This window comes from Pseudomonas sp. B16120, assembly GCF_044218845.1.
In the GTDB taxonomy this organism is placed as follows: Bacteria; Pseudomonadota; Gammaproteobacteria; order Pseudomonadales; family Pseudomonadaceae; genus Aquipseudomonas; species Aquipseudomonas paracarnis.
Window position 1 is genome coordinate 56,395 of the sequence record NZ_CP162588.1, and the last position, 108,651, is coordinate 165,045.

General features: G+C 59.0%; 118 protein-coding genes and 10 pseudogenes (2 of these 128 cut by a window edge). 85 read left to right on the forward strand and 43 right to left on the reverse strand.

Annotation, left to right across the window (positions count from 1 at the left end; translation table 11 throughout):
- The 3 genes in view from AB4P90_RS00620 to AB4P90_RS00630 are tightly spaced (at most 49 nt apart) and all read left to right on the forward strand, a layout consistent with a single transcriptional unit that may run on beyond the window.
- On the forward strand, positions 1 to 316 hold the 3' portion of the coding sequence (locus tag AB4P90_RS00620) for a cytochrome c family protein (protein WP_078481993.1). 68 nt of this gene lie to the left of the window's left edge; 316 of the gene's 384 nt are visible here — the last part of the coding sequence; its start codon lies beyond the left edge, outside the window; the stop codon is at positions 314 to 316.
- A 49-nt stretch (positions 317 to 365) separates the two neighbouring features.
- Positions 366 to 1,163 (forward strand): DUF4198 domain-containing protein, encoded by a 798-nt coding sequence (locus tag AB4P90_RS00625; RefSeq protein ID WP_078481992.1) that lies wholly within the window; start codon positions 366 to 368, stop codon positions 1,161 to 1,163.
- Positions 1,160 to 1,753 (forward strand): HupE/UreJ family protein, encoded by a 594-nt coding sequence (locus AB4P90_RS00630; RefSeq protein WP_078481991.1) that lies wholly within the window; start codon positions 1,160 to 1,162, stop codon positions 1,751 to 1,753. The genes AB4P90_RS00625 and AB4P90_RS00630 overlap by 4 nt, the downstream gene beginning before the upstream one ends.
- Positions 1,754 to 1,914: 161 nt before the next feature.
- Here AB4P90_RS00630 and AB4P90_RS00635 read toward each other — a convergent pair whose 3' ends face one another.
- Positions 1,915 to 2,418, reverse strand: a complete 504-nt coding sequence (locus tag AB4P90_RS00635; protein ID WP_233100576.1) for an FAD-dependent oxidoreductase — start codon at positions 2,416 to 2,418, stop codon at positions 1,915 to 1,917.
- 39 nt (positions 2,419 to 2,457) lie between these two features.
- On the opposite strand from AB4P90_RS00635, the gene AB4P90_RS00640 reads away from it, so the two are divergent.
- The 5 genes and pseudogenes from AB4P90_RS00640 (at position 2,458) to AB4P90_RS00660 (ending at position 5,766) form a co-directional block, all read left to right on the forward strand.
- Positions 2,458 to 3,036 (forward strand): TetR/AcrR family transcriptional regulator, encoded by a 579-nt coding sequence (locus tag AB4P90_RS00640; RefSeq protein ID WP_078481984.1) that lies wholly within the window; start codon positions 2,458 to 2,460, stop codon positions 3,034 to 3,036.
- Positions 3,037 to 3,164: 128 nt separating this feature from the next.
- Positions 3,165 to 3,363: pseudogene (locus tag AB4P90_RS00645) on the forward strand (hypothetical protein).
- Positions 3,364 to 3,588: 225 nt separating this feature from the next.
- A complete protein-coding gene (locus AB4P90_RS00650) occupies positions 3,589 to 4,092 on the forward strand; it encodes a YkgB family protein (RefSeq protein WP_078481986.1) in 504 nt (167 codons plus the stop codon).
- Between the two features lie 380 nt (positions 4,093 to 4,472).
- Positions 4,473 to 4,832, forward strand: coding sequence for a DDE-type integrase/transposase/recombinase (locus AB4P90_RS00655; RefSeq protein WP_395605575.1), 360 nt, complete (start codon positions 4,473 to 4,475; stop codon positions 4,830 to 4,832).
- Positions 4,777 to 5,766: an LLM class flavin-dependent oxidoreductase gene (locus AB4P90_RS00660; RefSeq protein WP_078481988.1), complete on the forward strand. Its 990-nt coding sequence runs from the start codon at positions 4,777 to 4,779 to the stop codon at positions 5,764 to 5,766. The genes AB4P90_RS00655 and AB4P90_RS00660 overlap by 56 nt, the downstream gene beginning before the upstream one ends.
- Before the next feature lie 375 nt (positions 5,767 to 6,141).
- On the opposite strand, the gene AB4P90_RS00665 is transcribed toward AB4P90_RS00660, so the two are convergent.
- The 3 genes from AB4P90_RS00665 to AB4P90_RS00675 form a co-directional block, all read right to left on the reverse strand.
- Positions 6,142 to 7,050, reverse strand: coding sequence for a YeeE/YedE thiosulfate transporter family protein (locus tag AB4P90_RS00665; protein ID WP_078481990.1), 909 nt, complete (start codon positions 7,048 to 7,050; stop codon positions 6,142 to 6,144).
- Between the two features lie 79 nt (positions 7,051 to 7,129).
- Entirely contained in the window at positions 7,130 to 7,279 is a 150-nt protein-coding gene (locus AB4P90_RS00670; RefSeq protein ID WP_161493052.1) for a hypothetical protein, read from the reverse strand.
- A 165-nt stretch (positions 7,280 to 7,444) separates the two neighbouring features.
- Positions 7,445 to 8,410 (reverse strand): LysR family transcriptional regulator, encoded by a 966-nt coding sequence (locus AB4P90_RS00675; protein ID WP_078481971.1) that lies wholly within the window; start codon positions 8,408 to 8,410, stop codon positions 7,445 to 7,447.
- Positions 8,411 to 8,520: 110 nt separating this feature from the next.
- On the opposite strand from AB4P90_RS00675, the gene gtdA reads away from it, so the two are divergent.
- The 11 genes and pseudogenes from gtdA to AB4P90_RS00730 all read left to right on the forward strand — a co-directional run.
- A complete protein-coding gene (gtdA, locus tag AB4P90_RS00680; RefSeq protein WP_198834213.1) occupies positions 8,521 to 9,570 on the forward strand; it encodes a gentisate 1,2-dioxygenase in 1,050 nt (349 codons plus the stop codon).
- A gap of 15 nt (positions 9,571 to 9,585) precedes the next feature.
- Positions 9,586 to 10,284 carry a fumarylacetoacetate hydrolase family protein gene (locus AB4P90_RS00685; RefSeq protein WP_078481973.1) on the forward strand — a complete coding sequence of 233 codons (699 nt, stop codon included), beginning with the start codon at positions 9,586 to 9,588 and terminating at the stop codon, positions 10,282 to 10,284.
- Positions 10,285 to 10,334: 50 nt separating this feature from the next.
- Positions 10,335 to 11,687 (forward strand): aromatic acid/H+ symport family MFS transporter, encoded by a 1,353-nt coding sequence (locus tag AB4P90_RS00690; protein WP_078481974.1) that lies wholly within the window; start codon positions 10,335 to 10,337, stop codon positions 11,685 to 11,687.
- Entirely contained in the window at positions 11,674 to 12,315 is a 642-nt protein-coding gene (maiA, locus tag AB4P90_RS00695; RefSeq protein WP_078481975.1) for a maleylacetoacetate isomerase, read from the forward strand. Before AB4P90_RS00690 ends, maiA begins: the two co-directional genes overlap by 14 nt.
- A gap of 426 nt (positions 12,316 to 12,741) precedes the next feature.
- Entirely contained in the window at positions 12,742 to 13,716 is a 975-nt protein-coding gene (locus tag AB4P90_RS00700; RefSeq protein WP_234452826.1) for an AarF/UbiB family protein, read from the forward strand.
- 91 nt (positions 13,717 to 13,807) lie between these two features.
- Positions 13,808 to 14,770 (forward strand): IS30-like element ISPpu17 family transposase, encoded by a 963-nt coding sequence (locus tag AB4P90_RS00705; protein WP_004577240.1) that lies wholly within the window; start codon positions 13,808 to 13,810, stop codon positions 14,768 to 14,770.
- 12 nt (positions 14,771 to 14,782) lie between these two features.
- A complete protein-coding gene (locus tag AB4P90_RS00710; protein WP_234452846.1) occupies positions 14,783 to 15,268 on the forward strand; it encodes a hypothetical protein in 486 nt (161 codons plus the stop codon).
- A gap of 60 nt (positions 15,269 to 15,328) precedes the next feature.
- Positions 15,329 to 15,538 (forward strand): DUF417 family protein, encoded by a 210-nt coding sequence (locus tag AB4P90_RS00715; protein WP_198834214.1) that lies wholly within the window; start codon positions 15,329 to 15,331, stop codon positions 15,536 to 15,538.
- 231 nt (positions 15,539 to 15,769) lie between these two features.
- The gene (locus tag AB4P90_RS00720) at positions 15,770 to 16,117 is read left to right on the forward strand and encodes a ketoacyl-synthetase C-terminal extension domain-containing protein (RefSeq protein WP_177346358.1); all 348 of its coding nucleotides are present in this window, start codon (positions 15,770 to 15,772) and stop codon (positions 16,115 to 16,117) included.
- Positions 16,107 to 16,580 (forward strand): annotated as a pseudogene (gene istB / locus AB4P90_RS00725) (IS21-like element ISPre4 family helper ATPase IstB); the annotation flags it as partial. The gene AB4P90_RS00720 and the pseudogene istB (AB4P90_RS00725), both read left to right, overlap by 11 nt.
- 361 nt (positions 16,581 to 16,941) lie before the next feature.
- Positions 16,942 to 17,406 (forward strand): annotated as a pseudogene (locus AB4P90_RS00730) (recombinase family protein); the annotation flags it as partial.
- 52 nt (positions 17,407 to 17,458) lie between these two features.
- Here AB4P90_RS00730 and merE read toward each other — a convergent pair.
- The 6 genes from merE to merT are packed head-to-tail and all read right to left on the reverse strand — an operon-like array spanning position 17,459 to position 20,606.
- Positions 17,459 to 17,695 carry a broad-spectrum mercury transporter MerE gene (gene merE / locus AB4P90_RS00735; protein ID WP_001087809.1) on the reverse strand — a complete coding sequence of 79 codons (237 nt, stop codon included), beginning with the start codon at positions 17,693 to 17,695 and terminating at the stop codon, positions 17,459 to 17,461.
- Positions 17,692 to 18,057: a mercury resistance co-regulator MerD gene (gene merD, locus AB4P90_RS00740; protein WP_003465059.1), complete on the reverse strand. Its 366-nt coding sequence runs from the start codon at positions 18,055 to 18,057 to the stop codon at positions 17,692 to 17,694. Before merD ends, merE begins: the two co-directional genes overlap by 4 nt.
- Positions 18,058 to 18,073: 16 nt before the next feature.
- Positions 18,074 to 19,720 (reverse strand): mercury(II) reductase, encoded by a 1,647-nt coding sequence (gene merA / locus AB4P90_RS00745; RefSeq protein ID WP_000136268.1) that lies wholly within the window; start codon positions 19,718 to 19,720, stop codon positions 18,074 to 18,076.
- Complete coding sequence (gene merF, locus AB4P90_RS00750; RefSeq protein WP_000654684.1) at positions 19,717 to 19,962, reverse strand: mercury resistance system transport protein MerF; 246 nt, start codon at positions 19,960 to 19,962, stop codon at positions 19,717 to 19,719. Before merF ends, merA begins: the two co-directional genes overlap by 4 nt.
- 2 nt (positions 19,963 to 19,964) lie before the next feature.
- Complete coding sequence (merP, locus tag AB4P90_RS00755; protein WP_000735441.1) at positions 19,965 to 20,240, reverse strand: mercury resistance system periplasmic binding protein MerP; 276 nt, start codon at positions 20,238 to 20,240, stop codon at positions 19,965 to 19,967.
- Positions 20,241 to 20,255: 15 nt separating this feature from the next.
- Positions 20,256 to 20,606 carry a mercuric ion transporter MerT gene (gene merT / locus AB4P90_RS00760; protein WP_001294667.1) on the reverse strand — a complete coding sequence of 117 codons (351 nt, stop codon included), beginning with the start codon at positions 20,604 to 20,606 and terminating at the stop codon, positions 20,256 to 20,258.
- Positions 20,607 to 20,677: 71 nt separating this feature from the next.
- On the opposite strand from merT, the gene merR reads away from it, so the two are divergent.
- The 9 genes and pseudogenes from merR to AB4P90_RS00805 all read left to right on the forward strand — a co-directional run.
- Entirely contained in the window at positions 20,678 to 21,112 is a 435-nt protein-coding gene (merR, locus tag AB4P90_RS00765) for an Hg(II)-responsive transcriptional regulator (RefSeq protein ID WP_000429838.1), read from the forward strand.
- A 220-nt stretch (positions 21,113 to 21,332) separates the two neighbouring features.
- Positions 21,333 to 21,623, forward strand: a complete 291-nt coding sequence (locus AB4P90_RS00770) for a nucleotidyltransferase family protein (RefSeq protein WP_001247892.1) — start codon at positions 21,333 to 21,335, stop codon at positions 21,621 to 21,623.
- Positions 21,620 to 22,006, forward strand: a complete 387-nt coding sequence (locus AB4P90_RS00775; RefSeq protein ID WP_003100872.1) for a DUF86 domain-containing protein — start codon at positions 21,620 to 21,622, stop codon at positions 22,004 to 22,006. The genes AB4P90_RS00770 and AB4P90_RS00775 overlap by 4 nt, the downstream gene beginning before the upstream one ends.
- Positions 22,007 to 22,242: 236 nt before the next feature.
- Positions 22,243 to 22,599, forward strand: a complete 357-nt coding sequence (locus AB4P90_RS00780) for a cupin domain-containing protein (RefSeq protein ID WP_003465043.1) — start codon at positions 22,243 to 22,245, stop codon at positions 22,597 to 22,599.
- Positions 22,600 to 22,853: 254 nt separating this feature from the next.
- Positions 22,854 to 23,180 (forward strand): hypothetical protein, encoded by a 327-nt coding sequence (locus tag AB4P90_RS00785; protein ID WP_003100858.1) that lies wholly within the window; start codon positions 22,854 to 22,856, stop codon positions 23,178 to 23,180.
- Positions 23,177 to 23,677, forward strand: coding sequence for a hypothetical protein (locus tag AB4P90_RS00790; RefSeq protein ID WP_003100856.1), 501 nt, complete (start codon positions 23,177 to 23,179; stop codon positions 23,675 to 23,677). Before AB4P90_RS00785 ends, AB4P90_RS00790 begins: the two co-directional genes overlap by 4 nt.
- On the forward strand, positions 23,674 to 24,045 hold the full coding sequence (locus AB4P90_RS00795; protein ID WP_003100853.1) for a hypothetical protein: 372 nt from the start codon (positions 23,674 to 23,676) through the stop codon (positions 24,043 to 24,045). Before AB4P90_RS00790 ends, AB4P90_RS00795 begins: the two co-directional genes overlap by 4 nt.
- On the forward strand, positions 24,039 to 24,596 hold the full coding sequence (locus AB4P90_RS00800) for a recombinase family protein (RefSeq protein WP_003100847.1): 558 nt from the start codon (positions 24,039 to 24,041) through the stop codon (positions 24,594 to 24,596). Before AB4P90_RS00795 ends, AB4P90_RS00800 begins: the two co-directional genes overlap by 7 nt.
- Positions 24,563 to 25,060, forward strand: a pseudogene (locus tag AB4P90_RS00805) (ABC transporter ATP-binding protein); the annotation flags it as partial. The gene AB4P90_RS00800 and the pseudogene AB4P90_RS00805, both read left to right, overlap by 34 nt.
- A 4-nt stretch (positions 25,061 to 25,064) precedes the next feature.
- Here the strand turns inward: AB4P90_RS00805 and AB4P90_RS00810 are convergent.
- Genes AB4P90_RS00810 through AB4P90_RS00820 form a run of 3 tightly spaced genes read right to left on the reverse strand, consistent with a single transcriptional unit; the run spans position 25,065 to position 28,536 of the window.
- Positions 25,065 to 26,387, reverse strand: coding sequence for an aspartate aminotransferase family protein (locus tag AB4P90_RS00810; protein ID WP_016487050.1), 1,323 nt, complete (start codon positions 26,385 to 26,387; stop codon positions 25,065 to 25,067).
- On the reverse strand, positions 26,384 to 27,451 hold the full coding sequence (locus AB4P90_RS00815) for a phosphotransferase (protein WP_016487049.1): 1,068 nt from the start codon (positions 27,449 to 27,451) through the stop codon (positions 26,384 to 26,386). Before AB4P90_RS00815 ends, AB4P90_RS00810 begins: the two co-directional genes overlap by 4 nt.
- Positions 27,452 to 27,504: 53 nt before the next feature.
- Entirely contained in the window at positions 27,505 to 28,536 is a 1,032-nt protein-coding gene (locus tag AB4P90_RS00820) for an ABC transporter substrate-binding protein (RefSeq protein ID WP_060501537.1), read from the reverse strand.
- 228 nt (positions 28,537 to 28,764) lie between these two features.
- Here AB4P90_RS00820 and AB4P90_RS00825 point away from each other — a divergent pair, with 228 nt between their 5' ends.
- The 8 genes from AB4P90_RS00825 (at position 28,765) to AB4P90_RS00860 (ending at position 35,372) form a co-directional block, all read left to right on the forward strand.
- Entirely contained in the window at positions 28,765 to 29,499 is a 735-nt protein-coding gene (locus tag AB4P90_RS00825) for an SDR family NAD(P)-dependent oxidoreductase (protein WP_016487047.1), read from the forward strand.
- Between the two features lie 69 nt (positions 29,500 to 29,568).
- A complete protein-coding gene (locus tag AB4P90_RS00830; protein WP_016487046.1) occupies positions 29,569 to 30,246 on the forward strand; it encodes a GntR family transcriptional regulator in 678 nt (225 codons plus the stop codon).
- 81 nt (positions 30,247 to 30,327) lie between these two features.
- Positions 30,328 to 30,918, forward strand: coding sequence for a TetR/AcrR family transcriptional regulator (locus AB4P90_RS00835; RefSeq protein WP_003465041.1), 591 nt, complete (start codon positions 30,328 to 30,330; stop codon positions 30,916 to 30,918).
- 90 nt (positions 30,919 to 31,008) lie between these two features.
- Complete coding sequence (locus AB4P90_RS00840) at positions 31,009 to 31,710, forward strand: cysteine hydrolase family protein (protein WP_003465039.1); 702 nt, start codon at positions 31,009 to 31,011, stop codon at positions 31,708 to 31,710.
- 54 nt (positions 31,711 to 31,764) lie between these two features.
- A complete protein-coding gene (locus AB4P90_RS00845; RefSeq protein WP_003465037.1) occupies positions 31,765 to 31,989 on the forward strand; it encodes a DUF2798 domain-containing protein in 225 nt (74 codons plus the stop codon).
- A 280-nt stretch (positions 31,990 to 32,269) separates the two neighbouring features.
- Complete coding sequence (locus AB4P90_RS00850) at positions 32,270 to 33,322, forward strand: ABC transporter substrate-binding protein (RefSeq protein WP_003465034.1); 1,053 nt, start codon at positions 32,270 to 32,272, stop codon at positions 33,320 to 33,322.
- Positions 33,323 to 33,647: 325 nt separating this feature from the next.
- Positions 33,648 to 34,577, forward strand: coding sequence for an ABC transporter permease (locus AB4P90_RS00855; protein WP_003465031.1), 930 nt, complete (start codon positions 33,648 to 33,650; stop codon positions 34,575 to 34,577).
- Entirely contained in the window at positions 34,578 to 35,372 is a 795-nt protein-coding gene (locus tag AB4P90_RS00860) for an ABC transporter permease (protein WP_003465028.1), read from the forward strand.
- Between the two features lie 349 nt (positions 35,373 to 35,721).
- Here AB4P90_RS00860 and AB4P90_RS00865 read toward each other — a convergent pair.
- The 8 genes and pseudogenes from AB4P90_RS00865 to argC all read right to left on the reverse strand — a co-directional run.
- Positions 35,722 to 36,321 (reverse strand): annotated as a pseudogene (locus AB4P90_RS00865) (methyl-accepting chemotaxis protein); the annotation flags it as partial.
- A 347-nt stretch (positions 36,322 to 36,668) separates the two neighbouring features.
- Entirely contained in the window at positions 36,669 to 37,145 is a 477-nt protein-coding gene (locus AB4P90_RS00870) for a DM13 domain-containing protein (protein ID WP_011711661.1), read from the reverse strand.
- A 73-nt stretch (positions 37,146 to 37,218) separates the two neighbouring features.
- Positions 37,219 to 38,247 carry an IS30-like element ISShes10 family transposase gene (locus AB4P90_RS00875; RefSeq protein ID WP_011711660.1) on the reverse strand — a complete coding sequence of 343 codons (1,029 nt, stop codon included), beginning with the start codon at positions 38,245 to 38,247 and terminating at the stop codon, positions 37,219 to 37,221.
- 37 nt (positions 38,248 to 38,284) lie between these two features.
- Positions 38,285 to 38,734, reverse strand: a complete 450-nt coding sequence (locus tag AB4P90_RS00880; RefSeq protein WP_234452828.1) for a methyl-accepting chemotaxis protein — start codon at positions 38,732 to 38,734, stop codon at positions 38,285 to 38,287.
- A gap of 36 nt (positions 38,735 to 38,770) precedes the next feature.
- Complete coding sequence (locus tag AB4P90_RS00885) at positions 38,771 to 39,799, reverse strand: IS30 family transposase (RefSeq protein ID WP_003465026.1); 1,029 nt, start codon at positions 39,797 to 39,799, stop codon at positions 38,771 to 38,773.
- A gap of 24 nt (positions 39,800 to 39,823) precedes the next feature.
- Positions 39,824 to 40,450, reverse strand: coding sequence for a DNA methyltransferase (locus tag AB4P90_RS00890; protein WP_003465024.1), 627 nt, complete (start codon positions 40,448 to 40,450; stop codon positions 39,824 to 39,826).
- 414 nt (positions 40,451 to 40,864) lie between these two features.
- A pseudogene (locus tag AB4P90_RS00895) lies at positions 40,865 to 41,020 on the reverse strand (OmpA family protein); the annotation flags it as partial.
- Between the two features lie 413 nt (positions 41,021 to 41,433).
- Complete coding sequence (argC, locus tag AB4P90_RS00900; RefSeq protein ID WP_003465021.1) at positions 41,434 to 42,363, reverse strand: N-acetyl-gamma-glutamyl-phosphate reductase; 930 nt, start codon at positions 42,361 to 42,363, stop codon at positions 41,434 to 41,436.
- Between the two features lie 114 nt (positions 42,364 to 42,477).
- Here argC and AB4P90_RS00905 point away from each other — a divergent pair, with 114 nt between their 5' ends.
- The gene (locus AB4P90_RS00905) at positions 42,478 to 43,362 is read left to right on the forward strand and encodes a LysR family transcriptional regulator (RefSeq protein ID WP_003465017.1); all 885 of its coding nucleotides are present in this window, start codon (positions 42,478 to 42,480) and stop codon (positions 43,360 to 43,362) included.
- A 183-nt stretch (positions 43,363 to 43,545) separates the two neighbouring features.
- Here AB4P90_RS00905 and AB4P90_RS00910 read toward each other — a convergent pair whose 3' ends face one another.
- Genes AB4P90_RS00910 through AB4P90_RS00925 form a run of 4 tightly spaced genes read right to left on the reverse strand, consistent with a single transcriptional unit; the run spans position 43,546 to position 45,329 of the window.
- Positions 43,546 to 43,758, reverse strand: a complete 213-nt coding sequence (locus tag AB4P90_RS00910) for a hypothetical protein (RefSeq protein ID WP_223866296.1) — start codon at positions 43,756 to 43,758, stop codon at positions 43,546 to 43,548.
- A complete protein-coding gene (locus AB4P90_RS00915) occupies positions 43,661 to 44,191 on the reverse strand; it encodes a uracil-DNA glycosylase family protein (RefSeq protein ID WP_077203601.1) in 531 nt (176 codons plus the stop codon). Before AB4P90_RS00915 ends, AB4P90_RS00910 begins: the two co-directional genes overlap by 98 nt.
- 28 nt (positions 44,192 to 44,219) lie before the next feature.
- Complete coding sequence (locus tag AB4P90_RS00920) at positions 44,220 to 44,768, reverse strand: cytochrome P460 family protein (protein ID WP_003465000.1); 549 nt, start codon at positions 44,766 to 44,768, stop codon at positions 44,220 to 44,222.
- A gap of 27 nt (positions 44,769 to 44,795) precedes the next feature.
- Complete coding sequence (locus tag AB4P90_RS00925; RefSeq protein WP_020309197.1) at positions 44,796 to 45,329, reverse strand: carboxymuconolactone decarboxylase family protein; 534 nt, start codon at positions 45,327 to 45,329, stop codon at positions 44,796 to 44,798.
- A gap of 117 nt (positions 45,330 to 45,446) precedes the next feature.
- Here AB4P90_RS00925 and AB4P90_RS00930 point away from each other — a divergent pair, with 117 nt between their 5' ends.
- The 3 genes from AB4P90_RS00930 to AB4P90_RS00940 all read left to right on the forward strand — a co-directional run bounded on the left by AB4P90_RS00930 (position 45,447) and on the right by AB4P90_RS00940 (position 50,737).
- A complete protein-coding gene (locus tag AB4P90_RS00930; RefSeq protein ID WP_003464996.1) occupies positions 45,447 to 46,289 on the forward strand; it encodes an AraC family transcriptional regulator in 843 nt (280 codons plus the stop codon).
- Between the two features lie 920 nt (positions 46,290 to 47,209).
- Positions 47,210 to 47,770 (forward strand): recombinase family protein, encoded by a 561-nt coding sequence (locus tag AB4P90_RS00935; protein WP_033958617.1) that lies wholly within the window; start codon positions 47,210 to 47,212, stop codon positions 47,768 to 47,770.
- A gap of 3 nt (positions 47,771 to 47,773) precedes the next feature.
- Positions 47,774 to 50,737, forward strand: a complete 2,964-nt coding sequence (locus tag AB4P90_RS00940; RefSeq protein WP_395605576.1) for a Tn3-like element TnAs1 family transposase — start codon at positions 47,774 to 47,776, stop codon at positions 50,735 to 50,737.
- A 32-nt stretch (positions 50,738 to 50,769) separates the two neighbouring features.
- Here AB4P90_RS00940 and AB4P90_RS00945 read toward each other — a convergent pair.
- The 3 genes and pseudogenes from AB4P90_RS00945 to AB4P90_RS00955 all read right to left on the reverse strand — a co-directional run.
- Positions 50,770 to 51,309, reverse strand: a pseudogene (locus AB4P90_RS00945) (endonuclease); the annotation flags it as partial.
- Between the two features lie 104 nt (positions 51,310 to 51,413).
- Positions 51,414 to 52,088, reverse strand: coding sequence for a protein KlaA (locus tag AB4P90_RS00950; protein WP_198844937.1), 675 nt, complete (start codon positions 52,086 to 52,088; stop codon positions 51,414 to 51,416).
- A 204-nt stretch (positions 52,089 to 52,292) separates the two neighbouring features.
- Positions 52,293 to 52,652 (reverse strand): hypothetical protein, encoded by a 360-nt coding sequence (locus AB4P90_RS00955; RefSeq protein ID WP_200601211.1) that lies wholly within the window; start codon positions 52,650 to 52,652, stop codon positions 52,293 to 52,295.
- A gap of 645 nt (positions 52,653 to 53,297) precedes the next feature.
- On the opposite strand from AB4P90_RS00955, the gene istA (AB4P90_RS00960) reads away from it, so the two are divergent.
- From istA (AB4P90_RS00960) to AB4P90_RS00990, 7 genes are all read left to right on the forward strand, one after another.
- Positions 53,298 to 54,797 carry an IS21-like element ISPst3 family transposase gene (gene istA, locus AB4P90_RS00960; RefSeq protein ID WP_024012635.1) on the forward strand — a complete coding sequence of 500 codons (1,500 nt, stop codon included), beginning with the start codon at positions 53,298 to 53,300 and terminating at the stop codon, positions 54,795 to 54,797.
- Positions 54,790 to 55,593, forward strand: a complete 804-nt coding sequence (gene istB / locus AB4P90_RS00965; protein WP_010454871.1) for an IS21-like element ISPst3 family helper ATPase IstB — start codon at positions 54,790 to 54,792, stop codon at positions 55,591 to 55,593. The genes istA (AB4P90_RS00960) and istB (AB4P90_RS00965) overlap by 8 nt, the downstream gene beginning before the upstream one ends.
- Before the next feature lie 354 nt (positions 55,594 to 55,947).
- A complete protein-coding gene (locus AB4P90_RS00970; protein WP_010455375.1) occupies positions 55,948 to 57,069 on the forward strand; it encodes an ISAs1-like element ISPa60 family transposase in 1,122 nt (373 codons plus the stop codon).
- 282 nt (positions 57,070 to 57,351) lie between these two features.
- Positions 57,352 to 57,795, forward strand: coding sequence for a peptide-methionine (R)-S-oxide reductase MsrB (gene msrB / locus AB4P90_RS00975; RefSeq protein WP_003464965.1), 444 nt, complete (start codon positions 57,352 to 57,354; stop codon positions 57,793 to 57,795).
- 1 nt (position 57,796) lies between these two features.
- The gene (gene msrA, locus AB4P90_RS00980) at positions 57,797 to 58,336 is read left to right on the forward strand and encodes a peptide-methionine (S)-S-oxide reductase MsrA (protein WP_003464967.1); all 540 of its coding nucleotides are present in this window, start codon (positions 57,797 to 57,799) and stop codon (positions 58,334 to 58,336) included.
- Positions 58,337 to 58,476: 140 nt separating this feature from the next.
- Positions 58,477 to 59,181: a glutathione S-transferase N-terminal domain-containing protein gene (locus AB4P90_RS00985; protein WP_003464969.1), complete on the forward strand. Its 705-nt coding sequence runs from the start codon at positions 58,477 to 58,479 to the stop codon at positions 59,179 to 59,181.
- The gene (locus tag AB4P90_RS00990) at positions 59,178 to 60,146 is read left to right on the forward strand and encodes a magnesium and cobalt transport protein CorA (RefSeq protein WP_003464971.1); all 969 of its coding nucleotides are present in this window, start codon (positions 59,178 to 59,180) and stop codon (positions 60,144 to 60,146) included. The genes AB4P90_RS00985 and AB4P90_RS00990 overlap by 4 nt, the downstream gene beginning before the upstream one ends.
- Before the next feature lie 204 nt (positions 60,147 to 60,350).
- Here AB4P90_RS00990 and AB4P90_RS00995 read toward each other — a convergent pair whose 3' ends face one another.
- Complete coding sequence (locus AB4P90_RS00995; protein WP_016487060.1) at positions 60,351 to 60,518, reverse strand: hypothetical protein; 168 nt, start codon at positions 60,516 to 60,518, stop codon at positions 60,351 to 60,353.
- A 75-nt stretch (positions 60,519 to 60,593) separates the two neighbouring features.
- Between AB4P90_RS00995 and AB4P90_RS01000 the strand changes: the two genes are divergently transcribed.
- The 3 genes from AB4P90_RS01000 to AB4P90_RS01010 all read left to right on the forward strand — a co-directional run bounded on the left by AB4P90_RS01000 (position 60,594) and on the right by AB4P90_RS01010 (position 62,463).
- Positions 60,594 to 61,607: a zinc-binding alcohol dehydrogenase family protein gene (locus AB4P90_RS01000; protein ID WP_002118279.1), complete on the forward strand. Its 1,014-nt coding sequence runs from the start codon at positions 60,594 to 60,596 to the stop codon at positions 61,605 to 61,607.
- A gap of 72 nt (positions 61,608 to 61,679) precedes the next feature.
- The gene (locus tag AB4P90_RS01005; RefSeq protein ID WP_005006001.1) at positions 61,680 to 62,111 is read left to right on the forward strand and encodes a heme-binding protein; all 432 of its coding nucleotides are present in this window, start codon (positions 61,680 to 61,682) and stop codon (positions 62,109 to 62,111) included.
- 58 nt (positions 62,112 to 62,169) lie between these two features.
- Positions 62,170 to 62,463: a DUF1330 domain-containing protein gene (locus tag AB4P90_RS01010; RefSeq protein ID WP_010591688.1), complete on the forward strand. Its 294-nt coding sequence runs from the start codon at positions 62,170 to 62,172 to the stop codon at positions 62,461 to 62,463.
- Between the two features lie 325 nt (positions 62,464 to 62,788).
- Here the strand turns inward: AB4P90_RS01010 and AB4P90_RS01015 are convergent, their stop codons facing one another.
- On the reverse strand, positions 62,789 to 63,259 hold the full coding sequence (locus tag AB4P90_RS01015; protein ID WP_003464979.1) for a hypothetical protein: 471 nt from the start codon (positions 63,257 to 63,259) through the stop codon (positions 62,789 to 62,791).
- A 467-nt stretch (positions 63,260 to 63,726) separates the two neighbouring features.
- Here AB4P90_RS01015 and AB4P90_RS01020 point away from each other — a divergent pair, with 467 nt between their 5' ends.
- The 5 genes from AB4P90_RS01020 (at position 63,727) to AB4P90_RS01040 (ending at position 66,579) form a co-directional block, all read left to right on the forward strand.
- Positions 63,727 to 64,329, forward strand: coding sequence for a sulfite oxidase-like oxidoreductase (locus tag AB4P90_RS01020; RefSeq protein WP_003464980.1), 603 nt, complete (start codon positions 63,727 to 63,729; stop codon positions 64,327 to 64,329).
- On the forward strand, positions 64,322 to 65,068 hold the full coding sequence (locus AB4P90_RS01025) for a ferredoxin reductase (protein ID WP_002118292.1): 747 nt from the start codon (positions 64,322 to 64,324) through the stop codon (positions 65,066 to 65,068). The genes AB4P90_RS01020 and AB4P90_RS01025 overlap by 8 nt, the downstream gene beginning before the upstream one ends.
- Positions 65,069 to 65,521: 453 nt before the next feature.
- Entirely contained in the window at positions 65,522 to 65,794 is a 273-nt protein-coding gene (grxC, locus tag AB4P90_RS01030) for a glutaredoxin 3 (protein ID WP_005005995.1), read from the forward strand.
- A gap of 67 nt (positions 65,795 to 65,861) precedes the next feature.
- Positions 65,862 to 66,143 (forward strand): DUF427 domain-containing protein, encoded by a 282-nt coding sequence (locus AB4P90_RS01035; RefSeq protein ID WP_003464986.1) that lies wholly within the window; start codon positions 65,862 to 65,864, stop codon positions 66,141 to 66,143.
- A 169-nt stretch (positions 66,144 to 66,312) separates the two neighbouring features.
- Positions 66,313 to 66,579: a hypothetical protein gene (locus AB4P90_RS01040; protein ID WP_003464988.1), complete on the forward strand. Its 267-nt coding sequence runs from the start codon at positions 66,313 to 66,315 to the stop codon at positions 66,577 to 66,579.
- Positions 66,580 to 67,439: 860 nt separating this feature from the next.
- Here the strand turns inward: AB4P90_RS01040 and sdhC are convergent.
- The gene (gene sdhC / locus AB4P90_RS01045; protein ID WP_005005993.1) at positions 67,440 to 67,814 is read right to left on the reverse strand and encodes a succinate dehydrogenase, cytochrome b556 subunit; all 375 of its coding nucleotides are present in this window, start codon (positions 67,812 to 67,814) and stop codon (positions 67,440 to 67,442) included.
- Positions 67,815 to 68,088: 274 nt separating this feature from the next.
- On the opposite strand from sdhC, the gene istA (AB4P90_RS01050) reads away from it, so the two are divergent.
- The 3 genes from istA (AB4P90_RS01050) to AB4P90_RS01060 all read left to right on the forward strand — a co-directional run bounded on the left by istA (AB4P90_RS01050) (position 68,089) and on the right by AB4P90_RS01060 (position 71,690).
- Positions 68,089 to 69,603, forward strand: coding sequence for an IS21-like element ISPpu23 family transposase (istA, locus tag AB4P90_RS01050; RefSeq protein WP_058167704.1), 1,515 nt, complete (start codon positions 68,089 to 68,091; stop codon positions 69,601 to 69,603).
- Between the two features lie 17 nt (positions 69,604 to 69,620).
- Positions 69,621 to 70,376, forward strand: a complete 756-nt coding sequence (istB, locus tag AB4P90_RS01055; RefSeq protein ID WP_046622600.1) for an IS21-like element ISPpu23 family helper ATPase IstB — start codon at positions 69,621 to 69,623, stop codon at positions 70,374 to 70,376.
- 795 nt (positions 70,377 to 71,171) lie between these two features.
- Complete coding sequence (locus AB4P90_RS01060) at positions 71,172 to 71,690, forward strand: YkgB family protein (RefSeq protein WP_003464991.1); 519 nt, start codon at positions 71,172 to 71,174, stop codon at positions 71,688 to 71,690.
- Positions 71,691 to 71,719: 29 nt separating this feature from the next.
- On the opposite strand, the gene AB4P90_RS01065 is transcribed toward AB4P90_RS01060, so the two are convergent.
- The 3 genes from AB4P90_RS01065 to AB4P90_RS01075 all read right to left on the reverse strand — a co-directional run bounded on the left by AB4P90_RS01065 (position 71,720) and on the right by AB4P90_RS01075 (position 76,417).
- Positions 71,720 to 72,565 (reverse strand): AraC family transcriptional regulator, encoded by an 846-nt coding sequence (locus tag AB4P90_RS01065; protein WP_003464995.1) that lies wholly within the window; start codon positions 72,563 to 72,565, stop codon positions 71,720 to 71,722.
- A gap of 236 nt (positions 72,566 to 72,801) precedes the next feature.
- On the reverse strand, positions 72,802 to 75,831 hold the full coding sequence (locus AB4P90_RS01070) for a Tn3 family transposase (protein ID WP_024015041.1): 3,030 nt from the start codon (positions 75,829 to 75,831) through the stop codon (positions 72,802 to 72,804).
- Positions 75,815 to 76,417 carry a recombinase family protein gene (locus tag AB4P90_RS01075; protein WP_010465829.1) on the reverse strand — a complete coding sequence of 201 codons (603 nt, stop codon included), beginning with the start codon at positions 76,415 to 76,417 and terminating at the stop codon, positions 75,815 to 75,817. Before AB4P90_RS01075 ends, AB4P90_RS01070 begins: the two co-directional genes overlap by 17 nt.
- A 191-nt stretch (positions 76,418 to 76,608) precedes the next feature.
- Here AB4P90_RS01075 and AB4P90_RS01080 point away from each other — a divergent pair, with 191 nt between their 5' ends.
- The 6 genes from AB4P90_RS01080 (at position 76,609) to AB4P90_RS01105 (ending at position 79,753) form a co-directional block, all read left to right on the forward strand.
- A complete protein-coding gene (locus AB4P90_RS01080) occupies positions 76,609 to 76,986 on the forward strand; it encodes a type II toxin-antitoxin system RelE/ParE family toxin (protein WP_033955292.1) in 378 nt (125 codons plus the stop codon).
- On the forward strand, positions 76,967 to 77,302 hold the full coding sequence (locus tag AB4P90_RS01085) for a helix-turn-helix domain-containing protein (protein WP_001172026.1): 336 nt from the start codon (positions 76,967 to 76,969) through the stop codon (positions 77,300 to 77,302). The genes AB4P90_RS01080 and AB4P90_RS01085 overlap by 20 nt, the downstream gene beginning before the upstream one ends.
- 14 nt (positions 77,303 to 77,316) lie before the next feature.
- Positions 77,317 to 77,652, forward strand: coding sequence for a hypothetical protein (locus tag AB4P90_RS01090; protein WP_000741275.1), 336 nt, complete (start codon positions 77,317 to 77,319; stop codon positions 77,650 to 77,652).
- 23 nt (positions 77,653 to 77,675) lie between these two features.
- Positions 77,676 to 78,002: a hypothetical protein gene (locus tag AB4P90_RS01095; RefSeq protein ID WP_000091614.1), complete on the forward strand. Its 327-nt coding sequence runs from the start codon at positions 77,676 to 77,678 to the stop codon at positions 78,000 to 78,002.
- On the forward strand, positions 77,999 to 78,379 hold the full coding sequence (locus AB4P90_RS01100) for a hypothetical protein (RefSeq protein ID WP_001054412.1): 381 nt from the start codon (positions 77,999 to 78,001) through the stop codon (positions 78,377 to 78,379). The genes AB4P90_RS01095 and AB4P90_RS01100 overlap by 4 nt, the downstream gene beginning before the upstream one ends.
- Before the next feature lie 117 nt (positions 78,380 to 78,496).
- Positions 78,497 to 79,753 carry an HD-GYP domain-containing protein gene (locus AB4P90_RS01105; RefSeq protein WP_395605577.1) on the forward strand — a complete coding sequence of 419 codons (1,257 nt, stop codon included), beginning with the start codon at positions 78,497 to 78,499 and terminating at the stop codon, positions 79,751 to 79,753.
- Between the two features lie 166 nt (positions 79,754 to 79,919).
- Here AB4P90_RS01105 and AB4P90_RS01110 read toward each other — a convergent pair.
- A pseudogene (locus AB4P90_RS01110) lies at positions 79,920 to 80,807 on the reverse strand (LLM class flavin-dependent oxidoreductase); the annotation flags it as partial.
- A 218-nt stretch (positions 80,808 to 81,025) separates the two neighbouring features.
- Here AB4P90_RS01110 and AB4P90_RS01115 point away from each other — a divergent pair.
- Complete coding sequence (locus AB4P90_RS01115) at positions 81,026 to 81,457, forward strand: OsmC family protein (protein ID WP_003187311.1); 432 nt, start codon at positions 81,026 to 81,028, stop codon at positions 81,455 to 81,457.
- Between the two features lie 212 nt (positions 81,458 to 81,669).
- The gene (locus AB4P90_RS01120) at positions 81,670 to 81,909 is read left to right on the forward strand and encodes a DUF1161 domain-containing protein (protein WP_003187312.1); all 240 of its coding nucleotides are present in this window, start codon (positions 81,670 to 81,672) and stop codon (positions 81,907 to 81,909) included.
- Position 81,910: 1 nt separating this feature from the next.
- On the opposite strand, the gene AB4P90_RS01125 is transcribed toward AB4P90_RS01120, so the two are convergent.
- The gene (locus AB4P90_RS01125) at positions 81,911 to 82,333 is read right to left on the reverse strand and encodes a hypothetical protein (protein ID WP_014716310.1); all 423 of its coding nucleotides are present in this window, start codon (positions 82,331 to 82,333) and stop codon (positions 81,911 to 81,913) included.
- Positions 82,334 to 82,443: 110 nt separating this feature from the next.
- Between AB4P90_RS01125 and AB4P90_RS01130 the strand changes: the two genes are divergently transcribed.
- On the forward strand, positions 82,444 to 83,487 hold the full coding sequence (locus tag AB4P90_RS01130; RefSeq protein WP_072435312.1) for an aminopeptidase: 1,044 nt from the start codon (positions 82,444 to 82,446) through the stop codon (positions 83,485 to 83,487).
- A gap of 95 nt (positions 83,488 to 83,582) precedes the next feature.
- Here AB4P90_RS01130 and AB4P90_RS01135 read toward each other — a convergent pair whose 3' ends face one another.
- Positions 83,583 to 84,242: an HAD family hydrolase gene (locus AB4P90_RS01135; protein WP_014716312.1), complete on the reverse strand. Its 660-nt coding sequence runs from the start codon at positions 84,240 to 84,242 to the stop codon at positions 83,583 to 83,585.
- The gene (locus tag AB4P90_RS01140; protein ID WP_003187318.1) at positions 84,239 to 84,781 is read right to left on the reverse strand and encodes a gamma carbonic anhydrase family protein; all 543 of its coding nucleotides are present in this window, start codon (positions 84,779 to 84,781) and stop codon (positions 84,239 to 84,241) included. Before AB4P90_RS01140 ends, AB4P90_RS01135 begins: the two co-directional genes overlap by 4 nt.
- 101 nt (positions 84,782 to 84,882) lie before the next feature.
- Between AB4P90_RS01140 and prlC the strand changes: the two genes are divergently transcribed.
- Positions 84,883 to 86,934: an oligopeptidase A gene (gene prlC / locus AB4P90_RS01145; protein ID WP_014716314.1), complete on the forward strand. Its 2,052-nt coding sequence runs from the start codon at positions 84,883 to 84,885 to the stop codon at positions 86,932 to 86,934.
- The gene (locus AB4P90_RS01150; protein ID WP_020301415.1) at positions 86,931 to 87,206 is read left to right on the forward strand and encodes a YheV family putative zinc ribbon protein; all 276 of its coding nucleotides are present in this window, start codon (positions 86,931 to 86,933) and stop codon (positions 87,204 to 87,206) included. The genes prlC and AB4P90_RS01150 overlap by 4 nt, the downstream gene beginning before the upstream one ends.
- Positions 87,207 to 87,405: 199 nt before the next feature.
- Here the strand turns inward: AB4P90_RS01150 and AB4P90_RS01155 are convergent.
- Both AB4P90_RS01155 and AB4P90_RS01160 read right to left on the reverse strand, forming a co-directional pair.
- Positions 87,406 to 87,874, reverse strand: a pseudogene (locus AB4P90_RS01155) (hypothetical protein); the annotation flags it as partial.
- 114 nt (positions 87,875 to 87,988) lie between these two features.
- Positions 87,989 to 88,951, reverse strand: coding sequence for an IS30-like element ISPpu17 family transposase (locus AB4P90_RS01160; protein WP_004577240.1), 963 nt, complete (start codon positions 88,949 to 88,951; stop codon positions 87,989 to 87,991).
- Between the two features lie 373 nt (positions 88,952 to 89,324).
- On the opposite strand from AB4P90_RS01160, the gene AB4P90_RS01165 reads away from it, so the two are divergent.
- From AB4P90_RS01165 to AB4P90_RS01175, 3 genes are all read left to right on the forward strand, one after another.
- A complete protein-coding gene (locus AB4P90_RS01165) occupies positions 89,325 to 91,037 on the forward strand; it encodes a hypothetical protein (RefSeq protein ID WP_395605578.1) in 1,713 nt (570 codons plus the stop codon).
- A gap of 91 nt (positions 91,038 to 91,128) precedes the next feature.
- Complete coding sequence (locus AB4P90_RS01170) at positions 91,129 to 92,091, forward strand: IS30-like element ISPpu17 family transposase (protein WP_004577240.1); 963 nt, start codon at positions 91,129 to 91,131, stop codon at positions 92,089 to 92,091.
- Positions 92,092 to 92,244: 153 nt separating this feature from the next.
- A complete protein-coding gene (locus AB4P90_RS01175; protein WP_395605579.1) occupies positions 92,245 to 92,574 on the forward strand; it encodes a hypothetical protein in 330 nt (109 codons plus the stop codon).
- A 260-nt stretch (positions 92,575 to 92,834) separates the two neighbouring features.
- Here the strand turns inward: AB4P90_RS01175 and AB4P90_RS01180 are convergent.
- Positions 92,835 to 93,038: pseudogene (locus tag AB4P90_RS01180) on the reverse strand (protein tyrosine phosphatase); the annotation flags it as partial.
- 274 nt (positions 93,039 to 93,312) lie between these two features.
- Here AB4P90_RS01180 and AB4P90_RS01185 point away from each other — a divergent pair.
- From AB4P90_RS01185 to AB4P90_RS01210, 6 genes are all read left to right on the forward strand, one after another.
- Positions 93,313 to 94,065 carry a gluconate 2-dehydrogenase subunit 3 family protein gene (locus tag AB4P90_RS01185; RefSeq protein WP_395605580.1) on the forward strand — a complete coding sequence of 251 codons (753 nt, stop codon included), beginning with the start codon at positions 93,313 to 93,315 and terminating at the stop codon, positions 94,063 to 94,065.
- Positions 94,066 to 94,067: 2 nt separating this feature from the next.
- Positions 94,068 to 95,852, forward strand: coding sequence for a GMC family oxidoreductase (locus AB4P90_RS01190; protein WP_395605581.1), 1,785 nt, complete (start codon positions 94,068 to 94,070; stop codon positions 95,850 to 95,852).
- 12 nt (positions 95,853 to 95,864) lie between these two features.
- Positions 95,865 to 97,163 (forward strand): cytochrome c, encoded by a 1,299-nt coding sequence (locus tag AB4P90_RS01195; protein WP_102665865.1) that lies wholly within the window; start codon positions 95,865 to 95,867, stop codon positions 97,161 to 97,163.
- Positions 97,164 to 97,245: 82 nt separating this feature from the next.
- Positions 97,246 to 98,304, forward strand: coding sequence for a PA0069 family radical SAM protein (locus AB4P90_RS01200; RefSeq protein ID WP_014716320.1), 1,059 nt, complete (start codon positions 97,246 to 97,248; stop codon positions 98,302 to 98,304).
- A gap of 228 nt (positions 98,305 to 98,532) precedes the next feature.
- On the forward strand, positions 98,533 to 99,264 hold the full coding sequence (locus AB4P90_RS01205) for a carbonic anhydrase (protein WP_003187331.1): 732 nt from the start codon (positions 98,533 to 98,535) through the stop codon (positions 99,262 to 99,264).
- Positions 99,265 to 99,349: 85 nt separating this feature from the next.
- Positions 99,350 to 100,891, forward strand: coding sequence for a SulP family inorganic anion transporter (locus AB4P90_RS01210; protein ID WP_014716321.1), 1,542 nt, complete (start codon positions 99,350 to 99,352; stop codon positions 100,889 to 100,891).
- Positions 100,892 to 100,958: 67 nt separating this feature from the next.
- Here the strand turns inward: AB4P90_RS01210 and AB4P90_RS01215 are convergent, their stop codons facing one another.
- The gene (locus AB4P90_RS01215; RefSeq protein ID WP_395605582.1) at positions 100,959 to 101,606 is read right to left on the reverse strand and encodes a hypothetical protein; all 648 of its coding nucleotides are present in this window, start codon (positions 101,604 to 101,606) and stop codon (positions 100,959 to 100,961) included.
- Positions 101,607 to 101,975: 369 nt separating this feature from the next.
- Here AB4P90_RS01215 and coxB point away from each other — a divergent pair, with 369 nt between their 5' ends.
- From coxB to AB4P90_RS01235, 4 genes are all read left to right on the forward strand, one after another.
- Positions 101,976 to 103,103, forward strand: coding sequence for a cytochrome c oxidase subunit II (gene coxB / locus AB4P90_RS01220; protein WP_395605583.1), 1,128 nt, complete (start codon positions 101,976 to 101,978; stop codon positions 103,101 to 103,103).
- A 58-nt stretch (positions 103,104 to 103,161) separates the two neighbouring features.
- Positions 103,162 to 104,745, forward strand: coding sequence for a cytochrome c oxidase subunit I (gene ctaD / locus AB4P90_RS01225; RefSeq protein ID WP_003187339.1), 1,584 nt, complete (start codon positions 103,162 to 103,164; stop codon positions 104,743 to 104,745).
- Between the two features lie 135 nt (positions 104,746 to 104,880).
- Entirely contained in the window at positions 104,881 to 105,432 is a 552-nt protein-coding gene (locus AB4P90_RS01230; RefSeq protein WP_003187340.1) for a cytochrome c oxidase assembly protein, read from the forward strand.
- A 35-nt stretch (positions 105,433 to 105,467) separates the two neighbouring features.
- Positions 105,468 to 106,355, forward strand: coding sequence for a cytochrome c oxidase subunit 3 (locus AB4P90_RS01235; RefSeq protein WP_003187344.1), 888 nt, complete (start codon positions 105,468 to 105,470; stop codon positions 106,353 to 106,355).
- Between the two features lie 6 nt (positions 106,356 to 106,361).
- On the opposite strand, the gene AB4P90_RS01240 is transcribed toward AB4P90_RS01235, so the two are convergent.
- The gene (locus tag AB4P90_RS01240) at positions 106,362 to 106,565 is read right to left on the reverse strand and encodes a twin transmembrane helix small protein (protein WP_003187345.1); all 204 of its coding nucleotides are present in this window, start codon (positions 106,563 to 106,565) and stop codon (positions 106,362 to 106,364) included.
- Positions 106,566 to 106,596: 31 nt separating this feature from the next.
- Between AB4P90_RS01240 and AB4P90_RS01245 the strand changes: the two genes are divergently transcribed.
- The 3 genes in view from AB4P90_RS01245 to AB4P90_RS01255 are tightly spaced (at most 10 nt apart) and all read left to right on the forward strand, a layout consistent with a single transcriptional unit that may run on beyond the window.
- The gene (locus AB4P90_RS01245; RefSeq protein WP_014716326.1) at positions 106,597 to 107,361 is read left to right on the forward strand and encodes an SURF1 family protein; all 765 of its coding nucleotides are present in this window, start codon (positions 106,597 to 106,599) and stop codon (positions 107,359 to 107,361) included.
- The gene (locus tag AB4P90_RS01250; RefSeq protein ID WP_073452789.1) at positions 107,327 to 107,911 is read left to right on the forward strand and encodes a hypothetical protein; all 585 of its coding nucleotides are present in this window, start codon (positions 107,327 to 107,329) and stop codon (positions 107,909 to 107,911) included. The genes AB4P90_RS01245 and AB4P90_RS01250 overlap by 35 nt, the downstream gene beginning before the upstream one ends.
- Positions 107,912 to 107,921: 10 nt before the next feature.
- Positions 107,922 to 108,651, forward strand: partial view of a heme A synthase gene (locus tag AB4P90_RS01255; RefSeq protein ID WP_014716328.1) — the 5' portion only. 350 nt of this gene lie beyond the right edge of the window; 730 of the gene's 1,080 nt are visible here — the first part of the coding sequence; its start codon is at positions 107,922 to 107,924; the stop codon falls past the right edge of the window.

Below are 108,651 nucleotides of genomic sequence, written 5' to 3' on the forward strand. Positions count from 1 at the left end.
TCAGGCTGATACGGGTGACGTTGTGCGTGGCCAGAAGGCTTGGTTGCTCAATTGCAGCCGGTGTCATCAACTGGATGTGAATTCGGTCGGGCCGATGCACCGTGGCGTTGTGGGCAGGCATGCTGGTAGTGCAGACGGTTTTGCGTATTCAGAGGCACTAAGGGCGTCCGACGTTACCTGGACGCCCGCCAACCTGAACCGATGGTTGACAGAGCCGGAACAGTTTATCCCGGGGCAGGCAATGGGGTTCAGTGTTGAAAACGCACAGGTGCGGGAGGACATCATTGCCTATTTGTCGACACAAAAAGCGCCTTGATCGGTTGCAGTTAGGGGTGTGAAAGCTGCTGGGGCGAAGTGAGGAAAGCATGATGATTTGGCGGCCTATTTGGATTGGGGTATTGCTGGCGACACTAAGCGGCAACTGTTTTGCCCATGCCTTCTGGCTGGTTCCTCACAAAGGGCTGGTCAGCAAAGATGATCTGGTGGCCATAGATCTGCGGGTGGGTGTCAGTTGGCCAGGTGAGCGGGTAGGGCGTTTGCCCGGCATGATCGAGACGTTTGATCTTTACGACGCGCAAGGTAAACACGCCGTGAAGGGGCGTGACGGCGCGGCCCCGGTGGGACATTTTCGCGCCGGGACGCCCGGTACCGTTGTTGTGGCGATGCTTACCCATGCTCAGGCCATCACGTTGCCCGGTGTTGAGTTCGACAAATATTTGGTCGAAGAAGGGCTGGATCAGGTGCGCAGCGAACGGCAAACACTGGGTATCGCCGATGCGCCGGGACGTGAGCAGTTTTTGCGTTGCGCCAAGACTTTGGTTCGGGTCAATAGCGATAGTGCTGGCTTTGACCGGGTGGTGGATTTGCCGCTGGAACTTGTTGCTGTCACTGACCCGTTCCAGCTCAAGCCGGGCGGGCGGTTCAAAGCCCGCTTGCTGCGCGAGGGCAAACCTGTGGCTGGGGTGCTGGTTAGGGCCTGGGCCAAGGATGATCCAAAGCATGAACAACAGGTCAGAACGGACCAGGACGGTGTAGTGGAACTTACTTTGGAAAAGACTGGATTGTGGTTTCTGAGTGCAGTCCAGATGCATTCGGTGATCGAGTACCAGGCCGACTGGGAAAGCATCTGGGCCTCCTTAAGTTTTGAGATACCTACGCCATGAGTACTCGCCAACACCAACTTGAGGGCGTCTGTGTCGCCATCGTCTTGGCACTAACCACGTTTAGCGCACAAGCCCACAGCGGCATAGATGCCGGCTGGTTGCACCCATTGACTGGGCTGGATCACTTTTTGGCGATGGTGGCGGTTGGGGCCTGGAGTGCCCAAATCGGCGGTCGCGCCATCTGGCTCGTCCCCGGCGCTTTTGTGCTGTGCATGTTCTGCGGCGGCCTTCTCGGCATGTCGATGATAGATCTGCAAGGCCTGGAAGTTGGCATTGCGCTGTCGGTCATTGCCTTGGGCGCGGCCATTGCACTGCATCAACGTATGCCTACCGTGGTTGCCGCGCTAGGGGTCGGCCTGTTCGGCATGCTGCATGGTTATGCGCATGGTTATGAAATGCCTGTCATTGACGACAAGGTTGGCTACACGCTCGGCTTTCTGGCCACCACCGCCACCCTGCATTTAGTCGGCGCATTTGGAGCACTTGGCCTTATGCGCGTCCAGGGCGGCGGCAAGATTTTGCGAGGGCTAGGTTTGATTTGCTCTATGTGTGGGGGCTGGATTTTGTTCAGTGCCGTCGCAAATCTTTGATGGTTTCTGGTGTTAAGTCATTACACAACGTGAAACTGACATTTTAGGGGGTGGTTGTTTATGGGGTAGAGCGTATTTGTGATCTCGCCCTTGTTTTACGGACGCTCTTTAAACGATTAAATGTTGCAACCGCCAATAACGACTTTCCCAGTTGCAGGAGATCAGACTATGGCTTCGTCCAAGCACAGAGGCTTACCGGCCTGGTCATAGCGCGTCACGTCGTGGCAGGTCAGCAAAGTGCCGGCCTGGAACACGGTGGTTTCGATGCCCATTTCTTGCGCCAGGCTGGCAACCGGGTTCTGATCGACACCGTGAATCCAGGATGCGCCGAGATCTATTGGCACCTCGCCCCACGTTCGTTCCGTCCAAATGCGGCCACCGACTCTGTCCCTGGCCTCGAGCACGATCACCGTATGGCCCGCGTCGGACAGCATTCGGGCAGCGGCGAGGCCTGAGATCCCGGCTCCGATAATCAGCACCGAATCCTTCCTGAGGCGGTTGGCGTCTGTGCTCGAGTCTTTTGCCGTGCTGGCGTTTGCACCTGTAAGAGGGGTGGTCATCGCGCTGGGCGCGATCGACCCCTGGGGTCGAGTAAGGGTTATCATTGTTGCCTCGTGATTGACGCGATCGACGCTAAAATTACATAAATAGAACAAGTGGTACATTCGCGTATCATAAAAAGTAATTAAGGAAATATTTGATTCATGTCCCGCGATCAGAAGAGAGACGCTGTCCTGGACGCTGCTGCAGCGGTGTATGCCCGTGACCGCAGCGCATCAATGCAGCAAATCGCTGCCTCGGCGGGCATTAGTCGTACGACGCTCGTCCGCCATTTCCCCACCCGTGAGGACTTGGTTGTAGCGCTCATTGATCGTGTGCTGAATGATGCCACTGCGGTGCTGGATCAAGCGAAGCTGGAAGATGGCGACCTTGTACGGGGTCTTTCCTGCCTGACCGAGAATTTCAGGATGCTGGGGCAGGTGTGGGGGGGCGGCTACGGTCTGGGCTATGGCTGGTCGCATATTGAAACGTTGCTGTCCGACCTGGCAGTGCGGGTCGAAACCATTAATGCGCGGCTCGTTGGATTTTTTGAGCGTGGTCAACAGGCCGGGCTGTTTCGCCAGGACCTTCCGGCGGCCTGGATGACGGGGGCGTTTCAAGGACTGTGCGAAACCACTTCGGACCTTATCGACGCTGAGTCGATGGGAAAACGCCAGGGGCCTGAGTTTCTCATCTCGATCTTCTTGAACGGCGCCAGCGGTGCGGTTCAGTTAAACCGCTAATGCCGCTGGCCCATTGCGCTATTTAGTCTTCAGAACGCAGGCCGTAGACCTATTTGCCCGCAAAGAATGACTTTGACTGGGCTCGCATCACCCAGCTGCTGCTCTGTTCACTCCAAGGAGGAACATCGATGCCGAACTCTGACCTGCTGCTTTCCCTACTTTCCAAAATGAATGGAAACCTGCTCGCCATTGAGCAGGCTTCAATCATGGAACTCACCAATCGGGTTGAGCAGTAGGGCGACGCCAAAGTAACCGAGAACGGATACCCTCGACCGGAACGAAGAGTTCATCAAGCTGACCCTGGCTGTCCTCATGACGCCTGACTGATCGCCAGATACTGCCACTACTTAGATGCAACCGACCAAAGCTGATCGAGCCTGGTCGTGTAGCTCTGACTCGTCATTTCTCAGAGCATTATAGCCAGCGCTCGTAGAGACGCTAGGCGAGCGCAGCGTCCCCTTCCTGCTGAGTTTAAAAAAATTACGAAAACTGTAACGCATCACTTTAAGCAAACTCTACGTCTATAAATCTCACTGCCTTCAAGGAAGTCCCATGCCTTCATCAATTTATTCTCGTTTTCTTCGCCGGCCGTATGAAGTTGAGTTCATGCGCTGGGCCCTGGTCTTGATTTTCTTTATGTTTGGCTACGCTAAATGGTTTGATTATGAAGCTCAGGGATTGATCCCGCTGATTGGTAATAGTCCTCTCCTGTCGTGGATGTACGGCGTGTTCGGTATTCAGGGCGCAAGTTATGCCTTGGGCGTTGCGGAATGGACTATCGGTCTCGGTCTGGCTATTGGTGCCTGGTCGCCAAGTATCGCTTTACTTGCCGCCGCCGGCTCCTGCCTGACCTACCTGACAACCTCTACTCTAGTCTTAAGTACTCCAGGTGGCTGGGAGGCTTCGGCTGGTGGTTTTCCGGCCATGACCGATATCAGCGCATTTTTAATCAAAGACCTAATATTGCTGGCCGGTTCGCTTGTGCTGGTAAAGGACGCGGCGCAGCAACTGACGGCCCGCACCAAGCAGACTGATGCGGAAGGTGCTGCGATCTAGGCCGAAAAGCACGCTTGTCAGCTACAACAGCGACGCAACCTAGGCCAACGCCGCCGCTATCAATGCCCTTGGTGTTGCCTGGCAGGGCTGAGGATTGGGTTTCTTGTTTCGGTCCTCACAAGTGAGGGTCGGTGCTTGCATCCGTTTGGAGAGGGAATGCATGAAACCCGCAGGAATTAGGCTAGTCAAAATCATGGTGCTCATAAGCGGGTGCGCCAGCGTGGCCTATGTGGCGCATGTGGTTACTAGGGAGGCAGCCTACCTACATACGAAAATCAACAGATCGAAAAGCATTGATACTGCTCAGCAGGAGCTTCGATGGCCGGATAACCTCGCTTTACCGGAACTGCGGGTTTCAGCGTACGAACAGGTTGAAGATCATGCTGGCTGTCGTTCTGGATCTCTACGCACGCCGAATTTTGCGTTGGGCGCTTTCAAACAAGCCGGATGCGAATCGAGTCATTGAGGCGTTGGACATGGCTTACGAGCAGCGTGGCAGGCCTCAAGGGCTGCCGTTTTACTCGGATCAGGGCTCGCAAGGCGCATTCAACCGGTTGTCGCAACACCTATATCGAGGTGTTTATGGGACGACCCGCAGGGTAGATGCAAAAATTGACGGGCCGGGGGAGCGATGCGCTCTCCAGGCGCGCCGTCGCTTCGTAATGATTTCAAGAGGCTTGCTCCATGATCCCCTACTCAGTTCTCGACGCTGCACCGGTTACCGAAGGCAGCACACCTAGCGAATCCTTCGAGCGCTCGCTCAAGCTCGCCCGACATGCCGAAGCGCTTGGCTATAAGCGCTATTGGCTCGCAGAGCACCACAACATGCCAGGTATCGCCAGTGCTGCGACTGCGGTGCTGATCGGGCATATTGCTGGCGGGACATCGACCATTAGGGTCGGGGCAGGCGGAGTGATGCTACCCAACCACGCGCCGCTTCAGGTTGCGGAACAATTCGGCACGCTGGCCTCGCTGTATCCTGGTCGCATAGACTTGGGGCTCGGGCGAGCGCCAGGCACCGACGGGGCTACGGCCCATGCGCTACGCCGCTACTTCGATGGTGCCGATACCTTCCCAAGCGATGTGGAAGAACTGCTGCACTACTTCCATCCGGTGAAACCGGGACAAACGGTTCAGGCAGTGCCGGGGGCTGGTCTGGATGTACCGGTCTGGCTATTGGGCTCAAGCCTTTTCAGTGCACAGCTTGCGGGGGCACTGGGCTTGCCGTTTGCATTCGCGTCGCATTTCGCGCCAACAATGACTGAAGAGGCCTTGATCCGTTATCGACAAGATTTCCGACCGTCGAAATATCTGGCTGAGCCTTATGTGATTTTAGCGCTCAATGTCGTGGCCGCCGACAGCCGAGCCGAGGCACGACGCCTGTTTACGACCCTGCAGCAAGTCTTCGTAAGCGTGATACGTGGTAATCCCGGCCTGATCCCGCCGCCAGTCGACGACATCGAGGCGTTCTGGACACCACAGGAAAAGGCGATGGTCGAGCAGTCGCTGTCGTATGCGATAGTCGGCGATGCGGCCGATGTTCATGAGGGCATCATGGCATTCGCCGCCAAGCACCGTCCCGACGAGCTGATGCTCTCCGGCACTATCTTCGATCATGCCGCACACCGTCACTCATTCACACTTGCTGCACGAGCGTTTACCGATAACGCCTGATCGATTCGGTGCTATTAGGTGTAGCGGCTCGTGTTTGAAAACACACGGGCTTGCATTAAGCGGCATGTTCTTTATGACTGTAGCTAAGTGCTGTTACGGACTGATCGTTTAGGGATGCTCCGATCGACTTGCCGCGCGTCGGCTGCAAGTCGAAATTCTCCCAACACTCATCGCTTGGGCAAATACCCCAGTACAGCAAATAATCGCTGATACCAATACTCGAGGGTAGTTCGCTACCCACGCGCTCCTGACTCAATTCGCAGATCCGCGTACCAGCACTGAGTAAGTTATCGCCGGTGAAGCCCTGCGCCTGTCACATTGACTCATGCGCTAAACGCGGACCACGGGACTATGTGGAAACTGCTGCGCTCAGCATCAACTCATACCGCGTTTTTTGCACCACAATGACACCATAATACCTGTGACGATGGACACCAATGGAATGCTTGATTCAACAACTAGTGTTGGAAATACCAACAGTATTTGCGAGTCGTTACCACCGAGCATCATCGAGGCCCCAGCCCCCATCAAAGTACCCGCCAACAAATGAACGCCCGCCTTTTGAGGGGTAAAGGCCTCGAAGCGGAACGTTTTTCTATACAAGGTAAAACTCAGCATGCCTGCCAGCAACGTAACAAACACCGCAATACGCCGAGCGCTAACCGATGTATCGTCCCAGAACATCTGCGAAACATTGTAAAAGAACACACTGGGTGTCCATAACGGCTCGAACGTGTAGAGCGCACTTGTCAGCGCACCCAGTAGCATACTGGACAGCACAAGGTGTTTATTACCGTGTATGCGGACCAGGAACATCAGCACCAGCGCTACTACCCCGATCAAAAGCCAGTAATGCTGGCTGGTAATTTCCGGCACCAGAATGACCTTCTGTTCGTGGGTCTTGTGCATGTAGTACCAAAGCACGATCCCCAGGACCCAGCCGATCATCGTGAACGCTTTATTGACATCGCCACAGGCAAACTTAGTCAGCGTGCCTACGCTGCAACCGTTGTTCAGCACCGATGCCACTCCGAACAACAAACCTCCCAAAACCAGCAAAGGATAGGAAATGCCGGGCGAGTACAGCGGCAGGTTGGCCTCGGAGAAACGATAGAGGGGTGCCAGCATCAATCCAAACAATCCACACGATGTCAGTGCCAGAAACAACGTAGGGCGCCCAGCCAGCAATTGTCCGCTCGCTTTGACAAGGCACATGCCCATGCGCTGCGAAATCCAGCCAATCAGGAATGCTAATACCAACGCCATCAGTAAAGAGAAAACCATGTTCGTGCGCCACTGCTGATTTGGATGATGGGAGCCCGCGTAGACGACATGGCCAGCAACTTTCCATGTCGGGCATCCGTTAAAATTTTTCCACCATCAGCACCGTCTCAAGCCCGTCAAAAACGCGTGTGCTTGCAAGGAAGTCGCCAACAGCTTCGAAGCCCGCGTTCTTGTATGCCTTGATGGTCTTAAGGTTCGACTTGCCAGGATCAATGATGTTACCAGGCATAACGGGACGTCATCCTGATGCCTCTATTACGTCACTTAAGGATGCTTCGATCAACTCGCCGCTGTCTCGCGGGAAGTCGATAACGCTCCAGAGCGCATCGCCATTATCGGGGAAACGTCATGCACACATCTAACCTTTTAAGCTGTCAGGCGTATTCAGCGGGTTTCAATTACGCCCCTTTCTGGTTTCGGTGGTAAGAAACGAATTCAAGCGTCCGGGTTGACAGCCGGCGGCATGGCGTAGGCTAGCCATAAGGTCGGGTAGGGCCACGTCAGTGAACGGTTCGTCACGCCAGCACATACCCAGGGAGCCTGTGGCATCCAGCTCAAAGTCCAGGCTTACCAACAAGCCGCGCAGGGCGAAGTGTTCAGCTACTCGTTCGGAAGCTACTGACAGTAAGTCGCTGTATTGCAAAAGCCACAGGTTGCCCACCAGTGAAGAGGATTCTATGCGACATGGCAGTGGCGGACGCCCTGCGTGGGCCAGGGCCATATCCAGTTTGCTGCGGATGGGGCTGGTGGTCGGCCATAGAATCCAATTGACGTTGTACAAGTCGTCCCAGGTCAGCCCTGTTCGCTGAGTCAAGGGGTGGTCTGCGCGGCAGACGATACGCATTTTTTCATCGTATAGCCGCGCGCTACGCAGCGTGTGGGATGGGACGTAACTGTCGAGACGGCCGACCACCAGGTCCAACTGGCCGAGCTCCAGTCGTTCGAGCAAGGCCGTCATGGTGTTTTCTTCCAGGTCTACCTGGGCCATGGGATGGCGCCGCAAAAACTCCATGATGGCGGCCGGTACCAAGTTGGGCGCCGAGGCGGCGGATGTGCCAATAGCCACCCGCAAGGTGCTGGTGCCTTGTAGCGTGTCAAGGTTGTGACGGGCACGCTCCATTTCACTGAGTACCCGCCGCGCATGGGCTAGTAGAGTCAAACCGTGTGCAGTGGGGTTCAAGCCTCGAGCATGGCGTTCGAACAAAGGCGCGCCGATGCTTTCTTCGAGATCCTTAAGCCATTTGGATAACGCAGGCTGGGTACTGAAACACGCTCGGGCAGCTTCGCTGATGCTCCCGGTTTCGGCGAGGCTGACCAACCATTTAAGGTGTTGCAGACGCAGGCGACGAGTCCAGCTCATGAGCGTATCCATATGTAGATTGGTATGGGTTTATCTTAAAATAGCATTATTCACATATAGGTAGTCACAGGATACTCCTAAGGACTCGGTTTCAACCTGTAGGTGTATCCATGAACAACAACATCACTGCCGTACGGGAAGATTTTTACCAGCGTATTGATCGCCTGGGTCTGTTTCCGCTTTGGGAACGCTTGCACAATCTGGTTCCTGCGGAGCCAGCCGCGGCCTGCGTTCCGGCCCTGTGGCGCTATCGCGAGCTGCGCCCTTTCCTGACTGAAGCTGGGCAACTGATCAGCGCCGAGGAGGCTGTGCGCCGAGTGTTGGTGCTGGAAAACCCGGCTCTGCGTGGGCAGGCTTCGATCACTTCCAGCTTGTACGCTGGACTGCAACTGATTTTGCCCGGAGAGACCGCTCCGAGTCATCGTCACAGCCAATCAGCGCTGAGGTTTGTGGTCGACGGGCAAGGCGCATTTACCTCGGTAGACGGTGAGCGAACCACGATGTCACCCGGAGATTTCATCATCACACCCTCCTGGACATGGCATGACCACGGCAACCCAGCCGCCGACGAAGGTGGTGAACCCGTGGTGTGGCTCGATGGCCTAGACATACCCATGGTGCGTTTCTTCGATGCCGGCTTCGCCGAAAACCATCAAGTTCCGGTCCCGCCCCTGACTCGGCCTGAGGGCAATAGTGGGGCCCGCTATGGCATGAATTTATTACCCATGCGCTATGAGTCCAGCTCACGCACCTCGCCGATTTTCAATTATCCCTACGCCCGTACCCGGGAAACTCTCGACACCCTGTTGCGCCAGGAACCGCTGGATTGCTGGGAGGGTATCAAGTTGCGCTACGTCAACCCGCTCACGGGGGGCTGGCCGATCCCAACCATCGCCGCGTTCATGCAGCTATTACCCAAAGGCTTTCGCGGCCAGCCGTATCGCAGCACCGACGCCTCGGTATTTTCTGTGGTGGAAGGCAGTGGCAGTGTGTGCATCGCCGGGCAACGCCTGAACTTTGAGCCCAAGGACATATTCGTGGTCCCCAGTTGGGCCCAAGTCAGCTTGGCGGCGGATCAGGAGTGCGTGCTCTTCAGCTTTTCCGACCGCCCCGTGCAGCAGGCGCTGGGGTTGCTGCGTGAATCGCGCGAGTCTTTTTAAAACCTGGAGATGACCATGACTTACATTTTTCAACCGCAGCAGCCGACGTCGCTTTTTATCCAAGGCCGTGACGAGCTGTTTGCCGTGCGCCGTGTCTATTGTGTGGGGCGCAATTACGCCGCTCATGCACGGGAAATGGGGTTTGACCCTGACCGCGAACCCCCGTTTTTCTTTTGCAAGCCGAGCGATGCAGTTGTACCCGTGGCGGAGGATGAGGTCCTGACGCTGAAATATCCGACGCAAACCAGTAACTACCACTACGAAGCCGAACTGGTTGTCGCCATCGGCAAGGGTGGCAGCAACATTCCCCAGGAACAGGCCAATGAGCACGTCTGGGGCTATGCCGTTGGTCTCGATATGACCCGTCGCGACCTGCAACTGGAGATGCGCAAGGCAGGGCGTCCATGGGAAATCGGTAAGGCTTTTGATCACTCGGCGCCGATTGCACCCTTGTGGCCAGCTACGTTGGTTGCCCACCCGAAGCAGGCCGGATTGTGGCTCACGGTCAACGGTGAAGACAAACAGCGCAGCGACATTGCACAACTGATTTGGTCCGTGCCGGAAATCATCGCTTACCTATCCCGTTACTTCGAATTGCAGCCCGGAGACCTAATCATGACCGGTACGCCCGAAGGCGTGGGCCCGGTGGTAGCCGGCGACCTGATAGCCGCCGGAATTGACGGTCTCGGTCAGCTGCGTGTGCAGGTGATTTGAGCCTGTTTATCAATGGGTAACCCCCGTCCACTCGTTGCAGGAGCGATGTAATGTCATCCACTCATAATAAGAAGAGCGTGGACGTGCAGGCGTTTATCGATCGCCATCCGATGTCAGGCTTTCAGTGGCGCATCCTCATACTGTGCTTTCTGGTTGCGACGCTGGACGGTTTGGACACGGCTATCGGCGGCTTTATCGCACCTGTACTGCGCGAGGAATGGGCGCTGACGACCGCGCAGCTTAATCCGTTGCTGGGCGCGGTATTACTGGGATTGATGCTGGGGGCCTTTGCTGCCGGGCCCTTAGCTGACCGCTTCGGGCGCAAGATGGTGCTGTTAGTCTCGGTGCTGTTTTTTTCCGGTTGGAGTCTGGCCTCGGCGACAGCGGGTGATGTGCAAACACTGACGGTATTGCGGTTTCTCACGGGTCTGGGGCTGGGCGGAGCGATGCCCAATGCGATTACCCTGGTCAGCGAATATTGCCCAGTGCGCCGCCGCTCGTTAATGGTCACCCTGATGTTCTGCGGATTCACCCTTGGCTCAGCCTTGAGCGGGGTACTGGTTGCCCATTTGCTGCCACTTGTAGGCTGGCGCGCAGTGTTGATGCTGGGCGGGTTGTTACCGTTGTTGTTTTTACCCATGCTAATGGCGTGGCTGCCCGAATCGGTACGGTTTTTGATCGCCAGGCGCATGGTGCCCGACAGGGTGACGGACATCTTGCGGCGCATTGCTCCACTGCCAGCCAATGTGCAACTTGAGGTGCCTCCACAGGCTAAAGATTCACCCGTGCGAGAGATCCTTCAAGGGCATTTGAAATACGGAACCTTGCTGCTATGGGGGACGTTTTTTACGGGGTTCATGATCATCTACCTGCTCACCAACTGGCTGCCGACCCTGATCCGCGAGACGGGTCAGGCGATGTCGGACGCGGCGCTGGCTGGTGCAATGTTCCAGGTCGGTGGAACGCTGGGGGCGATTATCCTTGGCGCAACCATGGATCGCATTGATGCCTGGAAAGTGCTGACTACGGCGTACATCGGCGGCACGTTGACGTTGTTGGCCATCAGCCAGTTCTATCAGCATTTCTCAGTGCTATTGGCATGCGTGGCCGCCATGGGCTTTTGTATCAGCGGCAGCCAGGTTGGAGCCAACGCCCTGGCGGCGAACTTCTACCCGACTACCAGCCGTGCCACTGGTGTTGCTTGGTGCCATGGGGTCGGACGCATCGGCTCGATTGCAGGCACTTTGGCTGGCGGCACCTTATTGAGTGCCGGGATTGGTTTGAACGGTATTTTTCTTTGGCTGATGGTGCCAGCGCTACTCGCAGCGACTGCTGTTTTTTTAATGGGTCGGCGTTATCGCGCCCTACCCAAGATAAAAGGAGAATACGGTGCAATTGTATAATTTTTTCAACAGCTCCACCTCATGGCGCGTGCGCATAGCGCTGGCACTCAAGGGTTTTGACTACCAGCACCAGGGTATTAATATCCGCGTCGGCGAGCAGGCAACGGCCTCGTTTTTGAAACTAAACCCGTCACACAGCGTACCTTTGCTGATCACGGATGATGGTCAGCCGATCAGCCAATCCCTGGCAATCATTGATTATCTGGACAACCTCAGTCCACACGCGCGACTGATCCCGCTAGAGCCTCTGGCCCGCGCCCGCGTATTGGAAGTGGCGAATCTAATAGGTTGTGACATTCATCCCCTGAACAACCTACGTGTGTTGGGTTACCTGAATAAACAACTGGCAATCAGCGATCAACAGAAAGAGGCGTGGTACAAGCACTGGATCGAAGAGGGAATCAAGGCGTTGGAAACTATGTTGAGCCGCCATGGCAGCGGCAGCTACTGTTTTGGCGACAGCCCGAGCCTGGCCGATTGTTGTCTGGTACCTCAGGTGGCCAATGCATTGCGCATGGGCTGCGAACTTCAGCGGTTTGAGCAGGTTTTGACGGTTTACCAATTGTGTTTGGAGCATCCAGCTTTTATAAAGGCGCAGCCTCACAATCAGCCTGATTACATAGGCTGAAAGCCAATTACAGTGATTTCACGTCTGAATCCCTCCAGATTAGTAGAAACTTTGTGCCTTAAAATGAGGCCGATCAGGGGGAGCTAATAGCCCCCCGTATTACCCGAAAGAATTCAAAGCCCAAGCGGTCAATCAACTGATCGAAAATGAGCTGCCAGTGTCCAAAGGTGCATCCAGGCATCGAGTTCTGGAATTTCGCTGTGTGCACGACACGATAGAAAAACCTGGGGGCTACTCGCTATGCTCGAATCAACTTGGACCGCACTCAAGCACCATCAACGGGGGCGTGAAATTGTTACTATCCTCGCCAGTTTCGGGGCTCAGGATGTGCTATTCCGTCTGGGCCTGGGACGGCTGGTGGGGGGGGCTGAGCCCGTCGGCAGCCAACCAACTGACGAGGGCACCCCACAGCGCGTGAGGCGAGCGTTGGAGGCGTTGGGGCCAACGTTTGTCAAGCTTGGGCAGATCCTTGCAAGTCGCGGCGACATCTTGCCGGCATTGTGGATCGAAGAACTCGAAAACCTGCACAGCGGCGCGGCAACGTTGACTTGGGAGCAGTTGCAAGGCCAGGTTCTTGAAGACCTTGGTGCTGAGCTTGATCAGGTGTTCGCCGAGTTCAATACCACTCCTCTTGCGGCAGCATCGATTGCCCAGGTCTATCGGGCGCGCCTGCTCAGTGGTGAGGACGTGGTGGTCAAAATTCAGCGCCCTGGGTTGCGACGTAAAATGACTGCCGACCTGCAACTGCTGGAAAGCGTCGCCCTACTGATTGAAGACAACGGCGCTTTGGCGCAGTACCAACCGCGCAAGATGGTCCGACAACTGGCTCGAGCGATGTTGGAAGAGCTGGATTTTACTCAGGAAGGCCTTAACTGTGACGCCGTAGCGGCTAATTTCTCGCAGCAGCCGCACATTGTCATCCCGCGTATTTATTGGGCCCATAGTAGCGAGCGGCTGCTTGTACAGGAATATCTTCCCAGCTATACCCCGCTGGAGCGCCAAGCTCTGATCGAGCAAGGCTTGGACCCGAGCCTGCTGGCCAGCCGTGGCGCACGTGCATTTATAAAAATGCTCTTGGAGGACGGTGTGTTCCATGGTGATCCGCACCCAGGCAACCTCAAGGCCATGAGTGGTAATCGTGTCGGTTTTATTGACTTTGGCATGGTTGGTCGTCTCGACGAGCGCCGACGCCTTGAGGTGATGAGCTTCATGCGCGCATTGACCGAGAACAATAGTGATGCGCTGGTGACTGTGCTAATCGACTGGAGCGGCAATGGTGTGCAGAACATACCCGCCATTGAACAGGCCGCCCGCGAATACATAGCGCGCCATGGTGGCAAGGCACTGAACATGAGTGCGCTCATTGAAGACTTTCTTGATTTGATGCGCGAGCACCCCTGAATTCATAGAATAAGCGCAACGCTTGAAACGAGAGGCAGAGAGCCAGCCACCGGTAGAATCCAGGCTCTCACACCGAAGGATTCAAGCGCAGATGACTACGCATTACCGGCAGCTGACTCAGGGACAACGTTACCAGATTGAGGCTGGCTTGAGCGCCGCAGAGAGCCAGGCGAGCATTGCAAAGCGGGTCGGCGTGCATCCCTCGACGATCAGTCGCGAGGTTCGCCGCAACAGCACCCAGAATATCTACAAGGCTGTTTCTGCGGCCCATGAAAGTGATGCTCGTCGAGCGGGTGCGCGCAAGTTTTGCAAGCCGGCGACATGGCTCAGCCATCATCTCCCGGTGTGGCTCAAGCATGGCATGAGTCCGGAGCAGATCGCCCAGCGGTTGAAGCAGGAGCAGCCAAGCCGGGCGGTCAGCCATGAGTGGATTTATCGGTTCATTGCCGCCGAACAGCGCGCCGGTGGTGAGCTTTATACCTATCTGCGACATCGCCGAAAGCGCTACCGGAAACGCTATGGAAGCCACGATCGGCGCGGGCAGCTGCGTAATCGCGTGTCAATCAGTGAACGCCCAGCCGAGGTCGAAAGCCGCGAGCGCCTGGGGGACTGGGAGGGCGATACGGTACATGGACTGGGCGGTAACCTGGTGACCCTGGTTGATCGCAAAAGCGGCTATCTGAGCGCCTATCCGGTCAAGCGCAGAACGCGCCGGCAGGTAACGCGGGCGATCAATCTGATGCTTCAGGGCCATGCCGCTCACACGCTGACGCTGGATAACGGAAGGGAGTTTGCCGGGCATGAACGCATCGCGCTACGGAGCCAGTGCCAGGTCTTTTTTGCAGACCCCTATTCATCCTGGCAACGTGGCACCAATGAAAACACCAACGGTCTGCTCCGCCAGTATTTCCCCAAGGGCAGCGACTTCAGCAAGCTGACCGTCGAAGCCGTCAATCGGACAGTAGCGAGGATCAATCTACGCCCGCGCAAGCGCTTGGGCTGGAAGACGCCGTACGAAGTGCATACAGGGGTGAGCGTTGCACTTATGTGTTGAATTCAGGACCAATTGCTCTTACCGCCTGATTTGTTGGTGCTGTTCAAGGCCCTGGTGACTGCCGATGGTGTGCTGACGCGTCTGGACCCGGAATTAGACCTTATCGCCACAGCCAAGCCGGCCATCGTCAAAATGCTCCGGGAGCAATTGAGTTGGAGGATGACAAAGCGCCTGGGCCTCGATGGCCTTGAGTTGGGACGCGGCCTGCTGGGTGACTTGCCGCAACTGGCGCGACTGCTAGTCAACCGGCTCAAGCACGGAGTGCTGGAAGTGCGCATGGATCTGCCTGGGCTAGAGCGTCTGGAGCGCTCATTGCGCCTGGCCTCCACAAGGCTTTCCTTAGCGTTGCTGATCAGTGCCTTGGTGATTACCTTCGGTCCGCAGATCGCTGCAGTGGGGCCCGTGTGGGCGGGCTTGCCGATACTCAGTTGGCTGGCGGCGATTGCCACGGCGGGTGGTCTGGTGGCGTTTTTATGGAGTTTGTTTAAAAGTTCTTAATTGGACTACAACGCTCAGGGACTGATCTCGTTGATCAGTAACAGTCCTCTCCTTTCTTAGATGCACGGAGTATTCGGTACTCAGGGCACAAGTTATGCACTGGGCGGAGCTGAATGGACTACTGGTCTGGGTCTAGCTATTGGTGCCTGGTCACCGAGGATCGCACCGATAGCCGCCGTCGGCTACTGTCTGTTTTACCTGACAACCTCCACTCTACTCTTGACTGTTCCAGGTGGCTGGAGGCTTCGGCAGGTGGTTTTCCAACCATGACCGGCATCCGCGCGTTTTTGATCAAAGCACCTAGTGCTGCTGGCCGGTTCGCTGGTACTGGTCAAGAATGCGGCGCAACAACTAACGACCCCCTTCAAAAGCGCTGTCAGCGGTCGGCAAGTCTTGGTTGACTGATATTGCTGACTTGGTGCGGCTTGATGGGTGGATCAACGGGCGCGCCGTCCTATCAATGGCGGCTGTACCACCAAGTAAGCCGCCTTAGGTGTCAGCGTGATCTATGTGGCGCACGTGGTTACTGGTGAGGAGTTGGCGTCCGGCATGGCGGCGTTGTTCAAGGTGATTGATGCGGTAAAACAGCAGCAACTGCCGGGCATACCTGGGTATCAACAACTCAGCCCGGCGATCACGCTCGATCCGCAGCAACTGTCGCTCGCGTCCGGGAACCTGCCATGGCCGGCGGTGCAGGATGCCGACGGCAACGAGCTGCCACGTCGGGCGAGCATCAACAGTTATGGTTTTGGCGGCGTCAATGCCCATCTGGTGGTGGAGGAATTTGTTGATCATCTGCGTGTAACTGCAGCTGATATCGGGCCGCAACTGATCCTGTTGGCTGCGTGACGGCCTGAACCTGATCATCGGCGGCCCGACAGGCGTAGGCAAAACGTGGCTCGCCTGCGCGCTGGCCCATAAGGCTTGCCGGGACGGTTACAGCGTGCGTTATCTTCGTCTGCCTCGCTTGATGGAAGAACTGGGCCTGGCCCACGGCGACGGTCGCTTCGCCAAACTCATGGCGGGTTATGCCAAGACCGATCTGCTGATCCTGGACGACTGGGGCCTTGCACCGTTTACCGCCGCGCAGCGGCGCGACATGCTGGAACTGCTGGACGACCGTTACGGAAACCGCTCGACGCTGGTGACCAGCCAGATGCCGGTGAATAAGTGGCATGCGCTGATCGGTGATCCGACCTTGGGCGATGCGATCCTAGACCGGCTGGTGCACAACGCTTACCGCATCGAACTGAAGGGCAAATCGATGCGCAGGCGCGCAACGAAATTGACTGCAACCGGGACTTCAGACTAACAATGCGAACCTGCGTCGCTGCGCTCCGACTGCCTCTCCAAGTGAGCGTGGAATGAGTGTCCAAATGATCGTGGGCTGAGTGTCCAAGTGTTGTGGAATCCGCACTCTAAAACCACAACTGATGCAGTTGCGGTCGTTTCCGTCAGAAAAATAACATCATGACTGAGTGGGGGCTTTTCCGCCCCATCTGACTCCTCGGCTTCTGATCCTCCGCTGTGACAATCTTTATTCTTCGAAAAACCCCATCATTTTTTGTAAATTCAAGATTTGTGACAGAGTTTATTAATTTTTTGCCACGCAGGTTTTGGCTGGAGGCCTCGAAATAAAAGGGGGCTTGTGACAACCTTTATTCCTAGGACACAGCTGCCTGAAGGCGTTGCGAACTGGCGACACACTGGTCGTGTGGAAACTGGATCGGCTCGGACGCGACCTGCGACATCTCATCAACACCGTGCACGACCTGACTGGGCGCGGCATCGGCTTGAAGGTATTAACCGGGCACGGCGCGGCCATCGACACCACGACCGCCGCCGGCAAGCTGGTCTTTGGCATCTTCGCCGCCCTGGCCGAGTTCGAGCGCGAGTTGATCGCGGAGCGCACGATTGCCGGCCTAGCCTCGGCCCGCGCGCGCGGGCGGAAAGGCGGCCGGCCGTTCAAGATGACCGCCGCCAAGCTGCGGCTGGCGATGGCGGCAATGGGTCAGCCAGAGACCAAGGTCGGCGACCTGTGCCAGGAACTTGGCGTCACGCGGCAGACCCTGTATCGGCATGTTTCACCCAAGGGTGAGCTACGTCCAGATGGCGAGAAGCTACTCAGCCGAATTTGATGCCGGCATGAGGCAACGTAGCGACAGCGTGGTTTGTCTCAATGGGAAGCGCTCATGATCGATCTTTGAAGGCCCGCAGCAGTCGTGTCACAGACAGGACGAACAAACCGGTCAGCGTGAGGGCTGCGATACCCCAGTACTCTCCGATGAACGCGCCGGCCGTCGTGCCGGCCAGCACAATGGCGAGAATCGGCAAATGGCAGGGACAGGTGAGCACGGCCAGCGCGCCCCACAGGTAGCCGGTGATCGGTTTGTGCGTCTCGGACGGCAAGCGCTCGGGGCTGTTCATGGCAGACTCTCCGCGTGCTGTGCCGGCTCGGTCGGCATGGTGGCCAACTGCACCTCCAGATCGGCCAACGCTTCGCGCCGACGCTCGACGAACTGGCGCAGAACGGCAAGCTGCGCGGCCGCTTCATCGCCGTCCGCAGCATCCAGCGCCCGGCACAGCCGCGCCAGCGCGTCCAGGCCGATGCCCGCCTCGAAGGCCGCCCGCACGAAGCACAGCCGTTGCAAGGCGGCATCATCGAACAGGCCATAGCCGCCCGGGGTGCACGCCACCGGACGCAGCAATCCGCGCAGCAGGTAGTCGCGCACGATATGCACGCTCACCCCGGCATCAAGGGCCAGCCGGGACACGGTGTAGGCGCTCATTGAAAACCTCCTTTTTTTATCCAGCGCAGCAGGAAAGCTGCTTCACGTCCTTGTTGAAGGTCTGCGCCGCAAGCTTCAACCCCTCGACCATTGTCAGGTAGGGGAACAACTGGTCGGCCAGTTCCTGCACCGTCATGCGGTTGCGGATGGCGAGCACCGCCGTCTGGATCAGTTCGCCCGCTTCCGGGGCCACCGCCTGCACGCCGATGAGCCGTCCGCTACCTTCCTCGATGACCAGCTTGATGAAGCCGCGTGTGTCGAAGTTGGCAAGCGCTCGCGGAACGTTGTCGAGTGTCAGCGTGCGACTGTCGGTCTCGATGCCATCGTGGTGCGCTTCCGCCTCGCTGTAGCCCACGGTGGCGACTTGCGGGTCGGTGAACACCACTGCCGGCATCGCGGTCAGATTGAGGGCTGCGTCGCCGCCGGTCATGTTGATCGCGGCACGGGTGCCGGCGGCCGCTGCCACGTAGACGAACTGCGGCTGGTCGGTGCAGTCGCCGGCCGCGTAGATGTTCGGGTTGCTCGTGCGCATGCCTTGGTCGATAACGATGGCCCCTTGCGCATTGACAGTGACCCCCGCCGCGTCCAGCGCGAGGCTGCGCGTATTCGGTGCCCGACCGGTGGCAACCAGCAACTTGTCAGCGCGCAATTCACCGTGTCCGGTGGTCAGCACGAATTCGCCGTTCACATGGGCGACCTGGCTGGCTTGCGTGTGCTCCAGCACCTCGATGCCCTCGGCGCGGAAAGCGGCTGTCACGGCCTCGCCGATGGCCGGGTCTTCCCGGAAGAACAAGGTGCTGCGTGCCAGGATCGTGACCTGGCTGCCGAGCCGGGCAAAGGCTTGCGCCAGTTCCAACGCCACCACCGACGAACCGATCACGGCCAGGCGTGCGGGAATGGTGTCGCTGACAAGCGCTTCGGTGGAAGTCCAGTAGGGTGACTCTTTCAGGCCCGGAATCGGCGGCACGGCCGGACTGGCACCGGTGGCGACCAGGCAGCGGTCGAACGTTACCTCGCGCTCGCCACCCTCGTTCAAACGGACGACCAGGCTCTGGTCGTCCTTGAAACGCGCTTCACCGTGCAAAACGGTGATGGCTGGATTGCCGTCCAGGATGCCTTCGTATTTGGCGTGCCGCAGTTCATCGACACGGGCCTGCTGCTGGGCCAGCAGTTTGCTGCGGTCAATCGCAGGCACAGTTGCCGCAATACCGCCGTCGAACGGACTTTCCCGGCGCAGATGGGCAATATGGGCAGCGCGGATCATGATCTTGGACGGCACACAGCCGATATTGACGCAGGTGCCGCCGATGGTGCCGCGTTCGATCAGCGTGACCGTCGCGCCTTGCTCGACGGCCTTCAGCGCCGCCGCCATCGCGGCCCCGCCGCTGCCAATGATGGCGATATGCAAACCGGCGCCCTCAAGTGCATCACGGATTTTTGGTTCATCTTTGAAATCACCAACCCGGATCGAGCCTTGATAACCCAATGCGGCGATGGCGGCCAGCAGTTGGTTGTGGCTCACGGCGGTGTCTGCCATGACTTGCGCGCGGCTTTCTGGATAGGACACCACAGCGGCATTCACGCCGGGAATCTTTTCCAAAGCATCTTTGACATGGGTGGCGCAGGATGTGCAGGTCATGCCATTCACGGTGATTTCGGTCATTTTTTTACTCCATTGAATTTCGGGGTGCAGCAGGCATCGGCTTGGCGTTTTCGTTGGATGGCGTAGATGGTCAAGCCGATGAAAATCGCCAGCGCAGGCAGCAGCACATAGTCCAGATAGCCGGTCAGCGCGGACAAGCCGACCACACCGAGCAAAATGACCAGAACAGGGGTGAAGCAACACAGCGCCACGAGGGTTGTGCCAATGATGCTGACCCGCAGCAGTGTCTTCGGGTCTTTCATGATCAGTTCTTGACTGATGATGGGTAGCCCGCATCCTCGGTAGCCTTGGTCAGTTTCTGCACGCTGGTCTTGGCATCATCGAAGGTGACCACCGCTTCGCGCGTCTCGAAGGTCACGTCAACTTTACTGACGCCATCGACCTTGGAAATCGCCTTCTTGACAGTGATCGGACAGGCCGAGCAGGTCATGCCCGGTACGGACAGCGTAACGGTCTGGGTGGCGGCCCACACGGGGGCAACAACGGCAGCGAGGGCAAGGGCGGAAAGCAGCTTTTTCATGGTGAACTCCTGTGATCAATAGAAAAATGGCACGACGTAGGGAAATCCGAGCGCGACCAAAACCAGCACGGCCACGCCCCAGAAAATGAGCTTGTAAGTAGCTCGCACTTGGGGAATCGCGCAAACCTCACCCGGTTTGCAGGCGGCTGACGGCCGGTAGATGCGCCGCCAGGCGAAGAACAACGCCACCAGCGCCACGCCGATAAAGATGGGGCGATAGGGTTCCAACACCGTCAAGTTGCCGATCCAAGCGCCGCTGAACCCCAAGGCGATCAGAACCAGCGGCCCGAGGCAGCAAGCCGAGGCGAGGATGGCGGCCAGCCCGCCAGTGAAGAGCGCGCCGCGCCCGTTTTGAGGTTCAGACATACGTTTGTCCTTTCGAATCTGAATTGGATAGCTTAAGCTTACTTCCGTAGTTATGTACGGAGTCAAGCGATATGGAAAACAATTTGGAGAACCTGACCATTGGCGTTTTCGCCAGGACGGCCGGGGTCAATGTGGAGACCATCCGGTTCTATCAGCGCAAGGGCTTGCTCCCGGAACCGGACAAGCCTTACGGCAGCATTCGCCGCTATGGCGAGACGGATGTAACGCGGGTGCGCTTCGTGAAATCAGCCCAGCGGTTGGGCTTCAGCCTGGATGAGATCGCCGAGCTGCTGCGGCTGGAGGATGGCACCCATTGCGAGGAAGCCAGCAGCCTGGCCGAGCACAAGCTCAAGGACGTGCGCGAGAGGATGGCTGACCTGGCGCGCATGGAGGCCGTGCTGTCTGATTTGGTGTGCGCCTGCCATGCGCGGAAGGGGAACGTTTCCTGCCCGCTGATTGCGTCACTGCAAGGGAAGAAAGAACCGCGCAGTGCGGACGCGGTGTAGCCCGAGGGAACTACGCCTTAGCGTGCTTTATTTTCCGTTTTCTGAGGCGACTCCAACGTCAGAAAAGACCGTGCGGTCGACTTTTGATATTTCGTGCTGTCGCCTTCTGAAAGTGACACGCGGCACGGGAATCAAGGCATTGCGATTCTCGAAAATAGTTCTTGAAATTCTATTCTTGATTGCATATCATCTCAACGAGTTTCGATAAGAAAGGATGCCCATGCGACCGTCTGTTGTGCTTGACATGAAGCGAAGCGCAGTGCGTGAAGCGGTAGGCCGCTTTCGCGCCGCGAACCCGCGCGTCTTCGGCTCGGTGCTGCATGGCACCGACCGGGATGGCAGCGACCTCGACCTGTTGGTCGATGCGCTGCCCGGTGCCACGTTGTTGGACTTGGGCGATTTGGAAGAAGAACTGAAATCGCTGCTCGGCGTTGACGTCGATCTGCTGACTCCCGGCGACCTGCCGCCGAAGTTCCGGGCCAAGGTGCTCGCGGAGGCGCAACCGATATGAGCGAGAACCGCCTGCCCGATTACCTCGACCACATTCAGCAGGCCGCAACCGATGCGCGCAGCTTCGTGGAAGGGATGGCCAAGGACGACTTCTTGGCCGACAAGCGCACCCAGCAGGCCGTCATCATGAGCCTGATCGTCATCGGCGAGGCGGCCACAAAGGTGATGGATGGCTACGTCGAGTTCACCCAGGCGCATGCCGACGTGCCGTGGCGCAGCATGCGCAATATGCGTAATCGCATGGCTCACGGCTATTTCGACATCAACCTCGATGTGGTGTGGGAGACGGTACAGGAATGGCTGCCGGCGTTGCTCCAGCAATTGCCCGCCGTGCGTCAGGATGCCGACGATGAAGACCGTAACGACAAAGGCATGGAGCCATGACCAATCAAGCCGCCGATGTTCGGCCCCTCTGGCGTGTTCGATCCCGCGACCTATGAGCCGCGCTCGGGCAAGACCTTCTGGATGGCCGCAACGGACGTGAGTTCGCTGGTGGGCAAGGAGGCAGCAGCCGACACGCTCATCGGCAACTGCACGACCGCACGACCAGCCTCCCGTTCAAATTCGAGTTAGAACTCATATCCAGCCTGTCTGGGGGCACTGTGAAAGAGGGATCTCCGATGACTGTTGAATCGAGAATATTTTCTGTAGCCGAGTATGTTCAGCCGTCCGAAGGCGAGCCTATTCGTTCCGTTGTGCTTGAAACCCGAGACTCAATTATCGTGGTTTGGCATGTCCATCCCGGGCAGGAAATTGCGGCTCACATTCATCCTCACGGCCAAGACACGTGGACTGTTTTGTCGGGAATGGCTGATTACTTTCAGGGCAATGGGATTGTTCGTGCCCTCAGGGAAGGTGAGATAGCCGTGGCAAGACCGGGCCAAGTGCACGGGGCGCGAAATACAGGTACCGAGCCATTTGTGTTCGTCTCGGTTGTGGCATCAGCCAATGCCGGTTTCGTATTGGCTGAGCGATAGAGCCCAATCTCTGGAGTTGGTCCAATGAGCGGTCGGGGAGATAGGTAACAGACATGCAGCGGACACGGCTGCTAAACCAGGTCGCAAACCTCCTTGCGTCGCAGCGTGCCGCAAGCGACGCGATCAATCGAATGGGGTCGGCATGAGACTGAACACCATCCAGTTCCCGACCGCGTAGCCGCCTGTCCTGCCGATCAGGTCTTGACCATCGACGCCTGGGATCAGTCCTGAATGTTCTTGGAGACCACTACGTTATGAGCCGCAGCCGCCGCAAAACACCCATCGTCGGGCACACGACCTGCGGCAGCGAGCGCGAGGACAAGAAGCTCTGGCATCAGCGCTGGCGCACCCGTGAGCGCACGGCGCTGACCAGCGCGTCGCCCGAAGCCCTGAGCGCCCATCTGCCCCTGCTGGAAAACCAGGCCAGCAGCGTCTGGTCGATGGGCAAGGATGGCCGCTCCTACTGGCCCGTCAAGCGCCAGGCCGCCACGGCGGATCGCATCGCCAATCACAAGGGACGCAACCCGCAAGAACGCGCCTCCCTGAAAAAGCGCCTGCTGCGCAAGTGGATGAGCAAATGAAGCTCTCCTTCCATCAGCACATTGCGCTGTTCTGGATGATCGGTGCTCCGGGCGTCTTCGCGCCCGTGATCGAGAACGCCAAGCGGCCCGATGCCGGCGCCGTCATGGCGTGGGGTGTCGCGATCGTGGCGGTGATGATCCTCTTCACCCCTTTGCTGCTGCGCTGTCCACCATTCCGGCGCTGGTATGGCCGGACGGATGCGCTGTCGGAGCGGCAGCGCCAGGCGCTTGCCGAGCGCGGCCTGCGCCGCTACTACCAGACCGCTTTCGATGACGGCTACGTGCCCCGCGTGATGCCCTACGTGTGGCGCATCATCTGGACGGTCGGCGGGTTGATGGCTGTGACCGCCGTACTGCCTACCAACACCGGACGGCCAGCCTTCGATGCCTTGGTGGTCTTCTCGACCTGGTATCCGATAGGCGTGATGCTGCTGGTTTTCGCGTCGAGGCCCCTTGGCCGGTTGATTCGCCAAAGAGCACAGGAGCGGCGGAAATGAGCACGTCAACCATCGAGGCGCTGGCCAGCGCCTGGGCAAGGATTGCCGAGGAAGCGGAATTCCCCGCTGACTACGAGGGGACTGCCACACCACAAGCGCATCGGGCTAGCGAAGCTATTCAGGAGCAGATTCGGGAGCGCATCGTCGCCACCAACGACATGCGGCTGTTCAGCCTGCTGCACCTGCTGGGTCAGGCGTCGCTGCGCATGGAGCAAGCGCTGTGGCCGGAGGATTACGAGCGGATGACGCGCGAGGTTGAGGAAGCCCTGCGGCAAGCCACCGACGCCAACGCCAGATCGTACACCCACGAAGAAGTGATGCAGGCGATGCAGGAACGCATCGACCGGGCGCGAGACAAGCCATGTTGATTGGCTATGCGCGCGTCTCGACGCAGGATCAGAACCTGGAGCTGCAACGCGAAGCCTTGAGCAAGGCCGGATGTAAAAAGGTCTTCGAGGACAAGGTGAGTGGCACGCGGGCAGACCGGCCTGGCTTGGCCAAGACGCTCGAAATGCTGCGCGAAGGCGATACTTTGGTCGTCTGGAAGCTCGACCGGCTGGGCCGGTCGGTCAAGCAACTGGTCGATCTGGTCGGCGATCTGCACAAGCACGGTGTCCAGTTCAGGAGCCTCACCGACTCCATCGACACCGGCACACCATCCGGGCGGTTCTTCTTCCACGTCATGGCGAGCCTTGCCGAAATGGAGCGCGAGCTGACCGTCGAGCGCACCCGCGCCGGGCTGGAAGTCGCCAAGCAGCTCGGCCGCAAAGGCGGCCGCAAGCCGAAGATGACCGACAGCAAGATCGAGTCGGCCAAGAAGCTGCTGGCCAGCGGGGTGCCGCCCAAGGACGTGGCCAAGAACCTCGGCGTGTCCATTCCGACGCTGTACCGCTGGGTGCCAGCCTCCACGCACGCTTAGCGTGCTTTATTTTCCGTTTTCTGAGACGACCCCTGAAACTGGTCGATGAGATCCTCGACGCCCTGGGCATTACGCCGCTGTCATTCCGCAACCTGGGTGAACTCAGCGGCGGCCAGCAACAACTGGTCTCAATCGCCCAGACGCTGGTGCGCGAACCGCAGATCCTGCTGATGGACGAGCCCACCAGCGCCCTCGACATGCACCGCCAGGTCCAGGTGCTGAACTTCATGCGCGACCTGGCGCGAAAGCGCGAAGTCATCGTGTTCATCGCCATCCATGACCTGAACCAGGCCTTGCGCTTCGCCGATCAGGTGCTGGTCATCGCCGATGGCACCGCTCAGGGCAGCGGCCCGAGCCATGAAGTGATCAACGAGCAGATGCTGCGCGCGGTGTACAAGGTCGAGGCGCGCATCGAACGCTGCAGCCGTGGGCAGCACCATATCCTGATCGACGATATCGTCTGAACCGCTACGGCTGCAGCCCTTCCAGCGCCGTGCCGACCGCTTCCAGTAGCAAGTGCGCATGCTCCTGTTCGAAGGCCAGCAGCGGGCGAATCTTCAGCACGTTTTCCAGCGGCCCGGCAGCACTGATCAATACGCCCTGCTCGCGCATCGCGTTGACCACCTGACGGGTCTGCGTGGCGGCAGGCGCTTTTGTGGCGCGATCGGTCACCAGCTCGACCCCCAGGAACATCCCGGCACCGCGCACATCGCCGATGATCGGGTAACGCTCGGCCAGCTCCCGCAACCCCGTCAACAGACATTCACCCAGGGTGTGCGAGCGCTGCTGCAACTGTTCGTCACGGATGACGTCCAGCACGGCCTGCCCCGCTGCGCAGGACACCGGGTTGCCGCCAAAGGTGTTGAAGTAGCGCATGTTCTGGCCAAAGTGATCGACCACTTGCGCTCGACCGACCAGGCCGGCGATGGGGTGGCCGTTGCCCATCGGCTTGCCCAGGGTCAGGAGGTCGGGGCGCACGTCGTGCCGCTGGAAACCCCACATGTTCAGGCCAGTGCGGGCGAAGCCGGACTGGACTTCATCGGCGATGTACAACAGGCCTTCGGCCTGGGCCAATGCGATCCCTTCGGCGATGCAGCCGGTTGGGCCCGCAAAGACGCCATCGCTGGCGAAAATGCCGTCGAGCAGGATCGCCGCCGGACGAATGCCGTGTTTGCGCAGGTCATCGATGGCCGCACGGACGTCAGCCACGAAGGTCGAGGCCACTTGATCCGCACCCAGCCGATAAGCATCGGGGGCGCGAACGGTGCGCACGTGGGGTGGCAGAACCATGCTCGGGCCGAGCGACGGAGAAAGCTCGGCGATATCACCCGTGACGCCATGATACGCGAAGCGGGTGATGATCACGCCGGTGCCGCCGGTAAACTGTTTGGCGATGCGCAACGCCAGATCGTTGGCCTCGCTGCCGGTGCACGTAAACATGACCCGCTCGAGGTACTCGGGAAAGGTGCCCAGCAGTTGCTCGGCGTAATCGAGCATGCCCTCCTGCAAGTAGCGAGTGTGGGTGTTGAGTTGCCCGGCCTGCCGGCTGATCGCCTCGACCACCCGGGGATGACAATGCCCCACCGACGCCACGTTATTGTAGGCATCCAGATACCGCCGGCCTTGTTCGTCGTACAGCCACACGCCCTCGCCGCGCACCGTGTGCAAGGGGTGTTCGTAGAACAGTCGATAGGCCGGGCCGAGCAACCGTGCCCGGCGTTCGACAAGGCGTTTTTCCTTGTCTGACAGGCGATCGGCATCTTCAGAAGTGAAACCGTTGATCATGCTCATGCGCCAACCTCCTGGGTGCAAGCGGCAAGGATTCTGTCGTGGATCTCGGCGGGTGCCATTGCGGACAATCCCGCCAGGGCATCCTGGGCGCGGTATGAGTTGCGCAGGATGTACTCGCGATTGTCCGGGTGCAGGTCGGCCCGCCAATAATTGATGCACAACGACAACGCCAGGCGTGTGGAGATCAGCACCGGCAGCAGTTGCAATTCTTCGCCGGTGAGGGGATTGACCTGGTGATAGGCGCGGATCATGTCCAGCGCCGGGGCCAGGACGTCGCCCGCCACCCCCAATTGGTACGATGCCGCGACCGCGACCTCGTTGACCAACGGCGCGTGGACCATGTCGCCAAAATCCAGGATGTTGCGCAACACATCGGGCTGATCCGGATCGACGATGATGTTGTGCGGGTTCATGTCGTTATGGATCACCTGGTGGCGCAGCGTGGCGCACTTGCCCAGTACCTGGGATTCGAAGCGGTCCAGGCTGTGTTCGATCCGGTCGCGACGAACGCCCGGCTCGATGTGTTTCAGCCGGGGCCTGAGGCGCTGGGCGTGTTGCATGTCCCACAGCAGGACGTGCCCGGCAGCGGGATGGCTGAAGCCGTCCAGGGCCAGGTCGAACCGGGCGAGCGCTTGGCCCAGGTTCTGCCTGAAATTCACCGATGTGTGGGCGACGCGGTGCAGCGGCAAGCCGTCAACGAAGGACAGGAGACGGACCAACATGCGCTGGCCTTCGATTTCGACCGGCTCCACGAATCGCCCGCCGAGTGATGCAAAGACACGCTGCACCGGCAACGCCGGATCGTTACGCTCGATCTGGAGCATGGCCTGGTTATGGAAGTCCACGACCTGCGGGTTTTCCAATGGATGCGACAACTTGAACAGACGCGACGTACCGTCCGCGAGCATGACCCGGAAATTGAGGTCGCGCTCGCCGCCCAGTTGCTCGAGTTTTCCGCTGATCGCGTAGTGCTGCGCAAGGACCCCAAGGACCTGCCCGTCACTGACACGGGCAGGGGCCGCCTCCAGCAGACAGGGTTGCGCCGATACTTTCTCAAGCGGCATTGTTCATGACTCCTCGCTTCGGTGATGTGGCCTGCTCGCGCAGGCCCCTTGCATTACTTGTTGGCCCAAGCGATGAAACGCTCTTCCAGGTCTTCGCCGTGGTCGATCCAGAACTCGGCATCCGTGGCCCGGGCGTTCTTCAGGTTATCCGGTGAAGTCGGCAGTTTGCTGCCCACCGCCTCATCGACCAGTGCCACGGTTTTGGTGTTGCTTGGCCCATAAGGAATGGCCTCGACAAAGTGCTTCTGCTGAACCGGTGCACTGGCAAACGCGATGAAGTTTTCCGCCAGGGCCTTCTTCGGCGAGCCTTTGACGATGGCCCAGTGATCCAGGTCGTACAGGCTGCCATTCCACTGCATTTCAAACGATTGTCCCTCCGCCTGCGCCGAGGTGACACGCCCGTTATAGGCCGAAGTCATCACCACGTCGCCTGCCGCCAGCCATTGCAACGGCTGCGCGCCGGATTCCCACCACTGGATGTCGGGCTTGATCTGATCCAGTTTGCGGAAGGCCCGCTGCACGCCCTCCTCGGTGCCGAGCAAGGTGTAGACATCTTCCTTGGCCACGCCATCGGCCAACAGGGCGAACTCCAGGGTGAACTTGGCGCCACGGCGCAGGCCGCGCTTGCCGGGGTATTTCTTCACGTCCCAGAAATCCGCCCAGCCCTGTGGCGCGCTGGCGAGTTTTTTCGGGTCGTATGTCAGAACGGTAGACCAGATGAAGATACCCACCCCGCAATCGCTGACGGCGGCCGGGATGAAATCTTCTTTCTTGCCGATGCGCGACCAGTCCAATGGCTCGAACAGGCCTTCGCTACAACCGCGCAACAGCTCGGGGGATTCGACCTCGACCACGTCCCAGCTGGTTTTCCCGGTGTCGGCCATGACCCGGATCTTGGCCATTTCGCCGTTGTAGTCATCGGCCGTGATCGCCACTTTCTTTTCCGAGGTGAAGGGTTTGTAGAAGGCTTTTTCCTGGGCCTGGCGGTTGTTGCCGCCGAAGGACACCACGGTCAGTTTTTCAGCGGCGCTCAAAGGGCCGGCAATCATTCCAAGCATCAGTACAGTTGCGATTTTGCTGTTCATGCGTCTCTCCGAATTCGCTACGTGCGTGAGCGGCAGCTAAGGGATGGCAGGTGGTTTTTTTGTTTTTGGCAGCAATATTTCGGTCAGCGCCGGGTGTCTTGCACCTGGTGGCCGGCGCACGGCGATGATTCCGAGGCGCAGCTCATTAGTAACATATTTAGAATATGATGCATCATAATTTTTACTGGTATAGTCTCACCACTCCACCCCTTCCTCAGGAGCGCCTGCATGACCGAGCAACGAACCCTCCTCCTCACCGGTGCGAGCCGTGGCATCGGCCATGCCACGGTGAAGCACTTCAACGCTGCGGGCTGGCGCGTGTTTACGGCCTCGCGACAGAACTGGACCGAAGGCTGCCCCTGGGCTGAAGGCGAGTTGAACCACATCCACCTGGACCTGGAAGACATCGACGAAGTGCGCCGCAGCCTGCCATTGATCCGGGAGAAACTCGGCGGACGCCTCGATGCCCTGGTGAACAACGCCGGCATTTCACCCAAAGGCGAAGCCGGCGCACGATTGGGCGTGCTGGAATCCGATTACGCCACCTGGCTCAGCGTGTTCAACGTCAACCTGTTTTCCACGGCGTTACTGGCCCAAGGGCTGTTCGATGAGCTCAAGGCGGCGCAAGGCTCGGTGATCAACGTCACCTCGATTGCAGGTTCCAGGGTGCACCCGTTTGCCGGGGTCGCCTACGCCTGCTCGAAAGCTGCACTGGCCGCACTGACGCGGGAAATGGCCCATGATTTCGGGCCACACGGTGTGCGGGTCAATGCGATTGCACCGGGTGAGATCGAGACGTCGATCCTGTCTGCCGGGACCGAACTGATCGTCGATCAGCAGATCCCCATGCACCGCTTGGGCAAGCCGGAAGAAGTCGCATCCCTGGTGCATTTCCTCTGCACCCGAGGCGCGTCGTACATCAACGGTTCGGAGATTCATGTCAACGGTGGTCAGCACGTCTGAAATAATCTGGAAATCCCGGCCGGAAACTTCCATCATTCGGGCCGGGCATCCGCCGCAGATGAGCGATCAATGAGCAACCCCTACCCTATTCAAACCCTCAATCACTCTTACCTGGGCAGTGGCATCTACGAGTTGCTGCGCGAGGCACTGATCACCGGGCGTTTCCAGCCCGATGACCGCCTGCGCATCCGCGACCTGGCCGAACAACTGGGCACCAGCGTCACACCGGTGCGCGACGCGATCCTGCAACTGGCCAAGGAACAGGCGCTGATCCTCAAGACCCCGCGTGACATCCGCGTACCCATCCTCACCGCCGCGCAATACGGCGAGATCCGCAGCATCCGCCTGGCGCTTGAAGGCCTGGCTGCGGAGACGGCCGCCGCGCTGGTGACCGACAGCGAACTCGCAGACCTGCAAGCCTGCATCGAAAACAACATCGCCGCGATCAACGCCCAGGACTTGCAAGCCGCTCTCAAGTGCAATCAGCAATTTCACTACGCGCTGACCACCATCGCGCGCATGCCGGTGCTGGCGGGTTTGCTCGATAGCCTGTGGATGCGCACCGGCCCACTGATCGCCCGTGCCTATGGCAACTTCAACGAGCGCATGGCCATCGACCATCACTGGGAAGTGCTCGACGCACTCAAGCGCCGCGATGGCGCGGCGGCACGGGCGGCCATCTGCCGTGACATTCTCGATGGCAACGAGAAGATGCTCGAGTACATCGAGATGGCGCAGGCGGACTGATTGGCAGTCAATTCGACTGTTGACGAAACATAGATGACCAGTTAGTTTATTAAAACTTTCTCATCACTGGATGTCTCTGTCATGGCTCGCCCGGTCAACCTCGAAGTCAGATCCCGTTTGCTGTCGATTGGCCGCCAGGTGGTTCACAACCGTGGCTTCAACGGCTGCGGCGTCCAGGACATCACCGCCGCTGCCGAGATTCCCAAGGGCTCTTTCTACAACTACTTCGCCAGCAAGGAAGACTTCGCGGCAGAGATCCTCGAGGAATACTGGACCTCGATCGAAACCCGCCACGGGCCGATCTTCTACGACGCCCGGGTCAAGCCGCTGGAGCGCATCGGCCAGTTCTTCCAGGCCCTGGTGCTCGAGCACGGCGAGCATGAATACAGCCTGGGTTGCCTGATTGGCAACCTGTCCCTGGAAATGTCCAATGGCAGCGAACAAACCCGCAAGCGTCTGGCCGATGTGCTGGCGCGCTGGGAAGGTTTGCTCGCGAGCTGCCTGCGTGAAGCGCAGCAGCGCCGCGAACTCTCTGAAACTCACGACGCCGAAGCGCTGGCCAGTGTCATCGTCGAAGGCTGGGAAGGTGCGGTCATGCGCGGCAAGGTCCTGCGCGACGGTGCACCTCTGCAGCGTTTCGTATCGATGGTCTTGCCTCGGCTATTGGAGTGAGTTTTTTTTCCTCATTAATAAGACGACTGGTCATTTATATAAAGCAACATTCACGTCTCATCCACGCAAGCACCCAAGAGGTAAATCGTCATGAGCCATCTGTACGCCGACCCCGCCGAACCCGCACTGCCTGCCACTGGTTTCAAGCTCGACCTGAGCAAAGCCGCCCTGGTGGTCATCGACCCACAGAACGACTTCCTCAGCCCTGCCGGCGCCAGTTGGGCGGTGTTCGGTGAGAGCATCGTCGAGAACAACACCGTCGAAAACCTGGAAAAACTGTTCAAGGCCTTCAAGGCTCACGACCTGCCCGTGGCCGTGTCGCCACACTATTACTACCCGCACGACCACGACTGGCATTTTGGCGGTCCGCTGGAAAAGGTCATGCACAGCATCTGCATGTTCGATCGCAAGGGACCGAACACCCTGGAAAACTTCGAAGGCTCCGGCGCCGATTTCCTCGAGATCTACAAGCCGTACATTCTCGACGGCGAGACCATCATCGCCTCGCCGCACAAGGTCTACGGCCCGGAAACCAACGACCTGGCGCTGCAATTGCGCAAGAAAGGCGTGTCGCAGATCATCCTCGCCGGCATGGCGGCCAACCTTTGCGTGGAATCACACCTGCGCGAACTGCTCGAACAGGGCTTTGAAATAGTCGTGGTACGCGACGCCACCGCCGGCCCGCGCCTGCCGGATGGCGACGGCTACCTGGCGGCCATCATCAATTACCGCTTCCTCGCCCACGGGCTGTGGACCACCGAAGAGACTATCGCGCAACTGCAACCGGCTTGATCGTGCCCGAGCGGCCGGGCATCGCGCCCCCCCGCTCTTTCTCGAGAACCCCCGATGAAAATCCCCGCCCGTTATGAGCATTTCGTTTTCGGCGTCGTTCAATCCGGCCTGACCTGCGCGGTCGCGGCCGCCATCGCCACCACACCCCATGCGCTCGACCTGGCCTTTGCCGGCCGCTGGTTGAACGCGTGGGCGCTGTCGTGGGTATCGATGTTGCCGGTGGTGGTGCTGGCGGCGCCGATGATTCGGCGCGTGGTGAGGCGGATGACGGTGGGCTGAATGACTTGGCTATGACTCACCCAACACACCGCCATCGCGAGCATGCTCGCTCCTACCGGGGGCTTCGGGGCTGCTCGCGACAGGCGCGCAAGCCCGCACCCGACGCACGAAATACTGTGCCCGTTCGCATTTTCGCAATAAACCACTTTTCATCCGCGCATTTGTAGCCGCTTCGTTCACGGACAAGCCGGTACATTAGACCTCCATGGTCCCGCAGAGCGACCGACAACAAAACCTACAGCTCGCCCAAGAAAATCTGCCAACCATTCGGAGTCTTTCCATGAGCACATTGCGCACTACAGCTTTCCAACTCGCGAGTCTGGCCCTGTTCATCGGTAGCGCCACCCAGGCCATGGCCGAGGACATCACGTTCGTATCCCAGGGCGGTGCTTATCAGGAAGCCCAGAGCAAGGCGATCCTGGAGCCTGCGGCGAAAAAGCTCGGTCTGACGCTCAAACAGGACAGCTCGCCCAAGGCCTACCCGATCATCAAGACCCAGGTCGAGAGCGGCAAGGTCACCTGGGACGTGGTGGACCTGCCCACTGGCGACTGCATCCGTGGCGAAGCCGAAGGGCTGTTCGAGAAGCTCGACCTTGCGCTGATTCCCAATGCCGCGCAAATACCCGACAGCCTCAAGGACGAATACAGCGTCGGCTACATCAGCTACTCCACGGTGCTGGCGTATCGCACGGACGCGTTCAAAGGCGCGGACGTACCCAAGACCTGGGCCGACTTCTGGGACACCAAAAAATACCCGGGCCAGCGCTCCCTACGTAACCTGCCACGTCCAACCCTGGAAATCGCGCTGCTGGCCGATGGCGTGCCGATGGACAAGCTCTATCCGCTGGACGTCGATCGCGCCTTCCGCAAGCTTGAGCAGATCAAGCCCGACATCGCCACCTGGTGGACGTCCGGCGGGCAGTCGGCGCAGCTGATCAGCGACGGCGAAGTGGACATGATCCAGGCCTGGAACGGCCGTATCACCGCCGTACAGGCCGCCGGCGCACCCGTGGCATTCGACTACAACCAGGGTGTGCTGGAAACCAACTCGTTGTGCGTCCTCAAAGGCTCGCCGCACAAGGTGGCCGCCATGAAATTCGTCAACGAGGCCATCGATGCCAAACTGCAAGCGGCGTTGCCGATGATCATCGACTACGGCCCGCTCAACCCCGAAGCCTTCAAGACCGGGGTAATCCCGGCCGAGCGCGAGGCCAAGCTGCCTTCCGCACCCGGCAACATCTCGCGCCAGGCCCTGCTCTCGGCGCAATGGTGGGCCTCCGAAGCCGGGGTCAAGGCCGAAGAACGCTGGTTGTCCTTCGTCCAGAAAAAATAGCCATCGGCCGTTGCTGCGCCGCAGGCCAGAGGCCTCGGCGCAGGACATGCCGTCTGCCCCCGCGATTTCGACATAAAGCGCTTGCGCACCGGTCAATTGCGTCCACTTCATTCGTTGGCATCCCGGTACATTAGGCCTGAGGGTCCCGCAGAGTGACCTGTGCAGACAACTCGCGCTCGCCTCAAGTACCTGCCCACCATTGGGAGTTCTTCACATGACATTACCCGAGCACCGCACCCTGCTGTCCGCCAGGACGACTGCCACCGCCAGCGCTACCCGTCAGTGCTGGATACCCTCCAGCACTGCGCAGTGACGAGAGGTCATCATGTCCAACGCCTATCTCGCCAAATCCATGCCCGACTCCAGCGACCAGCAGCACCAGCCGCCCATGACCAGCGAAGACGCCCTGGCCCGTGAAGAACGCAAGGAGCACACCTCCATGCTGTTGCTGCTCACCCCGGCGCTGGTCATGGTCGTGGTGCTGTTGATCATGCCGCTGTGCTGGCTGGCCTTTCAGTCGGTCCAGACCGAGGAAGGGTTTTCCCTGGCCAACTACATCCGGATTTTCCAGGAAAGCATTTACTGGGACACCTTCGCCCTGACCTTCAAGATCAGTTTCCTGGTGACGATCCTGTCGATCGTCATGGGCTTCCCCATTGCCTACGCCGCTTCGCGCCTGCAGGGTTTCTGGGCCAACCTGATTCTGATCTGCGTGATCCTGCCGTTCTGGACCAGCGTGCTGGTGCGGGCCTATGCCTGGCTGGTGCTCCTGCAACGCCGCGGACTGGTCAATCAGACGCTGATGGACCTTGGCATCATCGACCAACCCCTGACGCTGATGCACAACACCACTGGCACGGTAATCGGCACCCTGCACGTCATGCTGCCCTTTATGGTCCTGCCGCTGTATTCGGTGATGAAAAAAATCCCCCAGGACCTCATGCAAGCGTCCGAGAGCCTTGGCGCCAAACCCTTCTACACCTTCCGCCGGGTCTTCCTGCCGATGGCAGCGCCGGGGGTCATGGCCGGTTCCATCCTGGTGTTCGTCATCTGCCTAGGCTTCTTCATCACCCCGGAACTGCTCGGCGGTGGCCGCACGATCCTGGTGTCGATGCTGGTGCAACGCAACGTCGAGCTCTATCACGCCTGGGGCGCAGCCAGCGCAGTCGGCCTGGTGCTGCTGTTTGTGGTGTTCCTGATCTTCTGGGGCATCAATCGCTTCATCCCCATCGAACGCATCCTGGGAGCGCGCTAAATGAACCTGCTTGCCAACCTGCGTCACCTTCGCCTGTCCCACGTGCTGTTCACGGTGCTGGTCGCGGCGATCCTGCTGTACCTGATCATCCCGGTGCTGATCGTGGTACCCATGTCGTTCTCCGAGGCGCGCTTCCTGCAATTCCCTCCCAAGCAATGGTCCTTCCACTGGTACGAGGCGTTCTTCAACAGCGTGGAGTGGATGTCGGCGGCGCGGGTCAGTCTGATCACGGCATTTTTCACCATGGCCATCAGCCTGCCGATTGGTATGGCGGCCGCCTACGCCATCAACAACTCCAGCCTGAAGGTGGTGCGTACGCTGCAGATCATCCTGCTGCTGCCGATGATGGTGCCCATCATCCTGATCGCCGCCGGCGTGTTCTTCGTTTACGCCCGGGTCGGCCTGATCAGCACGCTGACCGGCCTGGTGCTGGCGCACATCATGCTCGCCTTGCCCTACGTGATCATCGCGCTGCTGGCCGGTCTGCGTAACTTCGACATGTCCCAGGAAATGGTGGCGCGCAGCCTGGGCATGAACCGCTTTCGCGCCTTCATGGCCGTGACCCTGCCGCAGATCAAGCCCAGTGTGGTCTCGGCGACACTGTTCGCCTTCATCACCTCGCTGGATGAAACTGTGGTGGCGCTGTTCATCTCCGGCGGCGACAACCAGACTCTGACCAAGCGCATGTTCACGGCGCTGCGCGACGAGATCGATCCGACCATTGCCGCTATCAGTTCGATCCTGATCCTGGCGTCGCTGATCCTGGTGGTGATTGCCGGTCGCAACAAACAATAACCAACAACGCACTCCCCCTCTGCAAACACACTTGCCCGCCATTGCGGGCAAGTGTGTTTTTGCGTCCTGACCACGCACGCCCATGCCGACGTGCAGCCCAGCACAGCCTGCCGTCACACGGCTTAATTCAGCATCTATCACCCGTGTCCAGGCCCATCTCGGGGGAACCGCAGAATTCGGAAAAAATCGTACGCTAAGCTAACGGTGTTCTCGTGACAGCTCTTTGACTAGGCTTTCTAAGGCCATTCTGATAGCCCTGACTTCCTGAAAAGCCATGGCTAAAATTTGTGCGGCTAAAAGGGATAACCGATGGTAAAGTAAGTTATCCCTGTCGAGATACTGAAAAGCGTTATCCTCGTTTTTCCCAAAACTGTTTTGCCAGTTCGCTCAGAGCGCTAGTTAACTGAGCGACAGATTTCGCACTTTGCAAATTATTCTGCCCGGTCTGTACATTGGTATCAGCAGCATCGCGTATATTGATAATACTGCGGTTTATGTCTTCACTTACTGCTCCCTGCTGCTCGACCGCAGTCGCTATTTGCGCGTTCATGTCGGTAATTTCGTTAACGCGTTGGCCAATTCCATCAAGAGCTGTAGCTGCTTCCTCTGCGTGAGCTACACTCGTGTGCGCTTGCCGACTACTTTGCTCCATGACTGTAACAGCGGATTGCGCTCGCTCTTGTAGAGCGCTGATCATGCTTTGAATATCCGTTGTCGATTGCTGTGTGCGAGCAGCAAGACTGCGAACCTCATCGGCGACAACAGCAAAACCACGCCCCTGCTCACCAGCACGCGCGGCCTCAATTGCTGCGTTGAGTGCCAACAAATTCGTTTGCTCGGCGATCCCTCGTATAACGTCAAGAACTTTTGATATCTCGTTACTTTGACCTTCAAGCTCATGAATAACCTGAGCGGCTTGCCTAATTTCACCTTCAAGGGCAGTGATTGACTGGTCTTAGTCTGCGAATCTTCATGGGAGACGGGACTAATCAGAGCCCTCGCTCTTGGATAACATTAGACGCTCGCGCGCAAAATTCCACCCATTCCGATAAGGCGGCGTATAGAGCCTTAGCGGCATCTGAGGTTGGCGCGTACTTATCTCTGTCGCAAGCCCATCTGGTGAACCGCTTCAGGGTATGCAGGCATCGTAGTCAGTGTCTGAGGGTCGGTTGAGGTCAATTTTGACTTCAAGAATCTAGACGTGGAGGGGAGGCCTCATGCCCGGCAAGACTTTAATTTCCATTGGCATGAGGCGCATGTTATTCGTGAACAGGCAAGATCCAAGTTTAAGCTTGTTTACTGATATTTTGCGGAGCCGATGAACTTAGAGAAATGCTCGCACCATATTTGGACCGTTGTAAACTCGTTGACGTTGACGCTTGCAGGAATGGTTTTCTTGAAATTCCCGAAGTTTTTCAATTCGCCAATCAGAATTGCTTCTTTCTTTATGTCCAAAAACGATTCTTTGTCGGTGGCTTGTTTCTTTGTCAGGTAAATTTTGTAGTCTGGACCAGGTGCTACATCACCTTTAAATACAATTTCGTTATCCGTAACAAAAAGTTGTCCATTCGCCCAGTGAAGGGCGTCGCTGCCTTTCTGATCTTTCTTGAACTCTCCGCTATACTTTGCCACCTTTTGCACTTCTTCAATTTCGGCGATGGTGGCGTTTTCTTGTGCTGTCAAAATCGGAAGTATATAGATCCCTAGCCCAACTCCCGCGCCAAACAGAGCCAGGTGGGACGCGAGCAGAATTATTTTTAATTGCTTTTTCATGGGTTGCCTCATGCAGTGAGTTATTTGGTGTGTCCATCACAATAGCTGGTTGCAGGATCTGAGTGCAACACGGTTATTGAATTGAAGCGGGAGCATCATGCCGCATCACCACGGCTTCTTGCATCACTTCGCCCATCACCTCGATCGGGCATTTGAAGTCGAAGCGTTTGCGCGGTCGCATATTCAGTTGCAAAGCGATGGCGTCCAGGGCTTCCTGACTATGCACCGACAAGTCCGTGCCCTTGGGCAGGTACTGGCGGATCAGTCCATTGATGTTCTCATTGCTGCCGCGTTGCCAGGGGCTGTGCGGGTCGCAGAAGTAGATCGCCACCCCGGTCCGCTGGGTGATCTCGGCGTGCCGCGCCATCTCCCGGCCCTGGTCGTAGGTCATGCTCTTGCGCACCGCCAGCGGCATGCCATTGAGCGCCGCACTGAAGCCCTCCAGCGCCGAGGTCGCCGTCGCGTCGGCCATCTTGATCAGCATCAGGTAGCCGCTGGTACGCTCCACCAAGGTGCCCACCGCCGAGGCATTGGCCTTGCCCTTGATCAGGTCGCCCTCCCAATGGCCTGGCATCAGCCGGTCTTCGACCTCCGGCGGGCGCACGTGGATGCTGAGCATTTCAGGGATCTGGCCGCGCCGATCGACGCCGCCAGAGCGCGGCCTGCGACTCGTCTTGCCCTGGCGCAGGCAGATGATCAGCTCCTTGCGCAGGCCACCGACCGGCAGGGCGTAGATCGCGTTATAGATCGTCTCGCGGCAGACGTAGGCCTCTCTGAGGCTGGGTATGTTCATGCTGCGCAGCTTGCCGGCAATCTGCTCGGGAGACAAACCCTCACGCAGCATATGGACGACCAGCTCGAAGCGCTCACTGCCCGGCAGCAGCTTGCACTGAGGCCTGCAGACCTGGCGGCGGACCTGCATCTGCTGCTGGGCAGCACAGGCCTGGTAGCGGGTGCCAGGGGCCCGGTTGCGGCGCAGCTCCCGGCTGATGGTCGAGGGGGAGCGGCCGAGCATCCGGGCAATTCGCCGCTGGCTGAAACCTTGGGCAAGGCCGAGTTGAAGGGTCGCACGTTCGGGGATACTGAGTTCGTGATAGGACATAGTGGCAGCACCGTACCGGAAAGGTCAGGTGTTGCACTCAGTTTTTGCGGCCGCCCTGGCTTGTGTGGGCTACCAGACGCTGGCCAGATGCCGTCTCAGTGTCTGCTCTTCCGGCCGCATCTGCAGCATGCTGTGCATTGCTCGCAACCTCTTGAATGCTTGCCGCCATTTGGTTTACTGCCGTTGCTATTTGATCTGTCTCTGCCTGCTGCTCAACTGTAAGTACATTGCTTGACTCAATATCCTTTAGTAGGCCTCGGGTGTGTTCGCTAAGCCGATTTGATGCATCACCTATGCGACCTACTATGGCGCCTGTTTCAGCTTGCATCATTCGTAAAGCAAACTCTATTTGGCCAAACTCATCGGTGCGCCCAGTGTAGAGGGATTGACTTAATGGGTTATTGGAAATATTCCTGGCTCTTTCAACCAGTCTTCCAAGAGGAGAGAGAATAGCCAAAACACTAACAGAGCTTAAGCTTCCTGACATTAAAGTGGGCGGTTACAGGAGCTGAGTGCAACACGGTTATTGAATTGAAGCTGGAGCATCATGCCGCATAGCCATAGCTTCCTGCATCACCTCGTCCATAACCTCGATCGGACACTTGAAGTCGAAGCGCTTACGGGGGCGCATGTTCAGTTGCAGTGCGATGGCATCCAGTTCCTCCTGGCTATGCACCGACAAGTCCGTGCCTTTGGGCAGGTACTGGCGGATCAGGCCATTGATGTTTTCGTTACTGCCGCGCTGCCAAGGGCTGTGCGGGTCGCAGAAGTAAATCGCCACCCCGGTCTGCTGGGTGATTTCAGCATGCCGCGCCATTTCTCGGCCCTGGTCGTAGGTCATGCTCTTGCGCATCGCCAGCGGCATGCCATTGAGCGCTGCACTGAAGCCTTCCATCGCCGAGGTCGCCGTCGCGTCGTTCATCTTCACCAGCATCAGGTAGCCACTGGTGCGCTCCACCAGCGTACCTACAGACGAGGCGTTGGCCTTGCCCTTGATCAGGTCGCCTTCCCAATGCCCTGGCATCAGTCGGTCTTCGATCTCCGGCGGACGTACATGAATACTGACCCTCTCAGGGATCTGACCGCGCCGATCCACGCCGCCAGAGCGCGGCCTGCGCATCGTCTTGCTTTGGCGCAGGCAGATGATCAGCTCTTTACGCAGCTCGCCGACTGGCAAGGCATAGATCGCGTTATAGATCGTCTCGCGACAGACGTAGGCATCTCTGAGGCTGGGAATATTCATGCTGCGCAGCTTGCCGGCAATCTGCTCGGGAGACAAACGCTCACGCAGCATATGCGCCACCAATTCGAAGCGCTCGCTACCCGGCAACAGCTTTTGCTTCGGTCGACACACCTGACGGCGGGCCTGCATCTGCTGCTGGGCCACGCGGGCCGAGTAGCCGCCACAGGCATCTCGATTGCGGCGCAGCTCCCGGCTGATGGTCGAAGGGGATCGGTTGATCAAGCAGGCAATCCCGCGCAGGCTGAAACCTTGGGCATGACCGATTTGAATGGTGGCGCGCTCTTCAACGCTGAGTTCGGAATAAGACATAGGGACAGCACCGTACCGGAAAGGTCAGGTGTTGCACTCAGTTTTCGCCGCCGCCCCCTTATTATCACTGCGAGGTGAATAGCTTTTCTGCCAATTGATTATGCCAATGCGATTCTCTTCGCCGAAGATTTCGTCCATGAGCATGCCAAGTCTAAATAGTTCCCTATGATCAATACAGATAGCCATAACCCCGCCTGGGGTTAGCATCTCACGCATCATCCAGATTCTGGGTGTCATGAAGCGCAACCATTTGCTGTGCTTGGACCCATCATCTTTAGGAACTACATCGCCGAGATCTGGATCGTTTGGATCCTTGTCCCACTTGTCGTTATAGCGGAAGTCCTCGCCGGTGTTGTACGGCGGGTCTGTTACTACAAGATCAACTTGACCACGATATTTATAGAGCGTGACCATCGCAGAAAGGTTTTCACCGTCCCAGATCTCATTCTCTGACTGGGCGGTTTCCTCTCCAAAGGATACTTTCTTGATAATACGATGCAGCTTCGGCTTGACCTGGCGGATGATCTGCCAGGGAGCAGCCCGCCCGGTGTAACTCATAACGATGCCATTCTTGCCAGCATCGGCAAGCGCCGCATCATGCTCCTGCAGCATACGGACCAAGGCGGCCCTCGGCAGTTGTTCGTAATCCATGCTTGCCCCTTGAATTCGTGCGGCGGCACCGAAAAGCTGAAAATTCTAGTACCGCTCGTGGATGCTTCACCATCCCTAGGGTGGCGAGTGTACTTGTGAACGTATTGATTTGGCTGTTAAACCGTTGAAAAAGACGGATCAACTGAGTTCCAAACGGGCTGCGTACTGGCTGGCAGATGCGAATCCGGCGCACGCCGCTCCCTTCTGGGCTCAAGCCCGCGAAGCGGGCATAAAGAACCCGGCCGAGGCCGGGATCCTTATGGGCTTATGGGCCGGCGTATTGGTCTGCCCAGTCCAAAGCCGGTGCCACGGGAGCTTGCACCTCCTGAGGCCAGGTTTTGGAGCCCACTGCAAATCGCCCGTAACCCATTAAAAGATAGCTGGGCATCCGACGAAAAGAGCACCAAGGCACCATTACCCTTGAGCTACAGCGCCGCTACGGGGCACCAGTTTGATTTCAACGCGGCGATTTTGGGCGCGACCCTCGGCGGTGTCGTTGGGGGCAATGGGCGAGCTGGAGCCTGCACCAAAGGTTTGCAGGCGCGAAGGATCGACGCCATTGCTGCGCAAAGAGAAAAAGGGGACTGATTTATGTGCGCCAGGCAAAGCTTGGTCGCCTGGGAATGACGGCGCAAGCCGTCACGAAATGGCGTAAGAAACCCAGCGGGTATGACCCCCGCCCGGTAAAGGTTAGCCACCGACCGGAAGCGAGTCTTGCGTGGTGACCGGGTAACCGGCGCTGCGAAGCGTAGACAGCAGAAAAGGGGATTTATTTTCCCTACTCTAAAACGGCCGCTGTTGGCCGATTGCTGCCTGTCGTGGACGACCGTTTAACTTCAAAGCCTGACTGGATTGCAAACTGCTGACACGCGTAGATTCTGTTTTCGACTCGTTTAATGCCGTCGATGCCAGGCCATAAACAGAGAGGAAACAACCGCTCGAAAATTCGAGCCATAGACTCTAGAGCCAGTGGGTAGTCGGAGTCATGTTCCTGCAACCATCAAATCCAGATTCTGCACCGCCGCTCCAGCGGCTCCCTTCCCAAGATTGTCAAACACCGCAGCCAACAAAACCTGCCCCGTCTCATCATTTTCACACACCACCAATCGCAAACTATCAGTCCCGTTAAGCGCCTGAGGATCAAGGCACGTCAACCCTTTGGCCTCCTGCATCGACATCACCTGTACATGGTCCGCATCGACGTAGTGCTGCATAAGACACGCATGCAACCGCACCGCATCCACGCCCGGCGCCAACAAGCGAAGTTGCAACGGTATGGTCAGCACGATCCCCTGCCGAAAAGCCCCATAAGCCGGCACAAACATCGGCCGCTCCATCAGACCGCTTTGCTGCTGAATCTCCGGAATATGTTTGTGTGCCAGCCCCAGACCATAAACCTGAAACGCGGGCGCCTGTGATGCGCCCTCTCCCTCATGCTCTTGCACGCCAACGCGCCCTTTTCCGGAATAGCCCGACACAGCATGAATGTTCGTCGGATAGTCCCTGGGCAGCAACCCGGCCTCCAGCAATGGGCGCAGCAGCCCTATCGCCCCCGTGGGATAGCAACCGGGATTGCTGACCCGCCGTGCCGTGGCGATGCGTTGGGCCTGCTGCGAGTTCATCTCCGCGAAACCATAGGTCCAGTCTGGATGGGTGCGGTGCGCCGAACTCGCATCGATCACCCGAACGGCGGGGTTTTCGATGCTCGCTACAGCGTCGCGTGCGGCTTGGTCGGGCAAGCAGAGAATCGCGATGTCGCAGGCGTTGATGATTTCGGCGCGACGTTGCGGATCCTTGCGATGTTCGGGGCTGAGCGTGATAAGCCGCAGATCGGTCCGGTCGCGTAGACGTTGATGGATTTGCAACCCGGTGGTGCCTTGGTCGCCGTCGATGAATATAAGAGGACTTGCCATGGAATGCTCTCGGACATAGGAAATCAGGAGTTCCAATCTTCAGTGAGGGGCTAAGATAGGAAAAGTTGAATTTCTAAACGATGAAATTCAGCTTTTCTGAACAAGGAGTGACTCATGCGCGAAATCAGCCTGGACCGTCTGCGCACGTTGGTGGCCATTGCCGACCTGGGTTCGTTTGCCGAGGCGGCCCGTGTGCTGCACCTCGCGCCACCCACGGTCAGTTTGCATATTGCCGACCTGGAGTCGCGGGTTGGCGGAAAGCTGTTGTCGCGCACACGTGGGCGCATTCAGCCTTCGGCGATTGGAGAAACGCTGGTGGAGCGCGCGCGGCGCCTGTTGGCGGATGCGGAGCAGGCGCTTGAGGACGTGGAGCGTCAGGTGCAGGGCTTGGCCGGGCGTGTGCGGCTGGGTGCCTCCACAGGGGCCATCGCACAGTTGATGCCGCAAGCTTTGGAGACGTTGGGCCAACGCCATCCCGCTATCGATGTGCAGGTCGCGGTGCTCACGTCGCAGGAAACTTTGAAGAAGCTTGCCGAGGGCTCTTTGGAGATCGGTCTGGTCGCGCTGCCACAGACCCCGGTGAAGGAATTGCGGATCGAGCCATGGCGGCGGGACCCGGTCATGGCCTTCTTGCCGGCTCGCTGGGAATGCCCGGATGTTGTGACCCCCGGTTGGCTGGCCGCCCAGCCATTAATTCTGAATGACAAAACTACTCGGCTTTCGCGCTTGACCTCGGAGTGGTTCGCCAGTGATGGACGGCAGCCCACGCCGCGTATTCAACTGAACTACAACGATGCGATCAAAAGCCTAGTGGCGGCCGGTTATGGTGCGACGTTGTTGCCGCATGAAGCCTCCACGCCATTGCCCGATACCAGGATCGTCATGCGGCCATTACAGCCCTTATTGTGGCGTCAACTTGGTATTGCCCACCGTGGTGGGGACGTCGAGCGGCCTACGCAACATGTGCTGGATGTGTTGTGGGGGTTGAGTGCGGGCTAGGGCGATGTTGTCAGAGAAAGGACCGCTTTCGACCCGGTCATACGGTGATTGAGGTCCCAGGCGTCAGCTACCGCACCTGAAGCCGTCGTTCATCGCTCCAAAGCCGGTGCCTGTCTCCGTTCGCCCAGGCCAGGGTGTCGTAGTACTTGTGCAGCAGCTCGGTAATGGCGGCGGTGTCGTCGGTCATGGGGTTTCCTTGGGGTTGGCGGTGAGGACTGCCTGGACGCGTGCTTGCAGCGCGGGCAGCACGTCTTGTTGGAACCAGGGGTTGCGCACCAGCCAGCGATTGTTGCGCGGGCTAGGGTGAGGCAGGGGGAACGCTTGCGGCCAGTGCTCGCGCCAGGCTTCGACCACCCGGGTGAGCGGCGTCTTGCCAGTACCGAGGTGGTAGTCCATGGCGTAGCTGCCCAGCACGATGACCAGCGACAGGCGCTCGAAACGCTGCATGAAGGCTTCGCGCCAGGCGGGGGGCGCACTCCGGGCGTAGCGGCAGGTCACCGCTTTTGCCGGTGCCCGGATAACAGAAGCCCATGGGCAGAATGGCGATGCGGGTAGGGTCGTAGAAGGTGTCGCGGTCCACGCCCAGCCAGGCGCGCAGACGCGCGCCGCTGGCGTCGTCGAAGGGCACGCCTGAGGCATGGACCCGGGCCCCCGGTGCTTGGCCGGCGATGAGGATGGGCGCACTCGGGTGAAACTGGAAGACCGGCTGCACGCCGTGTGGCAGATGCGGTGCGCAGCGCGTGCAGGCGCGGACGTCGGTCAGAAAGGCGTCGAGTGTCGGCATGGCGCGCTTCCGGAAAGGGTGGCTCGCGCAGGACGGAGGTGCCATCCTGCGCGAAGCGTAACCCGGCAGCAAGTCAGTGCTGGGTCAGTGTCGGATAGCCCTGGATGAATACGCGGTCGGTCTTGGCCGCCGGCACATGGCAGCCCATGCAGTCGGCTTCGTAGCTGACGGCGACATTCTTGGCGGGGGCGTCGGCCTTGAACAGCGCCCAGCCCCAGCCGTCGCCCCACAAGGGGTTGCTGGCGAAACGGCCTTTGGCGTCCTTGACCATCACGAACCACACGGCCGCATCGGAACCCCAGACCACAGGGTTGCCAGTGGTCATGGCGCTGGTTTCGAGCTTGCGGATCTCTTTCACCAGCGTGGCGCCGTCCAAGAACTTGCCGGTCTTGCGGTAGTGCTCGGCCGAGGCCTTTTCGGTGTACACATCGTGCAAGCCGCGAGAGGCGGATTTTTCGTCCAACACCGCATATGAGCCCAGGTGGACGAAGTTTGTGCGGAAGTCTGTGGGGCGGCTGATGCCGCCCTGGCTGTCCACATAGGGCGAAAAGTCGCCGGCCGTGACGGCCAGTGGCAGGACGAGGGCGCTGGCGAGCAGAGCGCCGGTGAGTGCGATTTTCATCGTGTTCTCCTTATATGCCTATGGAGATCAGACGGCGACCACGGGGAAATCCACCGTGGTGTCGGCGATGTGGTTGGTGTAGTTGGTGAGCGTGTTCAGCGCGACGTTGGCGATCACTTCCAGTATCAGGCCGTCGTCGAGCCCCGCGCGGCGGTAGTTGGCCATGGCGTCGGCCGACACCACGCCGCGTTGCTCGACCAGCGCGCGGGCAAAGCCGGCGATTGCATCGTCAAGTGCGTTGGCCGCCTGGCCGGTGCGGGCCGCGGCGATGGCCTCTGCCGACAGTCCGGCACCTTTGCCGATCAGGGTGTGTGCGCTCAGGCAATACTGGCAGCGATTGGCTTGACCGGCAGCGAGCGCAACGATCTCGCGCTGGGAGGCATTCAGGCGGCCGGTGCCCAGCGTTTCGGACAAGCCGAGGTAGCCATTGAGCGCCGCCGGCGCGTGGGCCAGCGTGGCGAACAGGTTCGGCACCATGCCAAGCTTGGCTTTGACGGCCTTGAGTGTGGCAGCGGTAGCGGCGTCAGCGGTGTCGATGGTCAGGGGGGCGATTTGGGTCATGTCTATCTCCGTAGTGGGTGAGGTGCAAGAGCACGTGGGCATGATCGCCCTTTGTTTGGTACGATATGGCACGTAAAGTATCAAATACGTAACCTATCGTCTTATATGGAGAGTGGAATGGCGGATCGACTGGCCGGCTTGCTCCGGCACTACTCGCTTTCGGCGCGCGTTTTTCACAGCGGCGCCTTCTGTGGGCAGCATCATTACGCGGCGCCGCATGGCTATATCCATCTGGTGCGGCGCGGCCCGATTACGGCGCGTTCGCCCGTGCATGAAGATCTGCTGGTTACCGAGCCGAGCCTGCTGTTTTATCCGCGCGTGGCGTCGCATCGTTTTGTCGCCGCCCCCGGCGATACCGCTGAGCGGTTGTGTGCGGAGGTCGACCTGGGCGCTTCGACGGGCAATCCGTTGGCCATGGCCTTGCCGTCGATGCTGCTGATTCCGTTGGCGGACTTGCCCGGCCTCGGGCCGACGCTAGAGTTGCTGTTTGCCGAAGCCGAGCGCGACCAGTGCGGTCGGCAGGCCGCCATCGACCGCTTGTGCGAGTTGCTACTGATCCAGTTGCTGCGTTATCTGATGGATGGGCGGCTTGGCGCCACCGGACTGCTGGCGGGCCTGGCCGACCCGAAACTCGCGCGCGCCATAACCGCCATGCACGATGCGCCGCAGACCGCGTGGTCGCTCGAGGCGCTGGCGGCGAAGGCGGGCATGTCACGCGCGCGCTTCGCCGCCGCGTTCAAGGACGCGGTGGGCGTCACGCCGGGCGACTATCTGGCCGACTGGCGGATGAACGTCAGTTGCACCCTGCTCAAGCAGGGGCGGCCGGTGGCGGTGGTGGCCGACCGCGTCGGCTACGGCAGCCCGAACGCTCTGGCGCGCGCCTTCCGCGTGCGCATGGGCTGCGCCCCGCGCGACTGGCTGGCGCAGCAGCGCGGTGACGCGGCGCTCAGCGGTTCGTGAGTTTGAGTTCGATTCGCCGGTTCTTGGCGTAGGCGGCGCCGGTGTTGCGCTCGTCGAGCGGGTGAAATTCGCATCACGCCGGAACAACTGGCGGAACTCCAGGTGGCGATCCGTCAACGGCTGGTCAGTCTGTTCGTGCGGCGCGGCCGGCTGGACAAGGCTGAGTCAGTGGCGCAGGTAGCTGGATGACGCTGTCCCGCCCTGAGCCGACGCTCACAGGCGGGGATTTCCAGTGTCGTCATTGTCGGCTATTGGCCGGCAGCAGCCCGTCGTTGCCTGATGGATCCAACCCCTCCGCTGCTATAGTGCAGTCGGCTTCTGACGTTCAGTGCAGCCGTCTTCTGAAAACGACAGGTTGAACGCCAAAGAGGGGGCGGGAGCGCTGCAACCGGAGCAGCGTCAGAGCCTCCAGAATCGCCCACACAACGCGGAAGCTGTCAGTCAGGGGGCAAGCCTACCTTGGCACCAGAAACGCGCCCAGGAGGCCGCAGGGGGCGATTTTGGCCGCTGCAACTGTCCAACCTTGGCCGGGCCTCGCCGGGCCGAGTGGGGCGGCCTTCGACCAGGGCGGGCCGGCGACCGTCCGTCGGGCATGGAGGGGACGATAGAGAAAACGGACAAAATCGTACGCTAAGCGTGCGGCCTGTCAGGTTGAGGCCCTAGAGGTTGCAGGCGAGTCGTCAGAAAATGCTGGAATCGGCCCTATTCTGACACTGCCCAAGGTTCCGGCCTGACGCCCAGTTAGGGCATACCCTAACTTGATGTCAAACAGGGCCGCGCCGCTTCGTCAGAATAGAGTCTGCTTTCCCATTTTTTGACACATGCCCGCGAAGGTTATAGATTTCAGCCTGACAGAAACGGGGTTTGAGGCGCAACGGAACAGAAAGTGCACTTAAGCCGCCTTCAACCAAGGAGACATCGTGCAGGGGCACCGCATCGGCTACGTCCGGGTCAGCAGCTTCGACCAGAACCCGGAACGCCAACTGGAACAGACCCAGGTGAGCAAGGTGTTCACCGACAAGGCATCCGGCAAGGACACCCAGCGCCCCCAGCTCGAAGCGCTGCTGAGCTTCGTCCGCGAGGGCGACACGGTGGTGGTGCACAGCATGGATCGCCTGGCCCGCAACCTCGACGACCTGCGCCGCCTGGTGCAGAAGCTGACCCAGCGCGGCGTGCGAATCGAGTTCTTGAAGGAGGGGCTGGTATTCACCGGCGAGGACTCGCCGATGGCCAACCTGATGCTGTCGGTAATGGGGGCCTTCGCTGAGTTCGAGCGCGCTCTGATCCGTGAGCGGCAGCGCGAGGGTATCGCCCTGGCCAAGCAGCGCGGCGCGTACCGGGGCCGCAAGAAGGCCCTGTCCGACGAGCAGACTGTTACCCTGCGGCAGCGGGCGGCGGCAGGTGAGCCCAAGGCGCAGCTCGCCCGCGAGTTCAACATCAGCCGCGAAACTCTCTACCAGTACCTCCGCACGGACGACTGACACATGCCGCGTCGCTTGATCCTCTCGGCCACGGAGCGGGACACCCTGCTCGCGCTGCCGGAAAGCCAGGATGACCTGATCCGCTACTACACCTTCAACGATTCCGACCTGTCACTGATCCGCCAGCGGCGCGGCGACGCCAACCGTCTGGGCTTTGCGGTGCAACTCTGCCTGCTGCGCTACCCCGGCTATGCGTTGGGCACTGACAGCGAGCTGCCCGAACTGGTCATCCTGTGGGTGGCCAAGCAAGTCCAGACCGATCCGGCGAGTTGGACGAAGTACGGCGAGCGCGATGTGACCCGTCGTGAGCACGCCCAGGAACTGCGCACCTACCTTCAACTGGCCCCGTTCGGCCTGTCCGACTTCCGCGCCCTGGTGCGCGAGCTGACCGAACGAGCCCAGCAGACCGACAAGGGCTTGCTGCTGGCCGGCCAGGCGCTGGAGAGCCTGCGGCAGAAGCGACGCATCCTGCCGGCGTTGAGCGTGATCGACCGGGCTTGCTCGGAGGCCATTGCACGGGCCAATCGGCGGGTCTACCGCGCCCTGGTCGAACCTCTCACCGACTCGCATCGGGCCAAGCTGGACGAGTTGCTTAAGCTCAAGGCCGGCAGCAGCATCACCTGGTTGACCTGGCTGCGGCAGGCACCGCTGAAACCCAACTCCCGCCACATGCTTGAGCACATCGAACGGCTGAAGACATTTCAGCTGGTGGACTTGCCCGAAGGCCTTGGCCGGCACATCCACCAGAACCGCCTGCTCAAGCTGGCCCGCGAGGGTGGGCAGATGACGCCCAAAGACCTTGGCAAGTTCGAGCCGCAGCGACGTTATGCGACCCTGGCCGCCGTGGTACTGGAGAGCACTGCAACCGTGATTGATGAGCTGGTGGATCTGCACGACCGCATCCTGGTCAAGCTGTTCAGCGTCGCGAAACACAAGCATCAGCAGCAGTTCCAGAAGCAGGGCAAGGCGATCAATGACAAAGTGCGCCTGTACTCCAAGATCGGCCAGGCGCTGCTGGAGGCAAAGGAAAGCGGCAGCGATCCCTACGCCGCCATCGAGGCGGTGATTCCCTGGGACGAGTTCACCGAGAGCGTCAGTGAGGCCGAGCTGCTGGCCCGGCCGGAGGGCTTCGACCACCTGCACCTGGTCGGCGAGAACTTCGCCACCCTGCGCCGCTACACGCCGGCCCTGCTGGAGGTACTGGAGCTGCGCGCCGCCCCGGCCGCGCAAGGCGTGCTGGCAGCCGTGCAGACCCTGCGCGAGATGAACGCCGACAACCTGCGCAAGGTGCCGGCCGATGCCCCCACTGCCTTCATCAAGCCGCGCTGGAAGCCGCTGGTGATCACCCTGGAAGGCCTCGACCGGCGCTTCTACGAAATCTGCGCGCTGTCCGAGCTGAAGAACGCCCTGCGCTCCGGCGACATCTGGGTCAAGGGCTCGCGGCAGTTCCGCGACTTCGACGACTACCTGTTGCCGGCCGAGAAGTTCGCCGCGCTCAAGCGGGAACAGGCCCTGCCGCTGGCGATCAACCCGAACAGCGACCAGTACCTGGAAGAGCGCTTGCAGCTGCTGGACGAGCAGTTGGCCACTGTCGCCCGCCTGGCCAAGGACAACGAGCTGCCCGATGCCATCCTCACCGAGTCCGGCCTGAAAATCACCCCGCTGGAGGCGGTGCCGGATCGGGCGCAGGCGCTGATCGACCAGACCAGTCAGTTACTGCCGCGCATCAAGATCACCGAACTGCTGATGGACGTGGACGATTGGACGGGCTTCAGCCGCCACTTCACCCACTTGAAGGACGGGGCCGAGGCCAAAGACCGGACGTTGCTGCTGTCCGCGATCCTCGGTGATGCAATCAACCTCGGACTGACCAAGATGGCCGAGTCGAGCCCCGGCCTGACCTACGCCAAGCTGTCCTGGCTACAAGCCTGGCATATCCGCGATGAAACCTATTCGGCGGCCTTGGCCGAGCTGGTCAATCACCAGTACCGCCATGCCTTCGCTGCCCATTGGGGCGACGGCACCACCTCATCCTCCGATGGCCAGCGCTTCCGCGCTGGCGGCCGGGGTGAGAGCACCGGGCACGTCAACCCGAAGTACGGCAGCGAGCCAGGACGGCTGTTCTACACCCACATCTCCGACCAATACGCGCCGTTCAGCACACGCGTGGTGAATGTCGGCGTCCGAGATTCCACCTATGTGCTCGACGGCCTGCTGTATCACGAGTCCGACCTGCGGATCGAGGAGCACTACACCGACACGGCCGGTTTCACCGATCACGTCTTCGCCCTGATGCACCTGCTGGGCTTCCGCTTCGCGCCACGCATCCGCGACCTCGGCGAAACCAAACTGTACGTGCCGCAGGGCGTGCAGGCCTACCCGACGCTGCGCCCGCTGATCGGTGGCACCCTGAACATCAAGCACGTGCGCGCTCATTGGGACGACATCCTGCGCCTGGCCAGCTCGATCAAGCAGGGCACCGTTACCGCCTCGCTGATGCTGCGCAAGCTCGGCAGCTATCCGCGTCAGAACGGCCTGGCTGTCGCCCTGCGCGAACTGGGCCGGATCGAACGCACGCTGTTCATCCTGGACTGGCTGCAAAGTGTTGAACTGCGCCGCCGCGTGCATGCCGGCCTGAACAAAGGTGAGGCGCGCAACTCGCTGGCCAGGGCGGTGTTCTTCAACCGCCTTGGGGAAATCAGGGATCGGAGCTTCGAGCAGCAGCGCTACCGGGCCAGCGGCCTCAACCTGGTGACGGCGGCTATCGTGCTGTGGAACACGGTGTACCTGGAACGCGCCACCCAGGGGTTGGTCGAGGCCGGCAAGCCGGTGGACGGCGAGCTGCTGCAATTCCTGTCGCCGCTGGGCTGGGAGCACATCAACCTATCCGGCGATTACGTCTGGCGGCAGAGCCGCAGACTGGAAGACGGGAAGTTTCGGCCCCTACGGATGCCCGGAAAACCTTAGCGTACGATTTTTTCCGAATTCTGCGGGCTCCCCATGTAGAAATAGATGCGAGCAACCGCTCCCTTTACTTGGTCGCGAGGCTCTGTCACCCGCTGCTGGAAATCTGTTCTGGTCGGGCAAGCGCCGTATTGCTTGGGTGTTGAGGGTAAAACGCCATAGCGAAAGTTGCTGCGATCAGCATTCACCTCGCCGACACTCACATCGAGGTTGTGCATGTCGGCTTCCATTTTGCGAAATACCGGATCGGTATCGATGCAGTTTTTGCGCCCCCCGTTCTGCCAACACTGCCGCTGGCTGCCGAAGGCGTATGCGGGCAAGACATGCTCCCATTCGATGCGCTGCGCGCGATTCTCCTGAGCGCGGACTTCGTACCCGCACGAGGCGAAGTCCACACGGCCTCCTGATCGCCCTACCCACTTCCAATTGCACCCACAGTAAAGATCGCCGGCTTCGCTGGTGTTGCGGTCGTAGTAGACTTTCTGGCGTAGCTCAACCTTGGCCTGCTCGAAGGTCGTAGGTGCTGAGGCCAGAGCGCAGTTAGACGTGGCCATCAGCATGGCCAAAAACATCATGGGGATCGATTTCACGGTCTTTTCCTTAAAACAAGGGTGGTTCCAGGCTATTCAGGGGAAAAAAAACCCAAGCAAGGCTTGGGTTTGAGCGCTGCTCGCAGTAGCTACCGCAGCGGTGTAAGAAGCTCGCCAATGCGACGAACTCTGCGAAAGATAATTTGCGCGATCGATTCATGGCCCGTGGCAATGACCCCAAACAACCCAGCCAGGAGAAGTGCCCAGAAGCTGTTGCGCTTCCAGTCGTTTGCCTCGGCCAAGGCACTCTGGCGATGCTGTTCTCGCGGCCGATCAAACTCGATCTCCCCCTCCGCTACCGTCCCGATGAGAGGGTTCTCTTCGAGGAATTCACGCCCGGCCTGGATGAACACTTTCAGTGCTTCTGCCTCTTCGGCGTGGGCAATGATCATTCTGCTGATGGCGCTGACCGTATCGCGTACACCTTGGGCATGACCTTCAGCTTCGGCCAGCAGTTGTTCCAGTGTTGACCTGGCGACTTGATAGCGAACCTGCTTTTCCACGGCTCCACCCAGAACCTTCTCGAACCAGGTCGGCTTCCGGGTAATCTGCTCCGGCGAGGCGTCGGCCATTTTCGAGAGGATTTCTGCGATTTTGGCCGCAAGCGCCGCCGCCGACCCGCTCTCCATGAGATCGGATAGTTGATCGATTTTGGCAGAGCTATCCGCTACGCCCCCGTACTCGCCGAGGCGAGCCGGGAAAGTAAACAACTCAGGGAGTACCTGCTGTTTGAGGTGGTCGATGCTGACCACTGAATGAGTCATGGCGGAAAATTTCTCCTTGGATTTGTTGGAGATCGTACCTGCCGTATTCCTTGGCGGGTTGTTATTTCAGACGCTTTTACCGACTGAAAGCGCAGCTCGAAGTCTTTGTATCGCGATCTCGAAATAACCCAAACCTCCCCGATTCGCTTCAAAATGGCGCGAATAATCGCCTCATTCCCTAGCTACGCGGGTTTCGACCTGAATTCATTCAGGAGGTAGGTAGAGCGCAACCAGTGGCACGCATAGGCGAACGGCTCCCCGCATATGCAGAGTGGTCGGCGAATGGACAATCCGGTCAAGCAGCCACGCCCACGACTTGACGAGCCGTTCTTCAGGAGGTGTTGACTCCTCCAGATGCTGCTTGAATTCGGCGAACTTTGCCTGGCTATGCTCGAAAACACCGGTCTGCCGGCAGATTTCGGCCAGGGTCCGGATGTCGTCACTGTTCTTGATCAACGTGGAGCGCATGTCTGAATCGTCTCGATCCATAGCGGACAGCAGGTCACTCATTATCCGGTCGATTAATCTCGGCTCGTCTTCTTGATGCTCGTTTGCGATTGGCATTGCATGCTCCTTTGGCGGGTTCGGCATCGGTTTTACCCGAGACGTTGATATTCCCAAGGATGCAAGAACCGGTAGCCCGTGCAGCTCGGTTTCAGACAGCTTTTCCGCCTGAATTCGATGCTAGGGCGCAGGCACTGACGTTAGAGGCTTAGCACTCGATGCGGCCCAGCCAGCGCAAGCGCCTGGATGCATGAGCAGATGATTTTCGGTATTGGAGGGGGCGAACTTGGGAGGCCGCCCAGCCCTTTCTGGAAGGGAAAAAAGCCGGCATACCCCGGTAAGGGTAGCGCTTGGAAAAAGGATGACCTTCTCAGCAGGAGAACGCCACCAGGTAGGCCAGCTCATTCGCATCAAGGATGCCACAGCTAAGTGGTCTACTTGTTAGGGAGGGCAAACATGTCAGTTTGTTGGCTCTCTGGATCTGCTTTCGGCGTATTCAACGGGTGCCCCAACTGCCGGCGCACTTCGGCGAGCCACGCCTTGTAGGGAGTGTTTTTTCGCTCTCCCCACGGGTATGCATCGGCCAACGCTGTTGCCGCTGACCGAAAACTGACCCAGTAGAGGCTGTTCTGCCGACTGAAAACTGACCCAGGTGTTCAACTGCTTCTGCTCAATTTTTGAGCAGGAGAACACAGGGTGATCAGTATGGAAATGATGGGCAAAATTCGCCGGATGTATTTCCGCGACAAGCTGTCGCTGCATGAGATAGCCAAGCGCACCGGGTTGGCGCGCAACACGATTCGCAAGTGGGTCAGAGCACCTGAGGCCAAGCCGCCGGTCTACCAACGCCGCGCGATCTTCAACAAACTCAGCCCTTTTCACGCCACGCTGGAGCAGGCGCTAAAAGCCGATTCGCTGCGGCCCAAGCAACAGCGGCGCAGTGCCAAGGCGCTGTTGGCGCAAATCAAAGCCGAAGGTTATGACGGTGGCTACAGCCAGCTCACCGCGTTTATCCGTGCCTGGCGAGGGGGACAGGGCAAGGCGTCGCAGGCCTTTGTGCCGCTGACCTTTGCTCTTGGCGAGGCGTTTCAGTTTGACTGGAGCGAGGAAGGCTTGCTGGTCGGCGGCATTTACCGGCGTATGCAGGTGGCACATCTGAAGCTGTGTGCCAGCCGTGCGTTCTGGCTTGTGGCGTATCCGAGCCAGGGCCATGAGATGTTATTTGACGCCCATACACGCTCGTTCGGCTCCTTGGGCGGCGTGCCGCGCCGGGGCATCTACGACAACATGAAGACCGCCGTCGACAAGGTCAATAAGGGCAAAGGCCGGGCGGTGAATGCGCGCTTTGCGGTGATGTGCGCGCATTACCTGTTCGATCCGGACTTCTGCAACGTCGCCGCTGGTTGGGAAAAGGGCATCGTTGAAAAGAACGTGCAAGACAGCCGCAGGCGTATCTGGCTAGACGCCCAGGACTGCCAGTTTCACTCCTTCGAGGAACTCAATGCCTGGCTGGGCCAGCGCTGCCGCGCGCTTTGGAACGAGCTGACGCACCCTCAATACAGCGGGCTGAGTGTGGCCGAAGTGCTGGAGTTGGAGCGCGCTGAACTGATGCCTGTGCCAGCGCCATTCGACGGTTACGTCGAGCGGCCTGCGCGGGTCTCCAGCACCTGCCTGGTCAGCGTCGGGCGCAACCGCTACTCGGTGCCGTGTGAGTATGCGGGTAAGTGGGTCAGCAGCCGTTTGTATCCGACGCGAATCGAGGTGGTGGCTGACGACGCGCTGATCGCCAGCCATGTCCGCTTGCTGGATCGCGACCAGGTCAGCTATGACTGGCAGCACTACCTCCCGCTGATCGAACGCAAGCCCGGTGCGCTGCGCAACGGCGCGCCCTTTGCTGATCTGCCGGCGCCGCTGCGTCAGCTTAAGCACGGTCTGGGGCGTCATGCCGGCGGTGACCGGATCATGGCGCAAGTTCTGGCTGCCGTACCGGTCGCCGGGCTCGATGCGGTGCTGGTGGCTGTTGAGCTGGTACTGGAAAGCGGCAGCCTGAGCGCCGAACACATCCTCAATGTCGTGGCGCGCCTGGCCGCGACCGAACCACCACCCAGCGTCGAAACCCACTTGTCGCTCAAGGAAGCCCCCGTCGCTAACACGGCGCGCTACGACCGCCTGCGTGGCCAGACCGAGGAGATCGGTCATGCGTGATTTGATGGCGGAACTCAAGGAGCTGCGCCTGCACGGCATGGCCACGGCCTGGGCGGAGTTGACTGCGCAGGGTGAGTCGAACACAGCCTCGTCCAAGTGGCTGCTCGAACACCTGCTGGAACAAGAGCACACAGATCGCGCCATGCGCTCGGTGAGCCACCAGATGAACATGGCCAAGCTGCCGATGCACCGCGACCTGGCCGGCTTCGACTTCAGCGCCTCCAGCGCAGACGCTCGTTTGATCAGCGAACTGGCCAGTCTGGCCTTTACCGACACCGCGCAGAACGTGGTGCTGATCGGTGGGCCTGGCACCGGTAAAACCCACCTGGCCACTGCGCTGGCCGTGTCCGGCATCACCCGGCACGGCAAGCGCGTGCGCTTCTACTCCACGGTCGATCTGGTCAATCTGCTGGAGCGCGAAAAGCACGACGGCAAAGCCGGGCGGATCGCCCAAGCTCTGCTGCGCATGGATCTGGTCATCCTCGACGAACTGGGTTATCTGCCCTTCAGCCAGGCCGGCGGTGCGTTGCTGTTTCACCTGCTATCCAAGCTGTACGAACACACCAGCGTGGTGATCACCACCAACCTGAGCTTCGCCGAATGGTCGAGCGTGTTCGGCGACGCCAAGATGACCACCGCCCTGCTGGATCGGCTGACCCACCACTGCCACATCGTCGAAACCGGTAACGAGTCCTATCGCCTGCAACACAGTAGCTTGGCGGCCCAGGCCAAGATCAAATCACGGGAGCGAAAGCGTAAGGGCGGCCAGGAACCGGAGGACGATGAGCCGTTCTGATTTCATGGCGACGACGGCCTGCTACATGGCTGCGTGTGGCAGGTCTTAAACAACTGAACTGGGCTAGCGAAGGAGTGGGGGCAACAGCAGCTGCGCTGGTAGACTTATCCACAGTTGCTGGTAACAAAATCAGCAATCCGCCCTGGGTCAAATTTCAATCGGCAGGGTGGGTCAATTTTCCATCAGCGCCAACACACTAAGCAACCATCAGAAAATTTTGACTGTACGCCAAAAAATTCGCATCTACCAGCATCTAAACAGGCGTTGCAGGGCAATCGCATGAACGCCTGCCGATTTGAATGAGTCCTTTCCCAGCGGGCATCCTGAGCGCCTCTCTACTCAGGATGCCCTGCAATGTCGCATCACATACCAATCTCCGATGTTCTGGTCGCCATCAATGATCCCCGTCAGCAGGGCAAGATTCGTCACGACCTGGTCGAAACACTGGTCGTGGCTATCTGCGGCGTGCTTGCCGGCGCTGACACCTTCATCGAAATCGAACTCTGGGCTGAGCAGCGGCTGGACTGGTTCCGCCGTATTCTGAAACTACCCCACGGCATTCCCTCACACGACACCTTTGGACGGCTATTCAGCCTGATCGATCCAGAGGAGTTCGAGCAGGCCTTCCGCTGTTGGGTTGCGGCGATCCTACCGGCCCTTTCTCCGCAAGTGGTTGCCCTAGACGGCAAGACCAGTCGCCGCTCCGGCAAGAAAAACACGGCCCCGTTGCACCTGGTCAGCGCTTTTGCGGCTGATTCAGGGCTGATTCTCGGGCAGAGGGCGACCTCCCAGAAGTCCAACGAGAAGACCGCCATTCCTGAGCTGCTGGCCACACTGGCGCTTGAGGGCTGCACCGTGACGATCGATGCCATGGGTACCCAGCCGGACATTGCACAGGCCATTCTCGATCGCGGGGCGCACTATCTGCTGGCCATCAAGGGAAACCAGCCGAAGCTGGCCGAAGCGATCGATGACTTCGCTGACACCTTTTTGGACGGCGATCCTGCCCGGGTACCCCATGCGCACTTCGAGCATGTCGAGAAGGACCATGGCCGGCTGGAGGTTCGTCGCTGCCATGTTTTCGACCAACTCCAGTGCCTGCCACAGCCAGAACGCTGGCCAGGACTGCGCACTTTCGTGATGCTGGAGTCCGAGCGGACTGTGGGCAACCAGACCAGCCTGGAGCGCCGTTACTACATCAGCAGTCTTGCTCCGGATGCAGAGCGCATCGCACATGCCATCAGGGCGCACTGGGGCGTGGAGAACCGCGTCCACTGGTGCATGGATGTCATTTTTGGTGACGATCAGATGCGGATCCGAACCGGGCATGCTGCCCACAACATGGCCGTTCTCAAGCAACTTACATTGAATTTGATCCGGTTGGATCCGGTCAAGCGCAAGGGTGGCATCAAGGCACGAAGGCTGATTGCTGCAACCTCTGATGATTATCGGGCTGAACTATTAGGTCTCAGGTGAGCTTCATGCGATTGCCTTGACAGGCGTTGTTGATTATCATAAAACACTGACACTGTATTATATAATCGTGCTTTTGTGTTATTTTTTTAATATTTACTGATTACGTACTTGCTTAACCACTCAGTTGCGCTAGAACTAATAGACGCGAAATTTAAATCTCTAATTTTCCAACACTTAGTAAAACCTCGTTTGCCATCCCACTACCATTGTAGGAGCAAATCAGGAGACATAAAAAATTAGCGGTAGCGTGCCTGGCCCTCTAGATAAGTATTGGAGACTGTAATGAAGTTTGAAAAGTCACAGACAGCAATCGACCACCTGACTCCCGAGCAACACCGAATTACCCAGGAGGCGGGCACCGAAAGGCCCTTCACGGGCGAGTACAACGACAACAAGGAGCCTGGCATCTACGTCGACATAGTGTCGGGAGAGCCACTGTTCGCTTCGACGGACAAGTTCGATTCGGGTACTGGCTGGCCCAGCTTCACCAAGCCGATCGTTTCGGCAAACGTGAACGAGGTGCGGGACAGCGCACACGGCATGGTCCGGACGGAGGTCAGGTCAGTACACGCAGACAGTCATCTCGGCCATGTGTTCCCCGATGGTCCTTCCGACCGCGGCGGTCTGCGGTACTGCATCAACTCAGCGTCCCTTCGCTTCATCCCGCGCGACGAGATGGAGTCCGAGGGATACGGTGAATATCTCGATCAAGTAGAGGAGGCTTAACATGCATCAGCGCGCTGTTCTCGCAGGAGGATGTTTCTGGGGCATGCAGGATCTGATCCGCAAGCGGCCCGGCATCATCTCGACCCGTGTGGGTTACACGGGCGGCGATATTCCGAACGCCACGTATCGTAATCACGGCACGCATGCCGAGGGGATCGAGATTGTCTTCGACCCGACAGTGACGAGCTACCGGAACATCCTGGAATTCTTCTTCCAGATCCACGATCCGACGACGCTGAACCGCCAGGGCAATGATCGTGGGCTCTCCTACCGGTCGGGCATCTATTATGTCGACGAGGAGCAGAAGCGCGTCGCCGAGGATACGATCGCCGATGTGGATGCCTCGGGGCTGTGGGATGGCAAAGTGGTGACCGAGGTCCAGCCGGTCGGCGAGTTCTGGGAGGCCGAGCCCGATCACCAGGATTATCTGGAGAAGCGCCCGGGCGGCTACACCTGCCACTTCGTCCGTCCCGGCTGGGTGCTTCCGAAGCGCCAAAAGGTTGACGACGTACAGCCAGCGGCCGGGACCGCGGCGGAATAGGCTTCACTGCCGTTGCCACTGCGCCGACCCGGTCCGCAATCTTCGTGACCGCGTCGTTCAGCGACGCGGTCATCGAACCCTACTTCAGAGTGACGGCTCGTTCCAGTCAGTCGCCATCGCAACACCAGGATCGCAGATTTATGCCAGACCTCTCGTCCTTTCCGATCACGCAGCGCTGGCCGGCATCTCATCCCGATCGCCTGCAACTCTACGCAGCCCCTACGCCCAATGGCGTCAAGGTCTCGATCATGCTTGAGGAGACTGGCCTGGCGTACGAGCCCCACCTGATCGACATCTCGAACAACGAGTCGAAGGATCCGGCGTTCGTGTCGCTGAACCCGAACGGACGCATACCGGCGATCATCGATCCGGCTGGCCCTGACGGTAGACCCATCGCCTTATGGGAATCCGGTGCGATCCTCCTCTATCTGGCCGACAAGACGGGTCAGTTCATCTCCACCGAACCAGGCCAGCGTTACGAGACCCTAGCGTGGGTGTTCTTTCAGATGTCGGCCATCGGGCCGATGTTCGGTCAGCTCGGCTTCTTCCTGCGATTTGGCGGCAAGGACTATGAGGACAAGCGGCCGCAACAGCGCTTTATCGACGAATCCACGCGTCTGCTGGGGATTCTGGATCGCCGGCTGGAAGGCCGCGACTGGATCGTCGACGACTATTCGATCGCGGACATCGCGACGCTCGGCTGGGTGAATGCGCTGGTGGAATTCTACGCTGCGGGTGACATCCTTGGCCTCAGCAGCTTTTCGAACGTCCGCGCATGGCTTGGACGCGGGCTGGCTCGACCGGCCGTCCAGCGTGGCCTCCACATTCCCGCGAGGCCAGCATGAGCATCATCGCCGCCTATTATTACAACGAAGGCAAGCGAGTTCGCGAAATCGCGCTCGATGAGCACGTCAAGTTGGGCGAGAGTCGCTCGGGCTTCTGCTGGATCGCGCTTAGCGAACCCACCCCCGAGGAACTACTCGCGATCCAAAGGACATATAATCTTCATCCGTTGGCGATCGACAACGCGATGCACCCGCTGTGCCCGCCCAAGCTCGAGGTCTACAACGATGAGTTGTACGTCGTCGCGCAGACCGCCGAGCTGGTCGGCGACCGGATCAGCTACGGCAAGATGGCGATCTTCACCGGTCACAATCACCTTATCACCGTGCGGCACGGCAATGCCGGAGCGCTGGGCAAACTTCGGGAGCAACTCGAGGCATCGCCGACGCAGTTCGGCAAGGGTGTCGACTATGTGCTGCACGCGATCTTGCATCGCGTGGTCGACCAGTATCTGCCCATCTTCGAAATGATCGAGGACGACGTCCTGGCGATGGAGCGACGGTCGCTGCACGATTTCCTCGGGCCAGAAGAGGTGGCGCGAATCTTCGAACTAAGGTCCGAACTCACGCGGTTCCAGCGCACGCTCGGGGCTATGGCCGAGCTGGTGCGAAAGCTCGTTCGCGGCCACTTTCCCTGCATCAGCGCCGAAATGACACCATATTTCCACGACGTCGCGGACCATGTCCACCGCGTGCAGTCCATGGTCGACGGCCTCCTGCTTGTCCTGTCCACGGTCTTTGAGGCCAGCAGCCTTCTTGAAGCGCAAAGGACGGGGGTGATCACCCGCCAGCTGGCGGCTTGGGCGGCAATACTGGCAGTCCCGACGGCGATCGCTGGAATATACGGCATGAACTTTAAGCACATGCCGGAGCTGGACACGGCCTACGGATACTTTGTCGTGCTCGGAGTGATAGCGATATCGTGCGTTTTCCTATTTGTGCGCTTCAAGAAGGCTAAGTGGCTGTGAATACTGCCCATCGTTTTCTTCGCCGTCATCTGACGGTTACAGCGGGCCTTATACGGAAGCTTGTCCAATCCAACTCAAGATGAAGGTGCGTCCATGACATAGCAGCTGACCGACGCTCTACAAGCAGTTCAGTCCTTCATCGCCAAGGGCTAAGACCGCGAATAGCGCGTCAAGGACAGCAATCTCGTCGATCTCGAGCCAGGATCAACCATCGGTCCGTGCGGCATCTGCGTCGACGCGGCGTTTCGCCTCGGAAGCGGTGATGATGGCGATAACGCCTCCACCCTCTACGCGATCACCGATCCGGCGACCGAGCATAAGGGCCTGTTGATCGACGTGTTCGATGAAATCTGCTACCGCGACCCAGTTCAAGAGTCGGGACCTCAATGTAGAAGAAGTTGACTAACGAGCATTCGCGTCATCCGATCAAGCAAGCTGGAGACATTTATGAAAGCCATTGGTTACAAGGTTCCGGGACCCATCGCCGCGGATGCCGCGCTGGTCGACATCAATCTGCCTCGGCCTGTCGCTGCAGGATACGATATCCTGGTTGAGGTGAAGGCCGTCTCGGTCAACCCGGTCGACTACAAGGTCCGCAACAGCACGCCGCCGGCAGATGGCGATTGGAAGGTGCTGGGATGGGATGCCGCCGGGATTGTGCGCGAGGTCGGCCCCGACGTCACGCAGTTCGAGTTAGGCGACGAGGTCTATTATGCCGGATCGATCACACGGCCCGGTACCAATGCGGAGTTCCATCTCGTCGACGCCCGGATTGTCGGTCACAAACCTGCGTCGCTCTCCTGGGCGGAAGCGGCGGCGCTGCCGCTGACGACGTTGACGGCCTGGGAGGCGATGTTCGACCGCCTGGACGTGGCGAAGCCCGTACCCGGTGCGGCGGAGGCGATCCTCATCATCGGTGGCGCGGGCGGGGTTGGGTCGATCGCCGTCCAGATCGCGCGACAGCGCACGGACCTCACCGTCATCGCCACAGCCTCTCGACCGGAAACCCAAGAGTGGGTAAGAGGGCTTGGAGCTCACCACGTCATCGACCATTCTCGTCCGCTCGCGCCACAGATCGCCGAACTCGGCATCGGTGCTCCCGCTTTCGTCTTTTCGACCACACATACCGAGCAACATGTCGCCGACATCGCCGAACTGATCGCCCCACAAGGACGGTTCGGACTGATCGACGATCCCAAGGCATTCGATATCATGGTTTTCAAGCGCAAGGCGGTGTCGATCCACCACGAGCTGATGTTCACGCGGTCGATCTACGGCACGCCCGACATGAATGAGCAGGGCGAGATTCTGGATGCGATGGCAGCGCTGGTTGACGACGGCAAAATCCGCACGACGCTGACCCGGCGACTGTCGCCGATCAATGCCGCCAATCTGAAGACGGTGCATGCACTGATCGAAAGTGGCGCGGCTAAAGGCAAGATCGTCCTCGAAGGCTTCTAACGACCGCGATCGCCAAACATCTTGTCCAACCTCAAAAAGCCGAACGGGTTATGCCCCAGCGATGAGAATCCCATGACCAAATCTATTGCCACCGCCTCGATCAACCGCGAAACCGCAGTCGCCCTCATCGACGCGGCGCTCGCTGCGGCCCGTGCCATCGGCATCCCGGCTGCCGTCGCCGTCGTCGACGCCACCGGTAACCTGCGCGCGTTCGAGCGCACCGACGATGCGCCGTTCCTTACCGTCGATGTTGCCATCGACAAGGCCTGGAGTTCCGCCTCGTTTGGGTTCCCGACCCATGTCTGGAACGACTATGTGACCAACGATCCAAAAGTGGCGCCGCTAGCCTATCGCCCTCGGATGGTCGCTGTCGGCGGCGGTTATCCGATTCTGGAGGATGGGAAGTTGATCGGCGGCATAGGCATCTCCGGAGGCAACTATCAGCAGGATCAGGATGCGTGCGTCGAGGCACTCATGAAAATCGGGTTCCAGTTGCCAGCCTGACGACTGTGAGGCCATCACCGGTGGTAATGGCCAACAGATCCAACCTTTGAGAGGCCTAATGATGGAAGCGTTCGTCGTCTTTACGCGGGAAGAAACCAGCGACCCACATGCACTCGCAACCTATTCTGCAGGCGTCGGACCATCGTTCGATGGTCACGACGTTACCTTTCTCGCCGCTTATGGCGCGATCCAGCATTTGGAGGGGCCGCCCATCGAAGGGGCCGTAATCTTGCGTTTCCCGACGATGCAGGCCGCTCGCGACTGGTATGACAGTCCCGCCTACCAAACCATCGCTGCTCAACGCTTTGCCGGTTCCCGTTACCGCGCCTTTATCATTGAAGGGCGGCGGTGACATACCGACAGAAGCACTTCGGCGCTGACCACGAGGTATCGGCGTGTGAACTCGCATCTTGGGAATCTGTGGGGGGGACCAAGACAGCGGCGCTAGGGGCTCATATCGTCGATCGGATCAGAGAGTTGCTCGGCGAGAATGGGTTATCTATTGCCGAGCTGACGGAGCGGAGCCGCCCTCTCCCAACGGATTGATTCAATCGTTGACGCTCCTCCTATCCGGATCCGGGTTTTCGCACGCTGATCAACAGAGTTACAGCGCGCAACGCCTGTAGTGGGCATCAGGGGATGGGTGGCAATCAGGATGATTGCCCACCTTCCAACGATTAACCTTGCTCAAGTTGCTTCACTAGTCGCTCCGCGTCGAGATGGAAGTCCGAGAAAACAATGCTACCGCCAGCGTCGATAACCGTAAACCACGGAGTTCCTCGTGTGCGGTAGTCTTCCATGAAGGTTGGAAACGGCGAGCCGGTCGGTTGCTCGTCGTGACCGAAAACGATAGGAAGCTCATACTTGAGCTGGTTCACGCGCAACTTCTCGAAGGTATTCTCATGCGTTCCTTCGAAGACGGTCTGGATCACTGCGAACCCCACGTCTTTTGAGCTCAACGCTGCATGCAACTTTTGTAGCGTCGGAAACCCATGCAAATGGCAACCTTGGCACCAATGCTGGAAGGCAAACAAGATTTTCGGGCCGGGCCCGATATCTGACAGTTTGAACGGCGCGATACTTTCCCCATCTTTGCCAATCCATTTTTGCACCCGCAGCTCAGGCGCTTGTCGTTCGATCTCGTTCATCTGATCCTCCAACCCCGATACAGAAGCTTAGTGGATGATCGCGCGTCGCGACGGTGCGCGAACGTCCGACCTTATTTTCCCTATTTCCTGAAGCCAGAATAGATCAGATCGACATTTCGTCCTTAATATACTCAAGCTGCCGGCGAGCGCGAACTGGGCAACCATGCGCTGGTGAGCCTTGAGCTTTGCACGCTGCCCATCCGTTTGAGAGCGAACCTGCAACTTCCGCTCCGCATACCGCAGATCAGCGTACGCAGCCTTGGGGTTATCTACCCTATAGCCATTGGGTATTGGGAATCATGCTGGCCTGACGCTATGTTCGATACGCGATTTTTTACGATGATAGAGCATCTGTATCTGATTTTTAGTCGATTGGCTTATTCGGCGGATGTGCGGGCAAATGCTTTACGCAGAGTACTGAAATGAAGGCCGGCTTCGGTCTGCCGTATCGAGCAAGAGGGGTCACTATGGTCACCAGAGGTTTCACCGGTCGCGGTTCAGGCGACCAGTCCGATCGGATTCCGCCAGGTCAGCATCTGGTGGAGGATTTCCCTGTTCTGTCGGCCGGCCCTACGCCGAGGGTAGAGCCCTCCGACTGGAAATTCACAGTCAAAATTGGTCCGAAGCCCGTCAAAACGTGGAATTGGGGCGAATTCAACACTCTACCAAAGACCCAGGTGACAAAGGATATTCACTGCGTCACCTCTTGGTCCAAACTGGATACCGTTTGGGAGGGTGTACTCATTGAAGACATCCTTGCAGATGCAGAGCTTGATCGGCCTACCGATTTCGTCTTGGCGCACTGCTACGATAATTATTCGACAAACGTCCCTCTGACGGATCTGCTTTCCGGGAAAGCGATGGTCGCCCTCAGTTATGCGGGCAAGCCACTTTCCCGCGATCATGGGGGGCCGGCGCGTCTTCTAGTGCCGCACCTTTACTTCTGGAAATCCGCCAAATGGGTGAATGCGCTGCAATTCACGACGCGTGACGAGGCCGGCTTTTGGGAGCTGCACGGCTATCACATCTACGGCGATCCGTGGCGCGAACAACGATACACCCATGACTGAAAACGAAGCGCAAGTCCGTTCGTGGCAATCATGCGTGATCGACGACATCATCCAGCAAACACCGAGTATCAAGAGCTTCTTCCTTCGGTTGAGCAAGCCGTTCGCGCACACCGCAGGTCAGCACGTCGATATCCGGCTGACCGCGCCCGACGGCTACAGTGCAATGCGCAGCTACTCGATCGCGTCATCGGCAGTTTCGACCCCGATCGTCGAGATAGCTATCGAGCGCATGCCGGATGCCGAAGTTTCGCCGTTTTTTCACGACATCGCGGCGATTGGTGACGAAATCGAAGTTCGCGGTCCGCTCGGTGGCCATTTCCTTTGGCCTGAGCCTGCCATAGATCCGGTTCTGTTGATCGGGGGAGGCTCCGGCCTCGTGCCGTTGATGGCAATGATCCGGCAGCGCCGCGCATTGGCCCAAGCCGTTCCGACAGCGTTGCTCCTGTCCGCACGAACCGCCGAGGACGTTCTCTTCTCAGAAGAACTTCATTGCATCGAAATCAGCGATCCGGCGTTCGTCCTGGCGCTCGCGATTACGCGCGAGAAACCGGTTCGCGCATCGGACTTTGCGCGACGGATCGACGGCATGATGGTCCAAGAAATTCTAACCAGGCTTCAGGGAAAGCCGACGCAAGTGTTCGTCTGCGGGTCTAACGGATTCGTCAACATCGCAACCGATAGCGCGCTGCTGGCGGGCTTGGACGCCTCCATCATCAAGACGGAGCGCTACGGGGGCTAGCGGCGCGAGCTATCTCACGTCGCGCCGATCGTAGACGTGCGCCCTGGGAAGCTTTGGCGATCAACGTGAACCGTTTTGCCGAACACAGTCTTCGTACCCCCCGGCCTCTAGAACGCCTTCGCTCGCGATACCTGGCTCGACATCAAGCTCAATTTGAAAGTTCCTGCACTATCCGTCGTCCTGATATGCTCGACCAGCATGATGGGCGATTCGAGCGGGACCGCTTCCGTCCCAATCGAGGCTCGGTTACCTTAGAGCATCGGCTCGGCGCTACAGGAGGCGCGTGCGGCCTCTGCCTGGCGGTGAAAGCACTTTGGGCCATGTCGCCTGGATAGCGGCCAATCGTCAGCATCTGCTCCGATGTCGGCCAAGGTGCAGTCGCCATCTTTGAACGCCGCGAATTGGAGATCAACGCCATGACAGCGATCCGCGTGCAACTGCCGGAGATGCAATATGACAACTGATGTATTGCTGTACACCACGAATTGGTGCCCGTTCTGCCGCCGAGCGAAGGCGCTCCTCAAGGAAAAGGGCGTGCGATGGAAGGAGCTCGATATTGAGGCGGATCCGGCTCACCGGCAGGCCATGGCGGAAGCGTCGGGGCGAAGCTCCGTGCCGCAGATCTTCATCAATGGCACCCTTATCGGTGGCTCCGATGAGCTATTCGCGCTCGATGTCAGAGGCGAGCTCGACAAACTTCTCGGGCGCAACCCGCCTGCCACCTGAGGAGGTGCGGCTTGGGGCAGGCAGCCCGCGAGCCTTCGCCGGTTGATGAATACAAAAGGAGAGTCCGTTGGTCTCAGCCATCTGGAAAGACACTACTATCGCCACAAGCGACGAAACAGTCATCGTCGAGGGAAATCACTACTTCCCACCGTCAGGAGTCGACCTGAGCCTGCTTGAGATGAGCCCGCACACATCTGTCTGTCCGATCAAAGGCGCCGCGCGCTTCTTTCATGTTCGCGCGGGTGACGCGCTCAACGTGAACGCCGCTTGGACCTATCCCGCCCCCACTCCGGATGCCGAGGGTATCCGGGATTACATCGCTTTCTGGAAAGGCGTGGACGTTGCCTAGCAGACTGGACGGACGACTTCGCTGATAGCCATGCGGGCGCCGACATCTCAATTATCCTGCCCACCCCGGGCCTCGTCGGCTGCAGGAATCTGCCCGGCACCTTAGCGCGACCCGGCACTGGCGGTCTCGCACCCGCCGCGCCTCTGTTCTATCAATAAGGATGGATGACATGGAGCATTCCGAGTTCGATGCCGCTTTCGCGAAGCTTGCGGAGGGATACAGAGAAGGGACTTATGAAGGCCGGCGTTTCAGCTTGATCGTCCGGCGATCTGGGGACGGACGTCGCAACAGTCTGTTCGCCAGGGAGTTGGACGGGACTGACATTGTCAGCTTCAACCTCTTCCGCGTTACATCAGATAGGACATTGTTGAAGCCGTGCGAAATGTCCGCCGAAAAGGTCGTAGCGTTCGTGCTGGAGTTCCGACCGGACACCTGACGGGCAGAAGAAGATCCCGGCCAACCGGCGCGCCTGCGACGGCCGGCTATCTAAGGCTGCGCAAGCCTATAGCCGCAGCTCATTGCACTTCGTCTGGCGAGGAATTCAACATCGATACGTCGCCATCCGCGGGGATATCGGTACAGGCGCCCGTGTAAGCCAGATTGAGAAATCCTAAGCGATGACTAACACCAATGACGCCACCCTTCCGACACATTCTATTCTTGAGGAATGCACAGCGATGGCTGTCGTCAACGCTCTGAAGATTATTCTGAAGAACAGCTACGCGATCTACCTTAAGACAAAAAATGCCACTCGGGCGCATCCCGCCCCTACTTCAGGGACTTTCACTTGCTTCTCGCTCTGTCACTCACAGCATCGGCACGCCCATGACGCATGGTATCCAGGCCTCATAATTTTCCCATATAACCTTCTTGTCTTTTGCGCACCCAGAAAGACTCGAGGCTTTAACTGGACAGATGAGCCCTCGAGGGTAGTGTTCACCTGATTGGCTTTCTCATATCTGATGTTGATTCGCACAGTGTGCCAACCAGGTGATAGTTTCAAAAAACCTGCGCTTCAGAGCGAATTAGACGATCTTCGATAAGAGCGATCCGCCTCAAAATCCAAAACATCTAACATTGTCCTAGAGCCATATTTGTACCTAGTACTATGGCGCTCCCATTAACACATTTGATGATGCACAGAAAACTTAGCTCATGATAGCTTTCAGCTAACAGCTATTCGGAAGCCCGAAAGGATTCAACCGTTTAAGCGTGAACCGTCGATTATAAATACTTTCGTAAGTTAGCTTTAAAGGACGCTTTTAGTCCTTGTAAATACGCATTACGACTCCACAGCTACCAAATCCATACGGCGCCAGCAACCATTAAAACACCCGACACTACTAAAACAATAGTAGAGGCGCGATTGCTGCCTTTCAAAGTATGACCAACACCCACATCCATAACTAGGTGTCGAATTCCGGCTACGAGATGATAAATAAATGAAGAGTATACCAACCAGAAACTAACTTTGCCGAAAGGTGAAGAAAAAATCTCCTTGACTTCATTAAAACCCTTTTCTGACTCCAACGATTTGCTCAGCATATACAGTATCAGTCCCAGAAAAATAAAGAGCATAATTCCTGAAATCCGGTGCAGAATCGATGTAAGCGCCGTGAGAGGAAGCTGAATGGTTCGAATATCAAGATTAACCGGCCGCTTTTTATTCATTTTGACTCCAGTCAACAATTCTAGTGGGGGATTTCAGTTTTCGATCTCATTCATCATAGCAGCTGTAACTTGCGGATTCCACGGTCATCTGGCCACCCATTCCATAAGCATCTGACCACCGATTCCACGGTGATCCGGCCACCCATTCCACGCGTATCCGACCACTGATTCCACGGTCATCCGGCCACTCAACCGGGCAGGCAGTAACGCAGGATTTCTTCACTACCATCGACCTCTTTTTCGAAGCAGAGAGGTCGTCGTGGAGCGTTTATCCATGCGTAAGATTCGCGAAGTACTTCGTCTCAAGTTCGAGGTCGGGCTATCGGCTCGCCAGATTGCCGTCAGCGTGCAGATCGGTCGTGTCACTGTCGGCGATTACCTCAACCGCTTTGCCGCCAGCGGTCTAGCCTGGCCCTGTTCGTTGTCCGATTCCGAGCTGGAGCAGCAACTGTTCCCACCGCCCCCTGCGGTGCCCAGCGAGCAACGGCCATTGCCCGATTGGTCTTGGGTGCATGCCGAGCTACGCCGGCCGGGCGTGACCTTGGCGCTGCTCTGGCAGGAGTATCGCCTGAGCCAGCCGAAAGGCTTTCAGTACAGCTGGTTCTGCGAGCACTACCGAGCCTGGCAGGGCAAGCTGGACGTGGTGATGCGCCAGGAGCATCGCGTCGGTGAGAAGCTGTTTGTCGACTACGCCGGGCAGACGGTGCCGGTGATCGACCGCCACAGCGGCGAGATCCGCCAGGCGCAGGTGTTCGTCGCGGTGCTTGGCGCGTCCAGCTACACCTTCGCCGAAGCCACTTGGTCGCAGCAGTTACCGGACTGGCTGGGCTCCCATGTCCGCTGCTTCGCCTTTCTCGGCGGCGTGCCGGAAATCGTGGTGCCGGACAACCTGCGAAGCGCGGTGAGTAAGAGCCATCGCTACGAGCCGGACATCAACCCGAGCTACCGCGATCTGGCCGAGCACTATGGCGTGGCGGTGGTGCCGGCGCGGGCGCGTAAGCCGCGCGACAAGGCTAAGGCTGAGGTCGGCGTGCAGGTGGTCGAGCGCTGGATCCTCGCCGCGCTGAGGAACCGCCAGTTCTTCTCCCTGGACGAACTCAACAGCGCCATCGCCTTATTGCTGGAGCGGCTCAACCGACGACCGTTTCGCAAGCTGCCGGGCTCCCGGCACTCGGCCTTCGAAGCCCTGGATCGTCCAGCGCTGAGCCCACTGCCGGAGCAGCCCTACGTCTATGCCGAGTGGAAGAAGGCGCGCGTGCATATCGACTATCACGTCGAGGTCGATGGGCATTACTACTCAGTGCCCTACCAGTTGGTGAAGAAACAGCTGGAAGTACGGCTGACGGCGCGCACCGTCGAGTGCTTCCACGCCAACCAGCGGGTGGCCAGCCACCTGCGCTCGCCACACAAGGGCCGGCATAGCACACAGACCGAGCACATGCCCAAGAGCCATCGCGAGCATGCCGAGTGGACGCCGCAACGGTTGATCCGCTGGGCCGAGCAGACCGGGCCGCACACCGCCGGCGTGATCAGCCACATCCTCGAACGGCGCATCCACCCAACCCAAGGCTACCGGGCCTGCCTGGGCATCCTGCGCCTGGGCAAGACCCATGGCGAAGTGCGCTTGGAGCTGGCCTGCCGACGCGCCCTCAGCCTCGGCGCGTGCAGCTACAAGAGCCTCGAATCGATCCTGCGCCAGGGGCTGGAAAACCTGCCGCTGGCCCAGCAGCACCTGCCCCTGCTGCCGGACGACCACGCCAACCTGCGCGGCCCCGGCTACTACCACTGAACACAAGGAATCCCACCATGCTGCCCCATCCGACCTTGGACAAGCTCCAGACCCTGCGCCTGACCGGCATGCTCAAGGCACTCGCCGAGCAACTGAAAACCCCCGACATCGACAGCCTGAGCTTCGTGGAACGCCTCGGCCTGTTGGTCGACCGCGAACTGACCGAGCGCGACGACAAGCGCCTCAGCAGCCGCCTGCGTCAGGCCCGGCTCAAGCACAACGCCTGCCTCGAAGACATCGACTACCGCAGCCCGCGCGGACTCGACAAGGCGCTGATCCTCCAGCTGAGCAGCGGTCAGTGGTTACGCGACGGACTCAACCTGATTATCAACGGCCCGACTGGCGTCGGTAAGACCTGGCTGGCCTGCGCCCTGGCCCACCAGGCCTGCCGAGAGGGTTACAGCGTGCGTTACCTGCGCTTGCCGCGCCTGTTGGAAGAGTTGGGCCTAGCCCACGGCGACGGGCGCTTCGCCAAGCTGATGAGCGGCTATGCCAAGACCGACCTGCTGATCCTTGATGACTGGGGTCTGGCCCCGTTCAACGCGGAACAGCGCCGCGACATGCTGGAGCTACTGGACGACCGCTACGGCCAGCGCTCGACCATCGTGACCAGCCAAATGCCAGTGGACAACTGGCACGAACTGATCGGTGATCCGACTCTGGCCGACGCCATCCTCGACCGCCTGGTGCACAACGCTTATCGGATCAACCTCAAGGGTGAGTCGATGCGCAAACAGACGAAGAAATTGACGACACCGGGCACCTCAGACTAACAATGCCCCCCCTGCGTCGCTGCGCTCCGACTGCCCGGCCGGATGGCCGTGGAACAGGTGGCCAGATGGCCGTGGAATGCCTGGCCAGATGAGAGCGGACTGGGTGGCCGGATGGCGTGGAATCCGCATGTAACTAAGGCTGGCGGCGACAATAATGGAGATATTCGGGGCTTACGTTGCATTTTGAGGTCGCAAGTGCATGTGCGTAAATTGAAGCAAATTGCAAGGTTATGCCCAATAGGTAGCTAGCTTATTAATTTAACAAAAGTGACGTGTGTCGTTCTGCAGGGCATGCTGTTCCCCAACCCTGGAAAACCTATCCTCTTTAACACGTCAAAGTCGATTGATAGGCTTGCTGCAACAGCTATCTGCCCGGTTGAAGTCGAAGATCGATGTATCTGTAGGGTTTGGAAATAAATGCGGGCGCCCACCGCACTCACGGCTCAGTTACCATTCTTTGTGCATCGCGGCCGCGCGGCTAGTTGGTAGCTGTTCTAAGCCTAGTCAGTGCCGCCCTTCGCCCCAAGCCCCATAGTCAGATTTGAGAAATGACAGTAGGCGATGCCGCAACGCGCTTCATCGACCTATGTAAAACGACTCCTTTATCGAAATAGTGCACTCATCGCTCTCCACGGCGATCCCTTCATCGCGAATTGCACCGCCCAAGACGATCTGCACTGAAATCAATACTTTCTGATGCCTCTTGATTAGAGATGCCAGCCATAATAATCTCATCGCCAACGCATACGGCGTTCGGCAGCCAACACACTCTCACTCACTACTGGAAGCTCAGACATGAAAACCATAGGCATTGAAAACTCGAAGTCCAGCGTACAGGCCCACTTAACGCTTGGAACCAAAACTATGGGGCTAGGTATCTATGGCGCGTACTTGGCTCTCGCTATTATTTACTTCTGGTTCGGCGGCATGAAATTTACCCACTACGAGGCCGAGGGCCTGGTTCCACTGGTGAGCAACAGCCCGCTTTTGGGATGGGTGTATAGCATTTTTTCGGTCGACATGTTCTCCAGCCTGCTCGGCATACTAGAGATTTCGATCGGCACTCTGATCGCAGGCCGCATGCTGTCGCCCAAACTATCCGTGGTAGGAGGCGCTCTGTCTGCAGGCCTGTTCTTCACAACCCTTAGCTTTATGTTTTCCACTCCGGGCGTCATTGAGCCTAGTTTAGGGTTTCCGGCGATTTCCGTTGCGCCAGGTCAGTTTCTGCTTAAAGACTTAGGGTTGCTTGCTGTTTCGATATTTGTGGCAGGCCATTCGCTGGTTGAACTGGAAAAACGTAAAATTAATGCATAATTTTTTCAATGGCTTAAGGCAGTAATGCCTTAGGCCTTTTTGCCATCATTTTCCCCCGCCAGATCTTTCAACCAGTCACGAGGGCTCAACCCCGTCTTGCGTCTAAATGCGCGAGACAGCGCCGAAGGACTTTCGTAGCCGACTTGAGCTGCAATCAGCGTAATCGAGCGCCCTTCTCGCATCAGCTTCTGAGCCAGGCTAACTCGCCAACTCAACAAATAATCAGCAGGCGTCTGTCCGATGACACTCTTGAAATGCACGGCATACGCAGCGCGTGACATATTTGACTCACTGGCCAGCTCTGCTATTGACCAGGCATGTTCCGGGGAGTTGTGCATCTGTAAAAGCGATCGGGCAAGCCGCATGTCGGCCAGTCCAGCCATCATTCCGGTGCGCAACTGGTGATGATCGAGCAGGTAACGGAGCAACAGAATGATTAGGAGCTCAAATAAGCGCTCAAGCGCGGCTTCCCTTCCACAATGCACATTTGCCGCCTCGGCAAACATCCACTCCAACGTGTCTGCCAGCATGGGCAGATCATCGAGTGCGAGCACCAAACAGTCCGGTAATGAAGCCGACAAAGGATTATCAATTCCGCCCTCAAACTCCATGGAAGCACACAACAACTTTGCGCCATCGGACTCACCCGCAAACAATTGATGCTTGGCGGGGCGTGGCATAAAAATCAAGCTAGGGCGAGTGAGCTGCAAATCCTTGCGATCGGGACCAAGCAACGTCACGCTGCCGGCCTGAAGCAGATGGATATAACCTCGCCGCTCGGCGCCATCGTAAGATGCAGAGCCGCATAGGTCGCCGTCATAGAACAGATTGGCCCGCACGCCGAACCGCGAGAGCAAATTAGACAAACGATCCATTGGCCGATCCTTGACGAGTCAGAACGCACAGACCATACCATCTGCGTTGTCGTTCAGTGCCTGTAGCGAACATGCCGGCGTAAATCAGCCAACGGATAAAGTGATCACTGAGCAGCTCAGCCTCCCTTTCCAGTTCGGCTGTTAAAAAAACAACACCGTTGTTTGAAAGCACCAGCAAATCAAGTGCTCACTCTTCTATTTTACGGGGTTGTACGCCGGAATCCCAGAAATTTCCGTCAGCCCAGCTCCAGTCCCGCCACGAGCGCATCCAGGTCGATGAACTTGCCGTCAGTCTGGAAGGTGTAATGCCCGTTCAGCAGGATGTGCCGCCAGGCCGCTGGCGACATCTGCGTGATCAACGCCAGCGCCTTGGCATTGCCAGCTGCCTCGTACTTCGTCAGCAGCAGGGACAGGATCGCCGAGTTGTAGAAGATGATCGCGTTGCCGATCAGCCTGGCGCACTGGTTGCTGATCTCGATTTCGATGTCGGTGCGGCCGGTCAATTCCTTCTTCCCACCGACTTGGGCGATGGTCGAGCGTAGCTGGTGATAGGACTCAATGCGGTTCTGCGAGCGGTGAACATTACGCTCCAGTTGCGGGTCGCGCAGGTAGCGCAGTGTGTAGATACTGCGGATGAGCTTGTCGAACTCGAAGATTGCGCGCCGCGTCGGGTTCGGCGCCGTATAGGTGCACAGCTTGCGGATCAGCGTGCCCTGCGTCATTTCCTTCAGGCCCAGTGTGGCGACGATTCGGTCGATGTTCGCCTTCTCACCGACGATGAGTTGCCGGTCGATCTGGCCAGCCGGCCGGATCAGGCATTTCTCGTACAATGCCAGATCATCGGCGCAATACAGCTCCTGCAACTGGTCGTCGAGGTCGGTGAAGCGCGGCTCGAAACGAAGTCCGAACCAGTGCAGGATGGCGAAGTTGGCCTTGTTGATGCTGTGCATGTCGCCGGTGATCGCGCTCGGCACGATGTCCGACGTGTTGCGGTACCAGATGTCGAACACGTGGTGAGCCTCGTACTCGTGTGCGCCTATCAGGTAGCCGTTCAACGGCACGTGATTGCACAGCAGCGTGTAGGCGACGACGCCCTTGCCGCGGCCGAAATATTTGCGCGAGTAGCGCGCCTTCACAGTTGGTCGCTCGACGCCGAATTTCTGCCCATCAACGGCACCGTACAACGAATCGAGGTCGAACGAGTAATGCGGGAAGATCGGCAGTGCGGCGATGGCGTTGCTGATGCAATCGTTGGCCACATGTAGCGTCGCCTGGCGCAGGTACTGCTGGTAGGTACTCTCCAGGACGTGGTACGGGATGTCGCTGGTACGTGCCATAACCTGGTTGCCGTGGTTCATGGCTTGGGCAATGATCACCGCCATCAGACTGTCGGCGTCGGCTACCTTCTTCGCATAGCGTGGCTGCAATGGTGTCAGCGCCGACAGGAACTGGCACTGGCCGTTGACGAAGCGAAACACGTCGGCGACATCGCAGTATGGCAGTTGCTCGTAGAGAGCTTGCTCGCGCGCCTTCTGGTTCTCCCCCTTGGGCTTGCGCCAGGTCAGTCTCTGCGTGTCCTTGTCGTATTCCAGGTGCGTCAGCTTGCCCTGTTTCAGCTCGCGATTGAACGCCACCCATTGCGCACGCAACTCGGTCGCCAGTGCATCGAGCTGGGCACTGACCGGCTGCCGCAGGAAGGGGATGTCCATCTGCGCGAGCACGGCGGCTTTCTCGTCCATCGAAACCAACTCGTCGGACAAATGCCGGTGCTGCAAGCTATCGTCAATGTAGAGCTCGCCCGCCTGGAAGCGTTTCCTGACCTGACGGTAAAGCCAGAATTCGTAACGATCGGCATGCAGGCCTGTCGGCGTGCCTTCGGCATCGAACATTAGCAGGTACGGACGCAAGCGTTTCGGCAGCGTTGCCGCCGGACATTCGTCGAGTGGCCGTTGTGATAGGCGCTGCTGCTTGGCGAACACGCTCTTGGCCCAAGTCAGCGCCGCGAGCCATGGGTTATCGGGGGCCGTGCCGGCGAAGTCGAGCGCGACGTACAGCGGCCGTAGATGGCGTCGAATGCGTTCGGCCAGGCCGTCCACCGCCTGCCAGTGCAGCGCCAGTTTGTTCAGTGGCTTGACGCTCATGCGCTGCGCCGTGTTTTGCAGCAATTCCCTGGACATGATTTTGTAGGCGCGTTGGCGCACCTCGCCGAACGGCGTCGGATCGGCCACGCTGTCGTCCACGTACAGCGACAGCAGGCGGCCAACCTGCGGCGTTTCCTGATGGCGTCGCAGCTGTTCGGCGACAAAGGACTGTTTCGCACCCGTGCGGCTCTCGTCCTCAAGTTTTTTCATGTGGAAGGCCATCGCGTCGACCAGGTTGTCGGTGAGCTGCCGGTAACGTACCCAGGCATAGCACAGCAGGTAGAGCCGGGTCTGCTCCGCCTTCAGGTGGCGCAGGTCATGGACGGTATAGAAGTTCGCCAGGCTCGCGTAGTACAGCAGGTTCTGCTGCGAGATGCCGAGCTTGGGCAGCAGCGCCTTGGCGATCCCGTGCAAGGACTTCAGCGTGGCGCGCTTCTCGCGCTCCCCTGCCATCTGACGCCAGCCGAAATCTTTAGCGTCCTGCTTGAGCGCTGCCAGTTGAGACAGGGTGTCGTCACGCACCAGGAGCTGGCCCAGCGCAGCTTTGGCCGATTCGTCCAACACTTCTGCCAGCAAGCCGCCCAAGCGCCTGCGTTCGGTGGACAGGGCTTCACTGACCAGCTCTTGTAAGGTGGTGTGGCCGGGCCGGATGATTTTGTGCTCGCTGAGCCAAACGATCAGTTCGGCGGCCACGAATCCTGGCATTACGTCGCGCCGCACGATCTGTTCAGCCTGCTGTGCCAGTTGCGGCAGGAAGCTAGCCGCCCACGACCGGTAGCCGAACAGTTCGGCGATCTGACCCCTCTGGCTGTAGTGCTCATGCTTGGTGATCGCCTTGCGTTCGAACGCTTCGCCGTGGAAATAGCGACTCAGCACGAAGGCGCAATCGTCCTCGACCTCATGCCAATCGAAGCGGAAGAAAGCATGCTTGGCCTTGAAGTAGCCGATCTGCAAGACGCAATAGACTTGGGCCTGCAGGCTAGGCCGGCTGCTGGCGAACGCCAGTTCAGATTCGGCCAACGCCAGGTATTCCAGCCGCTGAGCATCGTCGAAGTCCGGTAGGCCGTACAAGGCTTCCTGCTCTGCGTCAGAAAAGACGGTGAGTAGCTTATTCTTGTTGCTCATCGACCGTCCTTCCCGCACCACGCCAACCTGCTCGCGTCAATGTTTCGATCAACGTAGTGCGCTTGACATTGAAGTTGCGGCACACCGCCGCCTTAGACATGCCGCCATCGAGCGCGGCGACGATGGCGTCCAGCTTCTCACCAGTGATCGCCTGCGGCCGGCCGCCGATCCGGCCGCGTTTGCGTGCGGCGGCCAAGCCCGCGACGACGCGCTCCTGAATCAAGGCGCGCTCGTACTGCGCGAGCGCACCGAACACCTGGAACAGGAATTCGCCCGAGGGCGTCGTAGTGTCCAGGTTCTCTGTCAGCGAGCGGAACGCCACCCGCTTGTCCTTGAGCGAAGTCACAATGGCGAGCAGGTGCGACAGCGAGCGACCGAGCCGGTCGAGTTTCCACACCACCAGCACATCGCCGGCTCGAACGAACTCAAGCGCCCGCGCCAAGCCGGCACGGTCATCCTTCGCGCCAGAGGCACGATCCTCAAACAGGTGACGCGGATCGACGCCGGCGGCGAGCAGCGCGTCGCGCTGCAAGTCCGTGCTCTGGCGGTCGGAGTCCGACGACACGCGCATGTAGCCAACCAACATAGGCGGATAACCATCAAAAACAGGTTTCCGCATAATAGTGAATAGCGATAGAGTTTTCCGTACATTTTTGAGGGGGTGTTGCACAGGTAGCACAGCGGCGGCTGACAGCCTGTCGCAAAACAAATGTTTTACGACACCTCCTTGAGGTTGCCGCGTTTACATCATTACCTGAACAGGTATAAAATTCCGTCATGACAAACAAAGAAAAACCGCTCGAATGGATCGCGAGCAGCCACAAGGATTTGATGGCGTTGCCGTCCGACGTGCGTCGCCGTTTCGGTTACGCGCTCTCGTTGGCGCAGATAGGCGATCAGGATGACGCAGCAAAGGTGCTCAAGGGGTTCGGTGGTGCCGGCGTGCTGGAGGTCGTCGAAGACGATGCCGGCGGCACCTATCGAGCGGTATACACGGTCAAGTTTGCGGAAGCGGTGTTCGTCCTGCACTGCTTCCAGAAGAAGAGCAAGAGCGGAATCGCCACGCCAAAGGCCGACATGGACATCATCCGCGCTCGGCTGAAGGTGGCCGAGGTATTGGCACAGGAGCTACGAAATGCAAAAACGAATTATTGAAGGCGTCGAGGTTCAGCGCAGCTCGGGCAACGTCTTTGCCGACCTTGGACTGCCTGACGCTGAAAAGCTCAAGATCAAGACCGGCCTGGTGGTCGAGATCAGGAGGGCCATGCGCGCCCTTGGGCTGACTCAACAAGCGGCGGCCAAACGCATGGGCATCCCGCAACCGAAGGTGTCGGGCATGATGCGCGGCGACTTCACCAATCTATCCGAACGCAAGCTGATGGATTGTCTGAATCGCCTCGGCTACGACATCGAAATCAAGGTACGGCCAGCAGCCGAGCCGATCGGGCATCTAACGCTCGCAACCGCTTAATCGGAGCTCTCCTGATGGCAGCCCGCATCACCGACGACGAATGGGACGAACTGACTCCCGAGAATTTCGATACCACGGCACTGCTGCGTGCAGTCGATGCCGTGGACGTGCTGCGCGGCGATTTGAATGACAGCGCAGACGGCGCACCTCCGCAACTGCGCACCGACCTGTTGAAGCTGCATCAACTGGCAATGGCCGCGTTCAACGAGGGATCACGCAGCCGAGTGGCTGAGCTATTTGATCTCGCCGTGGATCTTCAGGATCAGGTTGATCATCTGATGACCTCGCTGGAACAAGTGCAAGAAACCCTGTCCCGGTTGACGGCGCTCTACCCAGAAAGCCTGTCCTGAATGTTCTTGGAGACAACCACATCATGAGCCGCAGCCGCCGCAAAACGCCCATCGTTGGGCACACGACCTGCCGTAGCGAGCGCGAGGACAAGAAACTCTGGCATCAGCGCTGGCGAACTCACGAGCGCACCGCGCTGGCCAGCGCGTCGCCGGAAGCTCTATGCGCCCATCTGCCTCTACTGGAAAACCAGGTCAGCAACGTCTGGTCGATGGGTAAGGATGGCCGCTCCTACTGGCCCATCAAGCGCCAGGCCGCCACGGCGGATCGCATTGCCAACCACAAGGGACGCAATCCGCAAGAGCGCGCCTCCCTGAAAAAGCGTCTGCTGCGCAAGTGGATGAGCAAATGAACCTGTCCACCATCGAGGCGCTGGCTATCGCTTGGGCGCGAATCGCTGAAGAAGCAGAACTCCCAGCCGGCTACGAGGGCACGGCGACGCCAGAGGCGCATCGGGCCTGCGAGGTGATCCAGGAGCGGATTCGAGAGCACGTCGTCGCCACCAATGACATGCGGCTGTTCGGCCTGCTGCACCTGCTTGGGCAGGCGTCGCTGCGCATGGAGCAAGCGCTGTGGCCGGAAGAATATGCGCGGATGACCCGCGAGGTCGAGGAAGCTCTCCGAGAGGCCGACGACCCCAACGCCAAGTCGTACACCCACGAAGAAGTCATGCAGGCGATGCAGGAACGCATCGACCGAGCGCGAGACAAAGCCATGTTGATCGGCTGACGGAAATTTCGGCGGTTCCGGCTGATCCAAGAATCTTGGCGTGACCTTACCTCCGCTCTACCGCTGGGTGCCAGCCTCGGCGCACGCCTAACCACCCAACTCAGAAAGGAAAATAAGTTGGTAAAACGCATTCCCGTATCCGAGCTTCGTCTCGGCATGTACATCCACAAGCTCGCCGGCTCTTGGGTTCGACACCCATTCTGGCGCGGCAGCTTCCTGCTGACCGAGCCTCAGGATCTCTCTGCCATTCGAGAATGTGGCGTCGGGGAGGTCTGGGTCGACTTGGCCAAAAGCCAAGTCGACCCAGAGAGCCCAGAGAGCCCAGAGAGCCCAGAGAGCCCAGAGAGCCCAGAGCCCAGAGCCCAGAGCCCAGAGCCCAGAGAATTGTCGGAGGAGCAATCTCTGCCGTCTAGTCCACTAAGCAAGAAAAGTGACGGCGCAACCTCAATGGAGAGCGAAATGTGTTATGCACGGAAACTCTGTCTTGCGGCCAAGTCCCAAGTCATGGACATGTTCCAGGAAGCCCGGCTTGGCAAGGCCGTCGACCCAAGCACGACGTTGCCGCTGGTCGGAGAAATCGCTGCCTCGGTGCTGCGCCAACCTCATGCCCTCATCAGCGTCGCACGCATCAAAACGCACGACGATTACACCTACCTGCACTCGGTTGCCGTCTGCGCCCTGATGCTATCGCTGGCCCGGCATCTCGATCTAGACGAGGAGCAAACGCGCCTGGCTGGCATCGGCGGACTGATGCACGACCTAGGCAAGGCCGCGATGCCGCTGGAAGTGCTTAACAAACCAGGCAAGCTCACCGATGCCGAGTTCGCCATCATGAAGCGCCACCCTGTGGAGGGCGCAAAGATGCTGCGCGCAGGCGGGGCCGAGCCCGGGGTGGTGGACATTGCCCTGCACCATCACGAGAAGATCGACGGAACCGGCTACCCGGATCGCTTGGCCGGTGACGCCATTTCACTCCTGGCCCGCATGGGCGCAATCTGCGACGTCTATGATGCCGTGACGTCGGAGCGAGCCTACAAAAAGCCGTGGGACCCGTCCGCGGCGATGCGGCAGATGGCCAAGTGGGAGGGCCATTTCGACAAACGCATCTTCCACGCCTTCGTCAAGGCCGTGGGCATCTACCCCGTCGGCTCCTTGGTTCGCCTGTCCTCTCAGCGTCTGGCCGTTGTCGTTGAGCCGGGAATGGAATCACTGCTGACTCCCAAGGTTCGCGTGTTCTTCTCGCTACGCTCGAGAGAGCCGATCCCGATGCAGACCATCGACCTGGCGGCCACGAGTTGCAAGGACAGTATCACTGGCCCCGAAGACCCGACGCTCTGGAACTTCAAGAACCTCGACGACTTGTGGATGGAATAGCCCCCACAAAACGACGGCCCCGTGAGGGAGCCGTTGAACATCGTCGAGCGATGCCCGTCCAGGGAGGGATGGCCGAGCTCGATTCTCCAGAAGGTAGCTGGTGACACGAGTGTTGAGCCCACCCAACTAGGGTGACGGAAATTTCTGGGGTTCCGGCTTACATCCCCAGCTTGCCGCGAATCTTCGCCGGGCTGCCCACCATGGCCAGGCCGAGGAAGCTGCCCACCGCGTCTTTTTCGTGAGGCAACCACAGGCCGTCCATGGTTTTTACTGGAGGGCGCTGCACCAGGCTCTGGCCGCGCATCAACGCGAGAATACGCTGGTACACCGAGGTGGCTAGGTAATCGGCCTGCTCATCGGTGTCCGCGGCCACCAGCGGAATGCCGAGCATCACGTAGGGCTTGTCCAGCACCGCCGAAGGCTTGAAGTGATTGCGGTACACGCGAATTGCTTCGTGCATCAGGCGCGGCGCGAAATGGGAGGCGAAGGCGTAAGGCAAGCCACGCTCACCGGCCAATTGCGCGCTGAACAGGCTTGAACCCAGCAGCCACACTGGCACATTGGTGCCGGTGCCCGGTACCGCGATAACCCGTTGGTCGGGCGTACGCGGGCCCAAGTAGGCCATCAGCTCGGCCACATCTTCGGGGAAGTCATCGGCACTGCCGGAGCGCTCACGGCGTAGGGCGCGGGCGGTCATCTGGTCGGAACCGGGGGCGCGCCCCAGGCCCAGGTCGATACGGCCAGGGTAGAGGCTTTCCAGGGTGCCGAACTGCTCGGCGATCACCAGTGGCGCGTGGTTAGGCAGCATCACCCCGCCGGAACCCACGCGAATGGTCGAGGTGCCGCCTGCCAGGTAACCGAGCAGTACCGAGGTAGCCGAACTGGCGATACCGTCCATATTGTGGTGCTCGGCTACCCAGAAACGGTGGTAACCGAACTTCTCCACATGCTGGGCCAGGTCCAGGGAATTACGCAGGGACTGCGCCGGGTTGCCGTCGGCGCGCACGGGCACGAGGTCAAGGGTCGAGAATTTTACGTCGGACAGCGATTTCATCAGCCTGCTTCTCCAATAGGGCGTACAGGCTTTTTTAAACGAGCTAAAACCTGCCGCTGCATGTGCATACCCTATGCAATGAGGGCATATACCCGAGATTCAATAGTAACCGCCAAATTTCCTACTTAATCACTAGGTTTTTCTTACAAGTGAACTTTGCCGCGGCGTCTATCCTCAGAACCCTTACCGACGCAAAACCACCGTTCGAGGAGAAAGCTATGAGTATCGTTAAAAAGGCATCCGCGCATTGGGAAGGTGACCTGAAGACTGGCCTGGGCTCCATTTCCACCGAAACCGGCGTGCTGCGCGAAGCGCCCTACGGCTTCAAGGCCCGCTTCGAGGGCGGCAAGGGTACCAACCCTGAAGAATTGATCGGCGCGGCTCACGCCGGCTGTTTCTCCATGGCGTTTTCCATGATTCTTGGCGACGCCGGGCTCAAGGCTGACAGTATCGACACCCAGGCCGAAGTGACCCTGGACCAGGTCGAGGGCGGCTTTGCGATTACAGCAGTGCATCTGATCCTGAAGGCCAAAATTCCAGGCGCGAGCCAGGCGCAGTTCGATGAACTGAGCAAAAAGGCCAAGGAAGGGTGCCCGGTGTCCAAGGTGCTGAATGCAACCATCACCTTGGATGCCACGCTGGTCAACTGACACAGCAGTCATCTTATGTGGGAGCGGGCTTGCTCGCGAATGCGGTGGATCAGCCGATATCTTCGGTGACTGATACTGCGTATTCGCGAGCAAGCCCGATCTCACATTTTTAGTTCTGCGTTAAATCAGAACTCGTGTTTGCAAAATGTGGTCGAATAGCCCATGCAGCCTAGGCGCACACTCGTGCGCAGCGCATTCAGGGAGCTCCACACATGAAACGTTTTGCCTTGGCAATCATCTGCGGTGTATTGGCCACTTCGGCCGTGGCCGCGCCAAAAGATTGTGAAGAGCTCAGGAAAGAAATCGAAGTGAAGATCCAGGCCAAGGCGATTCCGTCCTACACCCTGGAAATCATCACCGCCGAAGAAGCCAAGAACCATGACGAAGCCATGATTGTCGGCTCATGCGAAAACGGCACCAAGCGCATCATCTATCAAAAGAACAACGACTGATTCAGATGCAGTTCACGCTGCGCTCTTCGGCCAATAGCTGGCGGGTTGAGTCGTACAGCCGGATGTTGGGCGTGAACGCCAGTGATCGCCCTTCCAGCACATAGTGCTGGCCGGCCTGAAAGTGGTCGTACTGCAGCGTCATGAAGCAGGTGCGATACATCATCTGGCTGAGGCCACCCAGGCCGCCGCCGGCGGGCACTTCAAAGTCAAAGCGCACCATCAGCTCGTGAGGGCCGGGAGGCATTTGAAAAAAGCGCCCGTCGTCGAGGTTTTTCCCGTCCAGGCGCTGAGCCATCACCAACTTGGAACCCGGTGTCGGCGTGGTGAAATCCACCCAGGCCTGCTGCGGGTCCACAGGGGGGATGGGGGTATAGGCGCAAGCGCTGAGGAACACAGCGGCGAGGGGAAGCACAAGCTGGCGCATGGCAGGTACTCAACACGAAGAGAGGCTTGAGTATAAACACGCCATGCCGTGGAAAAATCCCCTGCAAGCGCGATAGTCTGGCGAACCCATCATCCAGGAGCAGTCAGGGCATGATCAGGCGTTTTCTTCCAGGGCTGATGGTTGTGCTGCTCAGCGGCTGCTCCAGTGTCAGTTATTACAGCCAGTTGGCGAGTGGCCAGTGGCAGCTGTTGCGGGCCCGGGAGCCGGTTGCTGAGGTCATCGCCGACCCTGCTCGCCCGCCAGTGCTGCGCGAGCATCTGGCTCAATCGCAGAGAGCCCGAACCTTTGCCAGTGAACAGCTGCATCTGCCTGACAACCAAAGTTATCGGCTGTATGCCGATATCGGCCGGCCCTATGTGGTCTGGAATGTCTTTGCCACGCAGGAATTTTCTCTGTCACCACAGAACCATTGCTTTCCCATCGCCGGTTGCGTCGCCTATCGCGGCTACTACAACCAAGGCGCTGCGCGGGGCGAGGCGGCGCTGTTGCGGCAGCAGGGCATGGATGTGTCGATTGGTGGCGTGGAGGCCTATTCCACCCTGGGCTGGTTCAACGACCCGATCATGAGTTCGATGATGAGCTGGGGCGATGAGCGCCTCGCCACGCTGATCTTCCATGAGCTGGCCCACCAGCGCTTCTACGTGAAAGACGACACCGAGTTCAACGAGTCCTATGCCAGTTTTGTCGAGCAGGAAGGCACCCGACAATGGCGTGCGGCGCGGGGCCTGGCGCCTGTCGGCGATGCGGCGTTGAAGCAACGCGATCAATTTATCCGGCTGATTCTCGATACCCGCAAACGTCTGGAGGCGTTGTACGCGCAGCCGTTGGCGGCGGACGCCATGCGCCGGGCCAAAGCGGCGCAATTCGAGCAGTTGCGCAGCGAATACCGGCGCCTGCGCGATAGCCAATGGGGTGGTGACAAGCGTTATGACGCCTGGATCAACCAGCCGATGAATAACGCGCGGCTTTTGCCGTTTGGGTTGTATGACCAATGGGTGCCGGCGTTTGCGGCGTTGTTTGCGCGGGAAGGCGGGGATTGGGTGAGGTTTTATGCGGCGGTGGAGAAGTTGGGTGAGCTGCCGGTGGAGCAGCGTAAGGCGGCGTTGAGGCAGTTGGAGAGGGTTGGCCGTTAGGGCCTTATCGCAGGCAAGCCAGCTCCCACAGTTGACCGATTTTCAACATGAGAATACGGTCAACTGTGGGAGCTGGCTTGCCTGCGAAAGCGGCCTCAAGGACGCTGCAAAAACGCCTGATGCATCTGGTCCAACGTCTCGAAATGCCAGGTTGGCGCCTCGGCATTCAGCTCTTCAAAACTACCAAACCCATACCCCACGGCGACCGAATCCAGACCATTACTGCGTGCCCCGATCAGGTCATGCTTGCGATCACCGATCATCAAGGTGGTGGCCGGGTCCAGTCGTTCCTCACGCATCAAATGCGCGATCAATTCCACCTTGTTGGTACGCGTGCCGTCCAACTCGCTGCCGTAGATCACCTTGAAGTGCTTGGCAAAGTCGAAATGCCGCGCAATCTCGCGGGCAAATTCCCACGGTTTGGAGGTGGCGATGTACAGCTGGCGCCCTTGGCTGTTCAACTCTTCCAACAACGGCATGACCCCGTCGAACACGCGGTTTTCATACAGTCCGGTAACCTTGAAGCGCTCGCGGTAGAAATTCACCGCCTCCCATGCCTTGGCCTCGTCGAAGGCGTAAAACTGCATGAACGCCTGCAACAAGGGCGGGCCGATGAAGTGTTCGAGCTTGGTCAGGTCGGGCTCATCAATGCCCAGTTTGGCCAGGGCGTACTGGATCGAACGGGTAATGCCCTCGCGCGGGTCGGTGAGGGTGCCGTCCAGGTCGAACAGGACGGTGGGGTGATGCAGGGTCATTGATCGAATCCTTCGGCCAGGTGCAGGTCTTTGAGCTTCACGTAGTTCGCCGCGCTGTAGGTGAAAAAGGCGCGCTCTTTGTCAGTCAATGCGCGAACCTGCTTAACCGGGCTGCCCACATACAAAAAACCGCTGTCGAGTTTCTTGCCTGGCGGCACCAGGCTGCCGGCACCGATGATCACGTCGTCTTCAACCACGGCGCCATCCATCACGATGCTGCCCATGCCGATCAGGACGCGGCTACCTACGGTGCAGCCATGCAGCATGACCTTATGGGCGATGGTCACATCGTCGCCGATCAGCAACGGGTAACCCTGCGGATTGAACGGCCCGGCATGGGTGATGTGCAGCACGCAGCCGTCTTGCACGCTGGTGCGCGCACCGATGCGGATGCGGTGCATGTCGCCGCGAATCACGGTCAGCGGCCAAACCGAGCTGTCAGTGCCGATTTCGACATCGCCGATCACCACCGCCGAAATATCGACAAACGCCCCGGCGCCGAGGGTCGGCGTGTGGTTCTGATAGGTGCGAAGGGTCACGATAGCCTCTCTCTGTTGTGCTGATAGCTGCGGTGGGTGTTGATTGTAATTAAGATGGCCCCATCTTTGTTCTACATGTTTCTTCAGCCAAGGTGCCAACCGTGAGCGCGAACAACCCGCTTTTGCAGTCCTACGACCTGCCGCCGTTCTCGGCGATCCGTGCCGAGCACGTCCAGCCGGCCATCGAACAGATCCTCGCCGACAACCGCGTGGCAATCGCAGAGATCCTGCAAAGCCAGGGTAAAAATCCGACGTGGGCCGGCCTGGTCCTGGCCATGGATGAACTCAATGATCGCCTCGGCGCGGCCTGGAGCCCGGTCAGCCATCTCAATGCCGTGTGCAACAGCGCCGAACTGCGCGAAGCCTACGAGGCGTGCCTGCCGGCCTTGAGCGCTTACTCCACCGAAATGGGGCAGAACCGTGAGCTGTTCCAGGCCTTCGAAGCCCTGGCCAACAGCCCGGAAGCTGCCGGTTTCGATGTGGCACAAAAAACCATTCTGGAACACTCCCTGCGTGACTTCCGCCTGTCGGGTATCGACTTGCCGCCGGAGCAGCAAAAACGCTACGCCGAGGTACAGAGCAAGTTGTCCGAGCTGGGCAGCAAATTCTCCAACCAGTTGCTGGACGCCACCCAGGCCTGGACCAAACACGTCACCGATGAAGCCACCCTCGCCGGCCTGACCGATTCGGCCAAGGCGCAAATGGCCGCCGCCGCTCAGGCCAAGGGCCTCGACGGCTGGCTGATCACCTTGGAATTCCCCAGCTACTACGCCGTCATGACCTACGCCCAGGACCGTGCCCTGCGTGAAGAGGTGTACGCCGCCTACTGCACCCGTGCCTCGGACCAAGGCCCGAATGCCGGTCAGAACGATAACGGCCCGGTGATGGAACAGATCCTCGACCTGCGTCAGGAACTGGCCCAATTGCTGGGTTATGCGTCGTTCTCCGAGCTGAGCCTGGCCACCAAGATGGCCGAGTCCAGCGACCAGGTGCTCAGCTTCCTGCGTGACCTGGCCAAGCGCAGCAAGCCGTTTGCCGCCCAGGACCTGCAGCAACTCAAGGCCTATGCCGCCGAGCAAGGCTGCGCCGATCTGCAAAGCTGGGACAGCGGTTTCTACGGCGAAAAACTGCGTGAGCAGCGCTACAGCGTGTCCCAGGAAGCGCTACGCGCCTACTTCCCCATCGACAAAGTGCTGGGCGGCCTGTTTGCCATTGTGCAGCGCCTGTACGGCATCGAGATCGCCGAGCTTAAAGGCTTCGACACCTGGCACCCGGATGTGCGCTTGTTCGAGATCAAGGAGAACGGCGAGCACGTCGGACGTTTCTTCTTCGACCTGTACGCCCGCGCCAACAAGCGTGGCGGTGCCTGGATGGATGGCGCCCGTGACCGCCGCCGTACCGTTGATGGCGTGCTGCAAAGCCCCGTCGCCAACCTGGTGTGCAACTTCACTCCGGCCGACAGCGGCAAGCCTGCCCTGCTGACCCACGATGAAGTCACCACCCTGTTCCACGAATTCGGCCATGGCCTGCATCACCTGCTCACCCGCGTGGAACATGCCGGCGTATCCGGTATCAACGGTGTGGCGTGGGACGCGGTGGAACTGCCGAGCCAATTCATGGAGAACTGGTGCTGGGAGCCTGAAGGCCTGGCGCTGATCTCCGGCCACTACGAAACCGGCGAGCCCCTGCCCCAGGACTTGCTGGAGAAAATGCTCGCGGCGAAAAATTTCCAGTCCGGCCTGATGATGGTGCGTCAGCTGGAGTTCTCACTGTTCGACTTTGAACTGCACGCCACCCATGGCGATGGTCGCAGTGTGGCCCAGGTGCTTGAAGGCGTGCGCGATGAAGTCTCGGTCATGCGCCCACCGGCCTACAACCGCTTCCCCAACAGCTTCGCTCACATCTTCGCCGGCGGTTATGCGGCGGGCTACTACAGCTACAAGTGGGCCGAAGTGCTGTCGGCGGATGCGTTCTCCAAGTTTGAGGAAGACGGCGTGCTCAACGCCCAGACCGGGCGTGCCTTCCGTGAAGCCATCCTGGCGCGTGGCGGTTCCCAGGCACCGATGGTGCTGTTCGTCGACTTCCGCGGACGCGCGCCGTCGATTGACGCACTCTTGCGCCACAGCGGCCTGAGTGAGGACGCAGCAGCATGAGTGAAGGGCCTGTGATCACCAAAAAGCAATTTATCGCCGGGGCGGTCTGCCCGGCGTGCAGCGAGCCGGACAAGTTGAAGATGTGGACCGAAGACAGCGTGCCGCACCGCGAATGCGTGGCCTGCGGGTATACCGATACGCTGAATGATCAAGGCCTGTCGGTGCCCAAGGAATTGGGCACTAGGGTCAATACCACCGCGTTGAAAGCGCCGGCGGATCCTAAGGTGCAAGCGGTGCAGTTCTTTCCAAATCCGAAGTTGAAAAAAGATTGATCAATCCGCCCTCTCTGGCACTGTCTCAGGGGGGGCTATGTAGTGGTTTCTTTCACGTGTATGCAGCCCAGGCATATCTCCCGCTTTGTTGGCTAAGCTTAGGATGCTCTGAAATAGCCGGATGTTTTCCGGCTACCGAGTCCTCAGCACTTTTCAAAAAAACGACGTATTTCGAAATTTGCTCAATCCTCTTCGTTTTTCAGCTCTTTCGGCCGCTGCTAAGCTCTTTGCGGTAACCATGTCCTGCATACACGCGCACCTCTCCTGCGTTCGCCAACAAATATCGGCGGGCCATCCACAGGTTTGACAGGGCAAACAACGTCACCCTCTGCGCGGTGTTCTTGACCAAGCCCAGAAAGCGCACTTTTTCATAGCCAAACTGGCGTTTGATTACTCTAAACGGATGCTCGACCTTGGCGCCGAAATAGTACTGGTTACCTTTCTTGGTTTGATGCATCTCGGGGTCGCGTTTGCCATCTTTGTTCTTGGTCGAACTGGGCGCGTGAATCAGCGTGGCATCAACGATGGTGCCTTGGCGCAACGATAAAGCCACGGTCGCCCAGATAACCATTAATTATGCCGAGAATTCCGGTTGCCAACTCGTGATTTTCCAACACACGGCGGAAGTTGAGAATGGTGGTTTCGTCTGGAAAACGCTCCAGGCTCAGGCGTGAAACTGACGAGGATAGCCACGCATGTTCAGGGTTCGTCCTCGCTTCTGACAAACATAACCGTATTTGTATCCTTCAGGTTCACCTTCAAGATTTCTAAGAGTCCTGAATTCAACACATAAGTGCAACGCTCACCCCTGTATGCACTTCGTACGGCGTCTTCCAGCCCAAGCGCTTGCGCGGGCGTAGATTGATCCTCGCTACTGTCCGATTGACGGCTTCGACGGTCAGCTTGCTGAAGTCGCTGCCCTTGGGGAAATACTGGCGGAGCAGACCGTTGGTGTTTTCATTGGTGCCACGTTGCCAGGATGAATAGGGGTCTGCAAAAAAGACCTGGCACTGGCTCCGTAGCGCGATGCGTTCATGCCCGGCAAACTCCCTTCCGTTATCCAGCGTCAGCGTGTGAGCGGCATGGCCCTGAAGCATCAGATTGATCGCCCGCGTTACCTGCCGGCGCGTTCTGCGCTTGACCGGATAGGCGCTCAGATAGCCGCTTTTGCGATCAACCAGGGTCACCAGGTTACCGCCCAGTCCATGTACCGTATCGCCCTCCCAGTCCCCCAGGCGCTCGCGGCTTTCGACCTCGGCTGGGCGTTCACTGATTGACACGCGATTACGCAGCTGCCCGCGCCGATCGTGGCTTCCATAGCGTTTCCGGTAGCGCTTTCGGCGATGTCGCAGATAGGTATAAAGCTCACCACCGGCGCGCTGTTCGGCGGCAATGAACCGATAAATCCACTCATGGCTGACCGCCCGGCTTGGCTGCTCCTGCTTCAACCGCTGGGCGATCTGCTCCGGACTCATGCCATGCTTGAGCCACACCGGGAGATGATGGCTGAGCCATGTCGCCGGCTTGCAAAACTTGCGCGCACCCGCTCGACGAGCATCACTTTCATGGGCCGCAGAAACAGCCTTGTAGATATTCTGGGTGCTGTTGCGGCGAACCTCGCGACTGATCGTCGAGGGATGCACGCCGACCCGCTTTGCAATGCTCGCCTGGCTCTCTGCGGCGCTCAAGCCAGCCTCAATCTGGTAACGTTGTCCCTGAGTCAGCTGCCGGTAATGCGTAGTCATCTGCGCTTGAATCCTTCGGTGTGAGAGCCTGGATTCTACCGGTGGCTGGCTCTCTGCCTCTCGTTTCAAGCGTTGCGCTTATTCTATGAATTCAGGAGTTTATATAGAGTCGCATTAAGTACATTTGTTGTTACAAGAGTCGTTGGAACGTTTTTTTGGCAAAATTCACACAGTAAGCGCATATAAATTCTCTATGCTGATGTGTATGTTACCTACAGGAAAAAATCAGATGAGCGTTGTGACAGAGTCCCGGACTTTTCTACCTCCACAGAGGTTCGTAACAAGTAGCGACACAGCGAGGCCGGATGAGGCTGTCGAAAAAAGTTATACCCAGCCGTCAGCTCGGAAAAAGAGGAATACTTCAGAAGAAGTAATGGCGAAGAACCACTTCAGGCAACAATTCTTGGCACATCGTCTTAATTTGGAAGGCCCTGATCCAAGTAAGGAGGAAATTCGCCCCAGCGTTTATCTACAAAAAACACCGACCGGACAGAAACTTCAACAAGAGGCGACGGTGACTAAAGTAGCTTTTGATGAGTGGGCAAAAGCACATGGGGCCGTTCAGGACGGCGCACCACTGAATACTGCCCAGTCCATTGACTCGCTTCAGGCTGTGTTCGACAGGCATGAAGGCGACGCTTTGCTCGCAACCGCTACATCGCATAAGATGCTAGTACTTGAACAGGCCGACCTTAACGGCCCCTCACCACAAGTTGTGGTGCCCAAGAAATCCACATTATATCCATGGAAGCTTCAAGTCTCTGCCGCCTTCACCAATCGGATACTGAGTGATTGGGCGGTTGCTTATAAAGTCGACCCCGACAGCCTGCGTTACGACACCTCAACGAATATTTTCCATGTGAAGACGCTAGAGGGTAAGGGCCTGAGTTTCACACCCAGTGAATTTTCATCACAATATCCGGCCTATAAACAGGCAATTGACCCAATTGTCGATGTTGCAAAAGTCGTTGCCCCAAAAGGGGGGGTCGAGCTTAAAAAATACCCAGCGGAGAGCGCCAGCCTCGACCTCATTCTACGTTTCTACGGTTTGGATCCTAATGAAAAGTCACTGGATAAAATTCACGAGACCGCGAAAAAGCTGCACCATGATGATTTTCCGAATGTCTCTATTGAAGGCGCGATGCCCAGTGTAGCTGAAGTAGCTAAACACAGAGATGCCATGGAGCAGAAAGAACGGGCCTACATCGGCAAGTTAGAACATGAGGAAGAACCGTTTGTAGGACCTGACTTTGAAAGGTATGATGCTGATAGTGTCATCGCCAAATCCGTAGGGGACGAGATGGCAAAAATGGATTACGCGAGACTGCATGGGCCCACACCGCAGATCGATATCCATCCAAAATCCAGTCTTTTTCCATGGCTACAGCAAGTAAATGCTGCGTTTGATAATAACATCCTCATGGATTGGGCTGAGAACTATGATATCAATCTTAGTACCTTAAAATACTCCCCCTCTATGAAGCTGTTTGGTGTGCAAACAGCAGATGGAGAATACCTTACATTCACGGCTGAAGAGTTCGCCAAGACGTACCCGAAATATAGCGATGGGCTCGAACCAATCGTTGAGGTGGCCAACGTGGTTGCACCTGGGAAAGAGGTTATACTGGGGAAAAGTCCGGACAACAAAGCCGGTCTTGATCTGGTACAGAGCTTCTACGGCTTGGACCCTAACGAAAGAAATATCGAAAAAATTAATGACGCGGGACGGAAGTTGTCGAGCGAGCAGGAGTTTGGTCGCCAGCCCGAAATCAAGGAGCGTAGCCAGCAAGCTCTTTCAGAACAAAAACAGTCGATGCAGGCAAAGGAGGCTAAATACCGTGAAAACCTCAGTCGTCCGGTAGGTACTTATCCAGCTTCTCCTAAAGAAGTGAGGGCCATGGCTGAAACCGAAATTGCCGAGTCGACCGCTGATGCAATGCTGCGCCTAACTGAGGATAATAAGTACGGGGAAGGCATAACTATCAAGGTACCAGAGCAGTCGAAGTTATATCCATGGCTTTTCCCGATAGATCGCGCATTCCAAACTCAAGCGCTATTGGATTGGGCTACGGAGTATAAGACCTGAATTCATAGAATAAGCGCAACGCTTGAAACGAGAGGCAGAGAGCCAGCCACCGGTAGAATCCAGGCTCTCACACCGAAGGATTCAAGCGCAGATGACTACGCATTACCGGCAGCTGACTCAGGGACAACGTTACCAGATTGAGGCTGGCTTGAGCGCCGCAGAGAGCCAGGCGAGCATTGCAAAGCGGGTCGGCGTGCATCCCTCGACGATCAGTCGCGAGGTTCGCCGCAACAGCACCCAGAATATCTACAAGGCTGTTTCTGCGGCCCATGAAAGTGATGCTCGTCGAGCGGGTGCGCGCAAGTTTTGCAAGCCGGCGACATGGCTCAGCCATCATCTCCCGGTGTGGCTCAAGCATGGCATGAGTCCGGAGCAGATCGCCCAGCGGTTGAAGCAGGAGCAGCCAAGCCGGGCGGTCAGCCATGAGTGGATTTATCGGTTCATTGCCGCCGAACAGCGCGCCGGTGGTGAGCTTTATACCTATCTGCGACATCGCCGAAAGCGCTACCGGAAACGCTATGGAAGCCACGATCGGCGCGGGCAGCTGCGTAATCGCGTGTCAATCAGTGAACGCCCAGCCGAGGTCGAAAGCCGCGAGCGCCTGGGGGACTGGGAGGGCGATACGGTACATGGACTGGGCGGTAACCTGGTGACCCTGGTTGATCGCAAAAGCGGCTATCTGAGCGCCTATCCGGTCAAGCGCAGAACGCGCCGGCAGGTAACGCGGGCGATCAATCTGATGCTTCAGGGCCATGCCGCTCACACGCTGACGCTGGATAACGGAAGGGAGTTTGCCGGGCATGAACGCATCGCGCTACGGAGCCAGTGCCAGGTCTTTTTTGCAGACCCCTATTCATCCTGGCAACGTGGCACCAATGAAAACACCAACGGTCTGCTCCGCCAGTATTTCCCCAAGGGCAGCGACTTCAGCAAGCTGACCGTCGAAGCCGTCAATCGGACAGTAGCGAGGATCAATCTACGCCCGCGCAAGCGCTTGGGCTGGAAGACGCCGTACGAAGTGCATACAGGGGTGAGCGTTGCACTTATGTGTTGAATTCAGGAGATAGATCCTGCCAGTTTTAGTTATGACACCTCTGCGGGTAAAATTCGTGCTAACACGCTGGCTGGACAGACGGTTGAATATACCACCGCGGAATTTGCAACAGAATTTAAAAAATACAGCCAAGCGCTCACCCCGATAGTAGAAGTGGCCAAAGTCGTTGCGCCCAAGGGAGGCGTGACACTCAAGCAAAGCCCAGAGGGTAGCGCTCCGCTTGACGTGGTACTGGGCTTCTACGGCCTGAATCCCAAAGAACAGTACATTAAAAAGACCCACGAAATAGCGGAAGTTATAAAACGCGAAAAAACGTTCCCTGAGCAGCCTGACTCTCCGGACCGTAGTAAGAAGGCGTTGGACAAGCAAAGTGAGATACAGCGGACCGCAGATTCGGAATATTTTTATAAGGATGATAAACCCAAGATCATTATTGAATTCAATGGTCGAGGTGGAGGTGTAACCGTACCCGGTAAAATTTAACTTTTCACAGGGTCAAAAGTAATTCATAAACAGGAACGCCGATTGATTGATGATGTGTGCACGCGCAAACACACCTATCAATTCGGTGTTCTTGCTTGTTGCACAGCAATCATACTAACCTTCCCGCTTGCTGCCGGCTTCAGCCAGCCGTTTATCGAACACAATGCAAACGCACTGGTGCAGCAGTCGCCATTGGCCAAAGCTGCGCGTAGTTCTTCGATATCAAATTATTCGAGCCTAGCCTAATCGTCTTGAGTATTTTCCAATACGGGCAGCGTGCTTCTGCCCGGTAACGCGCCTCGATAGAGTGTGGGCGTCATTTGAGGCAAGTTGTATTGTTCACCCATCGGTTGAGCCCACTGCGGTGAGCGGATCGAGGCCGAGTCGTCTGCCTGGGCTTGAATGGCGTTTAACAGGGTCAGGATCGCCAAGCCGACAATGGGCAGTAATCCTGTATTGAACATGGACAGTGTGACCGGATAAGAAAGTGGCTGATAGGCCGCACATTCACTTAAGACGGTCAATGCCGCGTGAGGTCTTCGTCAAAGAATTGTGATTCATCCGATCTGATCCGGTGTTTTTCTCGCTGAATCGACGTCTCCGAATTCTTAGCCTGCTATCATTTGTAACTAATGTTTGCCATTGTGCTGTATCTGCTTGGATCCAATTAGCCGCAAAGCCTTCACGCTGCTCCCAGAAGCGGCGGATAAACCCGTGACCACATGATGAGGTGTACCTATGTCTGATCAAGATCAAGACAACCCCCGGCGTGACTTTTTACGCAAATCCTTGACCTTGATCCCGGTGGTCACGGTTGCCAGCACTGGCCTTGGCGGTTCGATGTTGATGGCCACTCCGACACCGGCCCAGGCCGAGCCGGCCAAACCTGCGGCGAGCGATAAAGCCTATGAGCCGAGCTATTTCACGGCCGAGGAATGGGCGTTTATCAACGCCGCCGTCGAGCGCTTGATTCCCGCTGACGCCCAGGGACCCGGTGCCTTGGAGGCTGGCGCGCCGGAATACATCGACCGCCAGATGAACACCCCTTACGCCAGTGGCGCTCTGTGGTTCATGCAAGGCCCGTTCAATGCCGATGCGGCGCCGGAGATGGGCTGGCAGAGCAAATTGGTGCCCAAGGAGATCTATCGCCTGGGTATTGCTGCGACGGATGCCTGGTCGAAAGCGTTCAACGGTAAAGCTTTTGCTGCGCAAGACAGCGCTACCCGAGACGATATGCTCAGGCGTCTGGAGGCTGGCGGCAGCGAAGTGGCGGCGCATTTCGATGCCGTGCCGCCCAAGATGTTCTTCAACCTTTTGCTGCAAAACACCAAGGAAGGCTTCTTCTGCGACCCTATCCACGGCGGTAATAAAGGCATGGTCGGCTGGACCATGATCGGCTTCCCCGGCGCCCGCGCCGACTTCATGGATTGGGTGGAACGCAACGAGCAATACCCCTTCCCGGCTGTTTCCATTCGCGGTGAGAGGGCATAAACGTGGCGACCATCATGAAGAAAGTGGATGCAGTGATTGTGGGCTTCGGCTGGACGGGCGCGATCATGGCCAAGGAGCTGACGGAAGCGGGCCTCAACGTGGTAGCGCTGGAGCGCGGCCCGATGCAGGACACTTACCCAGACGGCAACTATCCCCAGGTCATCGACGAACTGACCTACAGCGTGCGTAAGAAGCTGTTCCAGGACATCTCCAAAGAAACGGTGACCATTCGCCACAGCGTGAATGACGTTGCCCTGCCCAATCGCCAGTTGGGCGCATTCCTGCCGGGTAACGGTGTTGGTGGTGCGGGGCTGCACTGGTCGGGCGTGCATTTTCGCGTCGACCCGATTGAGCTGCGCATGCGCAGCCATTACGAAGAGCGCTACGGGAAGAACTTCATTCCCAAGGACATGACCATCCAGGACTTCGGCGTCAGCTATGAAGAGCTGGAGCCGTTTTTCGATTATGCGGAAAAAGTCTTTGGCACCTCCGGGCAAGCCTGGACGGTCAAGGGCCAACTGGTCGGCGAAGGCCGTGGCGGCAACCCCTACGCGCCGGATCGCTCCAACCCGTTCCCGCTTGCGGCGCAGAAAAATACCGTCTCCGCCCAGCTGTTTCAGAAAGCGGCGACCGACGTAGGTTACAAACCTTACAACCTGCCTTCGGCCAACACGTCGGGGCCGTACACCAACCCCTACGGTGCGCAGATGGGCCCGTGCAACTTCTGCGGTTTTTGCAGTGGCTACGTGTGCTACATGTATTCCAAAGCCTCGCCGAACGTGAACATCCTGCCGGCCTTGCGCCAGGTGCCCAACTTCGAGCTGCGGCCCAATTCCCACGTGCTCAAGGTCAACCTCGACAGCACCAAGAAGAAAGCCACCGGCGTGACCTACATCGACGCCCAGGGCCGCGAATGTGAACAACCGGCCGACCTGGTGATTCTTGGCGCATTCCAGTTCCATAACGTGCGCCTGATGCTGCTGTCGGGCATCGGCAAGCCCTACGACCCGATTACCAACGAGGGTGTGGTAGGCCGCAACTTCGCCTACCAGAACATGGGCACCATCAAGGCGTTCTTCGACAAGGACACCCACACCAACAACTTTATCGGCGCGGGCGGCAATGGCGTGGCCATCGACGACTTCAACGCCGACAACTTTGACCATGGCCCCCATGGCTTTGTGGGGGGGTCGCCGATGTGGGTCAACCAGGCGGGCAGCCGGCCGATTGCCGGTACGTCCAACCCGCCGGGCACCCCGGCGTGGGGCAGTGCCTGGAAGCGCGCCACCGCCGATTACTACACCCATCAAGTCTCAATGGATTCTCACGGTGCCCATCAGTCCTACCGCAGCAACTACCTGGATCTGGACCCGGTTTACCGCGATGCCTACGGCCTGCCGCTGCTGCGCATGACCTTCGACTGGCAAGAAAACGACATCAAGATGAACCGCTTCATGATGGAAAAAATGGGCAAAGTGGCCCAGGCCATGAACCCCAAGGCCATCGCCGTGCTGGGTAAAAAGGTCGGTGAGCATTTCAATACCGCCTCCTACCAGACCACCCACCTCAACGGTGGCGCGATCATGGGTACCGACCCGAAAACCAGTGCGTTGAACCGCTACTTGCAGAGCTGGGATGTGCACAACGTCTTCGTCCCTGGTGCTTCCGCTTTCCCACAAGGCTTGGGCTACAACCCTACCGGCCTGGTGGCAGCGTTGACCTATTGGTCGGCTCGCGCGATTCGCGAGCAGTACCTCAAAAAACCCGGCCCACTGGTTCAGGCATAAGGAGCGATGACCATGAAAGCATTCGTTATTGCCTCCCTGGCGCTGTTCAGCAGCTGCTCGATCAGCGCTGCCGAAACCGATCTGATCAAACAGGGTGAATACCTGGCGCGGGCCGGCGACTGTGTTGCCTGCCATACCGCCAAGGGTGGCAAGCCCTTCGCTGGCGGCCTGCCGATGGAAACACCGATTGGCGTGATCTATTCCACCAACATCACCCCGGACAAGACCGGCCTGGGCGACTACAGCTTCGAGGATTTCGACAAGGCCGTGCGCCATGGCGTCGCCAAGAACGGTAGTACGCTTTACCCGGCGATGCCCTACCCGTCTTACGCGCGCGTCAGCGACAGCGATATGCAAGCGTTGTATGCGTACTTCATGAAGGGGGTCGAACCGGTCGCCCAGGAAAACAAGGACAGCGATATACCCTGGCCCCTGAGCATGCGTTGGCCGTTGGCGGCCTGGCGCTGGATGTTTGCCCCGGCAGTCGAGGCGCATCAGCCGCAAGCCGCTGCCGACCCGGTGATCGATCGCGGTGCCTACCTGGTGGAAGGTCTCGGACATTGCGGCGCCTGCCATACGCCGCGTGCTCTGACCATGCAGGAAAAAGCCCTGAGTGCTACGGACGGCAGCGCCTTCCTGTCTGGCAGTGCACCGTTGGAAGGCTGGATTGCCAAAAGCCTGCGCGGCGACCACAAGGACGGCCTCGGCAGCTGGAGCGAGGAGCAGTTGGTGCAGTTCCTCAAGACCGGTCGCAGCGACCGCAGTGCGGTGTTCGGCGGCATGAGTGATGTGGTCGTGCACAGCATGCAGTACATGTCCCAAGAGGACCTGACCGCTATCGCCCGTTACCTCAAGAGCCTGCCGGCTGTCGATCCCAAGGATCAGCCGCACCAGTACGACAAGCAGGTAGCGCAAGCGCTGTGGAAGGGGGATGACAGCAAACCGGGTGCGTCGGTGTACATCGACAACTGCGCGGCCTGCCACCGTACCGACGGCCATGGCTATACGCGGGTATTCCCGGCGCTGGCGGGCAACCCGGTGTTGCAGACGGCAGATGCCACGTCGTTGATCAACATTGTGTTGAACGGCGGCACTTTGCCGGCCACCCATGCGGCGCCGTCAACCTTCACCATGCCGGCGTTTGCCTGGCGTCTGTCGGACCAGGAAGTGGCGGATGTGGTCAGTTTTATCCGTGGCAGTTGGGGCAACCAGGGCGCACCGGTCAAGGCGAGCGATGTGGCGGATCTGCGCAAAAACGATCTGCACACCACCTCGGGTGATGACCTGGGGCAGGTGACGCAAAAGCACTGATAAGTTCGCTGGCCGCCCAACGGCACTGGTCAGAAGCTTCGCGCCTCGATACTGTATATAAAAACAGTATCGAGGCGTTTTCATGTCTACTGCGCTGCCGCCCCGTGGCCGGGGTACGGCCACCAACCTGCACAATCGCTTTGCACCCACCGTCAGCGTGGCCGAGGACGACGGTTGGTACCAGGAAGTGCCGCCGACCCAAGGCACCGAAGTGCGTATCGAAACGGCCAAGACCATCATCACCCGCAACACCTCCCCGGACTTGCCGTTTGATCGGTCCATCAATCCGTATCGCGGTTGTGAACATGGTTGCATCTACTGCTATGCACGGCCCAGCCATGCCTATTGGGACATGTCGCCCGGGCTGGACTTTGAAACCAGATTGATTGCCAAGAGCAACGCGGCCGATGTGCTGGAACAGCAGTTGTCGAAGCCGGGCTACGTGTGTGCGCCGATCAACCTGGGCTCCAATACCGATCCGTACCAGCCAATCGAGCGCGAATACCGGATCACCCGGCAAACCCTTCAAGTCCTGCTGCGCTACCGCCACCCAGTGACGATCATCACCAAGGGCTCGCTGATCCTGCGCGACCTCGACCTGCTGACCGAGTTGGCCCGCCAGCGCCTGGTGGCGGTGATGATCAGCCTCACCAGCCTGGACGATGAGCTCAAGCGCATCCTGGAACCGCGCACCGCAGCGCCCAAGGCACGGCTGCGGGCGATTCGGGTAATGCGCGACGCGGGTATCCCGGTGGGCGTGCTGTGCTCGCCAATGATCCCGATGATCAACGACAGCGAGCTGGAGAGCCTGCTTACCGAAGCTCACGCGGCCGGCGCACAAAGCGCGGCGTATATGATGCTGCGCCTGCCGTTGGAGGTGGCGCCGTTATTCGAGGAGTGGTTGGCGGCCCATTACCCCCAGCGTGCGGCCCATGTGATGAGCCTGGTGCGCCAGGTGCGCGGGGGTGAGGTGTATGACAGCCGGTTTGGCGTGCGCATGCGTGGTGAGGGGCCGTTTGCCGATTTGCTGGCGCAGCGTTTCAGCAAGGCAATCAAGCGCCTGGGGCTGAATCGGCGGGAAGGGTTCAACCTCGATTGCACGGTGTTTTGCCCACCGGGCAGGCAGATGGCTTTGTTGTAGACTGATGGAGAGACGTGCACCTTTGCTGTAGGAATAGTCGCGTTTTGACATCACTGAAACCCGCGTTCTAGAGCGGTTCATTCAGTTTGAGTTAAGTTTCGACGGTTACCTTGTTCAGCGAGTGACTGATGAGTCGGCGGCCTGGCCGGTGCTTATTTTACAACTATTTCACCGCCATGGCGTCGAACTGACCTGAACCCTCCCCTGCATTGATCAAGAGGATGAATCATGAGTGACAAGGATAAACAGCCGTTGGCTGCGTCGGCTTCAGCCCCTCAGGTGGCGGAATCCGCCGATGCAGCGCTGCAGCATATCGTTGACGGCTTTTTGCATTTCCATCACGACGTCTTCCCCCAGCAGGAAGAACTCTTCAAGAAACTCGCCACCGCCCAGAGCCCACGGGCGATGTTCATCACCTGCGCCGACTCGCGCATCGTGCCCGAGCTGATCACCCAAAGCTCCCCAGGCGACCTGTTCGTGACCCGTAACGTCGGTAACGTGGTGCCGCCTTACGGCCAGATGAACGGTGGTGTTTCCACCGCTATCGAGTACGCGGTGCTCGCCCTTGGCGTACAGCACATCATCGTGTGCGGGCATTCGGACTGCGGCGCCATGCGTGCGGTGCTCAACCCCGACAGCCTGGAGAAGATGCCAACGGTCAAGGCCTGGTTGCGTCACGCCGAGGTCGCCAAGACAATGGTCCATGACAACTGCGACTGCGCCAACGAAGGCGAGAGCATGGCGGTGCTGACCGAAGAAAACGTTATCGCCCAACTGCAACATTTGCGCACCCACCCTTCCGTGGCTTCGCGCATGGCCAATGGTCATTTGTTTATCCATGGTTGGATCTACAACATCGAGACCAGCGAAATCCGGGCCTACGATGCGGACAAAGCGGCGTTCCGACCGCTGAACGGCACCGAGCCGATCCCTTCAGCGACGCCTAAAGCGCGCTTCTAAAACACTTCCCTGCCGGGTAATGCGGTGGCTGCCATGGATGCAGCCAGGCTTTACCGCGCCCGGCGAATGCCTCGGGAGAGTCATCATGCGTGCTGCTCAATTGAAAGCTGTATTGCCACGGGAGCTGCTCGCCTCGGTGGTTGTTTTTCTGGTCGCCTTGCCACTGTGCATGGGCATCGCGATTGCGTCCGGCATGCCGCCGGCCAAAGGCCTGATCACTGGCATCATCGGCGGCTTGGTGGTGGGCTGGTTGGCCGGCTCGCCGCTGCAAGTCAGCGGCCCGGCGGCGGGTCTGGCGGTACTGGTGTTCGAACTGGTGCGCCAGCACGGCATGCTGATGCTGGGGCCGATCCTGTTGCTGGCCGGCTTCCTGCAATTGGTGGCCGGGCGTTTGCGCCTGGGCTGCTGGTTTCGCGTCACCGCGCCGGCTGTGGTCTACGGCATGTTGGCCGGCATTGGCGTGTTGATCGTGCTGTCGCAGATCCATGTGATGCTCGACGGCGCGCCCAAGCCGTCAGGGCTGGATAACCTGGCTGGCTTCCCGGCAGCGCTGGCTGAAGCGATTCCTACCTTCGGCGGCGGTCTCGGCTGGCAGGCTGGCGTACTCGGCCTGTCGACGATGTTGGTGATGTACCTGTGGGACAAATTCCGCCCGCAACAACTGCGGTTTGTGCCTGGCGCGTTGCTTGGCGTGGGCCTGGCGACCGTCGCCAGCCTGGTGCTGGCGTTGCAGGTCAAGCGCGTGGAAGTCCCGGAAAACCTGGCGGACGCTATCGACTGGCTGCGCCCCAGCGACCTGCTGAACCTGGCAGATCCACAGCTTTTGATCGCGGCATTCGCCGTGGCGTTTATTGCCAGTGCCGAAACCCTGCTGTCTGCCGCAGCGGTGGACCGTATGCACAGTGGTCAACGTTCCGATTTCGACAAGGAATTGTCGGCCCAAGGCGTGGGCAACATGCTCTGCGGCCTGGTGGGTGCATTGCCAATGACCGGTGTGATCGTACGCAGCTCGGCTAACGTCCAGGCTGGTGCTACCACGCGTCTGTCGGCGATGTTCCATGGCCTGTGGTTGCTGGGTTTCGTGCTTTTGCTGTCGAGCGTGCTGCAGAGCATTCCGGTCGCGAGCCTGGCGGGTGTGCTGGTATACACCGGGATCAAGCTGGTAGACGTCAAGGCGTTTAAGGCGCTGGGGCGCTATGGGCGGATGCCGATGTTCACCTATGCGGCCACCGCGCTGGCAATCATCTTTACCGATTTGCTGACCGGCGTGCTGGTGGGCTTCGGGCTCACATTGCTCAAGTTGGCCTTCAAGGCCTCGCGCCTGAAAGTCAGCCTGATTGACCTGCCCCAGGAAGGTGAGATGGAGCTGCGTTTGACGGGGGCGGCGACCTTTCTGAAGGTGCCGGCGTTGACTCAGGTGTTGTCGGCGGTGCCTGCGGGGACCACCCTGCATGTGCCGTTGAGCAACTTGAGTTACATCGACCACTCTTGCCTGGAGTTGCTGGAAGAATGGGGCCGGGCCAATGCGGCCAAGGGCTCGACGTTGGTGATCGAGGCGCGTGGGTTGAAGCGTCGGCTGGAAGGTCGGGTGCGAACGACAGTGGGGATCGGCTCAGCGCCTGCCTGACCCCTCAAAAAACTGTGGGAGCCGGGCTTGCCCGGCTCCCACATTGGATCCCTATCGGATCTGAAGTCTACGCAGGCTGATCCAGCGACAGCTCAACCCCAAGCTGGCGCGACAGGCACGGCCAGCGCTTCCAGGACGCTTCGGTCTGCGGGCTCTTGAGCTGCTCGCGATAGGCCTCGACCGACTCCAGCGCAAAGCTTTCCTCGTTAAGCATCTCATCCACCGCCAGGTGCACGGCTTCATCCAACTGGTTGGCGAAGTCTTCGCCGATCAGTTGATGGGCGATCACGTTGGCCACGGTGGTATCCGCTGGAATCAACGGTTGGCCAAAATGCTTGATATACAGATCGTTCACTTCTTCGACCAGGCGATGCGCCAGGTAGGCCTCATCCAGCAGGCCATCAAGGCCGTCGTGGCCGGCCAGAATCGCTGGCGGCTGCAGGAAGAAATGTTCAGCGATTTTCAGTACCGGTTTGATCTGGCTTTCAATCCCGGCCTCACGGGCCACGTCATTGGCGGCGTCGAGCAAATCAGGAACCAGGTCGATGTAAGTGGTCACAAAACGGGTCATGACCATGTTGCGATCACCGTCAGCCAGGGCGATGGACGAATGCAGGTGCGGCACTTGTTTTTTCAGCTGGCTGACGAGCTGGCCGGTGCTGGCTTCGTGTTGATGGGCACGGGAAATCTGCTCGCGCAATGCGGCGGTGTTCATGAGGGCTCCAGTGAAGCAGGCGTAGGAAAAGGGAGAAGATAAGCTAGTTCGTTTATACGAGCGCCTAAGACGCATTTGTCATAATTATTTCATGGTTATAGGCAGGGGTTATATCGAAATGCCATCGTTCGTCGGATAAACGATTCCGCTGCCTATTTTACGGGCTCCGTCTGTCTGTTTCTATTCATTTGCCCCCACACATTGCGGGGTTGCTACGGCTGTCTATACTCGATTTTGTACGCAATTAGCTGATGACGCCCAACTGCATGACGCAGGCAAGGCTTGGCGGTTGTAAGCAGTATGGAAGCCGCTCCCTTCGCCGCAGGTGCAAACCGGCGGGATAACAAGAAACATAAAGGGGAACCCGCAATGACGCGACATCCACACGTTTGGATGGGCCTCCTGTTGTGGTCGGTATTCGGCCAGGCGCACGCCGCCTGGACTACGAATATGGCGCCAGGGGCTACTGAAGTCAGCCACGCTGTGTTTGACCTGCACATGACCATTTTCTGGATCTGTGTGGTGATCGGCATCGTCGTGTTTGGCGCGATGTTCTGGTCGATGATCCTGCACCGTCGGTCCACGGGCCAGGTAGCGGCCAAGTTCCACGAAAGCACCACCGTGGAAATCCTCTGGACCGTGGTGCCCTTGCTGATCCTGGTGGCCATGGCTATTCCGGCCACCAAGACCCTGATCAACATCTACGACAGCAGTGAGTCGGATATCGATATCCAGGTCACCGGCTATCAGTGGAAGTGGCACTACAAATACCTGGGTCAGGATGTGGAGTTCTTCAGCAACCTGGCCACCCCCGCCGAGCAGATCCATAACCAGGCCACCAAGGGTGAGCACTACCTGTTGGAAGTCGACCAGCCGCTGGTATTGCCGGTGGGCGCCAAGGTGCGCTTTCTGGTGACCGCTGCCGATGTGATCCACTCCTGGTGGGTGCCGGCCTTTGCGGTCAAGCGCGATGCTATCCCTGGCTTCGTCAACGAGGCCTGGACCCGCGTCGAGAAGCCCGGCATCTACCGTGGCCAGTGCGCCGAACTGTGTGGCAAGGACCATGGCTTCATGCCCATCGTGGTGGAGGTCAAGTCCAAGGCCGACTACGACACCTGGCTGGGGGAGCGCAAGGAGGAGGCCGCCAAGCTCAAGGAGTTGACCTCCAAAGAATGGACACTGGACGAACTGGTGGCACGTGGCGACAAGGTCTATCACACCACTTGCGTGGCCTGTCACCAGGCCGAGGGCCAAGGCTTGCCACCGATGTTCCCAGCGCTCAAGGGCTCGAAAATCGCCACCGGGCCGGCCAAAGACCATCTGAGCATCGTGTATCACGGCAAGCCCGGCACCGCGATGGCAGCCTTCGGCAAGCAGCTCTCTGAATTGGATATCGCCGCTGTGGTGACCTATGAGCGTAACGCCTGGGGCAATAACAAAGGCGACATGGTCACGCCCAAAGACGTGCTGGCTCTGAAACAGGCCCAAAGCAAATGACGACTTTCATTGCCAATGCCCTGAATCGCCCCGCTCACTCGCTTGCAGGAGAACGGCCATGAGCACTGTGATCGACCACGGTCATGCCGACCACGCCCACGGCCCCGCCAAAGGCTTGATGCGCTGGGTGCTGACCACCAACCACAAAGACATCGGCACCATGTACCTGTGGTTCGCCTTCACCATGTTCCTGCTCGGCGGCTCGTTCGCCATGGTGATCCGCGCCGAGTTGTTCCAGCCGGGCCTTCAGATCGTGCAGCCGGCGTTCTTCAACCAGATGACCACCATGCACGGGTTGATCATGGTGTTCGGCGCGGTGATGCCGGCGTTTGTCGGCCTGGCCAACTGGATGATCCCGTTGATGATCGGCGCGCCGGACATGGCCCTGCCGCGCATGAACAATTTCAGCTTCTGGCTGTTGCCGGCGGCGTTCCTGTTGCTGGTGTCCACCTTGTTCACGCCCGGCGGCGGGCCGAATTTCGGCTGGACCTTCTACGCCCCGCTCTCCACCACCTATGCGCCGGAAAGCGTGACGTTCTTTATCTTTGCCATCCACCTGATGGGCATCAGTTCGATCATGGGCGCGATCAACGTGGTCGCCACCATCCTCAACCTGCGTGCGCCGGGCATGACCCTGATGAAAATGCCGCTGTTCGTGTGGACCTGGCTGATCACCGCATTCCTGCTGATCGCGGTGATGCCGGTACTGGCGGGCTGCGTGACCATGATGCTGATGGACATTCACTTTGGCACCAGCTTCTTCAGTGCGGCCGGTGGTGGTGATCCGGTGCTGTTCCAGCACGTGTTCTGGTTCTTCGGGCATCCCGAGGTGTACATCATGATCCTGCCGGCCTTTGGCGCCGTCAGCTCGATCATCCCCACCTTCTCGCGCAAGCCGCTGTTCGGTTACACCTCGATGGTCTACGCCACCGCGAGCATCGCGTTCCTGTCGTTCATCGTGTGGGCGCACCACATGTTCGTGGTGGGCATTCCGCTGGTGGGTGAGCTGTTCTTCATGTACGCCACCCTGCTGATTGCCGTGCCCACGGGCGTGAAGGTGTTCAACTGGGTCAGCACCATGTGGCAAGGCTCACTGACGTTCGAGACGCCGATGTTGTTTGCGGTGGCCTTTGTGATCCTGTTCACCATCGGCGGCTTCTCCGGGCTGATGCTGGCGATTGCCCCGGCGGACTTCCAGTACCACGACACCTACTTTGTGGTGGCGCATTTCCATTACGTACTGGTGCCCGGCGCGATCTTCGGGATCTTCGCTTCTGCCTACTACTGGCTGCCGAAATGGACCGGCCATATGTACGACGAAACCTTGGGCAAGCTGCACTTCTGGTTGTCTTTCGTGGGCATGAACATGGCGTTCTTCCCCATGCACTTTGTGGGGCTGGCCGGTATGCCGCGCCGAGTGCCGGACTACAACCTGCAGTTCGCTGACTTCAATATGGTCTCGTCCATTGGTGCCTTCATGTTCGGCGCCACGCAGATCTTCTTCCTGTTCATTGTCATCAAGTGCATCCGTGGCGGCCCGCCTGCGCCGGCCAAGCCGTGGGATGGCGCCGAGGGCCTGGAATGGAGCGTGCCCTCACCCGCGCCGTATCACACCTTCACCACGCCGCCGGAGGTCAAATGAAGCCCTCCCTATACTCCCCCTGTGGGAGCGGGCTTGCCCGCGATGGCGGTAGGTCAGGCGCTGAATCTACCAGCCCTCAGGCCCTCATCGCAGGCAAGCCAGCTCCCACAGAAAGTCCAAAGCCAGGTGGGCGCCATGGCTGACTCCGTCCCGCTCAAGCGCCTGGTCACTCGCCTGCTGATCTTGGTGCTGGCGATGTTCGCCTTTGGCTTCGCCCTGGTGCCGATCTACGACGTGATGTGCAAGGCGTTCGGCATCAACGGCAAGACCGCCGGGCAGTACGAGGGTGAGCAAATGGTTGACCCCTCGCGCCAGGTGCGGGTGCAGTTTCTGTCCACCAACGCCATCGACATGGTCTGGGAATTCCACTCCAAGGCCGATGAGATTGTGGTCAACCCCGGTGCAGTCAACGAGATGCTGTTCGTGGCCTACAACCCCACCGATAAGCCGATGACAGCCCAGGCGATACCCAGTATTTCCCCGGCCGAAGCGGCGATGTACTTCCACAAGACCGAATGCTTCTGCTTCACCCAGCAAGTGTTGCAGCCCGGTGAGCGGATTGAGATGCCCGTACGTTTCATCGTCGACCGCGCGATGCCCAAGGATGTGAAGCATTTGACCCTGGCGTACACGCTGTTCGATATCACTGCGCGCCAGCCGCCCGTGGCCGTCAGGACCGGGGGCTAGCTACTGTTTGCCCCCTCAATCAGGAGAGCGAATACATGTCGACTCATGATACGTACTACGTACCAGCGCAAAGCAAATGGCCAATAATTGCCACGATTGGCCTGCTGGTCACCGTGTATGGCCTGGCCGTGTGGTTCAACGACTTGAAGGCCGCGCGGCCCGAATCCCACGGGCCGTGGATCTTTTTCGTCGGCGGTTTGTTGCTGGCCTATATGCTGTTTGGCTGGTTTGGCGCGGTGATCAAGGAAAGTCGCGCCGGGCTGTACAGCGCGCAGATGGACCGCTCGTTCCGCTGGGGCATGACCTGGTTCATCTTTTCGGAGGTGATGTTCTTCATTGCCTTTTTTGGTGCGCTGTTCTATGTGCGCGTCTGGGCTGGGCCTTGGTTGGCGGGCGAGGGGCCCAAGGGCATTGCGCACATGCTGTGGCCGAACTTTGAGTTTGCCTGGCCCCTGCTGAACAACCCCGACCCTAAGCTCTACCCTGCGCCCAAAGGCACCATCAGCCCCTGGGGCCTGCCATTGGTGAACACCATCCTGCTGGTGAGTTCCAGCGTGACCATCACCATTGCCCACCATGCCCTGCGCAAAGGCCATCGTGGTGCGCTGAAACTCTGGCTGGCGATCACCGTGCTGCTGGGCTTGGCCTTTCTCGGGTTCCAGGCCGAGGAATACATCCACGCCTACAAAGAGTTGGGCCTTACCTTGGGTTCGGGGGTGTACGGCGCGACGTTCTTCATGCTCACGGGCTTTCACGGCGCCCACGTGACCATCGGCACCATCATTCTGTTTGTGATGCTGATGCGTATCCTGCGCGGGCATTTCAATGCCGAGCACCAGTTCGGTTTTGAGGCGGCCAGTTGGTATTGGCACTTTGTGGACGTGGTGTGGATCGGGCTGTTTTTCTTTGTCTATGTGCTGTGACGCCGCTTACCACGGCGCATGAGAGACCAATTGGCCGCTGAAAAAGCCCCAGGCGATCAAGCCCACGGTGATCACGGCCAGGGTGACACGCACGGTCAAGGCAGTGACGAGGCGGTTAGAGTTGCCCTCGTCCTTGACCAGGAAGAACAAGCCACTGAACAGGCTCACGACGGTCGCGATCAGCATCAGGGCAATGGCGGCTTTGAGCATGGTCTGGCTCCGGGCTAATTGGGGAGGGGCGATGAGATCGAGTATAGCCAGTGCCATGCAACGCTTTCGTCCGGGCATCGCGCCGACGCTGGTGGTACTGGTGTTGCTGCCGTTGATGGTGGGCCTGGGGTTTTGGCAATTGTCCCGCGGGCACGAAAAGCAACTGTTGGTAGACCGTTATGCCGAGCGCCGCGCCGCCGAGCCGGTCAGCAGTGCTCAGCTCAATGACATGGCTGATCCAGCCTTCCGTCGCGTTCACCTTCGCGGGCAACTGGATGGTGCACACAGCGTATTGCTGGATAACCGCATGCGTGACGGCAAGGCCGGTGTCGAGTTGCTGCAACCCTTTCATGACCAGGCCAGCGGCCTGTGGCTGTTGCTCAATCGCGGCTGGCTGCCCTGGCCGGACCGGCGTATCGCGCCCGCCTTTACAACCCCTGAACAGACGCTGAACCTCGACGCCTGGGTGTACGTCGCCCCCGGCGAGACCTTCCAACTGCATGCCGACCCGGCCAGCACGCAATGGCCGCGCCTGCTGACCGCGCTGCACCCTGCCGCCCTGTGGGGCGAACTGGGGCGCAGTGGCTTTGCCTATGAGCTGCGTGCCGAAGCGGGCCCCGGTACCTACGAAACCAGCTGGCCTGTGGTCGCCATGGGCCCGGAAAAACACCTGGCCTACGCTGTGCAATGGTTCGCCATGGCCATGGCGTTGCTGGCGCTTTACCTCTACCTCGGATGGCATAACAAAAAGGAGAAGCCCCATGGGAGCGGTCATGAATCCACCCAGCACGTCTGACACGCCTGATCGGCGCAAGGGGCGCTGGCAGCTGATTTTGATCCTGATGATGGTGATCGGCCCGATGGTGCTGGCCACCTTCATGTACAAATTGCAGTTCTGGGTGCCGGACAGCCGCAGCTATCACGGCGAACTGATTGGCAACGGCCAGACCCGCGCCGACATCGGCGTGCAGGCCGATGAACAGCGCTGGCAACTGCTGGTCACCGCCCCCACCGCCTGTGCTGCCGATTGCCAGCAACTGGTCTACCTGGCGCGCCAGCTGCAGATCAGCCTTGGCCGTGATGCATCCCGTGCCAGCCATGCCCTGGCCGGCGCGCAACCGCTGAGCAGCGAATACGAGGCCAAGCTCAAAGCCGAATATCCACAACTGCAGCGCTACCCGCTGGATGTGTCGACCTTTACCAGGAACGCTGCCGCGCCTGGCGATGCGCAATTGTGGATCGTCGACCCCCACGGCAATCTGGTGCTGCGCTACGACGCCAAGGTCAAGGGCAAGGACTTGCTCAACGATCTGCGCCTGCTGCTGAAACTGTCGAACATCGGATAAGGGCACCCTCATGGCCAAGCCTGGATTTCGCCTCGCGCTGTTTGCCACGTTACTGGCGTTGTTTGTCGTGCTGCTCGGTGCTTATACCCGCCTGACCCACGCCGGCCTCGGCTGTCCGGACTGGCCCGGCTGCTATGGCTTTATCAGCGTGCCGCAAAGCGAAGCCCAACTGGCTCATGCCGAGTTGCACTTTCCCGACACGCCGGTGGAGGCCGACAAAGGCTGGGCCGAGATGACCCATCGCTACTTCGCGGGCAGCCTGGGCCTGTTGATCGCGCTGCTGGCGGCGCGTTCGTGGCGTCATCGACGCGATCCGGGCCAGCCGGTGAAGCTGCCGCTGTTCCTGCTGACGGTGGTGTTCGCCCAAGCGGCGTTTGGCATGTGGACCGTGACCTTGAAGCTCTGGCCGCAAGTGGTCACAGGGCATCTTTTGGGCGGCTTTGCGACCTTGAGCCTGCTGTTTCTGCTGACCCTGCGGCTGTCCGGCGTACTACCGGCGCTGGTCGTGCCCAAGCGCCTACAATATTGGGCGACGGCGGGCCTGGTGCTGGTGATCGGGCAGATCGCCCTGGGCGGCTGGGTCAGTTCCAACTACGCCGCGGTGGCCTGTGTCGATTTGCCCACCTGCCACGGCCAATGGTGGCCGGCAGCGGACTTCGCCAATGGTTTTCACCTGACCCAGCACATCGGCCCCAATTACCTGGGGGGCCAGCTCGACAGCGAAGCGCGCACCGCCATCC

Bases quoted from the DNA above. Each gene is read 5' to 3' on its own strand.
- AB4P90_RS00625 (WP_078481992.1), top strand. From the start codon at position 366: ATGATGATTTGGCGGCCTATTTGGATTGGGGTATTGCTGGCGACACTA.
- AB4P90_RS00630 (WP_078481991.1), top strand. From the start codon at position 1,160: ATGAGTACTCGCCAACACCAACTTGAGGGCGTCTGTGTCGCCATCGTC.
- AB4P90_RS00635 (WP_233100576.1), bottom strand. From the start codon at position 2,418: ATGTACCACTTGTTCTATTTATGTAATTTTAGCGTCGATCGCGTCAAT.
- AB4P90_RS00640 (WP_078481984.1), top strand. From the start codon at position 2,458: ATGTCCCGCGATCAGAAGAGAGACGCTGTCCTGGACGCTGCTGCAGCG.
- AB4P90_RS00650 (WP_078481986.1), top strand. From the start codon at position 3,589: ATGCCTTCATCAATTTATTCTCGTTTTCTTCGCCGGCCGTATGAAGTT.
- AB4P90_RS00655 (WP_395605575.1), top strand. From the start codon at position 4,473: ATGCTGGCTGTCGTTCTGGATCTCTACGCACGCCGAATTTTGCGTTGG.
- AB4P90_RS00660 (WP_078481988.1), top strand. From the start codon at position 4,777: ATGATCCCCTACTCAGTTCTCGACGCTGCACCGGTTACCGAAGGCAGC.
- AB4P90_RS00665 (WP_078481990.1), bottom strand. From the start codon at position 7,050: ATGGTTTTCTCTTTACTGATGGCGTTGGTATTAGCATTCCTGATTGGC.
- AB4P90_RS00670 (WP_161493052.1), bottom strand. From the start codon at position 7,279: ATGCCTGGTAACATCATTGATCCTGGCAAGTCGAACCTTAAGACCATC.
- AB4P90_RS00675 (WP_078481971.1), bottom strand. From the start codon at position 8,410: ATGAGCTGGACTCGTCGCCTGCGTCTGCAACACCTTAAATGGTTGGTC.
- gtdA (WP_198834213.1), top strand. From the start codon at position 8,521: ATGAACAACAACATCACTGCCGTACGGGAAGATTTTTACCAGCGTATT.
- AB4P90_RS00685 (WP_078481973.1), top strand. From the start codon at position 9,586: ATGACTTACATTTTTCAACCGCAGCAGCCGACGTCGCTTTTTATCCAA.
- AB4P90_RS00690 (WP_078481974.1), top strand. From the start codon at position 10,335: ATGTCATCCACTCATAATAAGAAGAGCGTGGACGTGCAGGCGTTTATC.
- AB4P90_RS00705 (WP_004577240.1), top strand. From the start codon at position 13,808: ATGACTACGCATTACCGGCAGCTGACTCAGGGACAACGTTACCAGATT.
- AB4P90_RS00715 (WP_198834214.1), top strand. From the start codon at position 15,329: ATGCACGGAGTATTCGGTACTCAGGGCACAAGTTATGCACTGGGCGGA.
- merE (WP_001087809.1), bottom strand. From the start codon at position 17,695: ATGAACAGCCCCGAGCGCTTGCCGTCCGAGACGCACAAACCGATCACC.
- merD (WP_003465059.1), bottom strand. From the start codon at position 18,057: ATGAGCGCCTACACCGTGTCCCGGCTGGCCCTTGATGCCGGGGTGAGC.
- merA (WP_000136268.1), bottom strand. From the start codon at position 19,720: ATGACCGAAATCACCGTGAATGGCATGACCTGCACATCCTGCGCCACC.
- merF (WP_000654684.1), bottom strand. From the start codon at position 19,962: ATGAAAGACCCGAAGACACTGCTGCGGGTCAGCATCATTGGCACAACC.
- merP (WP_000735441.1), bottom strand. From the start codon at position 20,240: ATGAAAAAGCTGCTTTCCGCCCTTGCCCTCGCTGCCGTTGTTGCCCCC.
- merT (WP_001294667.1), bottom strand. From the start codon at position 20,606: ATGTCTGAACCTCAAAACGGGCGCGGCGCGCTCTTCACTGGCGGGCTG.
- merR (WP_000429838.1), top strand. From the start codon at position 20,678: ATGGAAAACAATTTGGAGAACCTGACCATTGGCGTTTTCGCCAGGACG.
- AB4P90_RS00770 (WP_001247892.1), top strand. From the start codon at position 21,333: ATGCGACCGTCTGTTGTGCTTGACATGAAGCGAAGCGCAGTGCGTGAA.
- AB4P90_RS00775 (WP_003100872.1), top strand. From the start codon at position 21,620: ATGAGCGAGAACCGCCTGCCCGATTACCTCGACCACATTCAGCAGGCC.
- AB4P90_RS00780 (WP_003465043.1), top strand. From the start codon at position 22,243: ATGACTGTTGAATCGAGAATATTTTCTGTAGCCGAGTATGTTCAGCCG.
- AB4P90_RS00785 (WP_003100858.1), top strand. From the start codon at position 22,854: ATGAGCCGCAGCCGCCGCAAAACACCCATCGTCGGGCACACGACCTGC.
- AB4P90_RS00790 (WP_003100856.1), top strand. From the start codon at position 23,177: ATGAAGCTCTCCTTCCATCAGCACATTGCGCTGTTCTGGATGATCGGT.
- AB4P90_RS00795 (WP_003100853.1), top strand. From the start codon at position 23,674: ATGAGCACGTCAACCATCGAGGCGCTGGCCAGCGCCTGGGCAAGGATT.
- AB4P90_RS00800 (WP_003100847.1), top strand. From the start codon at position 24,039: ATGTTGATTGGCTATGCGCGCGTCTCGACGCAGGATCAGAACCTGGAG.
- AB4P90_RS00810 (WP_016487050.1), bottom strand. From the start codon at position 26,387: ATGAGCATGATCAACGGTTTCACTTCTGAAGATGCCGATCGCCTGTCA.
- AB4P90_RS00815 (WP_016487049.1), bottom strand. From the start codon at position 27,451: ATGCCGCTTGAGAAAGTATCGGCGCAACCCTGTCTGCTGGAGGCGGCC.
- AB4P90_RS00820 (WP_060501537.1), bottom strand. From the start codon at position 28,536: ATGAACAGCAAAATCGCAACTGTACTGATGCTTGGAATGATTGCCGGC.
- AB4P90_RS00825 (WP_016487047.1), top strand. From the start codon at position 28,765: ATGACCGAGCAACGAACCCTCCTCCTCACCGGTGCGAGCCGTGGCATC.
- AB4P90_RS00830 (WP_016487046.1), top strand. From the start codon at position 29,569: ATGAGCAACCCCTACCCTATTCAAACCCTCAATCACTCTTACCTGGGC.
- AB4P90_RS00835 (WP_003465041.1), top strand. From the start codon at position 30,328: ATGGCTCGCCCGGTCAACCTCGAAGTCAGATCCCGTTTGCTGTCGATT.
- AB4P90_RS00840 (WP_003465039.1), top strand. From the start codon at position 31,009: ATGAGCCATCTGTACGCCGACCCCGCCGAACCCGCACTGCCTGCCACT.
- AB4P90_RS00845 (WP_003465037.1), top strand. From the start codon at position 31,765: ATGAAAATCCCCGCCCGTTATGAGCATTTCGTTTTCGGCGTCGTTCAA.
- AB4P90_RS00850 (WP_003465034.1), top strand. From the start codon at position 32,270: ATGAGCACATTGCGCACTACAGCTTTCCAACTCGCGAGTCTGGCCCTG.
- AB4P90_RS00855 (WP_003465031.1), top strand. From the start codon at position 33,648: ATGTCCAACGCCTATCTCGCCAAATCCATGCCCGACTCCAGCGACCAG.
- AB4P90_RS00860 (WP_003465028.1), top strand. From the start codon at position 34,578: ATGAACCTGCTTGCCAACCTGCGTCACCTTCGCCTGTCCCACGTGCTG.
- AB4P90_RS00870 (WP_011711661.1), bottom strand. From the start codon at position 37,145: ATGAAAAAGCAATTAAAAATAATTCTGCTCGCGTCCCACCTGGCTCTG.
- AB4P90_RS00875 (WP_011711660.1), bottom strand. From the start codon at position 38,247: ATGTCCTATCACGAACTCAGTATCCCCGAACGTGCGACCCTTCAACTC.
- AB4P90_RS00880 (WP_234452828.1), bottom strand. From the start codon at position 38,734: ATGTCAGGAAGCTTAAGCTCTGTTAGTGTTTTGGCTATTCTCTCTCCT.
- AB4P90_RS00885 (WP_003465026.1), bottom strand. From the start codon at position 39,799: ATGTCTTATTCCGAACTCAGCGTTGAAGAGCGCGCCACCATTCAAATC.
- AB4P90_RS00890 (WP_003465024.1), bottom strand. From the start codon at position 40,450: ATGGATTACGAACAACTGCCGAGGGCCGCCTTGGTCCGTATGCTGCAG.
- argC (WP_003465021.1), bottom strand. From the start codon at position 42,363: ATGGCAAGTCCTCTTATATTCATCGACGGCGACCAAGGCACCACCGGG.
- AB4P90_RS00905 (WP_003465017.1), top strand. From the start codon at position 42,478: ATGCGCGAAATCAGCCTGGACCGTCTGCGCACGTTGGTGGCCATTGCC.
- AB4P90_RS00910 (WP_223866296.1), bottom strand. From the start codon at position 43,758: ATGGACTACCACCTCGGTACTGGCAAGACGCCGCTCACCCGGGTGGTC.
- AB4P90_RS00915 (WP_077203601.1), bottom strand. From the start codon at position 44,191: ATGGCACCTCCGTCCTGCGCGAGCCACCCTTTCCGGAAGCGCGCCATG.
- AB4P90_RS00920 (WP_003465000.1), bottom strand. From the start codon at position 44,768: ATGAAAATCGCACTCACCGGCGCTCTGCTCGCCAGCGCCCTCGTCCTG.
- AB4P90_RS00925 (WP_020309197.1), bottom strand. From the start codon at position 45,329: ATGACCCAAATCGCCCCCCTGACCATCGACACCGCTGACGCCGCTACC.
- AB4P90_RS00930 (WP_003464996.1), top strand. From the start codon at position 45,447: ATGGCGGATCGACTGGCCGGCTTGCTCCGGCACTACTCGCTTTCGGCG.
- AB4P90_RS00940 (WP_395605576.1), top strand. From the start codon at position 47,774: ATGCCGCGTCGCTTGATCCTCTCGGCCACGGAGCGGGACACCCTGCTC.
- AB4P90_RS00950 (WP_198844937.1), bottom strand. From the start codon at position 52,088: ATGACTCATTCAGTGGTCAGCATCGACCACCTCAAACAGCAGGTACTC.
- AB4P90_RS00955 (WP_200601211.1), bottom strand. From the start codon at position 52,652: ATGCCAATCGCAAACGAGCATCAAGAAGACGAGCCGAGATTAATCGAC.
- istA (WP_024012635.1), top strand. From the start codon at position 53,298: ATGGAAATGATGGGCAAAATTCGCCGGATGTATTTCCGCGACAAGCTG.
- istB (WP_010454871.1), top strand. From the start codon at position 54,790: ATGCGTGATTTGATGGCGGAACTCAAGGAGCTGCGCCTGCACGGCATG.
- AB4P90_RS00970 (WP_010455375.1), top strand. From the start codon at position 55,948: ATGTCGCATCACATACCAATCTCCGATGTTCTGGTCGCCATCAATGAT.
- msrB (WP_003464965.1), top strand. From the start codon at position 57,352: ATGAAGTTTGAAAAGTCACAGACAGCAATCGACCACCTGACTCCCGAG.
- msrA (WP_003464967.1), top strand. From the start codon at position 57,797: ATGCATCAGCGCGCTGTTCTCGCAGGAGGATGTTTCTGGGGCATGCAG.
- AB4P90_RS00985 (WP_003464969.1), top strand. From the start codon at position 58,477: ATGCCAGACCTCTCGTCCTTTCCGATCACGCAGCGCTGGCCGGCATCT.
- AB4P90_RS00990 (WP_003464971.1), top strand. From the start codon at position 59,178: ATGAGCATCATCGCCGCCTATTATTACAACGAAGGCAAGCGAGTTCGC.
- AB4P90_RS01000 (WP_002118279.1), top strand. From the start codon at position 60,594: ATGAAAGCCATTGGTTACAAGGTTCCGGGACCCATCGCCGCGGATGCC.
- AB4P90_RS01005 (WP_005006001.1), top strand. From the start codon at position 61,680: ATGACCAAATCTATTGCCACCGCCTCGATCAACCGCGAAACCGCAGTC.
- AB4P90_RS01010 (WP_010591688.1), top strand. From the start codon at position 62,170: ATGATGGAAGCGTTCGTCGTCTTTACGCGGGAAGAAACCAGCGACCCA.
- AB4P90_RS01015 (WP_003464979.1), bottom strand. From the start codon at position 63,259: ATGAACGAGATCGAACGACAAGCGCCTGAGCTGCGGGTGCAAAAATGG.
- AB4P90_RS01020 (WP_003464980.1), top strand. From the start codon at position 63,727: ATGGTCACCAGAGGTTTCACCGGTCGCGGTTCAGGCGACCAGTCCGAT.
- AB4P90_RS01025 (WP_002118292.1), top strand. From the start codon at position 64,322: ATGACTGAAAACGAAGCGCAAGTCCGTTCGTGGCAATCATGCGTGATC.
- grxC (WP_005005995.1), top strand. From the start codon at position 65,522: ATGACAACTGATGTATTGCTGTACACCACGAATTGGTGCCCGTTCTGC.
- AB4P90_RS01040 (WP_003464988.1), top strand. From the start codon at position 66,313: ATGGAGCATTCCGAGTTCGATGCCGCTTTCGCGAAGCTTGCGGAGGGA.
- sdhC (WP_005005993.1), bottom strand. From the start codon at position 67,814: ATGAATAAAAAGCGGCCGGTTAATCTTGATATTCGAACCATTCAGCTT.
- istA (WP_058167704.1), top strand. From the start codon at position 68,089: ATGCGTAAGATTCGCGAAGTACTTCGTCTCAAGTTCGAGGTCGGGCTA.
- istB (WP_046622600.1), top strand. From the start codon at position 69,621: ATGCTGCCCCATCCGACCTTGGACAAGCTCCAGACCCTGCGCCTGACC.
- AB4P90_RS01060 (WP_003464991.1), top strand. From the start codon at position 71,172: ATGAAAACCATAGGCATTGAAAACTCGAAGTCCAGCGTACAGGCCCAC.
- AB4P90_RS01065 (WP_003464995.1), bottom strand. From the start codon at position 72,565: ATGGATCGTTTGTCTAATTTGCTCTCGCGGTTCGGCGTGCGGGCCAAT.
- AB4P90_RS01070 (WP_024015041.1), bottom strand. From the start codon at position 75,831: ATGAGCAACAAGAATAAGCTACTCACCGTCTTTTCTGACGCAGAGCAG.
- AB4P90_RS01075 (WP_010465829.1), bottom strand. From the start codon at position 76,417: ATGTTGGTTGGCTACATGCGCGTGTCGTCGGACTCCGACCGCCAGAGC.
- AB4P90_RS01080 (WP_033955292.1), top strand. From the start codon at position 76,609: ATGACAAACAAAGAAAAACCGCTCGAATGGATCGCGAGCAGCCACAAG.
- AB4P90_RS01085 (WP_001172026.1), top strand. From the start codon at position 76,967: ATGCAAAAACGAATTATTGAAGGCGTCGAGGTTCAGCGCAGCTCGGGC.
- AB4P90_RS01090 (WP_000741275.1), top strand. From the start codon at position 77,317: ATGGCAGCCCGCATCACCGACGACGAATGGGACGAACTGACTCCCGAG.
- AB4P90_RS01095 (WP_000091614.1), top strand. From the start codon at position 77,676: ATGAGCCGCAGCCGCCGCAAAACGCCCATCGTTGGGCACACGACCTGC.
- AB4P90_RS01100 (WP_001054412.1), top strand. From the start codon at position 77,999: ATGAACCTGTCCACCATCGAGGCGCTGGCTATCGCTTGGGCGCGAATC.
- AB4P90_RS01115 (WP_003187311.1), top strand. From the start codon at position 81,026: ATGAGTATCGTTAAAAAGGCATCCGCGCATTGGGAAGGTGACCTGAAG.
- AB4P90_RS01120 (WP_003187312.1), top strand. From the start codon at position 81,670: ATGAAACGTTTTGCCTTGGCAATCATCTGCGGTGTATTGGCCACTTCG.
- AB4P90_RS01125 (WP_014716310.1), bottom strand. From the start codon at position 82,333: ATGCGCCAGCTTGTGCTTCCCCTCGCCGCTGTGTTCCTCAGCGCTTGC.
- AB4P90_RS01130 (WP_072435312.1), top strand. From the start codon at position 82,444: ATGATCAGGCGTTTTCTTCCAGGGCTGATGGTTGTGCTGCTCAGCGGC.
- AB4P90_RS01135 (WP_014716312.1), bottom strand. From the start codon at position 84,242: ATGACCCTGCATCACCCCACCGTCCTGTTCGACCTGGACGGCACCCTC.
- AB4P90_RS01150 (WP_020301415.1), top strand. From the start codon at position 86,931: ATGAGTGAAGGGCCTGTGATCACCAAAAAGCAATTTATCGCCGGGGCG.
- AB4P90_RS01160 (WP_004577240.1), bottom strand. From the start codon at position 88,951: ATGACTACGCATTACCGGCAGCTGACTCAGGGACAACGTTACCAGATT.
- AB4P90_RS01165 (WP_395605578.1), top strand. From the start codon at position 89,325: ATGGCGAAGAACCACTTCAGGCAACAATTCTTGGCACATCGTCTTAAT.
- AB4P90_RS01170 (WP_004577240.1), top strand. From the start codon at position 91,129: ATGACTACGCATTACCGGCAGCTGACTCAGGGACAACGTTACCAGATT.
- AB4P90_RS01185 (WP_395605580.1), top strand. From the start codon at position 93,313: ATGTCTGATCAAGATCAAGACAACCCCCGGCGTGACTTTTTACGCAAA.
- AB4P90_RS01195 (WP_102665865.1), top strand. From the start codon at position 95,865: ATGAAAGCATTCGTTATTGCCTCCCTGGCGCTGTTCAGCAGCTGCTCG.
- AB4P90_RS01200 (WP_014716320.1), top strand. From the start codon at position 97,246: ATGTCTACTGCGCTGCCGCCCCGTGGCCGGGGTACGGCCACCAACCTG.
- AB4P90_RS01205 (WP_003187331.1), top strand. From the start codon at position 98,533: ATGAGTGACAAGGATAAACAGCCGTTGGCTGCGTCGGCTTCAGCCCCT.
- AB4P90_RS01210 (WP_014716321.1), top strand. From the start codon at position 99,350: ATGCGTGCTGCTCAATTGAAAGCTGTATTGCCACGGGAGCTGCTCGCC.
- AB4P90_RS01215 (WP_395605582.1), bottom strand. From the start codon at position 101,606: ATGAACACCGCCGCATTGCGCGAGCAGATTTCCCGTGCCCATCAACAC.
- coxB (WP_395605583.1), top strand. From the start codon at position 101,976: ATGACGCGACATCCACACGTTTGGATGGGCCTCCTGTTGTGGTCGGTA.
- ctaD (WP_003187339.1), top strand. From the start codon at position 103,162: ATGAGCACTGTGATCGACCACGGTCATGCCGACCACGCCCACGGCCCC.
- AB4P90_RS01230 (WP_003187340.1), top strand. From the start codon at position 104,881: ATGGCTGACTCCGTCCCGCTCAAGCGCCTGGTCACTCGCCTGCTGATC.
- AB4P90_RS01235 (WP_003187344.1), top strand. From the start codon at position 105,468: ATGTCGACTCATGATACGTACTACGTACCAGCGCAAAGCAAATGGCCA.
- AB4P90_RS01240 (WP_003187345.1), bottom strand. From the start codon at position 106,565: ATGCTCAAAGCCGCCATTGCCCTGATGCTGATCGCGACCGTCGTGAGC.
- AB4P90_RS01245 (WP_014716326.1), top strand. From the start codon at position 106,597: ATGAGATCGAGTATAGCCAGTGCCATGCAACGCTTTCGTCCGGGCATC.
- AB4P90_RS01250 (WP_073452789.1), top strand. From the start codon at position 107,327: ATGGGAGCGGTCATGAATCCACCCAGCACGTCTGACACGCCTGATCGG.